The organism is Kushneria sp. Sum13, assembly GCF_052692355.1.
This window is the reverse complement of record NZ_CP199847.1, coordinates 1,947,401-2,061,645: the sequence shown is the minus strand read 5'-3', so window position 1 is coordinate 2,061,645 and position 114,245 is coordinate 1,947,401. Positions and strand designations below refer to the sequence as shown.

Here is a 114,245-nt window from a genome sequence, read left to right as displayed (position 1 = left end):
GTCAGTCAACGGCGCCGGCCGTTAGTGAGGAGCAGCGTCGCCAGAGCCGGGAGTATCTTTATGAGATACTGGACTGGCGCCCGGAAGAGGGCTTGGCAGGACTTTCACGCTTCTGGATGCCGGGACAGGTGCATCATCTCAATCAACTGGCCTCCGATGCGCTGCATGACAGGCTGCCGGAAATCGACACCCCCTTTGGTATGCCATCTCCCGAGCTGCTGGCTTATCGCCAGGAACTGGCTGCCTGTGCTTCAGTTTCGGCCACCATCATCATGGCCGAAAAATATGCCTTTCATCTTCAGATGTTCGAAAGCGCCGACTATGGTGAAGACGAGCTGCTGACGCGTTATTACACCAGACTTGCCGCCACGCTTGATCGTCACTACCTCTGCGTGGATGCCATGCTGGAAGCCTGGGTGCGATGGGAGAAGACCCTGCCCGAGGACAGCACTCAGGAGTCTCTGGTCGAGGACATCGAATGGCATCGCCATGACCCCGGCAGTCCCTTTCACTGGCTGACGGCACCGACCGGATTTCAAAAGGAGCCGGGCAGGCGTCCGCCCCTGTCGCGATTTACCGCACTTTCGCTGTCAGGACCGCTCAATGCCGTGCTCTGGGGTGAACCCGACAGACAATACGGTGTTCAGGCCAGCGAAATCCGGGACTGGCTCGACAGCCATTACGGTCTCGGGGGCACGGCGTCATTGATTCGCTTTCTCGACTTTCTGGTCGAGGCAGGGGATCGCCAGGAGTATTTGATCAATTACGGACCGTACACGCTCAACCAGCGCCGCCTGCGCCAGGAAATTGCCGTGCTGGAGTCTGCCGAGCGCAGCGAAGATGAAGGCGTACATCTGGAGAGGCTGCGCCGAGTGTTGAAAAACGATCATCACTGCAACGATATCGATATGGCGGCGTGGGACATCGCGCAGCTGGTAGACCTTGCAGCGGCCGGGCGCCAGCTTGGCTGGCTGAGTGCGGAAAAGTTTCATCACTATCTGGATCAGGCTCTACAGCTGGCATCGCGACACTATAGCGACTGGTGGGCCTATGGAAAGGGAATGCTGGCAGGGTACAGCTTTTTCATGGTGGCCACGCCCGAACGCGATCATTTCCTGGCGGAGTTCAATCATGCCATGACCGCCTGGCAGACAGGGTTGCCACCGCTGGCAGGATGCTGGGCAAGCCTTGATTTTCCAGGCACGCAACCCAGACGCTGGCCGCCCTTGCACGCCGATACGCTGCCGGGCGATGCACGCATTCTGCACTAGGGCCACAAAAGGTAACTTTTTGGTGTTTTTTGGTTACTTCCGTATGGTTTTCGATTAATACTTTGGTCATAACAAGGGTGGTTTGATTAATTTTTAATACTCGCCAGGCAAGGCCAAATTCCTTAACATCCTGAAAGCGTCATTTTCGACGCCTTTTCTCCCATTTGTACGTGATAATTTCAGGATGCTTCCAGTGCTCGATCAACAAAAAGGGCCGTATACATGCGGCGAATAATCATGAGTGGTCTGGTTTGTCTTGCTTTAGGAGGGTGTGCGGCCTCGCAGCCCGGTTCACAGGATGGTGCAAAGGACACGGCAATGCTTTCGCTTTCGACGGTGAAAACGTCGAAAGCGAAAGCGGGAAGAAATGCCGGCCAGGCGCCTCGATATGATTACATGTCACCTGAAGATGCCAACCCGGTCGATGTAGAAGCGGCACTGATGGCCGAGTACGACACCTGGGAAGGAACGCCCTACAGGTTCGGCGGCGAAAGCAGCAGTGGTATCGACTGTTCGGCACTGGTACAGCAGATTTTTCGTGACAGCTTCAACTTTGATCTTCCTCGAACCACGGCCGGGCAGGTATTGACTGGTCGCCGCATCGAAAAAACAGCGCTCAAGGCGGGTGATCTGGTCTTTTTCAGACCATGGCGAGGCGATCGTCACGTCGGGATCTACCTTGGTGACGGTCGCTTCATGCATGCTTCAAGCTCACGAGGCGTCAAGATTTCGCGGTTGGACAATCCCTATTGGAGTCGGCATTACTGGCAGTCGCGTCGGGCGCTTGATGCCAACGCGCTGGCCATGCGCACGCCCTGATCGTATGAAAGGTTAAAGCGGGCCGATACTGCCACAGTATCGGCCCGCTTTTTTATGGGCTGGCGGTGATGACAGTGAGCTGACCTGTACAGGTTCCTTTCCATGTCGCTGGCCTTTGGCCTCTTGCATCAGGCTGTCCAGGGGCTTTCGAAACCAATACGTTATCAATCGGCATTTCTTGTACAAGACGTATAAAAATATTGTACGATGACGTCTGTAAGCGGCTGGCAGGATGCCGGCCTGAATATTGATTTCAGGATGTATCAGGTATGGATACCCAGTGCTCAGGACTTTCAGCGCCCAGGGCTGAAGCAATGCCCACCTCTTTGACATCGTTCGGAATCGATGAAACGTTAGCGCCTCAGACAGCGCGCACGCGCGCGAACCCTCACGCGATATCGCTGCTGAACATGGCACCCCATCACCGCGTACTGGACATGTATGGTGCCAATCGACAGCGCATGCACCTGATGGCCGAGAAACTCGATGAACGAGGGGAACTGGTCGCCAATATTACGGGAGCACTGTCGCTTGAAAGCACCGAGCTTTGCCCTGTTCCGGACAATGTCATCATGACCCGCCTTGATGACGAGCGTCTGTCGCTGGAAGACGTGGGCACCTTTGATCGTGTCCTGCTGGATATCCCGGCCCTGATGGGTCGGCATCTGTCATCACGTCAGCGTTCAGAGCGTCTTGTGTCGTTGCTGTTGCGTGCCATTACCCTGTGTCGCGAAGGTGGGCGCGTCGTGTACGTCACGCACGGTCATCTGATGCAGAACAATGAGAGGGTGGTCGACCAGGTGATCAATGATGCCCACAAGGGGGTTGCCCTGAACAACATTGCATTGGCCGGCAGCCCGGGCAGTACCTTCTGTAGTGGTCAGCAGCTGGATCCAAGGATTGCCAGAACCCTCTATGTAGACGATGAAACAGGCCGCGATGATCGCTTTCTGGCCGTTCTTGAGTGCGGTCGCGGCTGAGTCAGGGAAGGTCTGACTCAACCGGCATCGACGTCGTTGCGGCCCATCACTACAATGACGCCTCTTTTGCCTGCCGGTACCGAGGATGTCTCACCTGATTTTTCGTTTGCGTCGTTTTTGTCACACCGTCATGGCATGGACGGCGCACCAGCTGGTTACCCTGCGTATTTCACCGGCAGGGCTTGCCCTTTCCGCCATCGCGTTTGGCATGGCCACAATGCCCTTGCTGTATGCACATCAGCCTTTTCTGGCTGCCCTGTTCGTTGTTATCTATCGCCTGTTGAGCATGCTGTCAGGCTGGGTCTCAAGCGCGCTTGGACACTTTGATGTCAGGCAGCGCTATCTGCGGCCCTTTATGGAAATCATCCTGATCATGTCGGTCATGGGCGGGCTTTCGCTCTATCAGCCAGAGCGGCTGATGTTGCCAGCGCTTGCGCTGGTGATCGTAACGCTTGTGTTCGACCTTGAACGGCGACTGGTCGCGCTGCTTCGAGAAGCGCAAAAAATGACCGTCAATGTCGGCAGAATCGAGCGCCTGATCGATGTTGTGACAGGCAGTGCAGGGCGAACACTGCTTTTGATTGCGGCCTGCTACTGGCCGACCCCTTTTCTCTGGAGCGGCTTCGGGTTTGCCGGTTTCTGTCTGGTGGTGCTGATCTGGCGACTGATCTTTAACTATCGAGCGCTTGGCCGACATTCCAACGCCGCCGAGTTTGCTTGCGATGACGTGCCGGGCGATGCGGTCTCACCAGGTACGAAACAACAAAAGCCGGCATAAAAAAAGGCAGCCCGTGGGCTGCCTTTTTAAACGCTGTGCGTTGGCAATCAGTGCTGATGGCCGCCTTCACCGTGTACATGGCCGTGCTCGAGCTCTTCGGCACTGGCTTCACGTACGGATTCAACGCTGACGTCAAAGTTCAGGGTTTCACCTGCGAGCGGGTGGTTACCGTCAACAGTCACGGTGTCGCCTTCAAGCTTGGTGACGGTGACCAGCAGCGGGCCGCCTTCGGTCTGAGCCTGAAACTGCATGCCCGGCTGAATGTCTTCAACACCTTGGAAGGCATCGCGCGGTACTTCCTGCACCAGAGAGGGCTGGACTTCGCCATAGCCTTCGCTTGGTTCAACGCGCGCCTGAAGGGTATCGCCTGTCGTTTTACCTGACAGTTCCTTCTCAAGGCCAGGAATGATGTTGCCTGAACCGTGCAGATAGGAAAGCGGATCACGACCTTCAGAGCTGTCGAGGACTTCTCCAGCATCGTTTTTCAGGGTGTAATGAAACGCTACTACCGTGTTCTCTGCGATCTGCATGATAAGGGTCCTTTTGCGTCGGTACGTGTTGGTTGCTTTGAAACTGTCGGGGCATTGTCTCCATGGATGGCCTCCATGAATGCGTGCCGACGTGCTTACCCACCAAGATGGCGACGGCCATATGTTTTTCAACCCCGAGTGACTCATCAATCGCGCTTTTTTTACGATATCATGCCAGCATGGTGCTTACCTGTGTGCAGGCCGGCGTCATGAGGGCCCAGCGGGACAGGCATTTCGCCCGGGGTCACACTGAATTATAGACACTCAAACATTCGCGCAGGAGAGCTTATGACCATTGCTGTCATCTGGATCGTTATTTTTGCCATTGCTACCGCACTGGCCTGGAAGGGCTGGGAGAGTGGTTTTGGCAAAATGGTCAATCGGTGGGTGCCTGCCATTCTTCGCCTTGATGACGAGCAGGGCAACCGCATCACCTGGTCGGTCGTGGCAGGGGTGCTGCTGGCCACGCTGATGACCAACCCTGCTTCAATGCTTCTGACCCTGCTGCTGATTGCCCTGATCGTTTTTGTTGTACGGGCCATCATCCGCTTTGCATTGAGCAAGGTGCATTAAGACCGTTCGGTAGGGCTGACAGTGGCCGGCGAGCGATTGAGCAGTCCAAAATCCTCACAACGTCCGTCATTGAATGCCATCAAAAAGGGCTCCCTCGGGAGCCCTTTTTAACGTTCGATGGCGCTGCCAGCGCGCGATCAGCGAGATATCTGCTTGTACTCGCCGGAATCACTGGTGGCTCTGCTGACAACCACAATAGCCAGCATGGAAGCGATGAAGCCCGGAATGATTTCATAAATGCCCGGGCCACCCATGAACTCGGCGTTCCAGCCCAGCGCAATCCAGACCATGACCGTCACTGCGCCCACGACCATGCCCGCGATGGCACCGGCGCCATTGGTGCGTGACCACATCAGGGACAGCAGAATCAGCGGACCGAATGCCGCGCCAAAGCCTGCCCAGGCGTTGCTCACCAGTCCCAGCACCTGTGAGTTCGGATCAGAGGCGATGACGGCGGCGATGATGCCTACCAGCAACACGCTGATTCGACCGACGGTTACTGCTTCCTTCTCGGAGGCTTGCTTGCGCAAAAACAGGCGATAGAAGTCTTCGGTCAGTGAGGAAGAGGCGACCAGCAACTGGCTGGAGATGGTGCTCATGATCGCGGCCAGCAGCGCGGCATAAAGGAAACCGGTTACCAGCGGATGAAACAGCAGGTTCGCGAGTATAATAAAGATCGTTTCCGGATCATCGACCTGCATGCCATTGCGAACGGCATAGGCCCGACCGAAGATGCCCAGCGATACCGCACCAATCATGGAAATGAGCATCCAGCTCATGCCGATGTTTCGAGCCACAGGCACGTCCTTCAAAGACCGGATGGCCATGAAGCGCACAATGATATGAGGCTGTCCGAAATATCCCAGCCCCCAGGTCACGGCAGAAAGCCAGCCGATGAAGGTCAGGCCGTCTGTCCAGGACAACAGCGTGGGGTCCACCTCGTTGAGGGTTTGTGAGGCCTGAGTGAAACCGCCACCGCCTTCGCCAAAAAGCACCACGGCCGGCATGATCACCAGCGCCAGCATCATGATGCAGCCCTGAACAAAGTCCGTCAGGCTGACCGCCAGAAAGCCGCCGACGACCGTATAGACCAGCACCACGCCCAGCGTAATGACGATCCCCGTACCGTAATCGCCCAGACCACCAATGTTGATCAGACCCGAAAAGGCACTCTGGAACAGCTTGCCGCCAGCGACCAGGCCCGAGGCTGTGTAAATGGCAAAAAAGATCACAATGACGATGGCAGAGACCACCCGCAAGGACATGGCTCGGGTCGGGAAGCGGTTGGCCAGAAAGGCCGGGATGGTAATGGCATTGCCATAGTGCACCGTCTGCTCACGAAGACGCGGTGCGACCAGCAACCAGTTGAAGAAAGCGCCCACCAGCAGGCCAATGCCGATCCACGCCGAACCAAGGCCCGAGGCGAACATTGCGCCGGGCAGACCCAGTAGCAGCCAGCCGCTCATGTCCGAGGCGCCGGCCGACAGGGCCGCCACCTGCGGACTGAGGGTTCGGCCGCCGAGCATATAGTCTTCGGAGGTAGAGGTAGACGTGCGCATGGCATAAATGCCAATGGCGATCATGAGCGCAAAATAAGCGAAAAGGCTGATCCAGACACCGATAGCCATAAATTTCTCCTGTGTTCTGATTATTAGGCCGGAAGGTTTCCTGCAAGGGTCATGAGCAGGGCGCGCGCGAATGAAAAACCGTTTTTGACGTTGTTTTCAACCACAAATGGTTTTCCATCGCGCGCATGTCTCATGAGTTCTGGATCAACCGTCACCCATGGCCAGAAGGGAGGCATTGCCCCCCAGGGCTGCCGTATTGATCGTACGCGTTTTTTCATTGGCAAAACGCAGTAGATAGTGGGGGCCACCGGCTTTGGGACCGGTGCCGGAGAAGCCCTGCCCGCCAAAGGGCTGTACGCCCACCACCGCACCTATGATATTACGATTGACGTAGACATTGCCGACCCGGATACGACTGGCCACCCGATTGGCAAAGGTTTCGTTGCGGCTGTGCACGCCAAAGGTCAGGCCATAGCCAAGCTCGTTGATGGTGTCGATGACCTGGTCAATCTCACTGGCCTTGAAGGTCGCCACATGCAGGATGGGGCCAAACTGCTCGGTCTCCAGCGCATCAATGCCGTCGATTTTAAAGGCCGTCGGGGCAATGAAGGTGCCTTTGGCAGCAATGTCGGCATCAATGGCGGTCTCGGCAATCAGGCGACCTTCGCCCTTGAGGCGGTCGATATGGGCCTGCAGGCCTTTTCGAGCGTCTTCATCAATGACCGGGCCCACATCGGTGGACAGATGCGTTGGATCGCCAATGCTGAGTTCGGCCATGGCCCCCTTGAGGGTATCGATGACGCGCTCGGCGATGTCTTCCTGAACATACAGCACACGCAGCGCCGAGCAGCGCTGGCCGGCACTCTGATAGCTCGAAGCCACCACATCCTTGACCACCTGCTCGGGCAGGGCCGTGGAATCCACGATCATGGCATTCAAACCGCCGGTTTCTGCTACCAGGGTTGGCAGCGGCGCGTTTTCCCGGGCGGCCAGCGAGCGATTGATCAGCTGCGCTGTCTGGGTGGAGCCGGTGAAGGCAATGCCGGTGATGCGACGATCGCTCGAGAGCACGGCGCCTACCGTGGCGCCATCGCCCGGCAGCAGCTGCACAACCTCACGCGGCATGCCGGCTTCATATAAAAGCTCGATGACGCGATGGGCGATCAATGAGGTTTGTTCGGCGGGCTTTGCCAGCACCGTATTACCGGTCACGGCAGCGGCCACGGTCTGACCGCAGAAGATGGCGATCGGGAAGTTCCACGGGCTGATGGTGGCAAAGACCCCCTTGCCCTGCATGATGAGCTCGTTGGATTCCCCAGTCGGCCCCGGCAGAACCGTGGGCGCCTCAAAGATTTCCCGGGCGCGCGCGGCATAATAGCGACAGAAATCCACCGCTTCGCGGACTTCGGCCACGCCATCGGGCAAGAGCTTGCCGCCTTCCATGCAGCACATGGCCATCAGTTCTGCCATGTGCTTTTCCATCAGATCGGCAAAACGCTCCAGAATGGCGGCGCGTTTCTCGACCGGGGTATCGTTCCAGTCCGGGAAGGCCTTCCATGCCACATCGATGGCACGCGAGGCTTCCTCGGCGCTGGTCCAGCGTACCCGGCCGATGGTGTGTCCATGGTTCCATGGGCAGATGACGTCGTGTCGCTCACCGTCCTGATCCTTCAGGTCAAACCCTACCAGCGGCCCCGCACTATAGTCGCGCTTGAAAAAGGGCGCCATCTCCTCCATCAGCGGTTTGAACTGGCTGCTGACGTTGAGATTGATGCCGCGGGCGTTGCGGCGACCGTCGGGGAAAATCGCCGCCGGCATGGGGATATTGGCATTGAAGTACTGGCCAACGCCTGTCAGGTTCTCGACCGGATGAACGCACAGGGAGTCTACCGGTACGCGCGGGTCGACGAGCTGGTGCACGAACGAAGAGTTCGCGCCGTTTTCCAGCAGGCGGCGTACCAGATAGGGGAGCAGATCCTTGTGAGCACCTACCGGGGCATAGATGCGACACCAGGTGCCTTTGGGGGCCTGCTTGAGGGCGGCCTCGTAAAGTGCTTCGCCCATGCCGTGCAGGCGCTGGAATTCAAAACCGCGATCGCCCTGATGGGCCAGATCAATAATGGTCGAAATGGTATGCGCGTTGTGGGTGGCAAACTGCGGGAAAAGGCGGCCACGCGTATTGTCAGAGAGCAGATAGGTCGCACAGGCCAGGTAGGACACATCCGTACAGGCCTTGCGGGTAAAGACCGGATAGCCGTCGACGCCGAGCTGCTGGGATTCCTTGATCTCGCTGTCCCAGTAGGCGCCCTTGACCAGACGCACGGGCACCTCATCGCCCTGATCGCCGGCCACACGCGTCAGCCATTGCAGTGCCGGCAGGGCACGCTTGGAGTAGGCCTGAATGACCAGACCAAATTTGCCCCAGCCCTGGCAGGCGCTTGAGGTATAGACCGCCTTGAAAACGTCGAAGGACAGCTCGAGTCTATCCACTTCTTCGGCATCAATGGTCAGGGCCACATCCAGCCCGCGCGCCAGTTCGACCAGTTGTTGAACGGTGCCGACCAGTTCCTGAAGTACCTGCTCGCGGCGACCGGATTCATAGCGGGGGTGCAGCGCCGAGAGCTTGATGGAGATCGAGGGCGCCGGCGTGCTTGAAGAAAGCTTCTGGCTTGTCTTGCCAACAGCGCGGATGGCGCTGGCATAGTCGTCGAAATAGCGCTTGGCATCCTGACGGGTCAGCGCGGCTTCCCCCAGCATGTCATATGAATAGGTGTAGCCCTTGTCGAACTGCGGCTTTGAACGCTTGAGCGCTTCGTCAATATCGCGACCCAGTACGAACTGGCGGCCCATGACCTTCATCGCCTGGCGCATGGCCTGACGAATGACCGGCTCGCCCATGCGGTTGACCATACGGTTAATGAACCCCGCCGGGCGCCCATCCTGAGGATGGTCCAGCTTGATCACGCGACCGGTGGTCAAAAGCCCCCAGGTCGAGGCGTTGACGAACCAGGATTCGCTCTGGCCGGCGTACTTTTCCCAGTCACCGACACTGAGACGATCCTCGATCAGGGCATCGGTCGTGGCGGTATCGGGCACCCGCAGCAGGGCTTCCGCCAGACACATGAGCATCAGGCCTTCCTGCGTGCCCAGGCTGTACTGCTGCAAAAGCTCATCAATGGAATCCACCGCGGTATCCATGGCGCGAACTTCGCGTACCAGCGCTGCGGTGCGATCAGCAATCCGCTTGAAATCCTTTTCATCGGTCTGCAGGAGTTCGATGAACTCCCGCACAAGATCATTTTCATTGACGATGTAGTGATCGCTGATGCGGTCAAAAAGGGCTTCAGGCGTCTGCTGCCAGGTGTTGGCATCCAGTATTTGTTGGCTTTTGAGCATAGTGGAGTTCCTTGCCGCGACGGGCAGCCAGCGCAGGTGATGGGCACGCGAACGAGCAGCGCCCCGATGGCCGGCGGTTACAAGAGGATGGTGACTTTTTTGACTTTAGGCTGCCTCGTGCAGCGCCGTCTTGTCGATTTGCCGGGAAGGATTGTCAGATTGACGGGAGTTGTGCAGGCCGGCCAACAAGGCAAAAAAGCGACTATATCAGCAATTCGCCTTTGGTCTTAAACGCTGGTCTTGAACGTTGGTTTTAAACACAGGAGCGTAATGGTTGATGCTGTATCGATTTGCCTATGAGCCGGCCGTCTGGCGCAGTGCGCCCGGGGCGTGACCGAAATGGCGTCTAAAGGCATGTGACAGGGCGCTTTGATTGGCAAAGCCCGAGCGCTCGGCAATATCAATCAATGGCAAACGGGATTCCAGCAGCAGTTTGCGGGCGGCATTGAGGCGCTTGCGCAGGATGTATTGATAGGGCGGCAGTCCCGTACGTATCCGAAAAAGCTCGGTGAAGTGGGCACTGGAGAGATGGGCCAGGCCGGCGAGGTCTTCAACACGGATGCCGCGGGCCAGATGCTGTTCGATGTAATGGTCCAGCATGACAAGGTCGAGTCGCGACTGTGGGGTCGCCTGCCGATCAAGCAGACGATGGGAGAGGATCGACAGCAGGGTGGTAATCAAAAGATCGCGATCGACGTCCGGCTGATGCGTGATTTCTTCCACCATGAAGGTGAGATAGGCACAGGCTGCGCTGTCGAGCTCGAAGTGCAGAGGTTGAGAGAACAGCTGAAAGTGATGTCGATAGGCGCCTGACAGTCCCGGCGCGTCATCAAAAAGATCCAGCAACAGCTGGGAGTTGTTGCCAATGCCGCGGTAGCAGTGCTCCCGATCGCCCGGGATGGTGCAGCCATGAAACGGTGAAATATGCAGCGGGCGACCGTCAATGATGATTTCCGCTTCACCCTCCAGCCCGATCACGATCTGGTGAAAGGGGTGAGAGTGCGCCTGGGAAATCTCCTCGAGCGGTGCACGGCGAATGACGTTGGTACTGGTCAGCGCGATGGTCATGGCAGTTCAATATCCGGACAGAGGACGCTCATGGATCTGACTCAAAAGGCGCGGCGGTCATTGAGTGACAGTCGCGCTGTCAGATGCTGGCGCAGGGCACGAATCTCCTCGAGCCCGGTCACTGAAAAGAGCGCTCCTCCCTGCTCAAAGCGCCAGGGCTGACCATATTCATCCATGATGGCCTGACAGCGTCGGCGCACATTTTCAAGGTAAGGGTCGTGGCGAATCGGATAGCCGACAATGGTGTGCCAGCGTGCCTCGGAGACACGGTTTTCCAGCGTCTCGTCGAGCAGGATCAGCAGGTCGTCGGCGCTGGTGCGATATCGCGGCGTTCGCGACAACAGCAACGCCGCGACCATGAAGCCGCAGATCAGCAGGCAGACGACAAAGGTCAGTAAAAAGGTAGCCATGGGGGTCATCGGTGGCCGGATCGGAACGTCATTCTAGCATGCCCCGATCCTCGGCCGAGAGGGTCAGCGTTTGGGTAGCATATCGTTGACAGCGCCTTCGCGACTGCGCCGAATACGCTTGAGCCAGAGCTGTCTGGCGTGATGTCGAAGATTGGAGACATCGTCGGTTTCATCCACGATATCCTGACCCAGAATGGTCTCGAGAATATCTTCCATCGTCAAAACGCCCACCCAGTTGCCATGATCGTCATACACCACACACATGTGATGGTGGTCATTGAGCATGCGGATAAACACCTGCTCGACGCTGTCCTTGCTGTCTACTGAATCGATGGGATGCATGATCGACTCAAGCGTCGCGTCGTCGTCGGCGTGGTAGGCGTCCATCTTGTGGATATAACCCATGGTCTGTTCCGGCGGCGTCATGACGGGGTAGCGGGTAAAGGGCAGGTCGCTATAGCCGGCATCAAATTCGTTGACGGTCATTGTGGGTGTCACGGTGGTGCATACCGTGCGCGGTGTCATGACGTCCCGAACGGGAATGTTGTGAAGGTTGAGAATGTTGACGATGGTCCTGCCTTCATCGGCGTCCACCACCCCTCGTTCCTGGCCCAGCTTCGCCAGTGCCTTGATCTCTTCGCGAACATCGACGTCATCTTCCTTTCCGCTGCCAATTCGGCTCGTGATCTGTTCCGACAGCCATATAAAGGGCAGCAGCAGCCAGATCATGCCCTTGAGCGTGGGCGCCAGAATCGGAGCCAGCTGACGCCAGTAACGGGCACCAATGGTCTTGGGCAGGATTTCCGACAAAATCAGGATCAACAGCGTCATGATGGCCGAGGCCACCCCAATCCATGTTTCGCCGAAAACGGCCGACACCTGTGCGCCCACACCTGTCGCACCTGCCGTATGTGCAATGGTATTGAGCGTGAGGATGGCGGCCAGGGGGCGGTCGACGTTGTCCTTGAGATGACTCAGGGAACGATGCAGTGCCGGTTTTGATTCCTGCAGGCGTGCGATATGGCTGGGAGTCAGGGAAAGCAGCGCTGCTTCAAGTACCGAACAGATAAAGGAGATGCCAATGGCAGCAAGGGCAAAAACGATCAGGAGGATCATGGAGGCTCTGTGTGAGGGTCAGGAGATCATTAATGACATTTCTGGCAGGGCAATGAATTAACGGACAATTAAGATGGCAGGGTTTTGGTAACTTTACGTAAATATTAAGACTGGCTTTTGACTTGCTTTGGCGGACTCTAACGTCGATGTTACCGGCAAAATGTCGCTATTTTGCGACATTAGTAAATTATATTTAATGCAGGGTTTTCGAAATTAAATAAATTGATCACAAAATTTGTTTCTTTTAATACTTTAGCATTGGTATTCGATCGGTATAATCCTTGTAAGTGGCAAATAATTAACCCATGTAATGGTAAAAGGCTTACTCATTCGGCATGCAATCCCTTGACTCACTTGAGCTGGCCATTTTGACTCGCCTGCTCAGTACAGGCCGATATCAACGCGTGTATGTCAAGGCGATCGAATTTGGCGTCACGGATGTCGAGTTCGCCCGCGCCGTGCGCTATCTGTCCCGAAGAGGACTGATTGATGCGATATGGCAGGAGCATGACTCACGTCACAGGGTGCGTCGTCTGTTTGGCAGACCCTGTTTTGATCAGTGCTGTGGTCGGATTACCGAGCATGGCCTCAATGAGGTCATGACAGGCTAGTGCGTGTTCTGACCTTGCTGGCTGCTTTTAAAGGCAATCCGGGAAGTAAACATGTGGTGGCAGGGGGAAGAGAGACGGCCCTACCTAAAGAGGCCTTTTCTTGAGGGCTTTGGACCGACATAAAAAAACCGCCACAACGAGGTGGCGGCCATGCAAGGAACAGTTAAACCAAAACGCATTCCTCAGCGACTGAAGAAGAACGTCTTGCATACTAGGACCGTGGTGTTTCCGGTTTGATCCCCAAATTTGGAAATTTTTTTCACGCGCTGTCTTTTTGCCATAAAAACAGCGCTTTGTAGCGCACTGCTTGTGTTTACCGATAGGGGCTTTTATGATGAGCGCCATGCGGGTATAGCTCAGTTGGTAGAGCGTCAGCTTCCCAAGCTGAATGTCGTGGGTTCGAGTCCCATTGCCCGCTCCATTTCTTCCTGTATTTCCCCTTTCGCTGTCCAGAATCCTGCAAGCCGAACCAACCGCGTTTTCATGTGGCTCATCACCTGCTGAGCGCTGTATGGCCAACGTGTTTTCAGACTGCCGGTAAACGTCGATGCATGGTCGTTTTGACCTCAGGCCCTGCTGAAAAAATCCAGCACCCGATTGACTCCCAGACTGTCCGACCAGGCCGCCGGGGTCTGAATGACGGCAATGAACATTTGATCGTCAACGTCCACATATTGCTCAAGGTCGGCCAGAACAAGGTCGGGCGTGGCCATGGTTCTGACAAGCCAGGTCGTCTCGAGTATGTGCAGACTGTCCGGATAGCGCCCCAATGCCCTGATCAGGTGGTGATATTCCTGCCCCGGGCGTTTTAGATCACAGGTAATCATATAGTCGGCCATGTCTGGCTCCTGAGGGCTGTCGAAAAATTGTGCCGGCAGCCACTGTGTCATGGACCCTCGATCAATCGATGGGTCGGGTTGATTCGCACATCCGGACGAGGGCATCCAGAGCCATGAGTACGTTTAGCTGCCGGGTCCGGTGTCCATGCAGTGCTGTGCCATGGCCGGGCCCAGTCGGAGTCTGCCATTAAGGTCGCGCAGCGCGCTGCGCAGTCCCTCCTCAACGCAGGGGTGATAGAAGGGCATTTCCAGCATCCGCGCCACGGTCATGCGCTGCTGGTGACACCATGCCAGTAAATGGGCAAGGTGTTCTGCATCCGGCCCCAGCATTTCAGCGCCAAGAAACAGTCCCGAGCCCTGTTCGCCATAGACGCGTAGCAGACCCTGATTCTGGCGCATGACCCGAGCGCGCCCCTGATGTTCAAAGTTGACCTCACCGATGGCGTAACTGTCGCGAGGGCGCTTGTCTATCTCGGTCCATGACAGTCCGACAATGGCAATCTGTGGGTCGGTGAAGACCACCGTCAGCATGGAGCGACGCTGGCCGGCGCGGATGTCCGGATAGCGACCGGCGTTGTCACCGGCAATACGGCCTTCATCAGAGGCTTCATGCAGCAGCGGCAGCTCGGCATTGGCGTCCCCTGCGATAAAGATGCAGGACGGCGTGCCATCCTGGCGCTGACACTGCAGCGTATAGCGATCAAAGGCCGGCAGCCCCTCATTCATGCGCAGATCCGCGTTTGCGATCTCCAGACCTTCAAGATTGGGCGGGCGTCCCGTGGCCGCCAGCAGATAGTCAAACTGCTCGGTCACCTCGCGCTCGCTATCGCGCTCAATAAAGGTGACTTCCACCCGATCGTCGACGAGTGCCACATTGCGGGTCTCGGCTTCGGGATCGAGATAGAACTCGGTATTGAACTGCCGATCGGCATGCTCGCGAATGGCGGGGTCGCTGATCGGGCCGATGCCTCCGCTGACACCAAACATGCGTACTCGAACGCCCAGTCGTGACAGCGCCTGTCCCAGTTCCAGGCCAACCACGCCTGGGCCGAATACGGCCACTGATTCAGGCAGGTCGTCCAGATAAAAGAGGTCGTTGTTGGTGATCAGGCGGTCGCCGGCAGCCTTGAGAAAGTCTGGATAATCGGGGCTGGAACCGGTGGCAATCACGATTCGCTCGGCATGAACGCGGGTATGATCGTCGATGATCAGCGTGTTGGTGCTTTCAAAGGCGGCATGGCCCCGAAGGCGCTGATCGGCGTCAATACCTTCCACCGAGTCGATAACGCCATCGACAAAATGGTCGCGTTCGCGCTGGACGCGCGCCATGACATCACGGCCGTCGATACGAAGGTGTCCATCAATGTGGATGCCAAAGGCGTCAGCGTCACGCGCGTGATGCGCGGCATCGGCAGCCGCAATCAAGAGCTTGCTGGGCATGCAGCCCACCCTGGCGCAGGTGGTGCCGTAGGGGCCGCTTTCGATCATGATGACGCTGTCGGTGTGGGCGCGGGCCGCATGATAGGCCCCCAGACCGGCGCTTCCTGCGCCAATAATGGCAACGTCTACGCGTCTTTCCTGCATGCTGAGGCTCCATTGCCTGGGTAAACAGTAGGGAACTGTACACATAAAAACGGCCACCCGTGGGTGGCCGTCATGATCAGGCAGGCAACAAAACGATCAGGCAACCGCCTTCTCGAGATGCGCCTTCAGATCCTCGGCACCGCCGATGTGGCGGCCATCGATCCATACCTGCGGTACGGTGGCATGGCCGGTCATGGCGCGCAGTGAGCGGCTGGTAATGTCGCGATTGCCGATGGTGATGTCTTCATAGGCAATACGGTTATCGGCCAGCGCCTGCTTGGCGCGTGCACAGTGCGGGCAGCCCGGCTTGCTGATAATGGTAGCAAAGCTGGGGCGATCTGCTTCAGGGTTGAGGTAATCGAGCATGGTGTCGGCGTCGGAAACCTCAAAGGGATCGCCCGGCTTTTGCGGCTCGATGAACATCTTTTCGATTTTGCCGTCGCGAACGACCATCGAATAGCGCCAGCTGCGCTTGCCAAAACCCAGATCGGTCTTGTCCACCAGCATGCCCATGCCTTCGGTGAAGTCGCCGTTGCCGTCTGCCAGCAGGGTCAGATGCTCGGCTTCCTGATGCTCGCCCCAGGCTTCCATGACGAAAGCGTCATTGACGGACAGGCAGAGGATTTCATCAACGCCGCTGGCAAAAAGCTGTTCTGCCAGCTCGTTGTAGCGCGGCAGATGCGTGGAGGAACAGGTCGGGGTATAAGCGCCCGGAAGGGAGAACACAGCGACGGTGCGATTGGCAAAGATATCCTTGGTCTGGACATCAACCAGCTCGCCGCCCTTGCGCTGTTTGAGGGTCACTTCCGGAACATACTGTCCTTCACGATTTTGCAATTCCATCATTTGCTCCATGTATTATTGAAATACTGCGGTAAAAACACCGCTGCCAGAAAACATCCTGCAGTGTATGGGGTCGAGTCTCATCATGATATTTAAATAAGACAAAGGTCGTAATAGAAAGGGATAATTGGAAAGGTTTGGCTAATGTTATGGCGCAAGCCAGACCCCCCTGTCTTTATCTACTCATCGCCTACCCATGCATGATCCATTGCTATCGATAGCAGTAGTGGATGTGCTCCTGTTTGCGTGGTCCTTCAACCGTCCAGGTCAGATCAAAACCGCCGTCTTTCATGATCAGTTCGCCGCTGTAGAGATCCCGCACGCACAGATGCGGGGAGAGGCTGATCAATCGGTTGTCCTCTACCACGATCAGCGGAAACAGAAACACGGCCTCTTGCTGGCCGCGGCGTTCGTGATAAAGCTCTACGCGATCCTCGATAACCTCAAAGCGGTAGACATTGCTAAAGGCCATCCTGCGGCCGTTGGCATGAGTGAAATGGCCCTGTTCATGAAAGCGAAAAGTGGCGTCGTCACCGCTGACAAGGACCTCTCCGATGCCCTGGCCCGACCAGTCACTGGAGGATTGCGGGCCGGGTGAGGCCGTAAAGGTGAGCTGCCGGGTTGCCTTGAGGCATTCGGTCAGGCGTATAATTGTTGTTAACCTTGAAAATCTATCTGGTTGACAAAGCATATGGGCTATCTACTCGGGGTCACACTATTGTGGTCCTTCTCGTTCAGTCTGATCGGTGTGTATCTGGCCGGTCAGGTGGACAGCTATTTTGCCGTATTAACGCGTATTTCGCTTGCCTGTCTGGTATTTTTGCCCTGGCTTCGTCCGCGCCTGCTGGACCGGCGGCGAACACTGGGGCTGATGGGCGTGGGCGCCGTACAGCTGGGGCTGATGTATGTGTGTTATTACCAGTCCTTTGTGCTGCTCACCGTGCCGGAAATCCTGTTGTTTACCATTTTCACGCCCATCTATATCGCCCTGCTGGATAACCTTCTGTGTCGTCGCCTTGATCTGGTCCAGCTGGCCATGGCCGTACTTGCCGTGCTGGGTGCAGCGCTGATTCGCTATCAGGCCGTTGGCGATGCCTTCTGGACCGGCTTTCTCATGGTGCAGGGCGCCAACCTGTGCTTTGCCATCGGCCAGGTCGGCTACCGACATCTCATGCGCGGTGTTGAAGGATCGTTTCCGGCCCTGAATGTGTTCGGCTGGTTCTACATCGGGGCGCTGCTGGTCGCGGTACCGGCCTGGTGGTGGCTGGGGGATGCTTCCAATCTGCCAACGACATCGGTGCAGTGGGGTGTGCTGGCATGGCTGGGTATGGCGGCCTCGGGCGCGGGCTATTTTTTATGGAATCAGGGCGCTCGACGCGTCGATGCTGCAACGCTGGCCGTCATGAACAATCTGCTGATTCCTGCAGGACTTCTGGTCAATCTGTTGATCTGGAATCGCGAGGCGGACCTTTCCCGCATCGCGCTGGGAGGCGCTGTCATGCTGCTGGCCCTGCTGGGCAGCGAATGGTGGCGCCGGCGTTCAGCCCCGTCACCTTCTGCATCGGCTGAATTTTCATGAGGGTGTGGTTTACCCCTCTGTCGTGCTGAACGCATAATGCCGGCTCGATGAAACAGTCTGGACGGGGCATGACACAGTTCAACCGGATAGGGTTGGTGGGGCGGCCTGACAGTGACAAGGTCGTTGAAACACTTGAGCGTCTGACGGAGTTTCTGACATCGCGCGGGCTTGAGGTGTCTCTGGAAACGGAGACCGCGAGGACCTGCTCGCTGCAACAGGGTGCCAGTCTTTCGCTTGAAGAGATCGGTCGACAGTGTGATCTGGCCATTGTGGTCGGCGGTGACGGCAGTCTGCTGGGTGCCGGGCGCATGCTGTGTCGCTTTAATACGCCCATTCTGGGGGTCAATCGCGGTCGACTGGGGTTTTTGACCGACATCAATCCCGATGAGGTCGAGCATCGCGTTGATGAGGTGCTCAACGGCCAGTATGAGGTGGAGCGGCGGTTTCTGCTGGATACCGAGGTCAGGCGTGATGGCGTGGTCATCGGGTCGGCCTGCAGCCTCAACGATGTCGTGCTCCATCCGGCTGCGGCCGTACGCATGATCGAGTTTGAGCTTTATATCGATCGCCAGTTTGTTTACCGCCAGCGCTCCGATGGTCTGATCGTGGCAACCCCGACGGGGTCCACGGCCTATGCGCTTTCCGGGGGCGGCCCCATTTTGCATCCCCGGCTCGAGGCGATCGTACTGGTGCCGATGTTCCCGCATACCCTGTCGAGTCGACCGATCGTGGTTGACGCTGCAAGTGACATCCTGCTGGAGGTCGTGGACAGCCACGATGCCGAGCTTCAGGTCAGCTGCGACGGGCAGATGAAGGTGGTGGTACAGCCCGGCGACATGATTTCCATTCGGCGCAAGCCTGAATACCTGAAGCTGCTTCATCCGCCGGGATACAGCTATTTCGAAGCCTGTCGCAGCAAGCTGGGCTGGAGCAGTGGCCTTGTTGGTTGAGCCGACTCAAAAAGTGTCTGCCTCGCAGGCCGGTCAGGGGTTTGATCTGATCGGCGATGTTCATGGCTGCGGTGACCTGCTCGAATGTCTGCTGGAGCGGATGGACTATCGGCGACAGGACGGGGTGTACACCCATGACGCCCGGCGCGCCATCTTTCTGGGCGATCTGATCGATCGCGGCCCTCATGTCCAGAAGGTGCTCGACATCGTGCGTCGTATGGTGGATGCGGGCACCGCGCTGGTGGTCATGGGCAATCATGAAGCCCATGCCCTGAAACAGTGCCTGAGAGAAGGGGGGCGCGATTTCACCCTGCCGCGTGTCGGGGGCCGCAGTGAACGGGTCATGCATGAAACGCTCAAGCAGTTTGAGCGAGCGCCCGGGCTTTGGGCCTCATATCTTGAGTGGTTTTTGGAAATGCCACTATGCCTTGAATTCGAGCACTTTCGTGTGGCGCATGCCTGCTGGGACGAGGCATTGCTGCGTTCCTTTCTGGCAGAACGCCCGGATGGTCGGATTGATCGACGGTTTCTGCTGGCGGCAAGTGAGGCGGGCAGCCCCGAACATCGTGTGCTTGACCGCACGACCCGCGGGACACAGCTGCGCTTGCCCAACGGGCACATGATTCGCTCGCTGGATGGCGCTCGGCGAGGCCTGTTTCGCACGCATTTCTGGGCACGCTCCCCGCAGACCTATGGCGATGTGGTCTTTCAGCCCGACCCGCTGCCGCCTGAGTTCGAGGACCGGCCGCTTCGCGACGACGAGCGGCGCAGGCTGGTACATTATGATCCTTCACAGCGCCCGCTGTTTGTCGGTCATTACTGGTGTGAAGGTATTCCAAGTCTGGCAACGCCCAATATCGCCTGTCTGGATTATAGTGCTGTCAGGGGCGGGCGCCTGGTCGCCTACCGCTTTGACGGCGAGTCAGTGCTGGATGCCGGGCGGTTTTGCTGGGTTAGTGCCTGAGAGATAAAGAGAGTCGTTAAATAAAACTCGGATTTTTTGAATGCGTCCGGAACTTTTGAGTCACACTGTCGTCAGAGTAAGTGTTCCCTTGAATGATCCCTTGCTCTTGTCCGGCGGACCCTCTCCGCCGGACTTCTTTTTGTGTTTGTCATTTAACGTTTGAATCCATGAGCATGACAGGCTGGCAGGTTCCAGCCTCAAAGGGAGTCAGCATGCCTCAGGCGCTGCGTTTTCCTCTCGATGCCGATATTGACGGGCTGCGTCACGCACTCTGGAAGCATCGCATCGGCCACCACTACTCGCGTGACCAGAGCGGGCAGGTGCTCTGGCTGATCGAGGATGTTCAGCTCGACCAGGCGCGTGAGCTGATCGACAAGTGGCATCAGGGCGTCGCCATGACGCTGGATGAGCCTCATGAGCCGGTCGCTCGCGCAGGTTCGGTCATGGGGGCACTGCGCTCGGCACCCGTGACCACCCTTGTGATTGTCATGTGCGTGGCCGTCTTTGCATGGCAGGGGATCAATAATATTCAGGCGCTAACGGCGCTGGCCATTGCCCCCATTGCCATCGAGGGGCAGCAGCTTTATGCCTCCACTCTGGGTTATGCCCTGTCACAGGCAGAGATCTGGCGGCTGTTTTCGCCGGCCTTTTTGCATTTCAGCCTGATGCATCTGGTCTTCAACCTGCTCTGGCTCTGGTATTTTGGCCGGCAGGTGGAGGTCCTGCAGGGGCGCTGGCGGCTGCTGGCCCTGTTGATTTCGGGCATGCTGGTGTCCAATCTTGCCCAGTACGCCACCGGCACGGTGCTTTTTGGCGGCATGTCCGGCGTGGTCTATGCACTGGTCGGATTTGTCTGGCTCTATTCGCGTCTGGTGCCTGACAGTGGCTTCCAGTTCCCGGCCATGCTGATGGTGTTCATGGTGGGGTGGCTGGTGCTGTGCATGACGCCGGCGGCCGACTGGCTCGGTTTTGGGAACGTGGCCAACGAGGCCCATCTTGGCGGGCTATTGCTGGGGCTGGCAGCCGGGCTTCTGGGCTCGCGCTTTCACCCGCGTCAGGTAGTGCCCGGAGACAAACACAGGGATATTGACGGATAAACCATGAGCGACATGAATTTCGAGCGCATGATCGAGCAGCTGACGCCGCAAATGTATGAAGGGCTCAAGCGGGGTGTGGAGCTGGGCAAGTGGCCTGATGGTCGCGCCCTGAGCAGTGAGCAGCGCGAGCTGTGTCTCGAGGCGATTCTACGTTTTGAGGCAAGACACAATGTATCGCCCGAGCAGCGCACGGGACACATCGACCGTCATGGCTGCGGCAGTGACCAGCATGGCGAGGCCCAGGGCGACAGCATTAAATGGGTCAATTAGACCTCGAGACGCTCTGGTGTCTTCAAACGCCACCCGATGCCCGACGTGAATGCACCGGGGGGCTGTCCCGCATGGTCATCACGGTGGACGCCGCAGGCCGAGCGCACTATCAGCTGCGTGTCGGTGAGCACAGTCAGCCGCTCAACGTCTGGCTGGGTCACAACATTGCACTGCAGTCCACAGGCCGTATCACCTGCGTTCACTGCCAGCAGCCCACCCGCAAGAGTTTTGGCCAGGGCCATTGCTACCTCTGCTTTCGGCGTCTGGCGCGCTGCGATACCTGCATGATGGCCCCCGAGCGCTGCCACTATTTTCAGGGCACCTGTCGCGAGCCCGAATGGGGCGAGCGACACTGTTTTGCACCCCACGTGGTGTATCTGGCCAGCAGCTCGGGGGCCAAGGTCGGCATTACCAAACCCTCTCAAATGCCCACGCGCTGGCTCGACCAGGGGGCGGTTCAGGCCCTGCCGATTCTGTCAGTGGCGTCGCGTCGACAGTCGGGTATGGTCGAGACGCTGTTTAAAAGCGAAATCAGCGATCGAACCCATTGGCAGCGCATGCTCAAGGGCGAAGTCGCCGATGTTGATCTCATCGCCTTGAGAGATGATCTGATGACCCGGCTGGCCCCGGGGATTGCCTCGCTCAGGGCGCAGTTCGGTGAAGACAATATTCAGGCGCATGGCGAGCAGTCCGTTGCCCGATTTGATTATCCGGTACTGGCTTGGCCCGAACGTGTCAGCGCCTTCAACCTGGACCGCACGCCGCAGGTTGAAGGGCGCCTGATGGGCATGAAAGGCCAGTATCTGATCCTGGATACCGGTGTTATCAATCTGCGCAAATACACCGGCTATCAGGTCAGCGTGACGCTCTCGGCACGTTCATGAGCTCGGTGGCTGGCGGCCCGTCACCTGCCTGGGCTGGCGCTTGCGCTCCATCTGCTCCAGAAACCACGCCATGATGCGCCGGTAAAGCTCTGGCCCCAGCACGACATCTTCTACGCCAACATCCAGATTGGGATTGTCGTTGACCTCGATGACCACTACCCGATCACCGCTTTGCTTGAGATCGACCCCGTAAAGCCCGTTGCCAATCAAACGCGTGGCCTTGAGCGCGGTTTTAATCACCTTCTCGGGTGCACTGGCCGGGTCCATCGTTTCAAATCCACCGCTGCGTACTCTTCCGCCACTGTGGTCATAGATCTGCCAGTGGCCGCGGGCCATGTAGTAGCGGCTGGCAAACAGCACCTGTCCATCCAGAATGCCGATACGCCAGTCGTACTCGGTAGGCATCCACTCCTGCAGGAGCAGCAGGGCCGAATCCTCGAAAAGCCGCCGGGCTTCCTCGATCAACTGCGCTTTGGAGCTGATCTTGACCACGCCGCGGGAAAAGGCACCGTCCGGTATTTTCAGTACCTGTGGGAAGGTGAGGGTATCGGCCAGCGTGTCCAGACGATCAAGGTCGCTGCGGTTGAGCAGGTGGCCCTCGGGCGCCGGGATACCCCTGGCGCGCAGCAGGGCATGCAGATAGACCTTGTTGGTACAGCGAAGGATCGACTGAGGATCATCAATCACGACCAGCCCTTCGTGTTCGGCGCGCCGCGCCATGCGCCAGGTATGATGATCGAGCTGCGTGGTTTCCCGAATGAACAGGGCATCGAATTCGGCCAGCCTGCCTTCATCACGACGGGTGATCAGGCTGACATCAATGCCCATCGAGCGCCCTGCGCGAATGAACTGCTTGATCGCACTCTTGTTGCTGGGCGGCATGGCCTCCTTCGGGTCAACCAGAATGGCCAAGTCATAACGATAGCGTCGTTTGGCGGCAGGTGTGCGCCAGACCTGGCGCGAGTGGCCGTTAAGGGCCCGCGCAAAGCGGTCTTCCTCGTCCGGTGCAATGTCTCTCAGCGACAGCGCTTTCAGCCGCGCCAGTCGCCAGTCACCGTGGCGCCGGGTAAACCGTGCCTCCATGATCGGACAGGGTAAATGCGAAAAGAGCCGGCGTCCGAGTCTTGCCAGCGCCTCATTGCCGGTATCGCCAAAGAAAAGTCGCAGATCCAGTCGATCTCCCTGCAGGGCGCCGCGGCGGTCCAGGTCGGCCATCATGTCGTTGAGGCCGTCCAGCTGCAGATCGATCAATGCCTTGCGCTTGAGCTGATTGAGCGTTTCCACATCAGGTTGCACGCGCTGTCCGCGCGCCTGGGCCAGTAGCGAGACGTAGTAGCCGGTTTCCAGATAGTCCAGCCCGCTGCACAGGTTGATGACGTGCGTGGAGCGATCCTGATCGGTGGTTTCTTCCAGTGCCAGAAAGTCATCGGCGCTGACCAGATCATCACTGGGATAGTAGGGACGCCAGTCGCTGGGGTGATCCACAACAATACGCAAACGTGACATGACGCACTCCGCAGCCCAATGGAAATATGCGCATCATAGGACGCCACCGGTCATCGTGGAATAGCACCGAGGACTCGGAAGAGACAGTTTTGATCATGACGGCAGCACGGGCCAGCGGTCAGGCGGTTCATGAGCGGTCAAAAGGCAGTCACGAAAGGCAGAGGCGGGGGGTTGCGGTACAAATGCACCACATGGCAGGGTTCTTGCGCCGTGGAGATGATAGGATTGCCGCCTTTTGGATCCTGACCTGGAGAACAACGCATGGCTTTCACGCTGCGTGCAGCGGAGGGTAGGGATGCGACGGCACTCAATGCCCTGGAACGCATCTGTTTTGGTGATGACGAAGACAGCTTCAGCCCCTCGCAGCTGAAATATCTGGTCACAAAGGCCAACGCCCAGACGCGTCTGATCATCGATGACGACGGGGCCCTGATGGGGTACGGCACGCTGCTGTTTCGACGCAACGAGAAAAAGGCGCGTCTTTACTCCTTTTGTTTGCATCCGGACGTTCGCGGTCAGGGGCTGGGGCAGCGTCTGCTGCTGGCGCTGGAGGCGGTGGCCCTGACGCGTGGCTGTGACAGCATCTATCTGGAAGTGCGTGCCGATAACCGTGCTGCCATTTCGCTGTATCGGCGCATGGGCTATGAGGTCCTGCACTGGATGGAAGATTATTATCACGATGGCTGTGCGGCCTGGAAAATGCTGCGCAGTCTGGGTGAGGGCGACGGCGCGGCCGCCTAGCCCCCTGAGGCCTTGCGGGCAGTCGAGGCAGGGTTGGTGACAGGCGTTTCGAACGCTATGATCGGCAGTTCACGTTTTCGCGGGAGTGTGGCATGTCAGGTCTTTCTCCGGATCCCGCCGCGGATCATCGCGCGCGCTCTCCGGTCAATCGTGCCCTCTGGATCGTGCTGGCGGCGCTTTGTTTCGGGATCGGGATACTGGGTATCTTTTTGCCGCTGCTGCCGGCCACTGATTTCATGCTGCTGGCGGTGATCTGTGCCTCAAAGGGCTCAAAACGCTTTGAGCGCTGGATTCGGCGCAATCGTTTCGCTGGGCCATTGATCCGGGCATGGGAAGAGGAGCGCGCCATTCCCCTGCCGGCCAAACTCGTGTCGATCGCCATGATGTTTTTCAGTGCCTGGGTCATCTGGATTCATACCGGTTTCAACTGGGTCTTCTGGCTGCTGTTGATGGTACTGACGGTCGTGGGAACGTTCGTGGCGACGCGGCCGCTGCCTTCCGGGAAGCCCCATGCTTCCCATGACTGATGCTTCAGATGCTCTTTGTGCTTCAGATGCCCTGTGTGCCTCCGTGGTTATCGGGCGCGCCACTGCCGGGCTGGTACGCCTGTACGTGGTTGCCTCGCCGAGCAGACCGTCTTGCGGGAAGGTGCCATGCGCTATCTCTGGATAGGTCTTGCGGGCATTTGCTTTGCGCTGGGTACGGCGGGCGTCATCGTGCCGCTGCTGCCGACCACGCCCTTCATGCTGGCCGCCGTGGCGCTGGCATCAAAAGGCTCACCGCGTTTCGCGCGCTGGATTCGACAGCACCGGCTGGCCGGCCCTGCCATCAAACACTGGGAGCATGAGCGCGCCATTTCGCCGCGGGCCAAGGGGCTGGCAGTGGTGACCCTGGTCTTCAGCGCCGGCGTGATCTGGATCACCATTCCTTCTCTGGCCGTACGTATTGGTGTGACTCTGCTGCTGGTAGGGATTGGCAGCTGGCTTGTCACACGGGCCACCCCCTCGCAGCGCCATAAACCCTGAGCCCGCTTTTCCGAGCGCATGCGCTTTGAGCCGGTGAGGGCTTGCGGCGTACACTAGGACCACGATCGACCCATTTCAGGAGCCTTTCATGGCCGAGCCGCAAGCCATCTATCTAAGCGATTACCGCCCCCCGGCCTACCACGTCGACAAAACGGAGCTGACCTTTGACCTTGACCCGCAGGCCACGCGGGTCAGGGCGCGTCTTCATGTAACGCGTCATCCCGAGTCCGAGGCGCAGGCAGCCTTGACGTTACACGGTCATGGGCTGACCACCGAGCGCATTGCCATTGATGGCCAGGCGCTGCTGGAAAGTGAATATCGCATTGAAGCGGATCAGCTGATCATCGACCAGGTGCCGGAAACGTTCGTGCTGGATACGGAAGTGATCATCGATCCGACCAGTAATACGGCGCTGGAAGGACTTTATGTTTCCGGGCCGATGTTTTGCACCCAGTGTGAGCCCGAAGGCTTTCGTCGCATTACCTGGTACCCTGATCGACCTGACGTGATGGCCGTGTTTACCACCACGGTCATTGGGGACAGGCAGCGCCAGCCAGTGCTGCTGTCCAACGGCAACCCCATCGAGCGCGGCGAGCTGCCGGATGGCCGCCACTTCGTCACCTGGGAAGACCCACACCCCAAGCCCGCTTATCTTTTTGCGCTGGTGGCCGGCTCGCTGGAATGCGTGCGCGACAGCTTTACCACCATGAGCGGGCGCGAAGTGGCACTCGAACTCTGGGTTGAAGCGCAGAATCTGGAAAAGACCGACTGGGCCATGGCTTCGCTCAAGCGTGCCATGAAGTGGGACGAAGAGGCCTACGGGCGCGAGTACGATCTGGATCTGTTCATGATCGTCGCCGTGGACGACTTCAACATGGGCGCCATGGAAAACAAGGGGCTCAATATCTTCAACAGCGCCGCGGTGCTGGCCAATCCGCAGACCACGACGGATGCCACCTTCCAGCGCATTGAAGGAATCGTGGCGCACGAGTACTTCCATAACTGGTCGGGCAACCGGGTCACCTGCCGCGACTGGTTCCAGCTGGCGCTCAAGGAAGGCTTTACCGTCTTTCGTGATCAGAGCTTTTCTTCAAGCATCAACTCGGCACCGGTCAAGCGCATCGAGGACGCCGCGCTGATGCGCACGCTGCAGTTTGCAGAAGATGCCGGTCCTACCGCGCATCCGGTGCGGCCCGATCACTTTATCGAGATCTCGAACTTCTACACCCTGACCATTTATGAAAAGGGTGCCGAGATCGTGCGCATGCTTAGCCATCTGCTGGGCGAAGAGACCTTCCGCCGCGGCAGCGATCTCTACTTTGAGCGCTTTGATGGTCAGGCCGTACGCGTCGAGGATTTTGTCGAGACCATGGCCGAAGTGTCAGGCGAAGACCTGACCCAGTTCATGCGCTGGTACGCCCAGGCAGGGACCCCGCAGCTGACAGCGCGCAGTGATTACGATGCCGAAAAGCGCCGTTTCACCCTGACCATCGCTCAGCAAACGCCGCCCACGCCCGGGCAGGAGCACAAGCAGCCTCAGCATGTGCCGGTGCGCATGGGTCTGATGGCGGCTGATGGCCAACCTGTCGAGCTGATCATCAACGGTGAATCGCACGGTACCGATACCGTGCTGCATCTGCGTGAGGCCGAGCAGCAGTGGGTCTTTGAAAACGTCGATGCGGGTGCTGTGCCCTCGCTGCTACGCGGATTCTCGGCGCCGGTGCGTCTTGAGTATCCCTGGTCGCGCGATGAGCTTTCGCATCTGATGCGCTTTGACGAGGATGGCTTTAATCGCTGGGACGCCACCCAGAGACTGGCGCTGATCGCGATCGAAGAGATGATGGCGGCTCATCAGCGTAATGAACTCATGGCGCTGGATGCGCGGCTGATCGAGGCCTTTCGTTATCTGCTGCGTGAGCCCACCGATGACAGGGCGGTACTGGCCGAAATGCTGCGCCTGCCCAGCGAGGCATGGATTGCCGAGCAGCAGCGTCGCGTGGATATCGATGCCATTCACGGCGCCCGTCGCGCAGCGATCGAACAGCTGGCGGATAACCTTTTCCCCGAGTTCGAAAGCGTCTATCACGCCAATCAGCAAAGCGAGGCGTACGCGCCCACGCCCGAGCAGATGGCCTCGCGTAGCCTCAAAAACGTGGCGCTCTCCTATCTGGTTGCCAATGGTGAGGTTGAGGCGCTCAACATGGCCCGGGCCCAGTATGAGGCCGACGACAACATGACGGACGTGCGCGCGGCGCTGACGCTGCTGGCGCATTCCGATCGAGCCGATCTGGGGGATCCGGCCATTCGCGCCTTTGGCGAGCGCTGGGCCCATGATTCACTGGTGATGGATCAGTGGTTTGCCACGCAGGTAACACGTCCGCAGGCGGATGCGCTGGAGCGCGTCCGCTTTCTGATGGACCATCCGGCCTTTTCCATCAAAAATCCCAATCGGGTACGGGCGCTGATTGGTGCCTTCACCCAGCAAAATCGGGTCAATTTTCATCGTCTCGATGGAGAGGGGTATCGGCTGCTGGCGGACGTGGTCATCGAGCTCAACCGGCTCAATCCGGAAATTGCCGCGCGCATGATTGTGCCACTGACGCGCTACCATCGTCTGGATGAGAAGCGTCAGGCATTGATGCGAGGTGAGCTCGAACGCATTCGCGCTGAAAACCTCTCACGCAATGTGTTTGAGGTAGTGGAGAAGGCGCTGGCCTGAGATTGCCTTGATGGTCATGCAAAACGGCGCCCGATGGGGCGCCGTTTTTTTTGATGCCAGCGGCCGAGCCGTGTCGGGCGCCGTCAGTGTCCGGCATCGACTCAGGGCGTGATGGCGCGAGTCGCGTCGGTAAAGCCCAGCAGTGAAATATTGGTGTCCAGACGCTTGCCGTTGGGATCAAACATGCTGACCGTTGCCTTCGTGCCGCCACGCAGCTGGCTGAGCAGCTGACCCTGCAGGGGTAGGTCGGCGCGGCAGGCATCGTCCATGCAGACCTGGTAGGGAAAGGGAATTTCCTTGCCGTTGTCGACCTGAAGCTGCATGCCGGGTGCCAGGCGTACGCCCAACGGCAGTAAAAAGACCATGACCGGATCGCTGCCTTCCGGCGGATAGGCCACCACCACCCGCATGACAGGCCGGTTGCTGCTGGGGCTGTTGACCAGCTGTGTCATGGTGCAATGTGCATCATTGCCGCCGCCTTTCGGGCAGCGTACTTCCCAGTCCCTGAACTGCTTGATATCAGCATCCGGTGCGTTTTGTGGCTGCGCCTGGGCAGTGGGCACCATGTAAAGGGAAAATAGCGTCGCCATCAGGGCCATAATCCCTGAAGCCGAAATGCGGCGTAACAGCATGTGCAGTCTCTCCTGTAAATGACGGGCACGGGGATGGCCTCGCATGTCGCCCAACCCGAAGCGCTACACACTAAGCCCTGACGAGCGTTTTATAAAGTCCTGCCGCTGGCGAAGAAGATGGATGCCTTGTCTGACGAGATGGGCAGGGGCCGACGCGAATTATCAGTGTGCCACCAGATCCGTGGAGATGGGGCGATTACCAAAGACCGGGCGCAGCACAAAATTGGAGTGTACGCCGGTGACGCCTTCGATCGGGGTAATGTGTTCCAGCAGCAGGCGCTGGTAGTCATCCATGTCTTCAACGCGAATCTTGAGCTGGTAGTCGACTTCCTGACCGGTAATCATCAAGCATTCGATGACCTCGGGCAGGGCCGCGACTCGCTGCTCAAAATTGGCAAAGCGCTCGGGCGTATGGCGATCCATGGAAATGTGGACGAGCGCCATCAGACGATAGCCCAGCCTTCGGGCGTCGACCTGGGCCTGATAGCCGGTAATCAATCCGCTCTCTTCAAGCGTGCGGACCCGTCTCAGGCAGGGCGACGGTGACAGGCCTACACGATCGGCCAGTGCCTGATTGCTGATACGGCCCTCGCTTTGCAGTATTTCAAGGATATGCCGATCATAGCGATCAATCGCAATTCCGGGTTGTCTTTCGGACATTTATTGGTGCCTTTTGCTAAAAATATATTCAATATTGGCATTATATTGCTTTAAAGGGGCGGTTTGCCACGATAATCGCAAGGACCTGTCAGGATGACGGCGCTATACTGTTCTCACTGCCACAAGCAGTGCCGATTCGGCGCATGGGATGGCTTCACAAGAGCAGATCCCGATGACGTCCCTGTTCAGGCATGAGACATCCCTTCAGCGCTTAATCAGAGGTAGACATGACTGCTTTCAATCATCGCAAGTACAGCCCTGCGCCACGTGTGCCCGCCTTCAACCGCCAGTGGCCCGATCGTGATCTTGAATCCGCGCCAATCTGGGTCAGTGAAGATCTTCGCGATGGCAACCAGGCGCTACTGGAACCGATGAGCGTTGAGCAGAAAAAGCGCTTCTGGAAGCAGATCATTCGCGTCGGCATCAAGGAAGTCATGGTCGGCTTTCCCTCTGCCAGTCAGCCCGACTATGACTTCGTACGATGGCTGATCGAGGAAGATCAGATTCCCGAGGATGTCACCATTGCCGTATTGGTGCAGTGTCGTGAGCATCTGATCGAGAAGAGTTTTGAAGCGCTGGTGGGCGTCAAACGCGCCATTATCCACTTGTACAACTCGACTTCGACCACCCAGCGCGAGCGCGTTTTTGAAATGGACCGTGATGGCATCATCAACATCGCGGTCAGCGGCGCACAGTGGGTCAAGGCGCATGCCGAGCGCTATCCTCAGGTCGACTGGCGTTTTGAGTACACGCCGGAAAGCTTTTCCAGCACCGAGATCGATTTTTCGCTGGCCATCTGTGAAGCCGTCATGGACGTGTGGCAGCCTACACCGGATAACCGCTGCATCCTGAATCTGCCCAATACGGTGGAAGTGGCAGGGCCCCATCATCACGCCGACCAGATCGAATATTTCTGTCAGAACATCAGCCGTCGCGACAGCGTGATCATCTCGGTGCATACGCACAATGATCGTGGCGGTGCAGTGGCCGCTGCAGAGCTTGCCCTGCTGGCCGGTGCTGAACGCGTTGAAGGGACGCTGCTCGGCAACGGCGAGCGTACCGGCAACATGGATATCGTCACGCTGGCGATGAATCTCTATAGTCAGGGCATCGACCCGGGGCTTGACCTGTCACGTCCGGACGAGATCATTCAGGTGGTGACCGAGTGCACCGGCATTACCATGCATCCGCGCCACCCCTGGGTCGGCGAGATGGTCTACACCGCCTTTTCCGGCAGCCACCAGGACGCCATTCGCAAGTCGCTTAAAAAGCAGGGCGATGACGAGCCCTGGCAGGTGGCCTATCTGCCGATCGACCCGCGCGATATTGGTCGCGACTATCAGGCCGTGATTCGCGTCAACAGCCAGTCGGGCAAGGGCGGCATGGCCTTTTTGCTGGAGCGTGATTATGGCATCAGCCTGCCACGCTGGATGATGCTGGCGCTGGCGCCCTACGTGCAAAAGGAAAGCGAGCGTTTGAGTGGTGAGCTTTCCAGCGAGTCCATCCGTCGAATGCTGTTTTCCACGTTCATGCGCGAAGGCCCGCTGTCACTGGTCGATTACCGCCTGTCACGTGCCAGTGAAGAGGGGCTGTCGATCACGCTGGAGCAAAACGGCGAGCGCCTGACGCTGGAAGGCAGCGGTAACGGTGCGATGTCGGCCTTCATGAATGCATGGCAGCGCCACAGTGGCCAGCAGGTCGGCATTCTTGATTACAGCGAACACTCGCTGGGCGAGGACAGTGATGCCAATGCCATTGCCTTTGTGCAGCTTAACGTGGATGGTCAGCGAATCTGTGCCGTGGCCGAAGACAGCGATACCGTCAGTGCCTCGCTCAAGGCCGTGATTGCAGGGATCAACCTGTGCAATGAAGCCACTCATGCCCGGGATGGTCTGACGGCCATCGCCGATAGCGCCAGCGCCTGACAAGCCTGAAGCATCAAGCGTTAAAAAAGGCCTGTTGCCCGAGTGGCAACAGGTCTTTTGGGTCTTTTGTCTCAATCTGTCTTTTGAATCCATCGACGTCTTCTGACTCAATAGGGCGAGGTCAGCAGCATCTGGACATCGGCGTCCATGGGGATCCGAAAGCTGCTGGCGCCAAGGACAAGCTGGTCGGCAAGACGCACGAGTCGGGCATTGACGAAGACTTCGCCGCGGGCCACCGCATAGGTGCCCAGCAAAACAGCGCTGGCATTGTAGTTGTTGCCCAGGCGCTGCACATTGCGAGACAAAATCATCTCGCCTGCGTACTCCTCGATATAAAGACTGTCGCGCAGCTTGACCTCAATGACGTTCAGACCCTGTTCGACCAGTTTGGAGGTCATGGCCTCCGAGAGCGTACGTCCCAGCGTGGAGGAGCGCCCCAGCTGATCCACGTCAACGAACGTGGTGGCGATGATGGTATCGCTGGGTGCCAGCCGGCCATGGGTATTCTTGACCAGCCGCTCGGCAGCGGTATCAACCTGAGAAAGCAGGGTGGGTCGTTCTGGAGTTCGATTGTAGCTCGGCAGTTCAGCACAGCCGGTCAACAGTACTGATAAAAGCAGTGCCAGCATCAGGGAGAGTCCAGACAGTCGTTGGCTTACCATTGCGATGAGACCCTCAGCCCGTTCCGGCTTTCGTAATGCTCGCTGTCACCGGCATTGATGTAATAGATGTTGGAAGACGAATACAGCAGCGTATCGAATTCGCTTGCCCGGGTGGTAATGATGACTTCCGTATTGCCCACCTCGGTGATGTTGCCGCCGAAAGCGTCAAGCAGCGCCGCACCCGGAATCAGTGCCAGAGCAGGTTCCGACCAGTGCTTGAGAGGCTGGAAGGCCCATGCAACGCCCGCGGCGAGGAAGGTAAAGGTCCCCGGCGGGCGGCGGATGTAGCCGCGGTCGCTATGGGCGACGACCTGAACTGCAGGATTAATGATTACGGCGCCTTCGGGCTGCGTGCTGACCAGTGCCCCCTGCTGTACCAGCTGGCTTTCCAGCAGCGAATGATAGCCACGTTCAAAGGGGGTGGCCGGCTGCGGCGAGAAGACGTACAGGGGCCTGCTGCGAAGGCGCTGGTTGGCCATGATGCCGTGGGCTTCGTTGCGAGCCAGCACTTCCCAGTGATGGGCCGCCTGCATGCGCTGTTGATCGCTCATCTCCCAGGTGGTCGCCATTGGGACCTGGGACGTATTGACTTCAAAGCAGCCGCTTAATGTGGCTGCCAGGCAGATGGCCCCCCAGATCCGTAACGACATCAGTTCCCTTCCCCTGGTGGCGCAGGCCCGGCGGGCCTGCGTCATGGTTGATCAGGAAGGTCTTATCGGCCACAGGGCATCCGGCTTGAGGCTGGCCGCAAGGTTTGTCGATCTTCATGGCCCTGCAGCCATCGACTGAAAGGGCCGCCACTGCGTGGCCAGTGGCATCAGGGAATCAGCCAGGACAGCACCAGAAGCCCCAGTACCAGCCAGATCAAGCCGCCAATGATGCCGCCACGCAGCAGGGCGCGTACGCCATTGACCAGCAGCAAAAGGCCAATGACCAGAATGGCCAGACTGAACATGGAAGGACTGATGCCCAGCGAGCCGGTGAGTCCATCGATGAAACCATCCATGGCGCCGAAAAGGTTGGCAAAAATGGAGGCCAGAAACTCAACGATGGCACGAATGATATTGCCCAGTGTTTCGCCGACCCAGCTGAAAAAACCGTCTGACTGCATGGTGAAGTTTCCGCTAAAAAATGAGCGCGCGTCAGGCGCTGGTGATGCCTGCCTGCGCGCGCAGCCAGGCAATTTCCTGATCCCAGATGGCCGGTTCAACGGTTTCCAGAATCATGGGGATGCCGTCAATCCGGGCATCCTGCATGATGGCTTTGAAAGCGTCACTGCCGATGTTGCCCTGACCCAGACTGTGATGACGATCCACGCGACTGCCCAATGTGCTTTTGGCATCGTTGAGATGCATGCCGCGCAGATACTGGAAACCGACCACGGCGCCCAGTTCATCCAGCACTGCACGTGTTGAGGCCTCGGTGCGCAGGTCATAGCCGCCGGCGAAGGCGTGACAGGTGTCGATGCACACGCCTACCCGTGACTTGTCATCCACCTGTTCGATGATTTCGGCCAGCTGCTCGAAACGATAGCCCAGATTGCTGCCCTGACCGGCGGTATTCTCGATCACGGCCGTAACGCCGCGGGTTTGCGCCAGCGCCTCGTTGATGGACTCGGCAATGATCTTCAGGCACTCGCTTTCGCTGATCCTGCGCAGATGGCTGCCCGGGTGGAAGTTGAGCAGGGTCAGGCCGAGCTGTTCACAGCGCTGCATCTCATCGAGAAAGGCAGCGCGTGATTTGGCCAGCGCTTCTGCTTCCGGATGGCCCAGATTGATCAGATAGCTGTCATGGGGAAGAATCTGTTCGGGGGTGAAACCCTGCTGCCGGCACGCCGTTTTGAAAGCGTCAATAACGTGCTCATCCAGCGGTTTGGCCTGCCATTGACGCTGATTTTTGGTAAACAGGGCAAAGGCGTTGGCGCCAATGTCCACGGCGCGTTTGACTGCCTGGTCAACGCCGCCGGCGGCGCTGACGTGTGCTCCGATATATTTCATGTGCTACCTGACACAACCTTGCTGCTTCTGGAAGGCGTCATGGTACGCAATCCTTTTGATGAGTGCTTGAATGGTGCTGATAGCACGGATCTGACGAATGGAAAAAGGGCGGGTTCAAGCCCGCCTTTTTAATGTGATGGCAATAGGACCGCTTTATTGCTGCTGAATCAGTCCTGCGCCTTCCTGTCGGCCTGCTTTTTTTTGTGGTGACGCTGAATCAGGCCCTGCTTGCGCTCCTTCTGGGCTTCCAGATCGCCCCGGATCTGGGCGTGGCTGATCAGGGCAAAGATAAAGGTGCCGCCCACCACGTTGCCGGCAAGCGTTGGCAGACCAAAGCGTAAAAGGAAATCACTCCAGTCGGCATTGCCAGAAAACACCATGTAAAACATTTCACTGGCACCGACAACGATATGTGCAAAGCCGCCAATGGCCATGACGTAAGTAATGATCAAAATAATCCAGACCTTGGCCTGGTCGGCGGCCGGAATCAGCCATACCAGTGTGGCAATCATCCAGCCGGCCAGAACGGCGCTTGAAAACATCTCAAATGGCGTTTTTTCCATGAGATGCTTGCCCAGCGTAATAAAGGCATCGTGTGTGGCGGGATCGAACATCGGCATGTTCAGAAAGGTGATGGCCGAAAGAGCCGCTCCTATCATATTGCCAATCAGAACCACGCCCCAAAGACGCCCCAGTGCGCCGAAATTGGCAAACGTGGGATGACTCATGACCGGCAAAACGGCCGTGACGGTATTTTCGGTAAAGAGCTGCTGGCGGGCCAGGATCACGACGATAAAGCCGACCGTGTAGCCCAGACACTCGATCATAAAGCCGGCTCCGGAGTCCGGCAGCTGGGCGTGCATGAGACCGCGCGCCACCATGGAAAAGCTCATGGAGATGCCGGCGGCAACGGCTGACCACAAAAGCGCCATCGAGTCTCGTGCCAGTTCCTTTTGACCATCCTTGCGAAGACGCTGGTGAACCGCTGCGGCCTGGGAAGGCAGCTCGCGGGCTTCCTCCTCTTCACTTTTCTGACCATCATCAGAATCAGCCTCTGACGTCGAATCCTGTTGTTCCTGTTCCGGCGCTTCGGTATCTACACCGCCTTCAAAGTCATCCTCAGCGGTCTGGTTTTTTTCCTGGTTCATGAGCGTGCCTTTTTGTTATCACAATGATGAATGAGCTTAGCGTAGCTGCGCCCTTTCCAAACTGACAGAAGGTGTTGGCCGGCTCTGATGTAGTCTGTACAGTGCCGACTCGTCTTCTCAATGAGTCTGATAATGGGCACTTCCTTCGCCAGTCGCCGCCTGATTGCCATGATGATGGCGCTGATCGTGCTTACTCCCATGGGGGTTGATATCTTTTTGCCCTCGCTGCCTTTGGTGGCGCAGGACTTTGCCACGAATACCGCCGGCATCAAGTGGTCCATCACGCTGTATCTGATCAGCATGGGAGCAGGGCAGCTGATGGCCGGCCCGCTGGTCGATGGTCTGGGGCGGCGGCCCATGGCCATCACGGGGGCGCTGATTTATGGGCTGGCCGCGGCGCTGTGCCTGATGGCCGATCACATCACGCTTTTTTATCTCGGAAGGCTGCTGCAGGGGCTCGGTGCCTCTCTGGCGACCGTGGTGGCCTTTTCTTGTGTGCGGGATCGTTTTGACGGTGACCGGCGCGCCGGTATCTACAGTTTTCTGAATGCTGCAGTGTGCGTGGTGCCGGCTCTGGCGCCGCTATTGGGCAGCCTGCTGGCAGCCTTCTGGCACTGGCGGGCCAGCTTTCTGTTCATGGTGGTGTTTGCGCTGGGGGTTGCGCTGTTTTGTCTCTGGGGGCTGGAAGAGACCCGGCCATCCGGCAAGCATAAAAGTCGTCTTTCCCACTACGGGCGTGATGTGGTTACCATCCTGCGAGACCGCCAGTTTGTCTTTCATGTGCTGATTGCCATGACCGGCATGACGGTCATCCTCATTTATGTCACGACGGCGCCGATATTACTGATGGATCAGGCCGGCCTTGACGAGCTGGCCTTTGGTGGCTGGTTTGGCGCCGTGGCGGCCATCAATGTGGTGGCTTATTTTCTGGCGCCCCGTTTGATTAAGCGTCTGGGCCAGCACCGGGCCATTCACGCGGGGCTTGCCGTGATGGTGATTGGCGGTTTTTTGCATGCCTTTTTTTATAGTCTTGCAGGCCCGGGTGTGGCCGCCTTCATGCTGCCCAACGCCGTCATGGTGACCGGTTTTTCACTGACGCTTGGCGCAGCGCTGAGTCTGGCTCTTGAGCCATATGCGGACAGGGCGGGGCTTGCCTCATCGCTGGCGGGATGCTGCCAGATGGGCGGCGGGGCGCTGCTGGCCTCGCTTTTGACGCTTTTGCCGATTTCTCCCCAATGGATACTGGCGCTGACCGGCATTGTGGGCGCAGGGGGACTTTTATTGACTTCATTGAAGGCATTTCATCGGCGTCAGGCGCTGGCATGACAGGTTAAGTCTATTGTCGGCATGTCACCGAGCGGTAAAAAAAGACAGCGTTTCATTATGACTACTGAGAAAAAGGGCCGCGGGCGCTAGAATGGCGTTCAAGTGTGCGCTCGCTCAGGCACATATTTTGGAATGCTGCGGCATTCTGAGCCATATTGTGCGCCGGGAAGTGGCGTAAAATGCTGCACCTGAGCTGCTGGTATAAAGGTGCAGGGTCGTGGTAAACAGGCCTGCGAAATTCAATAAAGCATACGCTGTCATGCAGGGCTGCCCTGAGCTTTTTTCCTGCATGGTGGTGACCGTATGAACCAGACCTTTTTTAAATATCAGGGCACTTCAAGGATGCTTATGAGGAATGTTGCTGTGACGTCTTATCTGAAAACCTCCGGTAGTTTCGCGGCTTACGCTACCCTGAAAAAAAGTGCCATGCTGGCGTTCGGGGTAGCCTCGCTGTTCTCCGCTCAGGCCGTGCTCGCATTTGACTTCAACGATGTCAGTCAGGAGGCTCAGGAGCTTGCACAGCGTGGATACACTGCGCCTCAAAGCAATCTTCCGGGGTCCCTTGCCGGTCTGAACTTTCAGCAGTATCAGCAGATTCAGTACAAGCCTGCCCAGTCGCACTGGCGCAGTGATAACCTGCGATTTGATCTGGGGTTCTTTCACGAAGGCATGCACTACAACACGCCCGTGACCATCAATGAAGTCAATGGCGATGATGTGCAGGAGCTGAAATTCTCTCCGGACAATTTCAACTACGGCAATCTTGATGTCGACAAGTCAAAGTTCAAGGACCTTGGCTTTGCCGGTTTCAAGATCAATTATGGGGATAACCCCGACAAGAAAAACGAGTCGATGGTGTTCCTTGGCGCCAGCTACTTCCGCGTGGCCGGCCAGAACCAGCGTTACGGGCTTTCAAGCCGCGGCCTTGCCGTGGACACCGGACTCAATTCGGGCGAAGAATTTCCGCGTTTCAAGGAGTTCTGGGTCGTCAAGCCGCAGGGTGATGATCGTTATCTGACCATCTACGCACTGCTGGATTCACCCAGTGCCACCGGCGCCTATCGCTTCATCCTGCGTCCGGGTCAGGACAGCGTGGTTGATGTGCAGTCGCGTCTTTTCCTGCGTCGCCAGGTCACCAAGCTGGGCATTGCGCCCTGACCAGCATGTACCTGTTCGGTCCCGAGCAGCCCTCCAGCGACAGCAATTATCGTCCTGCCATTCATGACTCCAATGGCCTGCAGCTGGCGACCGGTGACGGGCAGTGGCTGTGGCGTCCGCTGGCCAATCCGAAGCGTCTTTCCGTGGATACCTTCCCGGCCAACAATCCGCGCGGGCTCGGGCTTTTGCAGCGTGATCACGAGTTCGACAACTATCAGGACGTTGAGAATCGCTACGAGCTGCGTCCCAGTGCCTGGATCGAGCCGCAAAACAGCTGGGGTGATGGTCAGGTAGAGCTGGTGCAGATTCCGACCCCGGACGAAACCAACGACAACATTGTCAGCTTCTGGCGTCCGACCCAGGAACTGCCGACCAATCAGCCGCTGGATTTCAACTACACCATCAACTGGACGCTCAACGAATCGCGCTACCACACACCTGATCTGGGCTGGGTGGCTCAGACCCGTCGTGCGCGTGGTGAAACCGTCCAGGACAATCTGGTACGTAAAAGCGATGACAGTACGCTGTACGTGATCGACTTTGTGGGCCCGAACCTCAAGTCGCCGGGCAGCAATGACAACATTCAGGCGGACGTCAATGCCGGTGACAATGGCCAGATCGTACGCAGTGAAGTGACTCGCAACCCTGCCATGGGCGGCTATCGCCTGAAGCTGAGCGTCAAGGCCAATGACACCTCAAAGCCGGTCAACATGAAGGCTTTCCTGAAAAATGGTGACTCGCGCCTGACAGAAACCTGGAACTACGTGTTGCCTGCCAATGAGTGATGACGCCTACTCAAGCCCGGCCCGGGCGTATCTCGAGCGCCTGGCGCTCGGGACCCGGGAGCTGGGTAATCGACGAGAGCTGCTGGAACTGGCTTCTCAGGATACGCCGCTGTTCAGGGTGCATGACGAGATCGGCAAGCAAAGTCTCTTGCAGGATGATCCGTCCAGTGCCTCTGTACTCCGGCGTCTGGAGCTTGCCTATGGGACAGCACCTCTGGCACCCCCTGAGGTGCTTGGAACTGACAAGGTCGGCCGTGTCTGTCTCAAGACCATGCCGCCCATCGAGCGTACCTCGATTGCCCCTCATCCCTGGACCACCAGCCCGATCAAGCGCTTGAGGAAGGGGTATCACCTGCGTCGCGGCAATCTGAAGCCGCGTGTGCGCAAGACCCAGGCGCCCGAAGCTCCTACGGCACCGCGCTGGAAGATGGTCGGCACCATGCGTCGCTGGACGCTGCTGCTGCTGGTCATGGTGCAAAGTTCCGTGGCGGTCTGGTACATGAGCACCGTTTTGCCCTATCAGGGCGCGCAGCTGCTGGAAGTGGTGGAGCTTGTGCTCTTTGCGCTGCTGTTCTGCTGGGTGTCGGCCGGTTTCTGGACGGCACTGATGGGATTTTTCCAGCTTCTCAAGGGGCGGGATAAATACAGTATTTCGGGGACCAGTACCGGTGATGAGCCGATCGACCCCTCGGCCAGAACGGCCATTGTCATGCCGATCTGTAATGAGGACGTCAATCGCGTTTTTGCAGGGCTCAAGGCGACCTATGAGTCCGTCCAGCGCAGTGGCAACATCGAGCACTTTGATTTTTATGTGCTCAGTGACAGCTATGACCCTGACACCTGCGTGGCAGAGAACCATGCCTGGCTGAGGCTCTGCCGAGAGGTCGGCGGGTTTGGTCGGATCTACTATCGTCGTCGTTCGCGCCGAGTGAAGAAAAAGAGCGGCAACATCGATGATTTCTGCCGTCGCTTTGGCGCCAAGTATCGCTACATGCTGGTCATGGATGCCGACAGTGTCATGAGTGGTCGCTGCCTGACTCGACTGGTACAGCTGATGGAAGCCAATCCGGACGCCGGTATTATTCAGTCAGCGCCGCTGGCCGCGGGCAGTAACAACCTCTATGCACGTTTGCAGCAGTTTGCCACGAGGGTTTACGGGCCGCTTTTCACGGCGGGCCTGCACTTCTGGCAGCTGGGGGAATCCCACTACTGGGGGCATAATGCGATTATTCGCGTTGAACCCTTCATGTATTACTGCTCGCTGGCGCCACTGCCGGGCAAGGGCGCCCTGTCGGGTGAAATCCTCTCCCATGACTTTGTCGAAGCGGCACTGATGCGTCGTGCCGGCTGGGGCGTCTGGATTGCCTATGACATGCCGGGCAGCTATGAAGAGATGCCGCCCAACCTGCTCGACGAGCTTCAGCGGGATCGTCGCTGGTGTCAGGGCAACATCATGAACTTCCGCCTGTTTCTGGTGCGCGGCATGCACCCGGTACACCGCGCGGTGTTTCTGACCGGGATCATGTCCTATCTGTCGGCACCGCTGTGGTTTTTGTTCTTGATGCTGTCCACGGCGCTTCTGGCCGTGCATACCCTGACCACGCCCGAATATTTCACCGAGCCCATGCAGCTGTTTCCGCGTTGGCCCGAATGGCATCCGGGCAGGGCGGTGGCGCTCTTTTCCACCACGCTGACCCTGCTGTTTTTGCCCAAGATTCTGAGTGTGATCGTGATCTGGGCCAAGGGTCCGCGCTACTACGGTGGGGCCATGCGTCTGGGGCTTTCGATGGTCATCGAATCGCTGATTTCGATGCTGCTGGCACCGGTCCGCATGCTGTTTCATACGCGCTTTGTACTGGCGGCCCTGATGGGGATCGAGGTCAAGTGGAAATCGCCTCAGCGTGATTTCAGCGAGACGACCTGGAAGGATGCCTTCATGCGTCACGGCGGTCAGACCGTGTTCGGCATTATCTGGACACTATTCGTGCTGTGGCTGGACCCGCTGTTTCTGCTCTGGCTGTGGCCCATCGTCGGGGCACTGATGCTATCGATTCCGGTATCGGTCATTACCAGCAGGGTGGATCTGGGTCGGGCGGCGTTCAGAGGCCGCATGTTCCTGATTCCTGAAGAGTCCAATCCGCCGCGAGAGCTGCGGGCAACCTGGCGGTTTGTGCGTAATTCGCGCCATCAACCGCCGGCACCGACTTTTGTGCAAACGGTGGTCGATCCCATCGATAACGCCCTGGGATGTGCCATGGGTGTGGCACGTCACAACAAGTCGGAGGCGATCGAGTCGCAGCGACAGACGATGGTTCGCCAGGCGCTGGTGGGTGGGCCTGACAAGATGCCCAACAAGGAGAAGCTGCTGGTACTGGATGATCCGGTCATGCTGTCCAGACTGCATTATCAGGTCTGGGATCGTAGCCATCAGTATCCTGCCTGGATTGATGAGGCCTATGCTGATGACCCGCCTCCTCGTTTTATCTAGCCACGCTTTATCCAGGTATACGGTCTGACGTTTAACGTCTAAACCCTAAAGGCCCTGCCAACTGGCGGGGCCTTTTTTATGGGTAACCCTTGAGGATGAGCGTGCAGACCGGTGAGGGCAGCATGTTGTTGGTCATGCAGGCAGGACGGTCATCAATAGAACGGCCATAAAAAAAGGGGCCCGACACATGGTCGAGCCCCCTGATACAACAAGGCATGGATCAGGCCGTGTGGAAGTCCAGCCCGTTCTCGGTGGCCTTGATGATGCCAGCACGAACGACAAAGTCACCGAAGGATTCGCCTGACTCACGCTCTTTGGCGTAGCGATGAATCATCGGTGTCAGCTCTTCGAGAATGGTCTTCTCATCGATGTTCTCGCGATACATCTTGTTGAGCCGTGTGCCGGTGAAGTCGCCACCCAGATAGAGGTTGTAACGGCCAAGCGCCTTGCCTACAAAGCCGATCTCGGCCATGAAGGGCCGGCCACAACCGTTGGGACAGCCGGTCATGCGAACGATGATTGGATCGTTTTCGAGACCTGCGTCCTTCATGATGGCATCGAATTTGTCCAGCAGCGTGGGCAGGTAACGCTCGCTTTCTGCCATCGCCAGACCGCAGGTGGGGAAGGCCACACAGGCAATTGAATGCTGGCGAAGGGGCGTGACGTCCTTGAGCATGCGATAACGATCGATGATGCCATCAATCTGTTCTCGAAGTTCAGGCTTCACGTTGGTAATGATCAGGTTCTGGTTGCAGCTCAGCACGATATCGCCGTCGTGAATGCTGGCAATCTCGCGCATGCCGCTCATGATCTGCATACCGGCATGAATGGGGTTGTCATCGGCGTAGTCGCGGATACGACCGTTCTCGACGAAAAGCCCGAAGTGCCACTGGCCATCTTCACCCTGATACCAGCCGAGAATATCGCCGGTAGTGGTAAATTCGAACGCATGCTCTTCACCCAGCGCGTAGCCAAGATACTTCTCGAGCTCGGCTCTGAAACCTTCGGTACCCATGGTATCCACGGTGTACTTCAGGCGGGCATGCTTGCGGTTTTTGCGATCACCGTTGTCGCGCTGTACAAGCATGACCTTTTCGGCCACATCGACGGTCTGGTCGACATCGCAATAACCGATAATCGAGCCACGACGCGGATAGGTGTCCGGCTCACCATGGGTGGATCCCATGCCGCCACCGACTGCCACGTTGAAACCCTTGAGTTCACCGTTTTCAACGATGGCAATAAAGGCCAGGTCATTGGTCAGCACGTCGGTTTCATTGTCCGGCGGAATTGCCAGGCCGATCTTGAACTTGCGCGGCAGATAGTGCTGCGTATAAAGCGGCTCGGTGACCTCTTCCGGACCGCCGGCGACACGCTCCTCACCGAGAAAGATCTCGTGATAGGCACGCGTGCGCGGTAGCAGATGATTGCTGATCTCGGCAGCAAGATCATAGACCTGTCGGTGAATCGCGGAGCGGTGAGGGTTGGCCGTTGAGGTCACGTTACGATTGACGTCGCCGCAGGCGGCGATGGTGTCGATCATGGCGTCGTTGACGGTTTTCAGGTGCGCGCGCAGGTTACTCTTGAACACGCCATGGTACTGAAAGGTCTGGCGTGTCGTGATGCGCAGCGTGCCATTGGCATAGTTGCGAGCCACCTCATCCAGCGTCAGCCACTGCTGACTGCTCATGCGGCCGCCGGCAATGCGAAGGCGCACCATAAAGGAGTAGAGCGGTTCCAGCTTTTTCTTGCGGCGCTGATCACGAACGTCGCGATCGTCCTGCATGTAAAAGCCATGGAACTTGGTCAGCTGGGTATCGTCAGGGCTGACAGCGCCGGTGGCGTTGTCAGCCATGTCTTCCATCAACCGGCCACGGAGATAGTCGCTGTTGACCTTCAGGCTTTCGTTGGCGGCGTAGTCACCAAGCGATTCATCACGGAGTTTGGCAATAATATCGGTCATATTCAGTATACGTCCCGCTGGTAGCGTTTGGACTGCTGAAGATCGCGGATGTACTGAGCGGCGGCGTCCTCATCAAGACCACCGTGCTCACGCGCAATATCCAGCAGCGCCTGATGGACATCGGCTGCCATGCGCTCGCCATCACCACAGACATAAAAATGGGCGCCACGCTCAAGCCAGGCGTAGAGTTCAGCCCCTTTTTCCCGCATGCGATCCTGCACGTAGACCTTTTCGGCCTGGTCGCGTGAAAAGGCCACGTCCAGACGGGTCAGCAGGCCTTTCTCTCGCCAGTTCAGCCATTCTGCCTGATACAGGAAGTCGGTATGAAAATGCTGGTCGCCAAAGAAAAGCCAGTTGTCGCCGTCGGCGCCCGCATCGTCACGCTCCTGCATGAAGGCGCGAAAGGGTGCCACACCCGTTCCCGGACCTACCATGATCATCGGCGTGCTGTGATCGTGCGGCAGCTTGAAGTTCTTGTTGCGATCGACATAGATCGGGATCCTGTCACCGGGCTGTACGTGCTCGGAGAGATAGCCGGTCGTCACGCCGTTGCGTGCCCGTCCGTGCGCTTCGTAGCGAACGACACCAACGGTCAGATGTACTTCATCGGGTTCGGCATTATAGCTTGAGGCGATGGAGTAAAGCCGCGGCGGCAGCTTGCGCAGCGCCTGGGTAAAGGTGGCGGCATCCAGATTGTCGACCGGGAACTGCTCGATCACATCGATGATATGACGACCATAGACCCAGTTTTTGAACTCATCACGCGCTTCATCGCTCAGAATACGACGCAGTTCAGCGTCATCGCTGAGTTCGGCCCATTTTTCGAGAAACGGTCGTGTCAGCGTGGTGACTTCAAACTCGGCCAGCAGCGCATCGCGTACCTTGCTGCCGGTGTCCAGCTCGGTGTCGTGGCTGATTCTGAGTTTTTCCAGAAGCTCATCGACATAGTCCGGATCGTTTTGCGGCACGACCCCCAGCGCATCGCCGGGCTCATAGACTAGGCCTGAATCTTCCAGCGACAGCTCGATATGACGGGTTTCCTTGCTGGAACCGTCGTCATTGAGCACCACCGTGTCGAGAATCTCGGCATAGAAGGGGTTTTTCTTGGACCACTGGCTTTCGCCGGTCGATGCCGCGGGCGAACCCTGCTCGGCGGCTGCCGTCGTCGCACCTGAGAGCTCGGCGTAGCGAGACAGCACGGTTTCAATCCAGGCTTCTGCCGGCTCTTCATAGTCAACGTCGCAATCAATGCGATCGCTGATCCGTTCAGCGCCGAGTTCGGCCAGACGGGCATCGAATTCCTTGCCCATCTGACAGAACTGGTCATAGCTTGAGTCGCCCAGACCCAGAACGGCGAAGCGATGGCCGTCGAGTTTGGGGGCCTTGCGGCCATTGATCAGTTCGTAAAAGCCGATCGCCGTATCCGGCGGATCGCCTTCACCCTGAGTACTGACCACGACCACCATGTTGGTGGGATCCTTGAGATCCTTTTTGGTGGCGTCGGCCATGTCGAGCAGGCGAACATTGAAGCCATGAGCCTTGGCGCGATCGCGGGCCTGTTCGGCCACACCTTCAGCGTTGCCGGTCTGGCTGCCATACAATACGGTAATTTCGGGTAGTGCGGAGGCGGTCTGTGGTGCACCTGCAGGTGACGCAGCGCTCAGCTGGCCGCCGGACGCGTTGAGTCCGGCGAGATACCCACTCAGCCAGGTCATCTGATCGCGATCCATGCCGCCCAGTACGTCATTGAGACGCTGGGCCTGATCGCCATTCAGAGGACTGTTGGTGTCGAGCAGGGGGCCTTGTGACATCGTGGATATCCTCATCTGTCCCCGTGGGAGGAAGGCGAATGCTAGCGACCTCCCCAATGAATTAAAAGGTATAAATTATAATGCTTTTATAATTTAAAGGAATTAAAAAGGCAGGTCAGGACTGCCGTCATTCTCGCTCGGGCTGCCCGGGCCATGACAGCATCATGACAACCCTGTTCATGCCAGTAGCACCCGATGGCAGGTCTGCATGATTCGATGGCACATGACATGACCCTTGAACCGGCGTTTCTCAAGCGGGTGCCGGGAAAACGAGGGGGAATGTAGCATGCCTTCGACCTTCGATATCAGGCCGTTGCGAGCGAAAATTGTGATCGTGCGCCCGGATGATAAAAGCGACGGAGTATACCTGCATCAAGTAGGCGGTACGAACCCTGTGCGCTGATGAGCGTCAAAAATCATCGATGGCAGGATCATGTAAACTGTCGGGAAGGGTAGCGTTCACTGTTTTTGGCAGGGGCAATAACGTCCCGGTGGATCAAGATTTATTTTATTTCGCCGCAGCGATGCTGCCATGGCTGCGAGGGTATACATCGCTTCGGTGAGTGCCTGCTAAAATAGGGGGCATCTATCCTTGTACCTCTATCTTTGTACCGATGTCTTTCAATGACATGAAAAGGAGTGCGAGATTGAATTTCTGGCTGATTGTGAATGGCAAGGGGGTCGGGAATCCTGAGCTGCGCGAGGCAGTGGATCGCATTCGAAATGAGGGCGTGAATCTTTCGGTTCGCGTCACCTGGGAAAGTGGTGATATTGCCCGCTTTCTGGAAGAGGCGGTGGATCAGGGCCTCGATCGCATCATTGTGGCAGGCGGCGACGGTACACTTCACGAGGCTACCAATGCGCTGATGGGCATCGAGTCCTCGAAACGGCCCGCGCTGGGCATCATTCCCATGGGCACGGCAAACGACTTTGCTACCGCAACAGGTATTCCGGGCCCGCCCCTTGATGCCCTTTCTCTGGCAATTCACGGCACGCCGCGTGCCATTGATGTTGCTCGCATTAACGATCTCTATTTTCTGAACATGGCCTCTGGTGGATTTGGGGCCAAGGTGACCAGCGACACACCACCTGCCCTGAAAAAACTGCTGGGCGGCGGCGCGTATTCGCTGGTAGGGATCATGCAGGCATGGCGCTTTGAGCCCTTTCGCTGCCACTTACAGACCCGCGACGGCAATTACGAGCGTGATTTGATTGTGCTGGCGATCGGCAATGGCCGACAGGCAGGAGGCGGGCAGGAGCTGACGCCGCGCGCACTGCTCAATGATGGCCTGCTGGATGTGCTGACCGTTGAATCCTTTTCGTTGAGCCGGGTCGGCAACGCCATTCATGAGCTGCGAGAGCTGCCGACCAATGGAGAGCTTGTGCGTTACCATCAGTTGACCTCGATGGATTTTCAGAGTGAAACGCCACTGCCCATTAATCTGGACGGTGAATTTCACGAGTTTACTCAGGCAAGAATAGAGGTCTGTCCGGGGGCTCTGACGATCATTCTTCCTGATGAGTGCCAGCTCATGTATGAAGGCAAGCCGGCAGACCGGCAGGGGCGAGGGCGCTAACCTGAAAACGGCGGTCTTTCATGATGGCTGGCATTAACCTGAACGTTACAAAATGACGACGGTACGCTGGTCACGGCATGACTATAAGTAGTAGGCGCTTTAATGCTGCATGGCAGTGGTACGAAGTCTGTTTTCATGAGCATGACTGCCATTGCCGGCGCATGCAGATAGACCCGGGCCGTGACGGGCAGTAGTGGCTATTGCCCCGGTGCCGCTTTATCAGCGCAATGCTTGTGTGAAATCGTTAATTTAAAGTCGTCAATTTGAAGTGTTCAGGGAGATATTCATGAAAGGGAAAACAATTGCGGCAGCAGGCCTTGCCTTTGCCATGGCGCTTGGTCTGAGTGCCTGCGGTCAGGATGATCCGGCCGATGAGGCAAGCGACCAGGCTCAGGAAGCCAATCAGAACAGCCATTCCATGGACGGTGAAGGTGCCAACGCGACCTCTGAAGGTGCTGCTGACCAGGCCGGTGATGACATGAGCGATGACACCATGGGCTCCGATAGCGGCGACACCGGCACCATGCCTGAAGAGGGTGGCGATGAGGATGCCGGCACCATGCAGGGCATGAACGAGTCTCAAGACAGCACGGATGAGAGCACCGGTGCTCGTGAGGGCGGCACAGGCCACACGGCCACCAATACCGGTTCATCGGCGGCCATGAGCCAGGCCGGAGAAGCTGATCAGTTCAACGACTCATCAAGCAACACGCAGTAAATGGGCAGGGCAGGCCGTGATGCGGTCTGCCGGCTCGGTAGGTGAAGGTGGCTTTCATTATTTGCCGGCCACTGGACATAAAAAAGCCCGCGCCATGGCGCGGGCTTTTTGCAAGGCGGCTATGCTGATGCGGTGATCAGTCAACGGCCTTGATGTTGGCGGCCTGAAGGCCCTTCTTGCCCTGAGTAACTTCAAAGGAGACCTTCTGGCCATCCTGAAGTGACTTGAAGCCTTCAGCCTGAATCTCGGAGAAGTGCGCGAAGAGATCGTCGCCACCGTCATCGGGAGAGATAAAGCCGAATCCCTTTGTGTCGTTAAACCATTTGACAGTACCGGTTGCCATCTTTGATGTCCTTGCTTTATTTGCAGTGATACCGAGCCGCAGCCCGTTTATGCGTTGGGCTTTCAAAAGGAAATGATCGATACATCGATCAGGGAATCCTTCTGTAAAGCTACCTCTTGAAGCATGATTCAGGATCCTGAGAAAGGTCAAGGGCAATTTGCCAATCTTCAGGTGCATGCCATTATGCATGGGAACGATCAGCATTGGAGCAGGATTGATGAACGTCCAGAACGTCGATTATCAGGATGCACAGGCAGCACAACAGTTTACGCAGTCGCTGCGCGAGACCGGTTTCGGTGTGGTACGCAACCACCCGGTGCCCCAGGCGCTTGTTGAGCGAATCTATGCTGGCTGGGCTGCCTTTTTTGAAAGTCAGGACAAGCAGCAGTGGCGCTTTGACCCTGAAACGCACGCCGGTTTTTTTCCGGCGAGCATCTCTGAAACGGCGAAGGGGCAAACGCAAAAGGACCTCAAGGAATACTTTCATATCTATCCGGGCACCCGCGTACCCGACAGCCTGCAGGCCGATATCGATGAGTATTACCGGATCGCGCAGGACGTGGCGACAACGCTTCTGGGGTGGATTGAAGCCAACACGCCTGCAGAGGTCTCAAAGCGCTTTAGTGAGGCGCTCTCCAGCATGATTGCCGACAGTCAGCAGACCTTGCTGCGCGTGCTTTACTATCCGCCCTTTGAAGGCAACGAAGGGGAAGGTGCGGTGCGCGCAGGCGCTCATGAGGACATCAATCTGATTACCGTATTGCCGGCCTCCAATGAAGCCGGTCTCGAGGTCAAGGGGCGTGACGGCCAGTGGCTGCCGGTGCCCTGTGATCCGGGACAGCTGATCATCAACGTGGGCGACATGCTGCAGGAAGCCTCCAACGGATATTTTCCGTCCACTACCCATCGGGTGGTCAATCCTGAAGGGGCATCACGCCAGCGCGCGCGGCTTTCCCTGCCGCTTTTTTTGCATCCCCGTCCCGAGGTGGTGCTTTCCGAGCGCTACAGCGCCGATGGCTATCTCAAGGAAAGACTCAGGGAGCTGGGTGTGTCATGAGTGCTGTCACTTCACAGCCGCCGTGGCCGCTGGACTGGCGACCCGGTAATCACACGGATGATCTGCGATTTGCCCAGCAGCTGGTCGAGGAGACCATGTCGCCCTATTGGCAAAAGCGACGCATGGTCTTTAGTCGTCAGCTTTTCAGGGAGCAGTGGGTGCGGCTTGAAACGGCCATCATCATGCGCAATGAGCAAAGGGCCGGATTGATTGCCTGGGATGTGGAGGAGGGCATTCACCACCTTCGCGAACTGCACCTGACAGCACCCTGGCGAGGTCGGGGTATTGGAGGGGAGGTGCTGATCCGCTGGATTGAACGACAGGAGGCGCTGGGGGCCACACGGATGCGCCTCAAGGTCTTTGCCGAAAACCCTGCGCGTCGACTCTATGAGCGCATGGGGTTTCAGCCCATGACAAATTCAAGTGACATATCAGGGCTTTTGCACATGGAGCGTCGCTCGTGATCCTGTGTCGTTGTCCTGTCCGGCATTGACTGTTTCAGTGCCTGCCACCATATCGGGTGCAGTCCTCCTCATTTGAAAGGCAATGTCATGTCTGCACCCAACCACGTTACGCACGCCAACGCTGCCACACAGGGCACCCATAACATGCTGATGGGTTATCTGTTGTGGCTTTTCGGTTTTACCGGCGCGCACCGCTTTTATTACGGCAAGCCCATTACGGGAACGATCTGGTTTTTTACCTTTGGTCTTTTCCTGATTGGCTGGATTGTCGATCTCTTTCTTATCCCGCTCATGGATCGTCAGGCGGATCTTCGCTTTCAGCGCGGCAGCAGAAGCTACACCGTGACCTGGATACTGCTGACTTTCCTCGGAGTTCTGGGGCTTCATCGCATGTATATGGGCAAGTGGATCACGGGGGTCATTTATCTGCTGACCGGCGGGCTTTTTCTGCTGGGCGTGCTCTATGATTTCTGGACGCTCAACGATCAGTTGTCGACCAGACACGAACGTGAGCGATAGTCTCCAGTAAAGGAATTTTTTGCATGGCTTCTGAATCAAAAGCCGTTATTTATGCGGCAATGGCTGGCAACCTGGCCGTTGCCATTACCAAGTTTGTGGCCGCTGCCATGACAGGCAGCTCGGCCATGCTCTCCGAAGGCATTCATTCGGTAGTGGATACCGGCAATCAGGTGCTGCTGCTGTTTGGAATGCATCGTGCTCGCAGGCCCCCGGACCGTGACTTCCCCTTTGGCTATGGCAAGGAGGTGTACTTCTGGAGTTTCGTGGTCGCCATCCTGATTTTTGCCATCGGGGCAGGGGTGTCGTTTTACGAAGGCGTGGTACATGTCATGTCGCCCGAGCCCATGTCATCGCCCCTGATCAACTACATTGTGCTGGGGCTGGCCATTCTTTTTGAAGGCGCTTCCTGGCTTTTTGCCCTGCACGGCTTTCGCAAGTCCAAGGGCAAATGGGGGTATGTCGAGGCCGTACAGCGCGGCAAGGACCCCTCGCTCTTTATGGTGCTGTTTGAGGATTCGGCGGCCATGCTGGGGCTGGTGGTCGCGCTCGGCGGTGTCTGGCTGAGTCAGGTCACCGGTAATCCGGTCTTTGATGGCGTGGCTTCTATCGTCATCGGTCTGATACTGGCGGGTACGGCGGTGTGGCTTGCCATTGAAACCAAGGGCCTTTTGATCGGTGAAAGCGCCAATCGCCGGGTCGTGGATGATATTCGCGACATTGTTGGCCGCCACCCTCAGGTCGAAGTGGTCAATGAAGTGCTGACCATGCATATGGGGCCGGATTTCATCCTGGTCAATTTGAGCGTGCGCTTTAATCGCAGCATGCCGGCGGAAAGGCTCGAGCGAGTAATTGCCGAGCTGGATAAAAACCTCAAGCAACAGCATGACGAGATCAAACGGATCTTTATCGAGGCCGAATCAAGCCTTGAAGGCAGCTCGTCAGCTCCAGGGGAAAAGGCTTGACGCCTGTTTTCTCATTCACGACGGCAATACGGATAGTCATGACAGAAACTACCAGACTCAGCGAGCTGATGACGTCGCTGGACGATGAGCACGAGGGCAACGATGTCAGTATCAATGACATTCTGAAAACCTTTGAGTCCCGTGGATTCGGGCCGCTGCTGGTCATTCCCTCACTGCTGGCACTGGTGTGCCCGGTGCCCGGCATTCCGACTGCCTGCGGATTGTTCATGGCACTGATCGCCATTCAGCAGGTCTTCGGGCGCACCCACCCCTGGCTCCCGTCGCGCCTGCGAGAGGTCTCCATCGGTGCCGATCGTTTCCATCGCATGGTGGTTCGCATCGAGCCCTGGGCCAAACGCTTTGAGTACCTGTTCAAGCCGCGGCTGGAATTCATGAATACCAACGCCGCTCGACGCGTTGTCGCCGTCTTGATCACACTGCTGAGCCTGTCGATGGCGCCGCTGGAGCTTTTGCCCTTTGCAGCCGCTTTGCCTTCCGGAATGCTGCTGCTGATCGCACTGGGCATGATCGCGCGTGATGGTCTGGTGGTGCTGGCAGGACTGGCCGTGGCCATCGTTGGTGGTGGATGGCTTGCCATGCTGATTTAGGCGCAGTATCCCGCGATCAGCATGACCACGAGGGCGCCAATGATGTCGCTTAGGGTGGCGCGCATTGGCACCGGATTCATGACAGGGCAGCACGGACATTCATGGCAGAAACCACCAGACTCAGCGAGCTGATGACATCGCTGGATAAGCAGCACGAGGGCAGTGAGGTCAGCCTTGATGATCTCATGACGATCTTTCACTCGCGCAGCTTCGGCCCCTTGCTCGTCACGCCGCCATTGATTGCGCTGGCACTGCCCATTTTCGGGCTGCCGACCCTGTGTGGCGTGGTGATGGCGCTGGTGGCCATTCAGCAGGTCATGGGCCGCAGCAACCCCTGGTTGCCTCGACGTCTGCGTCAGCTTTCGATCAATGGCCAGCGCTTTCATCGAACAGTGGAGAAGATCAATCCCTGGGTGATGCGGCTGGAGCGGCTTTTCAGGCCTCGTCTGGCCTTTATGGACAATGAGGTCATTCATCGCGTCGTGGCGATGTTTATCGTCTTGATCAGCCTGTCCATTCCTTTCGTCGAGCCACTGCCGATGGGGCCTGCGTTGCCCTGCGCCATGCTGATGCTGGTGGCGCTGGGTATGTTAATGCGTGATGGGCTGGCCGTTTTGATTGGCCTGGTGGTTGCCGTGGCGGGCATGGCATCACTGTTGCTGCTGCTATAAATCGGCAGCGGCCATAAACGTGGTTGTCATCAAGATGATGGTTGTCAAAAAGTGCGTGTTATAAAAAAGGGGCCCTGCAACAGGGCCCCTTTTGTTTGCAGTGCATCCTTCAGCGCTGCAGATCACTGTTATATCGTGTCGTGCGCTCGTGTTCGCTCATCATGTAAACGCCCTGGGTCGTGCCTTTTGCCAGTCCTTCAAAGATGGCGCGATAGGTCAGGACTGCCTGCACGTATTCGCGCGTCTCGCGAAAGGGAATCTCCTCGACAAAGAGATCAAAGGGTTCATCGCTGTTGGCCAGCCAGCGATCCACGCGCCCCGGCCCCGCGTTGTAGGCTGCCGCTGCCGCAATGCGATTGCCACTGTAGCGTGCCGCCATGTCACGGATATAGGCACTGCCCAGCATGACATTGGTGTTGGGGTCTTCAAGGCTTGTCACACCCTGCCAGGCCACGCCCAGCTGCTGGCTGACATGCTGCCCCGTCCCGGGCATCAACTGCATGAGACCGCGAGCGCCCACCGGTGACTGCGCCTGTGGGTTAAAGGAGCTCTCGCGCCTTGCCAGCGCCATGAGCAGCCATGGGTCGACGTTGCGTGCCTGTCCCCATTTCTGGAAAAGGTCGACGTAGCCCTGCGGGAAGCGCCAGTCGAGAGCATCCCAGTGATCGCCTCGAATGGCGGCGTAAATGGTCAGGTCATACCAGCCCTGGCTGAGCGCGTATTGTGTCAGCGTCGGGTGCTGCGCCTTGGGCAGGTGGCGCATCAGGTAGTACCACTCGGCGCGAGCAAGGCCCGGCTCGTTGATGCGATATAGCGCAGTAATTCGGCGCATCGAGGGCAGGCTGGCGGCGTCTTTTAGATCATGCTCGGCAATCGTGACCCGCTCGTTTTCAAGCGCATAGGGCTGATGAAGACGATCGGCGGCGGCAAAGCCGAAAAAGCTGCGCTGGCCGGCCGCGATCTGCCAGGCCTGACGGGCGCCGGTGTCATTGCCCAGCTGCTCGCGCGCGCGACCCAGCCAGTACTGCCAGTGGGCGTCGCGACGGTCGTCTTCCTTCATGCGCTCGATCCATGCCGCTACATCGTGCCATTGACGGTGCTCGAGTGCCTTGCGCGTACGAAGCTCCAGCAGATCCTGGTCACCCAGCTGTGCCGCGGCGGCATTGGCCCATGAAGCGTTGGCGTCGATATCGCGTACCAGCGAGTAGAAGGCCAGGTCATGTTCGATGTCATGGCGCTGCTCGTCGGTCAGCGGTGCGCGGGATTTGACCTCACGCCAGGCCGTCAGTGCCCGGGCAGTATCCTGGCGGACAAGGCGTGCCATGGCGGTGCTATAAAGCGAAGACACGCCCGGCATATCGTGGTGGACCAAAGCGGGTAGCTCGGTAATGCGGCTCGGGTCATTTTGCAGGCGCTCGAACAGGGCCCGCTGGGGTTGCCAGCTCAGAGGCAATTCGTCCGGCAGGTAGCGCGCCATGGTGTCTTCCCCGGCGCGCCATGCGAGCATCAGCCGCGACCAGATATCGGCGCCGGTAATGGTGCCGTTGGCACGAAGCTGATCAAACAGGGGGTCGCAGGCCGAAGGCTGGGAGTGTCCGACCAGCCACAGCTCGCGGCCACCAATGGCGGCGCGCTGGGGTTGCTGGCCCAGCAGCGCTCGATAGTACCAGCACTGACGTGTGGTGCCCTGCGGGACGCCATCACTCACGGCCAGAAAATCATCGAACTGCTGGCGCGCACCCCATGTGTCCTGGGCCATACCGCGCATCCACTCGGACAGTACCGAGTTTTCATGGCGCTTTAAATAGTCATTGATGACGGCCGGCGATACCCCCGGCAGGCGTGCCTTGAGTTCGTGATACTCGACATAGCCTTCCAGCACATGACCTTCAATAGCATCATGATCCACCTGATCCCACTGGTGGGCACGAGCGGCCTCAAAGGCCTGAGTAAAGCCCTGGTCGCTGGCCCACGCCGGTGCGGCAATGCCGGCAACCAGCATAACGCCCAGCCAGCGCCTGGATAATCTGTACGTAACCCTCACCCGAAAACTCCTGTCAGCCATCGATATGAACCTGCACGGGACAGGCATACTGCGTCTTTGAGGCCTAGACTAATCCAGACGTTTAAAATTAACGATCCCGACAGGACGTTATCGAGTTCCTGCGGCGTTGAACAGATGCAGGCAGCAAACGGCCTTTTTGAAACAACATCCTTTATGCGGGGTATCCATCCATGGCAAAAGGTCGACTCAATCCCATCGGGCTGATTCGCGGCCGTGGTCGTGTCTACTGGCGAATTTTCAAGGCATTACGCACCTTCTTTCCCATGATGAACGACTGGCGCAAGGGCCGCTATCGGCCGCTGCCCAAAAAGGCGCTGGGACTGATGGCGCTGGCCATCGTCTATGTGGTCAGTCCCATCGATCTGATCCCGGACTTCATTCCCTTCTGGGGACTGCTCGATGATCTCGTCATCGGCGGCTGGCTTCTGGCCAAGCTCGACGAAGAGCTCGACGGCTATCGACGCTGGCGTGAAAGCGCCAACACACCCGCCGCGTAAGGGGCCATTCCCTTTAAATGAGCAGCACGGCGTTGATGGATATGACGCCGTTTCTCTTGAAAAACCGGCAACTCCCCCCATAACGGGTAACACACAGCACGGCGTGGCCTGACCAGGTGTCAGGTTGCGCGGTGTGTTTCACCCTGTTGATTATTGTCAGAAGAGAAATGTTGCCATGACGAGTGCGCAAGAGCAGACGCTCGGTTTCCAGACCGAAGTCAAACAGCTTCTTCACCTGATGATTAATTCCCTGTATTCCAACCGGGAAATCTTTTTGCGTGAGCTGATTTCCAACAGCGCCGACGCCTGCGACAAGCTGCGCTATCGTGCCCTGGAAAGCGACGCCCTGTATGAGGGCGACCCCGAGCTTCGCGTTGAGATCGAGTTTGATCGGGATGCCAAAACCGTCACCGTGCGTGACAACGGCATTGGCATGAATCGCGAAGACGTGATTGCCAACCTTGGCACGATCGCGCGTTCCGGAACGGCCGAGTTTCTCAAGCAGATGTCCGGTGAGCAGCAAAAGGATGCCCGACTGATCGGACAGTTCGGCGTCGGCTTCTACTCGGGATTTATCGTGGCCGATGAAGTGGTGGTGCGCACGCGTCTGGCCGGTACGCCGCAGGAGCAGGGTGTGGAGTGGCGCTCGAAGGGCGAGGGTGAGTTCACCATTGTCGATATCGAGCGCGACGCGCATGGCACTGAAATCGTGTTGCATCTCAAGGAAGACGCGCTCGAGTTTGCCGATGAACATCGCCTCAAGGGGCTGGTGCGCAAGTATTCCGACCATATCGAAGTGCCGGTGCGCATGCCCACCGTTCAGGAAGGCGAGGACGAGAGCGAGGTCACCGTCACCTGGGAAACGGTCAACGAGGCTCAGGCGCTCTGGGTACGTCCGCGTACTGAGGTCAGCGACGACGAGTACAAGGCGTTTTACAAGCACGTGGCCCATGACTTCAGTGACCCGCTGACCTGGAGCCACAACAAGGTTGAAGGCAAGCTCGAGTACACCAGCCTTCTCTACGTGCCGTCCCGTGCACCGTTTGATCTCTATCAGCGCGAGGGGGCTCGCGGGCTCAAGCTCTACGTCCAGCGGGTATTCATCATTGATGATGCCGAACAGTTTCTGCCGCTGTACCTGCGCTTTGTGAAGGGTGTGGTCGACTCCAACGATCTGTCGCTCAACGTCTCGCGCGAAATCCTGCAGCAGGACCCGCAGGTCGAGAAGATGAAAGGGGCGCTGACCAAGCGTGCGCTCGACATGCTGAGCAAACTTTCAAAGGACAGTGACACCTATCAGAACTTCTGGAACCAATTCGGTGGCGTGCTCAAGGAAGGCCCGGCAGAAGACCACAGCAATCGCGAAAAAATTGGCGGCCTGCTGCGTTTTGCCAGTACCCATACGGACAGCTCGGCCCAGAATCAGTCGCTGGCGGATTACATCTCCCGCATGAAGGAAGGTCAGCAGGGGATTTACTACATCATCGCTGACAGCTTCAATGCCGCGCGGCACAGCCCGCATCTCGAGATCTTCCGCAAGAAGGGCATCGAAGTCCTGTTGCTGTCCGACCGCATCGATGAATGGCTGATGACCCATTTCACCGAGTTTGACGGCAAGTCGCTGATCGACATCACTCGTGGTGATCTGGATCTCGGTGATATCGACAGCGAAGAGGAAAAGCAGGCGCAGCAGGAAAGCGCCAGGGCCAAGGAAGGGCTGGCCGAGCGTTTTCGAGAAGCGCTGGGCGATCAGGTTCAGGAAGTGCGGGTAACCCATCGCCTGACCGAGTCACCGGCCTGCGTGGTGCTGCCCGAAAACGAGATGGGCTATCAGATGCGTCGGCTGATGGAAGCTGCCGGCCAGCCGGTGCCGGAGGTCAAGCCGATTCTCGAGTTCAATCCCGACCATGCGCTGGTATCACGACTGGAAAGCAGTGAAGGCGATGCTTTCACGGATCTGGCCCATGTGCTGTTTGATCAGGCCGTAATCGCCGAGGGTGGCCAGCTGGATGACCCTGCCGCCTATGTGCGTCGCCTTAATGCGATGCTGACCCACTAACGGCGTCTGGCCATCGGGGAATGACGGCCGCTGGTCGTCATTCCCTTCTTGTATATGGATTTTTTCCCGAACATGTCTTTTGCATAATTATGCAAGATGACGGATGTTAGCCTCAGGTCGTCGCTTATGACGACACGGCAGGCAAATCATGTTAGTCTGCCGCCTTGTCCTGATACCGAGCCCTGTAACATGACACGAACGCATCGCCCATTGACGACGTTGACGCTCGTGCTTGCACTCTCAGTTTTCAGCGTGTTCACACCCTCTCACGCCGATACCAGCAAGCCCAGTTTCAAGATGCCGGACCTGCGAGAACATGCAGCCGGCAGTGATCGCAAGATTGCCTTTTTCAACCTCATGATTCCGCTCATCGAAAAAGCCAACGATGAGATTCAAAACGATCGCGTATGGCTGACCCATATGCGTGATCAAAAGCGCTGGACCCCGGATTCGCGCAAACGCCTCGCCTCCATCTGCAAGAATTACGGGCTGAGCTGCCAAAGCGAGAAGGATGCTGACTGGTCCACCCTGTTGGCCCGTGTGGATACCGTACCGATTCAGCTGGTACTGATTCAGGCCGTGGAGGAGTCCGGCTGGGGCACCTCGCGCTTTGCCCGCGAAGGCAACAACCTCTTTGGCATGCGCTGCTTTGGCGATAGCTGTGGTCTGGAGCAGACCGGCACCGGCAGTGGCTATCAGAGTTTTGCCACGGTTTATGACGGCATCGAAGCCTATATGCGCAACCTTAATACCCATCGTGCCTATGGGCACCTGCGTGAGCGCCGTGCTGCGCTGCGTGACAAGGGTAAAAACGTTAACGCGCTGGCGCTGATTCCTTCGCTGCAGAACTACTCGATCCGCGGAGACGCTTATCTGGCAGCCCTGCAATCGCTTCTCGATACCAATGCGCCGCTGATCGAAGAGATGCGCGTGCAGGACAGTGACGATCCCGCCTAGCCGTTGTTTCTGGTTTATCGCAGTCACCGTGCATGAAAAAGCATGCATGAAAAAGTCGCCCCGAGAGGCGACTTTTTCATTTCTGGACGATGGGCAGCGGTTCAGGACGGTTGCAGCGCCGGCCAGATCACCGTCACGATCAGCCCGTGCGGCTGGCGATTGTCGATGGCAAGCGTTGCCTTCTGACGCTGGGTCAGCTGCTTGACGATCGAAAGCCCCAGACCACTGCCGGTCATGCGCTGATTGGCACGGTGAAAACGCTCGGTGATCTTTTCAAGCGATTCATCCGGGACGCCCGGGCCATCATCAATGACCTGAATCATCGGCTGTCCGTTGGCTCGATCCAGATGCAGCGTCACGGTGCCGCCATCGGGGGTGTAGCGCAGCGCGTTGTCCAGCAGATTGCGCAGCAGTACGCCCAGCTCCGTGGGGTCCGCCCGAAGCTCCAGCGAGGACAGGCCACTCATCTCCAGCTGCTGGCGTCGACGACCGGCCAGTGGCCACATTTCGCCGGCCAGCTCTGAGGCAATGGGGTACAAATCGACCACATCCAGCTGGCGATGCGGCGTTCGCTCCACGCGTGCCAGCGTCAACAGCTGATCCACTACGCGCTGCAGGCGTTCGATGCCCTGACGGGCCTTGTCCAGTGAGCTTTGATGGTCCTGCTCACTGGCGCGGGCGTTGTCCAGATGGATCTTGAGCGCCGCCAGCGGCGTGCGCAGCTCATGGGCTGCATCGGCCGTGAAGCGCCTTTCGCGATCCAGCGCCATGCGAAGTCTTTCAATGAACGCATTGAGTGAATCCCGAAGTCCGGTCAATTCACGGGGCGGATCCTGTTCGATCGGCGTGAGATCCTGATGATAGCGCCGCGACACTTCGGCAGAGAGATTGTCGATGGGGCGCAGGCCACGGCGAATGACCCACCAGAGCGCAATGCCCAGCAGCGGCAGAATCAGCAAAAAGGGGATGCTGTTACCCAGCAGGATCTTGTTGACCAGTTCCTGCTGGAAGTCGTCACGCAGCCCGGTGGAGACCCAGACACCATGCTCCTTGTCGTAGATGCTAAAGACGCGCCACTCTTCATTGTCATAGCGGACCCAGCGGTAGCCGGTTTTTTGAGGCGGCGGGAAGGGCCCCTTGTCATTCCATTCGGCACTGAGCATGCGGGGCGTCAGGTCACTGTTCCAGAAACCCAGTGACAGAAGACGTTCTTCTTCCCGGAAGCGACGCGGCGTATTCACGGAGTGTGTGTCCATGACAAGCCCTGCATCATCGCTGTCTTCCATGCTGTAAAAGCGCGCGGCATGGCCGGGCTGTGTCAGGCGATCTGCCAGGGCCTGATAGTCCTGCGAGTCCATGTTGATGTCGATCATGCCGGTCACGATGCGCCCGAACTGGGACAGCTGCGCGTCAAACATCTCCTCGAGCTCATGTTTGGTAATCAGCCACGCCGCCAGACCCGAGAGAAGGGCGCCCATCAGTACCAGGCCCATGACGGCCTGGGTCAGGTAGCGACGAATCGAGATCATTCGATCGTATCGTCCAGGCGGTAGCCGATGCCGCGAAGGGTCACGATCAGATTGCTGTCGAGTTTTTTGCGCAGGTGGTGAATGTGCACCTCCAGGGCATTGGACTCGATCTCGTCGCTACAGCCATAAAGCAGCTTTTCCAGATGAGGGCGGGTAAAGACCTGTCCGGGATGCTGGGCCAGTTCATGCAGCAGGGTATATTCGCGCCGGCTGAGCTTGACCAGTCGATCCTTCCAGCTGACTTCATGGCGAGCATGGTCAATATGCAACGGCCCGACCCGAATGCTTGGCTGTGTTCGTCCGCCCTGGCGGCGGCTGATGGCACGCAGTCTGGCCTGAAGTTCGTCGACATCGAAGGGTTTCAGCACATAGTCATCGGCGCCGGCATCCAGACCCTGAATACGGTCTTCCAGACTGTCGCGCGCCGTCAAAATCAACACCGGAATATCGTGGGCGGCGCGAATGCGGCGCAGCACTTCCATGCCATCAATGCCGGGCAGCCCAAGGTCAAGGATGACGGCCTCGGCCTGACCCTGCTCGACATGCTCGAGCACGCTCTCGCCCTCGGTCAGCCAGGTGACCTGATGGCCTTCACGGCGCAGGGCGGTTTCAACGCCATCGCCCAGCAACAGATCATCTTCGACAAACAATACCTTCATGTGATTGAGTTCCTGGTCAAAACGTTGCACGGACAGCCTGGCGCCCTCCGAATGCAATGATGAATGTTGGTTCAATGCTCTCATGATCCCTGACCCATGTATTGGTGCAAGTCATTGATTCGACCTTCAGACTCTGAAAGCCATCATTGGTGCCCATGACGACATCGTTAAGTTTTTCCGTGGCAGGTAGCCGAGATGGCACGGCCTGACAGATCCCTGTCATTCTACGCAGGCAGGCAGTGAGATGCGTTACCTGCGTGCCACGTCAAGCGTTACACTAAACCCTGTCCATCGCCGATCAACAAGGATTATCAATGGCAGTCGAGCCTGCGTCTCAGGTCAGTACAGATGATATTCATGTGCCTCCGGTGGCCGTGCTGGGCGGCGGAAGTTTTGGTACCGCACTGGCCAGCATTGCCTCCAGCGGCGGGGCCAGGGTGCGCCAGTGGATGCGCGATGCAACGCTTGTTGATCATGTCAATACTCATCGTATCAACCATCGCTATTTGCCCGAGTTCAGGATTCATCCCGATGTCGTGGCGTCCAGCGACCTGGCCTGGGTGCTTGATCAGGCGCAGCTGGTGCTGATCGCCATTCCCTCGGGCGGCTTTCGTCAGGTGGTGCGTCAGGCCGCGCCCCATTTTTCTGCCGATGCCATCCTGGTCAGCACGACCAAGGGCATTGAAACCGACAGTTTTCTGCTGATGAGCCAGATCCTTGAGCAGGAAACCGGAAGTGCGCATATCGGGGTGCTGTCAGGTCCCAATCTGGCTGCTGAAATCGCGCAGGGGCACTTGAGTGCCAGCGTGATTGCCAGCGACGACGAACAGACCCGCTCACGGGTGCAGGCAGCGCTGTCATGCGATCATTTTCGTGTCTATGCCAGCAATGACCGCTATGGTGTTGAGATGGGCGGTGCGCTCAAGAACATTTACGCCATTGCCGTGGGCATGGCAGCAGCGCTTGGCATGGGCGAAAACACTCGCAGCATGCTGATGACGCGGGCACTGGCCGAAATGAGCCGCTTTGCGGTGGCCCAGGGCGCAAGTCCGATGACCTTTCTGGGGCTGGCAGGCGTTGGCGATTTGATCGTCACCTGTTCCTCCAACCTGTCACGCAATTATCGGGTCGGTTATGCGATGGGTGAAGGGCGCACGCTTGAGGAGGCCATTGACGCGCTGGGACAGGTGGCCGAAGGGGTCAATACGGTGTCGCTGATCGTCAAACGGGCCAGCGAGGAGAACATTTACATGCCGCTGGCCACCGGACTTTATCGGGTCATGTTTGAAGGCGTGGCGCCAAGAGACATGGCCACGGCGCTCATGCGCAGTGAACAAAGCAGTGACGTTGAATTCACGCTGCCGCGAGAGGACACGCGGCGTGCTCAGCAGCAAACCGCAGCCAGGGATATCCCGTCATGAAAATCTATGTAATGCGCCATGGTGAAGCCGCTTCCGGAACGCCTGATGCTCACCGCCCGCTCGACATTACCGGACAGCAGGAGGTCGCGCGTATCGCCGACTGGTTTGTCTCGATTCTGGGCGACAAGGGACATCAGTTAAGGGTAGTGGCCAGTCCCTATGACCGTGCTCAGCAAAGTGCGCGGATCATCGGTCAGGCGCTGCAGCTGGATGACATCATGACGCTGCCCATCATGACGCCCGATGCTCCGCCGGCCACGCTGATCGAATGGCTGACGCATAATGTCGACCCCCGTGAAGATGATGCGCCCTGGCTGTTTGTCAGTCATATGCCGCTGGTCGCCGAGCTGGTCGGCCAGCTGGTGGATGGCAGCCCCAATGCTCGACTCCCCATGGGCACTGCCGACGTGGTCGAACTGGACGCTCAGGTCTGGGCGGCCGGGTGTGCAACGCTGGTGCGTCATGTCACCCCCGCAAACGCTGCCATTGCCTAGAGGGTCATGCCGGCATGATGGCGGGCGCTCAGCCCGCCATCCCGGTGATCTGCAGGACAAAGATGCCCAGCGTAATCGTGACGCTGCTGGCCAGTGTGGTCATGGCAACCGTATTGGCGGCAAGCCTCGCATTACCGCCCATGGCTCTGGCCATGACAAAGCTGGCAGCCGCTGACGGACTGCCCATAAACAAAAAGAGCAGTACCAGCTCCCGCCCCTCAAAGCCTGCAAGCCAGGCGATAAAGACCGCCATGGCCGGCATGGAAATCATCTTGATCACACTGGCACCCAGCGCTGCGCCGCTCGCCTCACGAATGGCAGCCATCGACATGGTGCCGCCAATGCTGATGAGAGCCAGTGGCAGCGTCATGTTGGCGAAGTACTCTCCTGACGTATGCAGCCAGTCAGGCAGGTCAAGGCCGCTGGCGGCAAAGGAAAGGCCTGCCACGACCGAAAGGATCAGCGGATTTTTCAGGATCTTGAGCGCAATGCTGCGCCAGCTGACGCTTGTCTGAGGCTGATACCAGGCCAGTACAATGACGGCAAGCACGTTGTAGAGCGGGATGATGGTGGCCACCAGTACGCTGCCGGCAGACAGGCCAAACGAGCCATACATGCTGCCGGCCAGTGCCAGTCCGATAATGCCGCCATTGCCGCGAAAGGCTGCCTGTACATAGACGCCGCGATCCTCACGGGCGACGCGCCGTATTGCCCACCACCAGATCAGCAAAAAGCTGGTCACTGTCGCCAGCGCCAGATAGATCATAAGACCTGGCATCAGCGCCTGGGACATGTCGGCATCCACCAGAGACAAAAAGAGCAGGGTGGGCATGGCGCCACGAAATACCAGCGCCGAGCTGGTATTGATAAACGCGGTGTCGATCCATTTGAGACGCTTGAGCGCGATCCCTAAAAGCACCATGGCAAAAACGGGAAACGTGACGTTGAGCGTTTCAGCGAAAAGGGCAGACGGGTTCATGCAGGGGCACCATATGGCGACAGGCGCCATGACCTTGAGATGCCTGTCATGAGGTGGGCGCTTTCAAGCGCGTTCATGACAGGTATCGGTGAAGGATATTACTTCGAAGAAATGATGGTGCAGGAATCTAGAGTGTTGCAAATCCGGCAATCAGACCGGCCAGAACGACAACGAAAAAAAGGCGGTTTCGCAGGCGACGGGAAGAGGCAGACATTCACGGCTCCGGGGTAATGGCGTAATAAGGATCGCGACATCATACGCCTTGAGAGCGAAAGCGGCGAGCCAGCCCCCTGTGACGCTCGGTCGCGAGGTGTTGGCATGACAGGCTCCGGGAAATCCTCGGCCCTGTTTAAAGGGTTCAATGCCTGCAGGGAGTGCATCGCGGCGGCGGTCGTCGTATTGTCTTCAGTTTGATGACAATGGAGCGAGCAGGATGAGCGCAAGACCGCGAGAGTGCCATTTGGCCGATAATCGTCTGGCCGGTCTGGTATGGGAGCGGGAAGGACTGCCAAGAGAGGCGCCGACCTGGGTGGCGCTGCATGGCTGGCTGGACAATGCCGCCACCTTCACAAGGCTCGCGCCACTATTGGTGGAAAGGCTCGACATTCGCATCGTGGCCATCGACTTTGCCGGCCATGGCAAATCGCAGTGGCAGGGCAGGGGCACGGATTATGCGCTGTGGGATTATCTGCACGACGTGCTGGATGCCCTCGATGACCTTGATATCAGGCGCGCGACGCTGCTGGCCCATTCGCTTGGCGCCTGTGTGTCCTGTCTGCTGGCAGCCGCACTGCCCGAGCGCATTGAGCGGCTGTGGCTGATTGATGGCATTGGTGCGCTGACGACCCCGGTTGATCAATCGACCCGGCAACTGCGCAATGGCGTGCTTGGCGTACGCCGGCCGCTCTCGCCGCCGCCGTCCTATGCAAGTCTTGAGGCAGCGCTCAACGCGCGCGTGGCAGGCGCCATCACCCCTCTGGATCACGACACCGCCGAGCCTTTAATGGCGCGCAGCCTGGTGCAGGATGACACGCGGGTGCGCTACCGTACCGACCCGCGGCTGCTGCGTCCCTCGCAGGTCAAGCTGACCCCCGAGCAGTCACGCGACATGCTGCTGGCCATCAAGGCGCCGGTAGATCTGATCGAGGCAGAGAACGGTATTGTCGGTGATCATCTGGATCGTGAGGGCGTGCGTCATGAAATGACCACCCTGACGACCCATCGTGTGCCCGGCGGGCATCATCTTCACCTTGAGCCGCATAGCGTGGTCGGAGTGGCCCAGGCCATCCTCAAGGCCTACGGCGTGGCGTAGTCCTCACGCGTGCGGCGCAGCAGTACATAAACGGCGCCCGTACCGCCGTCCCGGTCCTGCGCCGAGCAAAAGGCCAGGACTTCGGGGAGTTCTCGCAGCCAGGCATTGACGTGGCTTTTGATGACCGGATAGCGGGCCGCGCCTGACCACGCCTTGCCATGAACGACCAGCACGCAGCGTGCCCGGTTGACCCGGGCTTCATGCAAAAAGCTTTCGAGCTCGCCTCGAGCCTGCTCCAGATCATGACCGTGAAGATCCAGTCCTGCCTGCCAGGCGATTGCACCGCGCTTGAGCTGGGCAATCGTTCGATGGGGCAGGTCGCTCAGGGCAAACATCAGGGCTTCCGAGGGCCGTACCGGATCAACGCGGCCATCGGAGGTGCGAGAAGAGGTGGCCGTGACCGCATTACCATTGCTGGCCGCTGCTTCACGGCGATGGCGCAGCTCGCTGCGTGGGGCCGGTCGGCCGGGGTCGGCACGGTCATGATGAACGGGGCGAATATCGCTGCCCCGCATGGCCTCGCGAAAGGCTATCCGGTCGTCATCGTCAGGCAGGCGGTTACCGGTCATGCCTTTTCTCCGCTGGGTAATGGTGACCGTCATACTGACGGTGGCGCTGACGCCATGAGTTCAGCCGGTAATTATAGGGAATCGAGTGGCGATGTGCAGGCCTGTACCGATGCGCCGGTACGGGATAACGGGTACACTTTCGACCTTTCTTTACTTTACCCAAACTCGACAAGGCCGCCGCATTCATGAGCGACGTTTCTGCCCGCATGCCTGTACCCGCCGCCGCGCCCCTCTCGCTCGATGATGACACCCTGATCGATGAGCTGGTCACCGTGCGTGACTATCTGCGTCTGGCGGTCAGTGTCTTCAATGCCCATGACCTGTATTACGGCCATGGCACCGATAGCGCCTGGGATGAGGCCGTGGCCCTGGTGCTGGGCGCACTGCGCCTGCCACATGATGTCGACCCGGCCATTATCGATGCCCGGGTGTTACGCATTGAGCGTGCACGCATTATCACGCTTTTGCGCGCACGCACCGTCGAGCGTCGTCCGCTGCCTTATCTGCTCGGGGAGTCGTTCTATGCCGGTTTTGCGTTCAATGTGGATGAGCGCGTCCTGATTCCGCGCTCGCCCATTGCCGAGCTGATCGAGTCCGGCTTTGATTTGTGGTTTGAAGAGCGTGACCCCGCGCACATGCTGGATCTGTGTACCGGGTCAGGCTGTATCGGCATTGCTGCAGCGCTGATGATGCCCACAACCCATGTCATGCTCGCCGATATCAGCGAAGATGCCATTGATGTGGCCCGTGCCAACATCACCCGTCACGACGTTGGTGCGCGCGTCAGGGCGGTGGCCGGGGACCTTTTTGAACCGGTGGCCGGGCAGCGCTTTGATTTGATCGTCAGCAATCCACCCTATGTGGACACCAGCGATCTGGGCAGCATGCCTGCCGAGTTCGGCCATGAGCCGGCACTCGCCCTGGGGGCCGGCCCCGATGGTCTGGATCTCGTCAGGCGCATGCTGCGCGAGGCCCGGGATTATTTGACCGATGAGGGGGTGCTGCTGGTCGAGGTCGGCAACTCCGAACGTCACGTGATTGAGACCTGGCCGGAAGTGCCCTTTTTGTGGCTTGAGTTCGCCCGCGGCGGGCATGGCGTGTTCGCACTGACGGCGGCGCAGCTGGAACAATGGGCGCCGTCGTTTGCACTCTGATCGGTGGCATTGACAGGCCCCTGTTTGAATTTTGATCTGTCGTGCAGTCCGGGAAGCCGGCTGTGCGACACAATGTCAGGAATACAACATGTCCGGTAATACCTTCGGCAAACTTTTCACGCTGACCACCTTCGGGGAAAGCCATGGCCCGGCACTGGGTGCCATTGTTGATGGCTGCCCGCCGGGCCTGCCGCTTTGCGAGGCGGATCTGCAGGGAGATCTGGATCGCCGCCGCCCTGGCAGTTCGCGTCATACCACGCAGCGTCGGGAAGCCGATGAAGTGCGCATTCTGTCAGGGGTATTCGAGGGGGTCACTACCGGCACGCCGATCGGTCTGATGATTGAAAATACCGATCAGCGCTCGAAGGATTACTCGAAGATCAAGGATCAGTTCCGCCCGGCGCATGCAGACTACACCTATCATCACAAGTACGGCGTTCGCGATTATCGCGGCGGCGGACGTTCCAGCGCGCGCGAGACCGCCATGCGCGTGGCGGCCGGGGCCATTGCCAAGAAGTATCTGGCAGGGCTGGGGATCAGCGTGCGCGGCTACATGAGCCAGCTTGGCCCGATCAGCATTGAGTTCAAAAGCTGGGAGGGCGTCGACGACAACCCGTTTTTCTGCCCTGACCCGGATCGTGTGCCGGAGCTTGAAACCTACATGGATCAGCTCAGGCGCGATCAGGACAGTGTCGGAGCGCGCATTACCGTGGTGGCCGACGGTGTACCGGTCGGGCTCGGCGAACCGGTGTTCGATCGTCTGGATGCCGAGCTTGCCCATGGCCTGATGAGCATCAATGCCGTCAAGGGCGTTGAAATTGGCGCAGGCTTTGACAGCATTGCCCAGCGCGGCAGCGAGCACCGTGACGAGATGACGCCCGAAGGCTTTCTTTCCAACCACGCCGGTGGCGTGCTGGGCGGCATTTCGACCGGCCAGCCGATCATTGCCCATCTGGCGCTCAAGCCAACCTCCAGCATCACCACGCCCGGTCGTTCGATCGATGTCCACGGCAACCCGGTCGAGGTCATCACCAAAGGGCGCCATGACCCTTGCGTGGGCATTCGAGCCACGCCCATTGCGGAAGCCATGATGGCGCTGACCCTGATGGATCACCTGCTGCGCCAGCGCGGACAAAACGGTGACGTCAGCGTCGACACACCGCACCTCAAGCAGCGCTAGTGTGAGCCGGCAATAACCACGGCTGTCGCATCGCGCTTTGGCCCTTGCAGACCGCCCCTGGGCCCGCTTCTGGCGGGCCTTTCCTCGATAGGGAGACGGCGTTTATCACACAACTGTGTTGAAACGCGCGTCGCCATAAACGATGAAGGCACAAAAAGTTACGCTGCGTTACTCTGGGTGCCGTCAACAGGGTTCAGCATGGGGGCACGGCGGATATGTCTCCGGCGAATACGATATCTTCGATGAGACGCAATATGCTGCATGAGATCAGCGCACAGGCCAGTGTTTTCAGCCTGCTGCATCAGGAAGCACTCGTGACCGCGCAGGCTGAACCCCTGCTGGCGGACATGCTCGATACCTATATAGTGTCAAGGGCCCACCTTGAAGGGGCCCTGACGGCCGTCATGGCGTCGGCCCTGACGGATAAAACGCTCTCGTTTGATGCTTTGTCAGAGTGTTTTCAGGGGCTTTATCAGGCGAACCCGTCGATGGTCGAGAGTGCCGCCTGTGACATGACGGCGGTTTTCGAGCGCGACGCCGCCAGTAGCGAGTACCTGCCCATTTTGCTGTATCTCAAGGGATTTCAGGCGCTGCAGGCCCATCGCCTGGCGCATGCCCTGTGGTGTGACGGTCGGCGCATGCTGGCTCGCGCACTGCATCATCGCACCACGCAGGCCTTCGGTATCGATATCCACCCGGCCTGTCAGGTGGGTCGGGGTGTCATGCTGGATCATGGTACCGGCATCGTGATCGGTGAAACCGCCGAGATCGGTGACAACGTCTCGATCATGCAGGGCGTCACGCTGGGGGGGACCGGCAAGGAAAGCGGTGATCGCCATCCCAAGGTGCGCAGCGGCGTGTTGATCGGTGCCGGTGCGACCGTGCTGGGCAATATCGAAATCGGCCATGGGGCTCAGATTGGTGCCGGTAGCGTCGTGCTGGCCGGTGTGGAGGCGCACACTACCGTGGTGGGTATTCCCGCCCGTCAGGCCGGAAGGCCACGCTGCCCGAGTCCGTCGGTCACCATGGAGCATGGCAGCTTTCAGCATGTCCCCAGAGTTCAGCGGTATCAGCAGGGCACATAATTGAATCGAAGGCGACATTGCTGCAAAAAGGGCCGGTCATGTGACCGGCCCTTTTGCTGTGTGCGTTCTGCAAAACATTAAAACTGCCAGCCAACGCCGAGGTAGTAGCCCCAGCCGGTGCTGCGCACACGGAAATCACCATCGCCGAAATTCAGTTCACTGCCGTCGTTCCACTGGCCGCCGTTATGGAAGTAGCGGGCCACCGCCAGAAAGCGCAGGTGCGTGAAGGAGTAGACAAAGGCATTGGTCGCCACCACCGCTTCATTGGTACGCGCTGAATCACCATCGCCCAGGCTTGATCCAAAGTCATAGTTGGTAAAACCGGCGTAAAAGAGACTGGCCCCATTATCAAAGCTTGCCAGCGGGTAGTTGTACTCAAGCTGCGCACGATAGCCATCCCAGCTGTTTTCATTCTCCGCGCCGTAGTTCTCCCACTGATATTTACCGTAGAAGTTAAAGGACATCCCCAGCGGTGACCCGGTATCGATGTCCGTGCCCAGACCGGTGTACAGCGTGTTCTGGCGATTGTCGCTGTTGTGCCCCCAGTCATAGATCCAGTTGGCCGCCAGATACCATTCGCTGATGGGCCCAAGGCTCAGATCCCGGCCGCTGAGCTCGTTAAACGACAGCCGTGGCTTGATTTCGGCAAAGATCGGCGAGCCGTCATCGAAGGCGCCACTGTCGGCGGCGTTGCCGATGCCAAAGAATTTGGGCATATCGATATAGCCGTAAAGATCCAGCGGCCCCTTGCGACCGAAAAACTCATATTCCAGATAGATATCATCGATTTTTTGCGGGCCGAAACGAATGTCCTTGCTGCCGATGACGGTAACGTTCTGGTTGTACCAGTCTGACAGGTAGGCGCTGCGCGGCGACTCATCGGTGGTGTCATAGCTGGCGGTTTCACCGGAGGCGGCCGGTATCTCGCCACTCTGCTGGTCGGCATGGGCCATCAGCGGTAACAGCAGAATGGTCGCGACCAGGGCGCCGGACATGGCAAAAGACGTGCGCAGGCTCGCCCGGCATGAGGCAGGCATGCTCGAAGAGTGGGACATGATGATTCCTTGCAAGATGTTGTGTTGTTATTGGTCGGATTATCGTTGTGTAGGCAGGGGCGTCCTGCAGACCGGGATGGCACCACGCCGGGCCTTTTGATGCAACTCCTGCGTGGCTTTCCGGTCACGGTTCAGGCGCCGGAAGGTGGCTGGCGAGAGGCTTCGAGCAGATCGATCATGGCGCGCGCCGCATTGGAAAGCGTGCGGTTTTCGTGAAAGAGATAACCCAGCGGGCGTTCGATCGGCGGATGGTCGATATCGAGTCTGTGAACACTGTCATCCAGCAGGGTTTCAGGCAGCACGCTCCAGCCAAGCCCGATGCTGACCATCATCTTGAGTGTTTCCATGTAATTGGTGGACATGGACACGCTGACCTCCAGTCCCGCTCGGTTAAAGGCGCTCATCACCATGGCCCGGGTAAAGGTCTGCTCGCCGGGCAGCACCGCATCGACCTGACTCAAAGCGCCAAGAGTGAGCGAGCGCTGCCGCGTTAGTGGATGATCCGGTGCGCAGACAAAATGAAGCTGGTCCATCCATAAGGGCGTGGCCACAAGGGGCTTGGCTGTGTGCGGTGCCAGGGTGGCCAGGGCCAGCTCGAGCGAGCCATCCATGACGCCCTGATAGGCCTGTTCCGAGTCCAGAAAGCGCATGTCCAGAGTGACCTGTGGCCAGCGCTGCGTATAGCGACGCAAAACAGCGGGCAGACGATGCAGGCCGATATGGTGACTGGTGGCCAGACTCAGTCGGCCACGCACCGTACCGCTCAAGCTGGTCAGTGCGCGCTGGGTGTCCTCGAAAAGTCCCAGAATCTCGCGGGCACGAGGCAACAGCAGATGACCCGCTTCGGTCAGGGCAATGCGTCGGCCGATGCGATCAAACAGGCGTGCATCCGTTTGATGTTCAAGCGTGGCGATGCGCTTGCTGACGGCAGACTGGGTCAGGTGGATCTGTTCGGCGGCCAGCGAAAACGAGCCGCATTCGGCCACGGCCACAAAGGCACGCAGGCTTTCGGTTTCCATCGATTCCTCACAGGAATGCATGCCATGAATAGGATGAATTGCTTTCATGGTATATCGCGGCGTAGGGTAGATGCCAGACAGGGGGTTGATGAGCCGTCATGACAATGACACACCACAAGAGCTCCAGTGTCCCCTTGGACCGTGAACGCGCCTCGTGCGCAAGGAGAGACGACATGGCAGGACAGACGCTTTATGACAAGCTCTGGGCATCGCATCTGGTGTCCAGCCGCGATGACGGGACATCACTGATTTATATCGACCGCCATCTGCTGCATGAGGTGACCTCACCGCAGGCCTTTGAAGGACTGCGCCTGGCTGACCGTCGCCCCTGGCGTATCGATGCCAACATCGCCACGGCCGATCACAACGTGCCGACCTCTCTGAAGGAGCGCAGTGCCGGGATTGCGGGGATCGAGGACAACGTCTCGCGCATTCAGGTGCAGACGCTCGATGACAACACCACAAGCTTTGGCATTGAAACCTTTGGCATCAACGACGTGCGCCAGGGCATCGTGCATATCATTGGTCCCGAGCAGGGCGCGACACTGCCGGGCATGACCGTGGTGTGCGGTGATTCCCATACCGCTACTCATGGTGCCTTTGGGGCGCTGGCCCACGGTATTGGCACTTCCGAAGTCGAGCATGTACTGGCGACCCAGTGTCTGATTCAGCGCAAGATGAAGAACATGCAGGTGCGCGTGGAAGGGCAGCTGGGCCCTCACGTCACCGCCAAGGACATCGTGCTGGCCATTATCGGCAAGATCGGCACGGCGGGCGGTACTGGCTGTGCCATCGAATTTGCCGGCAGTGCCATTCGCGACCTCTCCATGGAAGGCCGCATGACGATCTGCAACATGGCGATCGAGGCGGGCGCTCGCGTCGGGCTGGTGGCGGTCGATGACACCACCATCAATTACGTCAAGGGCCGCCCGTTTGCGCCGACTCCGGCGCAGTGGGACGCCGCGGTAGAGAACTGGCGCTCGCTGGTGTCTGACGATGACGCTGTCTTTGACAAGGTGGTGACACTGGACGCTGCTGCCATCGAGCCGCAGGTCAGCTGGGGGACCAGCCCCGAGATGGTCGTGGGCATTCATGACCGCGTGCCGGACCCGGCGCAGGCCACGGATGACACCACGCGGCGTGGCATTACCCGTGCGCTTGAATACATGGGGCTGCACGCCGGTCAGAAGATGACCGACATTCAGCTGGATCGCGTGTTCATTGGCTCATGCACCAACGCGCGTATCGAGGACCTGCGTGCCGCGGCTGCCGTGGTGGAAGGTCGTCAGGTCGCCGGTACGATCAAGCAGGCGATGGTGGTGCCGGGGTCCGGACTGGTGAAGCGTCAGGCCGAACAGGAAGGGCTGGATCAGGTGTTTCGTGACGCCGGATTTGAATGGCGGGAAGCAGGCTGCTCGATGTGTCTGGCCATGAACGCCGACAAGCTGGGCGCCGGTGAACACTGCGCCTCGACCTCGAATCGCAATTTCGAGGGGCGTCAGGGCTATGGCGGGCGGACGCATCTGGTCAGCCCGGCGATGGCCGCGGCGGCCGCGATTGCCGGCCATTTTGTCGATGTTCGCGAGTTCGTCGACACGCCTGCGCCGGCTCGGCGCGCTGCCGGGCTTTAAACGCTCGTCCACGCCATCTTCAAGGAAACCATCATGAAAGCCTTTATTCGTCAAAAGGGTCTGGTCGCGCCGCTGGATCGTGCCAATGTCGATACCGACCTGATCATTCCCAAGCAGTTTCTCAAGTCGATCAAGCGCACCGGCTTCGGCCCCAATCTCTTTGATGAGCTGCGCTATCTCGATGAAGGCTATCCGGGACAGGACTGCTCGAATCGACCGATCAATCCGGATTTCGTGCTCAATCAGCCGCGCTATGAAGGCGCAAGCGTTCTGCTGGCGCGCAAGAATTTTGGCTGCGGCAGCTCCCGTGAGCACGCCCCCTGGGCGCTGGAAGACTTCGGCTTTCGCGTCATCATCGCGCCAAGCTTTGCCGATATCTTCTTCAACAATGCGTTCAAGAACGGTCTGTTGCTGATCCAGCTTGATGAGGCCACGGTGGATCGGCTGTTTGATGCCGTCGAGCGCACACCGGGCTACCGTCTGGATGTGGATCTGGTCGAGCAGAAGATCCTGAGGCCGGAAGGAGAGGCGATCGAGTTTGAAGTGGATGCGTTTCGCAAGTACTGCCTCGAAAACGGGCTGGATGATATCGGCCTGACGCTGACCGATAACAGTCACGCCATTCGCGAGTTCGAAACGCGTCACCGTGCCTCGCAGCCGTGGCTGTTCCGGGATGCCTGAGTCGAAGGTGAACAACAATCACGACGCCGTCGTTGAGCGTCAGTTTGGCGGTCAGGCGGCCGCCTATCTGAGCAGCAGCGTGCACGCTGACGGACAGGAATTTGCTCAGCTGCGTGAACGTGTCGAGGGGATTGCCGCTGCGCGCGTGCTGGATCTCGGCTGCGGCGCCGGTCACGTCAGCTTCAGGGTGGCAGATCTGGCCGACGAGGTGGTCGCCTATGACCTGTCGCCGCGGATGCTCGAGGTCGTGGCGGCTGCGGCATCCGAGCGTGGGCTGGGCAACATCCGCACGGTGCAGGGCGTTGCCGAGTCATTGCCATTCGCCGACAACAGTTTTGATGTGGTATGCAGTCGCTTTTCTGCCCACCACTGGCGTGATGTCGGGCTGGCACTGCGCGAAGCGCGACGTGTCCTGAAGCCCGGCGGGCTGGCGGCGTTTATTGATGTCGCCTCGTCCGAGCAGCCGCTTTTCGACAGTTTTCTACAAACCATCGAGATGTTGCGCGACACCAGTCATGTTCGTGACTATACCCCGAGCGAATGGGCGCAAATGGTCGGCGAGGCAGGGCTTGTGGTGACCTCCAGCTCGCGTCAGCGCCTGCGACTGGATTTCGAGACATGGATTGCGCGCATGCGCACGCCTGATGTGATGCGCAACGCCATTCGCCATCTCCAGAGTCAGGTGGGTCAGGAAGTGCGCGACACCTTTGAGGTCGCCTCCGATGGCTCGTTCACGACCGATATGCTGGTGCTGTGGGCGACCAGAGAATCGTTTTAAGGAAAAGACATGAGCAAGAAGATTCTGGTACTGCCAGGCGATGGTATCGGGCCGGAAATTACTCGCCAGGCGCGCCGTGTGCTCGAGGTCTGCCACGCAGCAGGTCTTGATATCGAGATTGATGAAGCGCCGGTCGGTGGTGCCGAGATCGACCGTTCCGGTGTGCCGCTGACCCCTGAAACGCTTGAAAAGGCGAGAGCGTCTGATGCCATTTTGCTGGGCGCGGTTGGGGGGCCGAAGTGGGACACCATGCCCGATATCGCCAACCGTCCGGAGAAGGGGCTTCTGGCCCTGCGCAAGGAGCTGAATCTTTTTGGCAACCTGCGACCGGCGTTGCTCTATCCGCAGCTGGTCGAGGCTTCGAGCCTCAAGCCGGAAGTGGTGTCAGGCCTTGATATCATGATCGTGCGCGAGCTGACCGGCGGTATCTACTTCGGTCAGCCGCGTGGGCGCGAGACCCGCGAAGATGGCACACGCTACGGCTACAACACCTATATCTATGACGAACACGAGATTCGTCGTATCGGTCGGGTGGCGTTCGAGATGGCGCAAAAGCGCGGTAAAAAGCTTTGCAGCGTCGACAAGGCCAACGTGCTGGAAGTCACTATCCTGTGGCGCGACATCATGAACGAGCTGGCGCCGGAGTATCCGGACGTTGAGCTGTCGCACATGTATGTGGATAACGCCGCGATGCAGCTGGTGCGCGCGCCCAAGCAGTTTGACGTGATCGTCACCGGCAACATGTTCGGCGATATTCTCTCTGATGCTGCCGCCATGCTGACCGGCTCGATCGGCATGCTGCCGTCGGCCTCGCTGAATGAAAGCGGTCAGGGCATGTTCGAGCCCTGTCATGGCAGCGCGCCGGATATCGCAGGCCAGGGGCTGGCCAATCCGTTGGCCACCATTTTGTCGGTCGCCATGATGCTGCGCTACTCCCTCAACGAGCCTGATATGGCCGAGCGTATCGAGCGCGCCGTAGGGGCCGTGCTGGATCAGAACCTGCGTACCGCCGATATCGCCTATGAGGGCACACGCCAGGTGACTACTGAAGAGATGGGGGACGCCGTGGTGGCCGCGTTCGAATCGAACGCCTGAAGAGGCAGGGTTGTCGCGCCCATTGAATGAAGGGTGAGACATGCCCCGGTCCATGACCCCGACTACGGCAGCGAACGTGACGGTTCGCTGCCGTTTTGCTGTCTGGCGTCTGTCATGACATTCGCTGAAGGCTGACGTGGCTGGTCATGCGCATCGCGGATGGTAGACTAAAACCTGATGATGCGCGTTTAGAGGAGGCGGGATGTCGTTGAAACAGGAAGGGCGGCGCTGGTTGATTCGTCAGGCGCGCATGGAGGATGCCGAGGCCGTCTGTCGCATTTTCAATCATGAAGAGGTTTTTCCCAACACGATGCAGCTGCCGTTCAGTTCGCAGTCTTACTGGCAGCAACGCCTTGAGTGCATGGACCGCGGTCATCACATGCTCGCCGCCTGCCATCCGCAAGCGCCGGAGACACTGCTGGGGCTGATCGGGTTGCATCCTGTCGCCGCCTCGGCGCGCGTGGCGCATGTCCGAACAATTGGTCTTTCCGTGGATCCCGACTACGCCGGTCAGGGCATCGGCAGTCAGCTTTTAAGGGCGGCCATCGATCTTGCAGACAACTGGTTGAACGTGACCCGGTTAAGCCTTGGGGTCTATAGCCACAACCACCGGGCGATCGATCTCTACGAGCGTCATGGCTTTGTCAAAGAGGGCCTGAGTCGCGGGATATCCTTTGGTCACGGCCGCTATCTTGACAGTCTGGAAATGGCACGCCTGCACCCTCGTCTTGAGCAGGCACTTGAGGTGCAGGGCAGGCCGGATGAAACTCAGGCCCATTATTTATCACAACAGGGGGACACAAAATGTTGAGAACCGGATTTGTTGGCTGGCGCGGTATGGTGGGTTCCGTACTGCTGCAGCGGATGCTGGAAGAGGACGGCTTCAAAAACATCGAGCCGGTCTTTTTTACCACCTCTCAGGCAGGCCGGCCCGGCCCGAATGTGGGCGTTGACGTACCGCCTCTCAAGGACGCCTTTGATGTCCAGGCGCTGGCCGAGCTGGACGTGATCGTGACCTGTCAGGGCGGCGACTACACCAGCGACGTGTATCCGAAGCTGCGCGAGTCCGGCTGGAAGGGCTACTGGATCGACGCGGCCAGCACCCTGCGCATGAACGACGACACGGTCATCGTGCTGGATCCGGTCAATCGTCAGGTCATCGATCAGCGCCTGGACGATGGCTTTAAAACCTTTGCCGGCGGTAACTGTACGGTCAGTCTGATGCTGATGGGGCTTGGCGGGCTGTATGAGGCCGGGCTCATCGAGTGGATGACGTCGATGAGCTATCAGGCGGCTTCCGGGGCCGGCGCGCAAAACATGCGCGAGCTGCTCAATCAGATGTCGCTGGTCGGCAATGCAGCCCGCGCCGAGCTGGATGATCCGGCGTCGGCCATTCTTGACATCGATCGCAAGGTCATTGAGACCATGCGTGGCAGTGACTTCCCCACGGAGCATTTTGGTGCGCCACTGGGTGGCAGTCTGCTGCCGTGGATCGACAAGAAGCTGGATAATGGCCAGAGCAAGGAAGAGTGGAAGGGCGGCGTCGAAAGCAACAAGATCCTTGGCATGGCGCCCAATACGGTGCCGGTCGATGGCCTCTGCGTTCGTATCGGCTCCATGCGCTCTCATGCGCAGGCCTTCACGATCAAGTTGACGCGCGATGTGCCGATAGACGAGATCGAGGATCGAATTGCACGTCATAACGATTGGGTCAGCGTCGTGCCCAACGACAAGGACGCGACGCTTGCGCGCCTGACGCCGGCCGCCGTAACCGGCACTCTGGATGTGCCGGTGGGTCGTCTGCGCAAGATGGCCATGGGCGGGGAGTATCTCTCCGCCTTTACGGTCGGCGATCAGCTGCTGTGGGGGGCCGCGGAGCCACTGCGCCGCATGCTGGCACTGCTGGTCGAACGCCACTGACGCATCCGTCATCGTTATGCACGCCGGGGCGCCTCATTGAGGCGCCCTTTTTGTTGGCTGCCCTGACAAGTATGACTGGAGAGCATGATGGCCGAACGGCCCTGTCGTTTGCGTTTACGAAACTGCCTGCTGGGTGCGCTGCTGATGTCGGGTTCAATGATGGCCCATGCGGTGGGCATTGCCGCGCCGCAGGTCATGTCCGGATTCAATGAACCATTGAAGGCACGCGTGGCGCTGCTGGATACCGGTACCCTGCGTGCTGATGACCTTCGGGTCGCGCTGGCAGACAGTGCCCGCTGGCAGGCCATGAACATTGAGCGAAGTGCCGATACCGATACCCTGCGACTGGCGGTCAACGGTACGCCCGGTCACCTCTATCTGGACATTCTGGGGAGTCGCGCACTGGAGGCGCCCTGGCTGGACGTGGTGCTCACCCTGAGCTGGCCGAAGGGAGAGCTGACGCCTCAGCTAACGCTTTTGCCTTCGGGAAATGCCGCCACCGGTGAAAAAGCGACGTTGGCTGACGCCACGCCCGCCTTCGCACAGACAGCACGCAGCAGGATACCTGGGCCCAGCGATGCAGGTCGTGATCAGCGCGTTGAGCGCCAGACACGTGCGCCGGAGACAGCGGCACAGGACAGCCGACGCATGGCCGCGCTTGAAGACAGACTTGATCGACTGGAGCAGCAGCTGCGTACCAGTCAAGAGGTTCAGGCGACACTGACGGCAGATCTCGAGTCCGTCAGGGCGCAGTCGCTAGTCAGCCAGACGCCCAACGATGACGCTGAATTGCAGGCGCTGGCTCAGCGTCAGCAGGCGCTGGAAGGCCGTCTGTACCAGCTGAATCAGCAGGCAGTGACGGCCGCCGGTGCTGTGGTGTCTTCTGGCGTCTCCCAACCTGACGCGCCGCTGCAGCAGGTTTCGTCTCCATCGCCGGCACCCGCCCTCGACAATGGTGCCGGGCGTCAGGGTGATTTCATCTGGACCTGGGCGCTGGCCGCGCTCTTGTTGATGCTGGCGGGCGCGTGGGCAGGGGTGCGCCGCTGGCGGCAGCGGCGCTATCGTCTGGTCAGCGCCGAAGAACTTTCGCCGCGGGCAGGGCCGGCTTCTTCTCTTGCTGGGGTGGCCTTTGCCGGTGAAGAAGGGCGCAGCGCTCATGAGACCGGCATTGTCGGTGCCGAGCAAAACGAGGTGTGGACGGCCCATCGTGCTCAGATCGAGGCGATCTGCGCGGAAGCCGAGGTGTTTCATCGCCATGGCCGGCGCGAGCATGCCATCACCATGTTGAAAGAAGGGCTGGCGCATTATCCAAGCGATTTTCAGCTGATGCAGGCGCTGGCCGCGCTGGAGGCCGCCTCTGACAACGGTGAGGCGCATGAGGGCCATGACGACCGGCATCCGTCGATGGCCTCGATTTCCGCGCTTGAGACGTCGCCGACGCTGGCACCGGTCTGGTCATTGTCCTCTTCCTGGCCACAGGATGACGTTGTCGACGCCGCCCAGTGGCCGGTCTCCGAGGATATGGTCGATCATCGTGTGGATTTTTCCACCACACCGACGGCCAGTTTCCCTCGCAACTGGGCACTCGAAGAGGTGGCATTTGAGGGCGCCGATACGGATAATGAGCGCCCCGATGCAGATCGACTTTCTCGCCGTGCCTGAAAGGGCATGAGGCAGGGTTGATTTGCCCGTCTCTTACATGAAGACGACCGGCCTGGGCGTTCATGCCTTCGCTGCCGGCCGTCCCTGCATTACCGAGTCACATGTCCTTTTTTACACGACTGGATGAAAACGAGCGCGTCAGCGGCCGTATTGCACTGGGCCTTGAGTACCGTGGTACGGCCTATCAGGGCTGGCAGCGCCTGAACCATGGCCCTTCTCTTCAGGCCTCTCTCGAGGCTGCGCTTTCCCGCATTGCGCAGTCTCCCATTGAAGTCATGTGCAGCGGACGTACTGACAGCGGCGTGCATGCTACCCGGCAGATCGTGCATTTCGATACGACCAGCGCGCGTACGCTCAAGGCCTGGGTCATGGGCACCAATGTCAACCTGCCGCGTGACATGTCCGTGCGCTGGGCGCGTGTCATGCCGCATGACTTTCACGCCCGCTTCTCAAGCCTTGCCCGTCGCTATCGCTATGTGATTCTCAACCAGCCCATGCCACCGGCGCTTGATGCCGAGCACATGACCTGGCATCGACACCCGCTGGATGAAAAACGCATGCACGAGGCCGCGCAGTCGCTGATCGGCGAGCATGATTTTTCCGGCTACCGCGCGGCCGGCTGTCAATCCAGTACGCCCTGGCGTCATGTACACTTTGTCGAGGTGACGCGTGTAGGGCCTCTGGTGGTCATCGATATTCAGGCCAACGCCTTTTTGCATCACATGGTGCGCAATATCGCCGGCGTTTTGATCGCCGTGGGCGACGGGCGGCGCGAGGTGTCTCGCGCGCGTAACCTTCTGGAAGGCCGCGATCGCACGCTTTCCGAGGCGACCGCGCCGGCGCATGGGCTGCACTTCGTCGATGTGTACTATGATCCACGATTTGAACTGCCGGCCGAGCCACTGGGTCCGGCCGGACTTTATTTCAGCGGCGAATGGACCGGTCAGCGCACTTTGCCGGCCTCGAACTATCAGCGTCCTGTCTATCGCGGGGAACCGGCCGGGCACTTGTCATCGCCAGGGCGTGTGTAATTACCAGGACCTTTGCCAATGCGAACCCGAATCAAGATCTGTGGACTGACGCGCGAAGCGGATGTCGATGCCGCTGTTGCGGCGGGTGCCGATGCACTGGGGTTTGTCATGTGGCCCGGCAGCAAGCGGGCGCTGACGCCCGAGCGGCTTGCGCAGCTCAGCGCTCGGGTACCGCCTTTTGTGACCCGGGTAGGGCTGTTTGTTGATCAGACGCCGGATCTCATTGCCGGCTGCGCGCCCTGGCTTGACATGCTTCAGTTTCACGGCGAGGAGCCGCCCGAAGCCTGCGAGATTTACGGCATGAGCTGGCTCAAGGCCCTGCGCATGCGCGATGATATTGATCTTCATGAGCAGGCCAGGCGCTATCATCAAGCGCGTGGCCTGCTGCTGGATGCCTATCGCCCCGGCGTGCCGGGAGGGACCGGCGAGATCTTTGACTGGTCGCGGGTGCCAGGAGATCTGGCGCTGCCGATCATACTGGCCGGTGGTCTGACGCCGGATAACATCGCGCGGGCCGTCGATCAGGTCGCGCCTCACGGGGTGGACGTCTCCGGTGGGGTGGAGGTCGCTGCCGGGTGCAAGGATCATGACCTGATCAAGGCCTTTATTGACGGGGTACAGGCGGCCGATGTGGCCCCGGCCTCGCGCTGATGCTGACAGGCGGTAAGCAGGGTTATGCCGGTGTACATGCACGCCGGGCTGGCCCTCACTGCCGTCGATGATTGATAATGGGGCCATGCGCCATGTGCTGTTTTCGGCGCGCCCATTTTAAAGACTGACCATCAACGATATGGAAGCCCTTTCTCGATGAGCTGGCTCGACAAGATTGTTCCTTCAATGGGGCGTACTGCCCGTACCGATCGTCGCAATAACATTCCCGACGGCCTGTGGCGCAAATGTCCCAATTGTGAGGCTGTCCTTTATCGGCCCGAGCTTGAGCGGCATCACAATGTCTGCCCCAAGTGTGATCACCACCTGCGTTTGAACGCACGTCGCCGCCTTTCCTGGTTTCTCGACAGTGAGGGGCGCGAAGAGATCGCCGCTCAGCTCGAGCCGGTAGATCGCCTCAAGTTTCGTGACTCCAAGAAGTACAAGGACCGTCTGGCCGGGGCACAAAAGGCCACCGAAGAAAAGGATGCCCTGATCGTCATGAAGGGGACCCTGGATGGCCTGCCGGTCGTGGCGGTGGCGTTCGAGTTCGAATTCATGGGCGGCTCCATGGGCAGCGTCGTGGGCGAGAAATTCGTGCGCGCTGCAACGCTTGCCCGGGAAGAGAAGCGTCCGCTGGTCTGCTTTGCGGCCTCCGGTGGTGCGCGCATGCAGGAGGCGCTGTTCTCGCTGATGCAGATGGCCAAGACCTCGGCAGCTCTGGAGCGCCTGCGTGAAGCCGGTACCCCCTATATCTCGGTGCTGACAGATCCGGTCTTTGGCGGTGTGTCGGCCTCGCTGGCCATGCTGGGCGATCTGAACGTGGCCGAGCCCAATGCCCTGATCGGCTTTGCCGGGCCGCGCGTTATCGAGCAGACCGTGCGTGAAAAGCTTCCCGAAGGCTTTCAGCGCAGCGAGTTTCTGCTGGAGCACGGCACGGTCGACATGATCATTCACCGCAGCGAGATGCGCACGCGTCTGGGTCGTATTCTGCGCACGCTGACCGATCGTCCCTCCGAGCCTGCCGTGACCATGCTGGAAGACGTGGAAGGGGATGATGGGACACCGTACAGCGCCGAGGCTGCGCGCTGATCATCATGTCTTGCACATTGACACAGTGGCTGGCCCACCTGGAAAAGCTTCACCCGGTCGCCATTGACCTGGGGCTTGATCGCATTCGCGTCGTGGCCGAACGTCTGGGGCTGCTGTCCGGCCTTATTGCACGCCAGGTGGTCACCGTGGCCGGCACCAACGGCAAGGGGTCGACCGTGGCCATGCTGGAGGCCGTGGCGCGTGCCCACGGCCTGAGCACGGCCTGCTATACCTCGCCCCATCTGCTGCGCTATAACGAACGCCTTCTTTTTGACGGTGACGAGGTCAGCGATGACGCCCTGATTGACGCCTTTGAGCGCATCGAGGCTGTACGTGGTGATACCGGGCTGACCTATTTTGAAATGGGAACGCTGGCGGCATTGGTCATTATTCGTGATCGTGCCCCGGACATGGCCATTCTTGAGGTCGGGCTGGGCGGTCAGCTGGATGCGACCAACATCATTGATGCCGATATCGGCATTGTGACCAGCGTCGCGCTTGATCATGCCGATTTTCTCGGCACCGATATCGAAAAAATCGGCGCCGAGAAGGCCGGCATCTTGCGCGCCGGTCGGCCGGCCATTCTGGGCAGTCGACACATGGTTAAAAGCGTTGCGGCACATGCTGCTGCGCTACCGGTGTCCCACTGCCTGGTACTGGGGCAGGATTTTGACTGGCAGCGTGAAGAGAGTGGTCGCTGGCTATGGCAGCATCCGGCCGGTGCATTGGCTTCTACATTGACATCGCTTCCCGACCCCGGCCTGCCGCTGGACAATGCTGCCAGTGCTCTGACGGCGCTTGAAGTGCTGGGCATACCGCTTGAGACCGAAAGGCTTGAGCAGGCCTTTTCCGGCATTCGACTGGCAGGACGCATGCAGCGCATCGGGCGTTACTGCCTCGATGTGGCACATAATCCGCATGCCGCCGGCTATGTGGCCGATCAGTTGGCGCAAAGGCCCGTCACACGTCGGGTGGCCCTGCTGGGCATGCTGGGTGACAAGGATGCCGAAGGGGTGATCGATGCGCTCTGGCCGGTGGTTGATGACTGGCTGGTGGTGACGCTTTCGGGGGCACGCGCGCGCCCGGGCGACGCTCTGGCAGAGATCATTCGAGCTCGTGGCGGGCAGGTCATGGCCGTGGCTGATGGTCCGGCAGCAGGGATCGACTGGCTTGAACAACATTCACAACATGATGACGTACTGGTTTGTGGCTCCTTTTTTACCGTGGCAGAAGTACTGGCTCGGCTCGAAAGGGGCGAGGGAACCGCGTAACAGGGAGAGAGTCGCATGAAATACGGCATGCGTGAGCGCATTAGCGGTATCGTCATTATCGTGGCACTGGCGTTGATCCTGCTGCCCATTTTGTTTGGCGGATCAGACAAGGACAAGGAAAAGGCCGGCGATGACTCGTCAGTGGTTATCGAGCAGCCCATCGAGATGTCACAACCAAAGGTGTCCGAGCCGCAGTCACCGCTGCCCAGCGACAACGTCAGCACTGACGACGCCACCAGTGATCGATCCGGCCAGGCCAGTCAAAGCAATCAGCTCTTCCCGGACCACGAGCGTGAACCGGCATCGACACGGACGCCGACCTCCAGCGAGCCGTCCTCTTCGCCGACCGAATCACGCGACAGCACGGCGTCACGCGCCGACACGACCTCTTCAACCAGTACCGGCTCGACCCGTCATTCTTCAGCCAGTACCAACAAGCCGGCCACGCCTTCACGAGACAGCAGTAGCGCCAGCACGACGCGTCAGACACCGGCCCGCAGTGATGATTCCTCGGGAGACCCGATCATGGCCGCTGCCAACCGTAACAGCCACAGTGCTCCGCAGCCTTCCGCCAGTGGTGGCTGGGCCGTTCAGGCCGGCAGTTTCGGGCAGCCCGGTAACGCAGATCGCCTGATCGAGCAGCTCAAGTCGCTGGGCTTTTCGGCCTACAAGCAGCCGCGTGGCGAGCTCAATACGGTCTACGTCGGTCCTTTTGGCTCGACCGAAGAGAGTGAGCAGGCACGTAGCGCGCTACAGGAAAAGGCCAACATCAAGGGGCTGATTGTTCGCCGCGAAGGTGGTCAGTGAGCTGGACCTGGATTGACTGGGCGTTTGTCATCATTCTGGGATTTTCTGTCCTGTCGGGCTTTGCGCGTGGCTTCATTCGCGAAGGACTGGGGCTGGCCGCGTGGATTGCCGCGCTGCTGACGGCCCGGGCCCTGGCAGAACCTGCCGCCGGTCTTTTTGCCGACCATATCGACAGTCAGCAAATTCGATTGGTGGTCGGGTTTGTGCTGGTGGTATTTGTCGTGCTGCTGCTGGCCAATATGGTGATCAGACTGCTGCACGCCATGATTGAATGGGTAGGTATGGGGTTTTTCAATCGTTTGATGGGCGCTGGATTCGGCCTGCTGCGAGGTGGCTTTGTCCTTGTGGTGATCGTGGCCGTGGTCGGATTGACCCCGTTGAGCCAGACCGACGACTGGCAGCAGTCGACCTTTTTACCCTGGGTCGAGCAGGGACGTGATCTGGCCATTCGCCAGTATCAGCAGCTCGACAGGGATCAGTCCCTCATGGATGAAGCATCGCAGCGCGCTCGTGAACTGCAAGGGCGTCTGCCACGGCAGATGTCGCAATGATCAAGCGATCAGTACGGCCGGCAATACACCGGCAATCACCGACAGCGAGGATGTAACGCATGTGCGGTATCGTGGGCCTGATGGCCAACTCGATGGTAAACCAGGCAGTTTATGATGCGCTGACGGTGCAACAGCACCGGGGCCAGGATGCTGCCGGCATGATGACCTGGGACAATGGGCGCTTTTTGCTGCGCAAGAGCAATGGCCTGGTGCGCGACGTCTTTCATACGCGTCACATGCAAAGACTCAAGGGCAATATCGGCATTGGTCACGTGCGCTATCCGACCGCCGGTTCTGCCAGCGAGTCGGAGTCCCAGCCCTTTTATGTCAACTCTCCCTATGGGATCGCGCTGGTCCACAACGGCAATCTGACCAATTCCGAACAGCTCGTGGCCGAACTGTTCAATGCCGATCTGCGCCACATCAATACCAGTTCGGATTCCGAGGTACTGCTCAATGTCTTTGCCCACGAGCTGGGCAAGCAGGGGCATCAGCTGGAAGCCGAGGACATCTTTGATGCCATTCGTCGGGTGCATCGTCGCTGCAAGGGCGGCTATGCAGCGGTGTCGATCATCAATGGCAAGGGACTGGTCGCCTTTCGTGATCCCCATGGCATTCGTCCGGTAGTCTTCGGTCGGCGCGATACGCCGGAAGGGCCGGAGTACATGATTGCCTCTGAATCCGTGGCGCTGGACGTGGCAGGCTTTGAGCTGATCCGCGACCTGGCACCGGGCGAGGCGCTCTACATCGATATGGCGCGCAACCTGCACACACAGCAGTGCGTTGAAAAAGCCCGGCTCACGCCCTGCATCTTCGAGTATGTCTATCTGTCCCGCCCGGATTCGATCATTGATGGGGCCAATGTCTACGCCACGCGCATGCGCATGGGGCAAAAGCTTGCCGAGAAGATCAAGCGTGACTGGCCCGAGCAGGATATCGATGTCGTGATTCCCATTCCCGATACCAGTCGCACGGCGGCGCTGGAGCTGGCGCTGCATCTGAACGTGGCGTATCGCGAAGGCTTCATGAAAAACCGCTATATCGGGCGCACCTTCATCATGCCGGGGCAGACCCAGCGTCAGAAGTCGGTGCGTCAAAAGCTCAATGCCATCGATATCGAGTTTTCCGGCAAGAATGTTCTGCTGGTGGATGACTCCATCGTCCGCGGCACCACCTGTAATGAAATCATTCAGATGGCTCGCGAGGCTGGCGCCAAAAACGTCTATTTCGCCTCTGCAGCCCCTGCGGTGCGCTATCCCAATGTCTACGGCATCGATATGCCCGTGGCCATGGAGCTGATTGCCTTTGACCGCACGAGCGATGATGTGGCCGAGATGATCGGTGCCGACCGGTTGATCTATCAGGACCTTGACGATCTCAAGGAGGCGGTCAGAGAGATCAATCCGGACCTTGAAGAGTTTGACTGCTCGGTCTTTGATGGCTGCTATGTGACCGGTGATATCGATCCGGACTATCTTGCCCGGCTTGAAATCTCCCGTAGTGACGCTGCCAAGCAGCAATCCAGCGGTGGCCATGCGCAGGTGGATCTGCACAACGATGTCGAGGAAGTTGACTGATCCCCGCGGTCGCGGCAGGGTAAGGTGTCGCTAAAGGGTATTCATTGAATGACCGGGCCATGCGCCCGGTCATTTTGTTCATGACGATGACGGGCGAAGCTGCCCCGGGCCGTTTTAAATGATGTCACGGTCTTCGACCATTCAAGGAAGCCACCATGTTTGAAAAAGACGCCCAGAGCGACCATCTGCATCCGGATACGCTGGCCATTCGGGCCGGCCATCAGCGCACCCATGAGCAGGAACACAGCGAACCGATCTTTCCCACCTCAAGCTTTGTCTATGAAAGCGCCGCTGAAGCCGCGCGCAAGTTCTCCGGCGAAGAGCCCGGCAATGTCTATTCGCGCTTTACCAATCCCAGCGTGCAGACCTTTGAAGCCCGGCTGGCAGCGATGGAAGGGGCCGAGGCCTGTGTAGCCACGTCATCAGGCATGGCCGCCATCATGTCGACCGTGCTCGGACTGCTGGAAGCCGGTGACGAGATCGTCGCCTCGCGGGCGCTTTTTGGCTCCACGGTCAGCCTGTTTGCCAAATATTTTGGCAAGTTCGGAGTGGTGACCCATTTCGTGGAGCTTTCCGATCTGGAGAGCTGGAAGGCGGCCATGACGCCGCGTACGAAACTGCTGTTTGCCGAGACGCCTTCCAACCCCTTGTCCGAGATTGCCGATATTCGCGCGCTGGCCGATATTGCCCATGACCACGGCGCCTGGCTTGCCATCGATAACTGCTTTTGCACGCCGGCGCTTTTGCGCCCGATCGAGCATGGGGCCGATCTGATTATCCATTCGGCGACCAAGTATCTCGATGGGCAGGGTCGTGCCATCGGCGGCGCCGTGGCCGGTCGCGCCGATCTGGTCAAGGAAGTGCACGGGGTGGTACGTACCTGTGGCCCGAGCATGAGTCCCTTCAACGCCTGGATTTTTACCAAGGGTCTTGAAACGCTGGGACTACGCATGCGCGCGCACTGTGACAATGCGCTGGCACTGGCGAAATGGCTCGAGGCGCATCCCGGTGTGGAACGGGTGCACTACAGTGGTCTGACGTCCCATCCCCAGCATGCGCTGGCCGCACGTCAGCAAAGCGGCTTCGGCGCCGTGCTGGGCGTGGAAGTGAAGGGCGGACGTGAGGGGGCCTGGTCGGTGATTGACGCCACAAGGCTCTTGTCGATTACCGGCAATCTGGGCGATCTCAAAACCACCATCACCCATCCCGCCACCACGACGCACGGGCGCCTCAGCGATGAACAGCGGGCCACGGCGGGCATTACGGAAGGCTTGATCCGGATTGCAGTGGGCCTTGAGCATCTCGAGGACATCAAAAAGGATCTGACCCGCGGGCTCGACGCCCTTTAAGGCATAGCCTGTCCACCCATCAGGGCCTCAGGCGCTTGCCTGGGCGCTGATGGGTCTGTTCTCAGGCCATCGGGTCATAGCCCTGCAGCATGCCGATTCGTGGCATGTTGCGCTCCCATATTGGCGGCTCTCCCACGACTTCCTGCAGACACTCGATAAAGCGTCGGGTCTTGAGCGAGAGAAACTCGCGATGGGGATAAACCATATAAATATCGGGGCTCGGCGCCAGTCGTAGCTCGGGCAGGATGGGAAACAGTTTGCCGTCGCGAAAGGCGTCTTCCAGCATGAAGGCAGACATTACCCCATAACACAGCCCCACCAGCATGGCTCTGACCATGATTTCGGGTTCATTGGTTCGAAAGTGCGAGTTGAATGCGCCACGGACGATCGTGTTGTGCTCGTTGTAATAGTGCAGATAGTCCAGCGTCAGATCGTCGCGCGAGTAAGTCACGGCCGGTAATTGCAGTAGCTCCTCGACACTTTCAGGCAGGCCGTGTCGTTGAATGAACTCGGGACTGGCGCAGATGACCCGATGATTGCTGGCCAGCGGGCGGGCAATGAGCGATGAGTCCCGCGGCTCGCTGATGCGAATGACCAGATCGTAACCGCCGGCGATCACGTCGACATAGGCGTTATCGAGCTGCAGCTCGACATGCATGTCCTGAAAGCGTCGCATGAAAAGCCCCACTGCCGGCCCGATATAGCGCCGGCCAAAGTCCGTGGGGGCATTGATGCGTAAAACACCGCGCGGTTCGCTTTGATGGGCCTCCGCCACATGGCGGGCATCTTCAAGAGCGGTGCGCAGGCGCAGGGCGCGATGATAGATCTCCCGTCCGACATCCGTGAGATGCACCACACGGGTCGAGCGGTTGAAAAGTCGCACCTCCAGTTCCTTTTCCAGCTGTCGGATCTGGCGTGAAATAACCGAACGGTCAACGTGGCGCAGGTCAGCGGCACGCGTAAAACTTCCGGCCTCGACCACTTCGGCAAGGAGTAAAAGACGGCTGGACAGATCCATGACTGCTTACGCTCTCCCGGCTCGAATGTTGCGTTTTTGGCAACATGAAATTGTTATAGGGTGCATCGATCAGAAGTGCTTTCAGGCGGAAGATATATCTATCAACACGGGCGCTGACAAAACAAGCCCGAGATATACCACACTGAAAAGGGACATGACATGACACGCACACTTCTGATCGCTGCGCTTTCACTGACCACGCTGATGGCACAGCAAACCATGGCTTCCACTACTGAAGGCCAGTTCATGAAGGCCAACAATGGCGCGACGCTCAACACCAGCAGCAGTACGCTGTCGCGTTCCGCGGTTGCCACTGCCGAAGGACTGACCGGCACCTATTATACGGCTCAGGGTGCCCCGCATCGTTTCCAGTTCAATGTCGAGAATGGCGGTCAGATTCAGCTGGCCAGTCGTCATCCGGCAGGAGCACACAATACGGCCTATCGCCTGAATGCCATGGTGCTTGATCAGCAGGGCCAGATCGTGGCCAGCAGTGCCAGCGATGCACAGGGCAATTTCAACATCGATAGCAACCTGGCGGCCGGGCAGTACACGCTGGTAGTGGATGGTCACACCACCCAGAGCCCCTCGAGCTCGGACAGCAGCTACGAGATCCTCACCTCGATGTAACCCGAAAGCCTCTGCCGGCCCGTACGCCGCCAGAAAACGACGGTCCGGGAAAGCAGGCATTGCCTGCTTTTTTTTGTGCATAAGGTTAGACTGCGCGCCGCATTCCCTTTCATCCCATCAACTCTGGAGGTGCTGTGGCATCGCCTCAAACCCGAGAAATGGGTAAAACCCTGTGGCACCAGACACTGCCGATGGCCGTGGGCGTGATGGCGCTTCTGGGCTTCAATCTGATTGATAGTATCTTTATCGCGCGCCTGGGCACCCAGCCACTGGCGGCACAGTCGTTCACGTTTCCGGTGGCGACGGTCATCATTGGGGTACAGGTCGGCTTTGGCATTGCCATTGCAGCCTTGATCTCCCGCGCGTTGGGGGCTGATGAGCCGGCCCGCGCTCGTCGGCTGGGCAGTCTTGTACTGCTGGGCGGCAGTGCTGCCATGCTGTTGCTGCTGCTGGTGCTCTGGCTTTTGGAGCCGATCATTTTCCGCCTGCTGGGGGCCAATGAAGCCACCATGGTGCTGATCCATCAGTACTGGGGGCCCTGGCTGCTGGCCAGCTGGATCGGGGCGCTGCTGTATCTGGGCTATAGCCTCTTTCGCGCGCATGGGGAAACGCGTCTCCCCGGTCGCATGATGGTGCTGACCAGTCTGATCAATCTTGTGCTGGACCCTGTACTGATCTTCGGCGTGGGGCCTTTCAAGGGCTGGGGGCTGGCGGGTGCGGCATGGGCAACGCTGATTGCCTTTGTCATCGGTCTGCTGGTACTGGCACAAAGCCTTTCCAGGCGTGACTGGCTCAGCGCTTCCGGCCTTCGTCAGGAAGCCGGTGCCTCGCTTGCGCGCTTTATGAGCATTGCGTTACCGGCCATGGCCTCGCAGCTGCTGCCGGCGGTGTCGGCGCTGGCAGCGACCGGTATCGTGGCAAGGCTTGGCGAGGCGGCTGTCGCGGCCTGGGGACTGGCTGCGCGTCTGGAAACCTTCGTCATTCTGGTGGTTCTGGGATTGACCATGTCTCTGCCACCCTGGCTTGGCCGTAGTTTTGGGGCAGGGCGCTGGCAGGAAATTCGCGCGCTGATGAATCTGGCGGCAAGAGTGGTGCTGGTCTGGCAGCTGGTGCTTGGCATTGTGCTCAGTGCCGCCGCCATGCCGTTGGCGGGGCTGCTGGCGGGCAATGAGGAAGTGAGAGGTATGCTGGCCATGCTTTTGCATTTCATGCTGCCAAGCTACGCCTTTTTAGGGATATGCATGCTGGTGGTATCGGCGTGCAATGCGCTTGGCTGGCCACGCCGGGCCGTCACGGTTTCCTTCATGCGGCTTTTTGTCTGCTATTTGCCCTGCCTGAGTCTCGGCGCCTGGCTCGGGGGACTCATGGGGCTGGGTATCGGCGCGGCCATTGGCAACGTGCTGGCCGGCGTGCTGGCCTGGTGGAATTATCGTCGCATACTGGGTGACAAGGGACGCGAGTCGAGTGACATGATCTCCGGCCAGCAGCATGAACGTCTTTCGTGAAGAGTGGCTGCGTTGCGTTTATAGTATTAGTACTCTTTCATGACTGATGGTTCGGAGACGTTCTATGCGCAGAGGGCCAACAAGATATCGTGACAGGCTGTCAGGGCTTGTCATCGTGGCAATGCTGGCCGGGTGTGCGCAGCACTCGACACAGGACAGCGATGCTGCACGGGCAGGCACGTCATCCGATGATGGTTTAAATGTCGATGCGCTCTTTGATCAGGCCAATACCGATGCGCGTAGTGGTCTCAGTGCACTTGATCTGGAGCGTCTGGGGCTGGGGGATCACTGGAACACGCTGGATAAAAACGGTGACGGCCAGATTTCACGTCAGGAGTTTCACCAGCGTCTTGATGATCCTGCCATTTCGCAGCGGCTTCATGCCCTGGCGCAGGGCTCGGCAGGAGAGACTTCGGAGCAGGCCGTGTCTTCTGCCTGGCATTTGCCGCCAGAGTCGCCTTCCCAGACGTGGCAGCGTTCAAACACGTCTTCGACCCCTGCTACATTGAGTGCACCTCCGAGTACGCCTTCGGCCGCGGCATGGGGGGTGTCGGGGGCTTCAGAGGAACAGGCGCCGGCCGAGCCTGCCGCACCGGCAGACAGTTCCGGCGATTCAGCCTCTCCCTGAGACAGGCAGATAAAAAAAGCGAGCCCTCGGGCTCGCTTTTTTATGCTGACGCCGGATCGTTATTTCACGACCGTGGCGATGGCGCGAGCCACATAGTCCAGTGAGTCCCCGGAAAGGCCTGCGATGTTGGCACGCCCGGAACCGACCATATAGATACTGAACTCATCGCGCAGTCGCTTGACCTGTTCCTGACTCAGGCCGGTGTAGGAGAACATGCCACGCTGCTCGGCAATGAAGGCAAAGCGCTCTTCAAGACCGTGCGGGCGAAAGGCTGCCACAAAGTCACTGCGCAGGCCGTTGATGCGCCCCCGCATGTCGGCAAGTTCCTGCTTCCACTGCTCGGTCAGTGTCTGCGAACTCAGGATCTCGGCCACCACGGCAGCACCGTGAGAGGGCGGTGTGGAGTAGTTCTCGCGTGCAGCAATGGCGACCTGGGTGCGCACGTTCTGCATCTGCTCTGAATCGGCTGCCAGCACCATCAGCGACCCGGTACGCTCACGATAAAGACCGAAGTTTTTCGAGCACGAGGTGGTGATCAGCATTTCGTCGAGGGCTTCGGCAAACAGGCGTACGCCGAAGGCGTCCTGATCGAGCCCGTCACCAAAGCCCTGGTAGGCGAAGTCGATCAGCGGCAGCAGCCCGCGTGATTTGATTACTTCAAGAATCTCATGCCACTGCCCCTCGGACAGGTCAAAACCGGTCGGGTTATGACAGCAGGCATGCAGCAACACGATGTCGCCTTTGGGGACTTCCTTCAAGGCGGCCAGCATGGCCTCGAAGTCCAGACGATTATCGGCGTTGACGTAGGGGTAGCGTTTGACCTCGATGCCCGCGGCGTCAAAGATGGCCGGATGATTGGGCCAGGTCGGGTCACTCAGCCAGATGGCGCGGTTTGGCAAATGCGCCTTCAAAAAGTCGGCGGCCAGACGCAGGGCACCGGTGCCTCCCGGTGTCTGGGTCGTGCTGATGCGCCCGGCTTTCAATGTGGCAGAGTCTTCACCCACCACCATCCTGGTGACCGCCTCGGTATAGCGTGAATCGCCATGAGAGCCAATGTAGCTTTTGGTGGCCTCGTTTTGACAAAGCTGCTCTTCCGCCTTCTTGACCGTCGCAAGTACCGGCGTGCGGCCCTGGTCATCACGATAGACACCAACCCCAAGATCAACCTTTTGGGGATTGGAATCCTGCTGATAGGCTTCGATCAGGCCGAGGATGGCGTCCCCGGGAACTCGCTCGATACGCTCGAACATCTTCAATGACTACCTCGTCGGGTTGACGGTCCACAATGGATGGGCATACGGATCACACTTGGGAAATAATGCCATCGCGGCGCCGCTACGGCTACCGCATATACGCAGCGCTCACGGATGAGGCTGGAAAACGCCTGATGCATTGCATCGAAACGACCGTTCGAGCGTTTGGGAAAGAGGGTCTGGCAGGGCTGAAAAATCATTGAAGGGGTTACCGGGGATGCCATTCTCCCCTGGTGATGGTGCATTATTCCGACGAGGCTTCCCGCTACCGTGGGCGGGTCATACACCAGAGACCAGGGCAGCCTCAAGATGCTTTTCTGGTCCGGAGTTTTAAAATCCAGACCGTCATTCACGATTTTTTAGTTGGTTTTGTACGCAAAACTCATATTGCCAAGCCTTGTCAGGAGAGAGCGTCATGAAGGTCATGGTTGATCTGTGTGTGGTGCCATTGGGCGTGGGGGTGTCGGTCGGTGCTTATGTCTCTGCCTGCCAGGAGGTCATCGAGCAGGCAGGGCTTTCGCATCAGATGCATGCCTATGGCACCAACATCGAAGGGGAGTGGGCGGCGGTATTTGAGGTGGTCAGGCGCTGTCACGAGGTCGTGCATGAGATGGGGGCGCCCCGAATCACGACCTCCATGCGGATTGGCACGCGAACGGATCGTGAACAGAGCCTGTCAGACAAGGTCGAGAGCGTGCAGGCGCATCGTCAAGGCAAAAGGGCAGGTATCAGCGACAGCGAAGGGTCAGTTTAGCGCGCCAGATATCACCTTCCGAGGTGGCCGCTTCAAGAGCATCCGTGGTGGAACTGGCCTTTGAGTCATCATCCATGGTGGTCATGGCCGGCGGCGTTGTCTGCATATCCACCATGCTGGCCTGTCGGCCGCCGCGCGACAGGCACAGGTGCTGGCCGGTCTCCATGGCATTGGCTCTGGCAGTGGGTTCATCCGTGGCGCCGGCGGTGACGACCAGAGCGTCCCCTCCCTGGCTGTTGTCCTGCCCGGCAGTACTGCAGGACGACAGCAGGCCGGGCAGCAGCAGTACACAGGCACAGGCCGCTACAAATTTCACCACAGGAGGGATACGCATGATCAGAGCACTCCTGATGGGTTGTCAAAACCGTCAAGGTCGGTCAGCCAGCGCCGCGCATGCAGGGTCAAATGCTGGGTCAACGCTTCCAGAATATTCCCACCCTGACGCCAGTAATGCCAGTACAGCGGTACGATAACGTCAGAACTGGTTTCAAGGTCGACCAGCTCGCCTTTATCGATGGCGGCCTGAGCCTGAATTTCAGGTACCAGACCATAGCCAATGCCGGATCGAATCATCTGATAAAACCCTTCTGAAGACGGGCACAGATGATGCGGAAAAGGCGCTGTCACGCCATGGTTGGCAATATAGCGCTGCTGCAGTCGATCATCGGGGCCAAAAACCACGGCTGGCGCCTCGGCCAAAGCGATTCGGTCCAGTCCGTTGGGAAAATAGCGGGCCATGAACTCGGGTGTGGCCAGCGGCCGATAGCGCATGCCACCCAGCGGACGGGCGCGGGCGCCCTGAATCGAGCGGGGCGTCATGCACAGACAGGCCGCCACTTCACCGTCTCGCATACGTTTGAGGGCGGTTTCCTGATCCTCAACGACCAGATCGAACATGACCCGATGATCACGAAAGAAATCTTCGACGGCTTCGGCCCACCAGGTGGCAAGGCTGTCGGCATTGAGTGCAATACGAAGACGCTGTTCGCGATCGCCAAGTGAGGGCACATAATCGAGCAGGTCATGTTCCAGCAGTCGAACCTGCTGAATATGATTGAGAAGGCGCTTGCCCAGATCAGTAGGCGCAATGCGCGGGGCGCGAATAAGCACCGGCTGGCCCAGACGCGCCTCCAGCAGCTTGATTCTCTGCGATACGGCGGACTGGGTCAGCCCCAATACCTGAGCGCCGCGCTCAAATCCTGCCTGGTCTACAACGGCGCCCAGCGCCTCAAGAAGTTTATAGTCGAGCATACCTGCCAAGCCGCATTGTCCAGTGGTTCCATCCAACAGCCCTAAAGAATAGAGCATGCAATATGGGGCTGCTCATGAGCACGGTGCCGTAGTGCTGTCCAAAGGCGTTGTGAACAACGCCGCGGGAAGCAACAAGGACGTGCCTTGAGTACACCACATATTTCCATGGGCCCGTCCTTTGACAGGACGGGCCTTTGGCCCCAGCAGGTCGGGGGCATCAGGGGCAACAGGTGCCCGAGGTGTCAGTTCGTGTTTTTCGTCGGTGACGCGTCAAGCGACCAGTTCACCAGCACGCCGGCATCCACACTAATGGTGCCCGGTGTATAAGTGGCACTGTCGGCCTGCTCGGTACGTGCTGTGGCCATCATCATCGGGCGCAGAACGGGTGAGCGGGTTTCCTGAATGCGCTCGACATCCCCCAGTGTCACTGACAGGGCATTGGCCATCAGCTCTGCCTTCTGATAAGCCCTTGCCAGCGCCTGTTTCAGGGCCTTGTCCTCAACGCCTTCCCGGTCGCTGACGTCGTAGCGAATGCCTTCCAGGCGATCAATCCCATTGGTGAACAGCGCATCAATGATACCGGGCAACGCTGTCAGGTCGTTGATATCGATATCAAGCTTGCGCTCGATGACCACGCGCTCTTTCAAGGGCGCTGCCTGATCATCGCCCTGCAGCTGCTGTTCGTTGTAGACGCTCAGATTGCCGGCATGAAGGCGGTCATTATCAATACCCATTTTGCGCAATGCCTTGATCAGGGCAGTGCTGCGTTTTTCAAGCTTTTCACGAGCGCCGGTCGTGGCATCATTATCGCGTTGGCCGCCCATCTCGACCAGAGGGGTTGCTTCCACAAGGACCGCACTAAGGGTGGCGCGGTCTGGTAGTACATCGATACTGGCGCTGGCCTGTACCTCAATCTGTCTGGAAGCGGGAGCCTCTGCTGCCGTGACAGGGAGTACGGGAAGGCTCATGGCGAGCAGGGCCAGAAGCGTCGGGAGGCGCAGTGAAACAGACATTGGGTTAAGACTCCATAAAAGGCGCCATCAGCACGCAAAAAGGGTGGTGACGGTGTCAAAAGGGATCCGAAATGACCCTGAAGGACAATACTGCTTGAGATAGTAAAGAGGCTGTCGCATGAAGTACAACGCTCTTTATGCAGGATTTCTCAATATACTTAAGAAAAGCGCCTGTCGAGCCAGCGTAAGATTTGCCTCATCAAGGAGGCAGGATCATGATAGGCATGGCGGACACCGCCTCTATACCACGCTCCCTTTTTTTGATCAGTCAGGACAAACCATCAGGATGCACTTGAGTAAACAATGGCTTGCGGGTCTCGCGCTGGGCGTCTTTTCACTGTCGGCGCAGGCAGATATTACGGTGCATGATATCGAAGGCCGGGATGTCACCCTTGAAAAACCGGCAGAACATATCGTGCTGGCCGAAGGGCGTCAGCTGATTGCATTGTCGCTGCTGGACAAGAACCCGGCGCACTGGCTGCTGGGATGGGGCAGTGACATGAAACGCTCGCCCGAACTCTATGATATCTATCACCAGCGTGCGCCACAGCTTGATGATCTGCCCATTGTCGGAGACGGGCCCGGGCCGGGCAGCATTTCGGTTGAAAAGATCATCTCGATGAATCCCGACGCTGTCGTGCTGAGCCGCTCACAGATACCGGTCTCTCAGGGGCAGGAGCTCATGCATCAGCTGGATGCGGCGGGCATCCCGGTCGTGTTCATCGATTTTGCTACCGATCCGCTGGATGACACCGTCCCCAGCCTGCGCGCGCTGGGCACGCTGCTTGGACGTGAGGATCAGGCAGAGCGCTATATCAGCTTCTATGAGAAAAAACGCCAGACCGTACTGGATCGGGTAAAGACGGTACCGGAAGCCGCCAGGCCAACGGTCATGATCGAGGCCCATGCCGGCATGAACGAGTGCTGTAACTCCCCCGGACAGGGCAGCTTTGATTACTTCGCCAAACGGCTGAACGTGGACAATATCGGTGCTGACGTGCTCAAGGGGAAAAGCGGGCGTATCGACCCCGAATATGTTCTGACACGTGACCCCGATGTCTATATTGCCACCGGTGGAGGCTATTTGCGTCGCGTCAACGGTCTGGTACTGGGGCCGGATGTGAGTGACAGGGAAGCCGTACAATCCTTGAAGCACATCCTTGAGCGACCCCTCATTGGCCATTTAAGCGCTGTTGAAAACGGCAGGGTGCACGGTCTGTATCACCACCTCATCAATACACCGCTCAATATTCTGGTGCTCGAAGAGATGGCCAAATGGAGTTATCCCGACCGCTTTCAGGATATCGATGCCCACAAAACGCTTGAGGAGATCAACGAGAACTACATCAGTGACCCGTTCACGGGCTCGCTCTGGATTGATCTGAAAGGCTAGAGCGGCCCGCTGCAGGGAGCCCTGGGGTTAGTAGTCGAGGCCGCGTCGTGCCTTCAGACCGTTATTGAAGGCATGGCGGGTTTCCTGCATTTCGGTGATGGTGTCGGCCATGGCCATCAGCTCGCGATGGGCATTGCGACCGGTGACGATGACACTCTGCTCGGTCGGGCGATGTTGCAGGGCAGTCTTCACCGCCTCGATATCGAGATAGCCGAATTTCAGCATATAGGTGATCTCGTCGAGCACGACCAGATAGATCGTCGGGTCGCTCAGCATTCTGCTGGCATCCTGCCAGACTTTTTCGCAGGCCTGGCGGTCGGTCTCCCGATTCTGGGTGTCCCATGTAAAGCCGGTGCCCATGGTGGCCACCTGCAGGTTCGGATCTTCCTGCAGGCGTTCACGCTCGCCACACTCCCATTCGCCCTTGATGAACTGAATGACTCCTACGCCATAGCCGTAGCCCAGTGCCCGGGTCACCGTGCCCCAGGCGGCAGTGGTCTTGCCCTTGCCGTTACCGGTAAAGACCAGCAGCTGCCCGCGCTCTTCACTGGCGTTGGCCACCCGTTCATCCACGTGGCTTTTCAGTTTTTCCATGGCGCGCTGATGGCGCGCCTGACGCTGTTCGTCGTTGCTCATGTCATGGCGTCCTGTTGGCTGAGCGCATGTTGTCGTGGTGTCGCAGTCTTAAAGCGATAGAAACAGGCCTGCAAGCGAGGCACTCATCAGGTTGGAGAGCGTGCCGGCCAGAATTGCCTTTGGCCCCAGCCGTGCAACATCACCACGGCGCGAAGGCGCCATGACGGCCAGCCCGCCCATCAAAATGGCGATGGAGGAAATGTTGGCAAAGCCGCACAGGGCAAAGGTGATAATGGCGCGGGTGTGTTCGCTGAGATTGCCTTCAAACCCTGTAAAGGAGGCAAAGGCCACGAACTCATTAAGAATCGTTTTCTGACCGATAAAGTTGCCGGCCGCCACTGCTTCCGACCAGGGAACCCCGATCAGCCATGCCACCGGCGAGAAGATGTAACCCAGAATCAGCTGCAGGGTAAGGTCTTCAAAGCCGAACAGCCCGCCGATGCCCGTGAGAATGGCGTTGGCAAGGGCAATCAGACTGACAAAGGCCAGCAGCATGCCGCCGACGTTGAGTGCCAGCTGTACCCCGGTGCTGGCGCCGGTGGCAGCCGCATCAATGACGTTGGCCAGCTGTTCATCGTTTTCAGCAGTCGATACGTTGGTGTCATGCTGGGGCGTTTCGGTTTCCGGCAGCATCATCTTGGCCATCAAAAGCCCGCCGGGCGCCGACATGAAAGAGGCGGCAATCAGATACTGAAGATTGACCCCCATGGCGGCATAACCGGCCAGCACGCCGCCGGCGACGCTTGCAAGGCCACCGACCATGACGGCGAAAAGCTCCGAGCGGGTCATGTTGGCAATAAAGGGGCGAATGACCAGCGGTGCCTCTGTCTGACCGACAAAGATGTTGGCCGCTGCGGACAGGGATTCCGGTCGACTGGTGCCCATCAGTTTCTGGATACCACCCCCCAGAATATTGACGACCCAGCGCATGATGCCCACGTAATAGAGTACGGAGACCAGCGAGGAGAAAAAGACAATGACCGAGAGCACCTGGATGGCAAAGATGAAGCCATTGTTGCCGCCGGCCAGAGACCCGAACAGAAAGGCGATGCCATCGCCGGCGCTGTCGATGACGGCCTGCACGCCACCCGACATGCCCATCAGGATGTGTTGACCCACCGGCACATAAAGGACAAACAGGGCAAAACCCGCCTGCAGTACAAAAGCCCAGAAAACGGTGCGAAAACGAATGGCGCGGCGATTTTCGGAAAAGATAAAGGCGACGGCCAGCACGAACACGATGCCGACCAGTCCCATCAGAATTTGCATGTTCAGCAACTCCCGGTATGTATTGTTGATTGTTCCAGGGAACAGCGCTCTGTCGCGTTGCCCGGGCGATATGGCGCACACCTTACCAGATTGAACCCCGGACGCACGGGCCATTGGTCGGCAGGGCAGGCCGATTGCCTGCCGATCGGACAATTATGTATGGATTTGAAATTTGAATATACCTGAAGGGAATGGATTGGTAGGGTGAGCACCTTTGATTCCAATGGTGACCCTCCTTCATGTCCTCCTCCGACTCTGCTCGAGTGCGCGGTCAACGTATCGTATTTGCACTCAGTGGCGGCCTGCTTGTGCTGTTCGTGGTCGCAGCACTCATCGATATCAACAAGGTCAGTAGCTGGATTGATACCGCCTTCGGCTGGTCTACCCACTGGTTCGGGGCCTACTGGCAACTCTGGATGTTGCTCAATCTCGTCATTGCGCTGGCACTGGCGTTAACACGTTACGGCGATGTGCGTCTGGGCGGCAATGAAAGTGAGGTCGCCATGTCGACCTTCAACTGGCACGCCGTCATTCTCTGCGCCCTGCTGGGCGGGGGTGGCGTGTTCTGGTCGACCGCCGAGCCGATCTATCATTTCATGTCGACGCCGCCGGCCTTTGACGGTGTACAAGGCAGTACGCCTGCCGCCGTTGGCCCGGCGCTGGCACAGGCCTTTTTCCACTGGGGCTTCAGCGCCTGGGCCTGTCTGGGCACGCTGTCAGCGCTGGTCATGATTCATGCCCATTACCACGGCGGTATCCGGCTGCGTCCGCGGGCGCTGCTATATCCCTTTCTGGGCCAGAAGGTGGAAACACACTGGCTGGGAATCGTGGCGGATGTGATCTGCATCCTGGGTGTGGCAGCCGGCACCATCGGCCCCATCGGGTTTCTGGCCACCCAGCTTGCCTATTCCTTTAATACGCTGTTTGGCTGGGCCGACAGCTATATGCTGCAGCTGGCTATTCTCGGCGGGCTGGTCGTCATCTATACCCTGTCTGCCGCAACCGGGCTGTCCCGCGGTATTCAATGGCTGTCCAACTGCAACGTCTGGATCGTGCTGGCACTGTTTGTACTGATCATGGTGGTGGGGCCTGGTACCTTCATCATTCACTCCATGATGGAAGGCTTTGCCAGCTATCTTGATCATTTCATCGATATGTCGCTATTGCGAGGCAGTGAAAACGAGACCTGGCTGGGACAGTGGACGCTCTTTTTCTGGGGCTGGTTTATCAGTTTCGTGCCGTCCATGGCGATGTTTGTGGCGCGTATCTCAAAGGGCCGTACCCTGAGAGAACTGGTCATTGCACTGGCCATCACCGCGCCGATCGCCACCAACATCTGGTTTGCAACGCTTGGCGGCTCAGGCATCTTCTATGAGCTGCAATCGCCCGGCAGTGTGTCGGATTCGCTGACCGCCGGTGGCCTGCCTGCTGCACTGCTGGCGGTGACCAGTCAGCTGCCGCTGTCGTTCATTATCGTCCCGGCCTTTCTGGTCCTGACTACCATCTTCGTGGCCACGACCGGTGACTCGATGGCCTACGCCATCGCGATGTCGGTCACCGGCGATGCCAGACCTTCGGCGTTTGTCCGTATTTTCTGGGCCATCTCCTTTGGCGTGGTTGCGGCACTGCTTCTGATGATGGGAGAAGGCGGGATCAATGCACTGCAATCCGTGATCGTGATTGCCGCCGTACCGGTATCGCTATTGCTGCTGCCACTGCTGTGGACCGGGCCAAGGGCGGCCTATGCCATGGCGCGCGAGCAGGGAATTGCGACCGAGAAACGTCCCTCCAAAACCTGATGGCACAGGCGTTGATGTCCTGACGCATCCATGAAAAAAGCCTCGTAACCGCGAGGTTTTTTTTGTGTCGGAACGGTGGCATGACCAGGGCGGGCGCTGTCGGTCACGGCCGCTATCAATACTCAGGAAGGCAGTCGCCCCGGGTTGCTGCTGTCACTGCGTGTCGGGGTTACACGCTGCTCCTCACGTGCCCGTTCTTCACGTTCGCCAGGCTGCATCTCGGGGGAGTCTGCATAGATCAGGCTGACCACGCGCTCTCCCGGTTTGGGCGCCAGAGCGGCATCGGTATGGGCCACGCGCAGTCGACCGTTGGCCGCAATACAAAACAGCGGCATCAAACGGGCATCATGGATGCGGCGATACTCTTCAAGCCCGAAGTTGTCGGTCATTCTGGCCACCCGAATCTCGGCACCGTTGGCGACAAGACTGGCAAGCTTTGCAAAGGTGGCATCGTCACTGAAAAGCCGCGGCAGATGACCCAGCGCACGATCCTGCTGGCGCTTGGCGTGCTTGCCCGACTCTTCGGCCAGGCGGAAAACGTTGCCGTGGCCGAGAATATGCTCAAAGTGCAGGGCGGCCAGATTGTTGAGTTCACGGTAAGGCGACAGCGGCAGCAGTCGGCCAATGCCGGTCAGCTCCAGATGCTGGGTGGCATGCTCCGAGAGCGGGTTACCGTAATACACCGGCAGGCCGGCCATACGGGCTTCCTGCACGGCGTCCCAGCTGGTGTCGGTCAATCGAACGGTCCATCCCATGGTCATCAGTTCGCTGGCGATGGCGCGCGCGACCGGGTTGGCACCAAGAATGAGAAAGCCGGTGGGCTCTGGTTCGTTGACCTTCAATGCCTTGACGATGGGTTTTGAGAAAAGGCTCTGGATGACCACGGTGCCGATAATGACCAGAAAGGTGATGGGGACGAGCATTTCGGCACCTTCAACGCCGGCCTTCTCCAGTTTGATGGCAAACAGCGAGGCCACGGCGGCGGCCACGATGCCGCGTGGCGACAGCCAGGCCAACAGCGCCTTTTCTCGCCAGTGGAGTTCAGTGCCAATGGTGCATATCCAGACGGTAATGGGGCGAGCCACAAACATGAGCACGCCGAGAAAGACCCAGGCCGGCCAGTTCAGTGTCATCAGCTGCTCGGTGGAAATGCGCGCCGCCAACAGAATGAAAAGTCCGGAAACCAGCAAAACGGTCAGCGTTTCCTTGAATTCGATGATCGGGCGCACCGGAATGCCACGCATGTTGGCAAGCCAGATCCCCATGACGGTCACGGTCAAAAGGCCTGATTCTTCAAACAGTGCGTTGGAGCCGGCAAACAGGGTCAGCATGATCATCAGGGTGCCGAAGTTATGCAGTCGCTGCGGCAACCAGTGATGGCGCAGAATGAGACCCCAGAGCCAGCCGCCCAGTGCACCAAGTCCGAATCCGAGGCCAACGGTCTGGCCAAACAGCAAAACAGTGTGTGACGCCGCGCCGTTTTCCTGACCCAGCGCCACGAATTCGTAGATCAAAACGGCCAGCAGTGCACCGACCGGGTCCACGAGGATGCCTTCCCAGCGCAGGATCTGGGAAAGGTTGGCCTTGGCCCGCAGCGTCTGCAAAAGCGGGATGACGACGGTGGGTCCGGTCACCACCAGCAGCCCACCCAGAACGGCGGCAATCTCGAGGGGCATGTTCAAAAGCCACCAGGCCGCCACCGTGCCAATGACGCCGGTAATGATGACCCCCCAGGTAATCAGACGAATGACGGTGCGGCCGTGACCGCGCAGGTCTTCGTAATTGAGGGTGAGACTGCCTTCAAACAGAATCACCGCCACCGACAGCGACACCAGCGGAAACAGCAGTTCTCCCAGAATGGCATCTGGGTTCAGCCAGCCGGTCACGGGCCCGGCAATCAGGCCGACAATCAAAAGAGGCAAAATGGCAGGCAGGTGAACCCGCCACGCCGCCCATTGACACATCAGGGACAGCAGGCCGATCAGGGCCAGATAAAGCGCAGCGTTTTCCATGCAGGAAGATTCCGATAGGGGGCAATAATGAGGGCGCAGCCTAGACGCAGGCGATAGCCGTTGCAACGGGCAAAAAAAGAGGCCGCCTTAAGGTGGCGGCCATTGATCATTATCGTGACGCTTGTTGATGGCGAAGATGGGCCAGCAGCGCCTGAAGAGGGTGCTCAAGGGTCACGCTGGAAAAGCGTTTGACCTGACTTCGACAGGAGTAGCCGGTCGCCAGCAGTCGGGTATGGTCGTCAGCGGCATCCACCAGCGGCTGCCAGGACTGGCTGTAGATAATGCGGGAGGTGTCCAGGTGACGTGCTTCGTGGCCGTAGGTGCCGGACATCCCGCAGCAGCCCGTGGGCACCAGTTCAAGCTCCAGACCAAAAGCATGGAAAACCTGCTGCCACGCCCTGGCGCTGCCGGGGGCATTGGTCTTCTCGGTGCAGTGACTCAAAAGCCGGTAGCGTAGCCCTGACGGCTGTGATGTCCCTGCCGAAGACGGCGCGAGCGCACTGGCCATGGACAAAAGCCATTCCTGAAGCAGCATTACCTCGGGTACGTTGTCCTTTCCCAGCGCGTCAACATACTCCTGACGGTAGGTCAGGGTCATGGCGGGGTCGATACCGATCAGCGGCACGTCAAGACGTGCCAGCGCTCGAAGCTGCTCGACCTGCCTTGTGGCGGCCCGGGTGAAATCGCCCATGAAGCCCTGCACGTGCATGGGCTTGCCGTTTGGCAGATAAGGTGCGACGAACACACGAAGGCCCAGAAGGCTCAGACACTCGACAACTTCACGGGCAACGCCTGCATCAAACCATGAGGTAAAGGCGTCCTGTACCAGCACAACGCTGCGCGCCTTTTGCTGCTTGCTCAAAAGCCCGAGCGCAACAGGCGTCGCTTCGGCGATGCCCCAGGCGCCGAGCTGCTTATGAAAGTCACTGTGTGAAAAGCTCGGGGCATCCACCATGCCGACCCAGCGCGCCATGACGTGCTGTACCGGCTTCTGGCGCAGCAGGGCGTTGTACAGCGGCGCGACGGGTTTGAGCCGGGGCATCAGGGTTTCCATGCGCGCAATCAGATGATCGCGCAGGGGCCTGATGCGTCGGCCATGATAAAGCTCCAGAAAACGGCTGCGAAAATCCGGCACATTGACCCGCACCGGACACTGCCCGGCGCAGGACTTGCAGGCCAGACAGCCGGCCATCGCCTCGTGAACTTCGTCAGAAAAGCGATCATGGCCACTAAATGTGCGCCGCAGCCGTGCGGGCAGCGTTTTAAGCCGCTGTAAACTTCCGGCCTGGCGCAGCTCACGAGCCTCGGCCAGCACATCGTTGCCGGCATCCTGTTCGCGGCGCAGCCATTCGCGCATAAGGCTGGCCCGGCCCTTGGGCGAATGAATACGCTCACGCGTCGCCTTCCAGGAGGGGCACATGGCGTCATTGGGGTCGTAGTTGTAGCAGGCGCCATTGCCATTGCAGTAGACCGCGCTGTGATAGCTTTGCCACACGCGTTCATCAATGGTGCGATCCAGCTCACCCCGGGTCGTGACGCCATCCACACTCAGCAGCGTAGCATCCATTTGTGGCGGAGTGGCAATCTTGCCGGGGTTAAGCTGATTGCGCGGATCAAAGGCGCCCTTGAGCTGCTGCAGGGCCGGATAAAGATCCCCGAAAAAGGCCGGGGTGTATTCCGAACGGATCCCCTTGCCATGCTCTCCCCATAACAGCCCGCCGTAGCGCTGGGTGAGGGCGACCACTTCATCGGATAACGGACGAATCAGAGCGGCCTGTTCGGGATCCTTCATGTCGATGGCAGGTCGGACGTGCAGCACGCCGGCATCCACATGGCCGAACATGCCATATTCGAGACCGTAACCGTCGAGCAGGGCGCGGAATTCGCCGATGTAATCGGCAAGCTGCTCGGGCGGGACGGCCGTATCCTCGATAAAGGGAATCGGGCGCTTCTCGCCCTGCACATTTCCCAAAAGCCCGACCGCACGCTTTCGCATACCGTAGACCGTGGTAATGCGCTCGCGGCCCCAGGCGATGGTATGGCCCAGGCGCTCGACGTCGCTGTTGTCTGCCAGCGCTTTGGTAAACCGCTCGACGCGACGCTTGAGAGACGCCTCGTCGTTGTCGTTGAACTCCACCAGATTGATGCCCCGCACTGGCGCGCTGCCTTCTGCACCGTCAGGGAAATATTCGGCCACGCCATCCCAGACGATGTCTTCCATGGCGAGCATTAAAACGCGGTCGTCGATGGTTTCGATCGAGGTGGGGGCATCGCTGTTGTCATCACTGCCCATCAGGGCGCGAGCGTCGCGCAGGGCATCCATGAAGCCCGGGTAGCGGACATTGATCAGGGCCGAATATTTCGGCAGCGGCAGGACATTGAGTGTGGCTTCAATTAGAAAGCCCAAGGACCCTTCGCTGCCACACAAAACGCTATTGAGATCAAAAAGGCCCTGTTCGGTACGCAGGTGTGCCAGATCATAGCCGGTCAGGCTGCGGTTAAGCGGCGGGAAAACCCGTTTGATCTGTTCCTGTCGGGTCTCGATGATCTCACGGGCGCAGCGATGCACCTTACCGACCTTGTCCGTGCGGGCGCACTGCGCCTCGAGCGCGGCATCATCCAGCGGCTGACTGACAAAGCGCTCACCGCCCAGCAGTGCCACATCGAGCTCGAGCACGTGATGGCGTGTCTTGCCATAGGCGCGCGAACCCTGGCCACAGGCGTCGGTGCTGATCATGCCGCCAATGGTGGCGCGATTGGAGGTCGACAGCTCGGGGGCAAAAAATAGACCGTAAGGCTTGAGCGCCGCATTGAGCTGATCCTTCACCACGCCCGCCTGAACCCGCACTCGCCGGTTGTCCACATCGATGTCGATGATGTGGTGCATGTAGCGGGTCACATCCACTACCAGCCCATCGGTCAGGGACTGTCCATTGGTCCCCGTGCCGCCGCCACGCGGGGCCAGTGCTACCTCGGCGAAGGCTGACTCGCCGGCAAGCGTGGCCAAAAGGGTAATGTCATCGCCATCACGTGGATAGATGACGGCCCGGGGCAGGCGCTGATAGATCGAATTGTCGGTGGCCAGTACCACGCGGTTGGCATCATCTGCCGCGATGTCGCCCTTGAATCCGCGGGCATCAAGGGCATCAAGAAACTGCTGATAGCACTGCTCGAGCGCTGGGGTCTTAAGCTGTTCGGTCATGATCAGGTCTTGTGGCCATGGTCTGTCAGAAGCATGCGGGATGGGCTGCGCGTTCGGCTCGATCAATGGGCAGTGTACATGGACTGTCCAGCGATCGCGGGCAGGCGACGGTCGCCATTGTGGTTCGGTATGCGCATAATGCACTGGCAGTCATGTCGCTGCGGCAGATAAAGTGTCGTTGTCGGCTGTCGGCCAATAGTGTCCGGCAGCGTTATTTTTTACAATGTGTTCCTTATCTTGATTCCGCCTCGTGTGCTCGCGATTGGCGGACATTATTGTCACGAACCGACAGGATAGTCATGCTCGATCCCAAACTGCTGCGCAGCGATCCCGACAGCGTTGCCGCCAGCCTCGCACGCCGCGGCTATGCCCTTGATGTTGACCAGGTCCGCACGCTCGAGGCACGTCGCCGTGAACTTCAGACGCGTACCGAAGAGCTTCAAAACGAGCGCAATACCCGCTCAAAAGAGATCGGGCAGGCCAAGTCCCGCGGCGAGAATATCGAGCCGCTGCTGGCAAAGGTCGGCAATCTGGGCGATGAACTCGACAGCGCCAGTCGTGAACTGGCTCAGGTGCAGGCTGAATTTGAAGCCATTGCTACCGCCATCCCCAACCTGCCGCATGACAGTGTGCCCAATGGGCGCGATGAGGAAGACAACGTCGAGCTGCATCGCTGGGGCACACCGCGTGAGTTTGATTTTACCGTGCGTGATCACACCGATCTGGGTGGCATGCATGGCTATCTTGATTTTGAACTGGCCACCAAGATTACCGGTTCACGCTTTGCCGTGATGCGCGGGCCGATTGCGCGGCTGCACCGGGCGCTGGCACAGTTCATGCTCGACAAGCAAACGCTTGAGCACGGTTACGAAGAAGTGGCCGTTCCCTATATCGTCAACCGCGACTCCCTGTTTGGTACCGGCCAGCTTCCCAAGTTTGGCGATGATCTTTTCCGTCTGGAAGGCGATCAGGAGTACTACCTGATCCCGACCGCCGAGATCCCGCTGACCAACATCGTGCGTGACGAGATTGTTGATGGCGCCCAGTTGCCGCTTCGCATGACCGCGCATACGCCCTGTTATCGCAGCGAGGCCGGCGCCTACGGCCGCGACACCCGCGGCATGATTCGTCAGCATCAGTTCGACAAGGTCGAGATGGTTCAGGTCGTTGACCCTGAGCATTCCTATGAAGCGCTCGAAGAGATGCGTGGCCATGCCGAGGCGATCCTTCAGGCACTGGAGCTGCCATATCGCGTGGTGACCCTGTGCACCGGCGACATGGGCTTTGGCGCTGCCAAGACCTACGACCTTGAGGTGTGGCTGCCCAGCCAGAACACTTTCCGTGAAATTTCTTCGGTGTCGAACATGGAAGATTTTCAGGCACGGCGCATGCATGCCCGCTTTCGTGCCCAGGGTCAGAAAAAGCCGTCACTGGTACATACGCTCAACGGCTCGGGGCTTGCCGTCGGTCGCTGTCTGCTGGCACTGATGGAGAATCATCAGCAGGCCGATGGCTCTATCATCGTCCCTGAAGCCCTTCGTCCCTGGATGGGGGGCGTCGAGCGCATTAATCAGAAGTGAGGGTGCGTGCGTCGGTATTCGGGAGTGGATTCCGGCGCATGTCATCATGAAGCGATTACGACAACTCTCAGAGCGCTTATGGAACTGCTTTCTCTTCAGTTTGATCCTCGCCATCTGGATGCGCACCTGATCGGTGCCGGTCAGGCCGCCCTGATGATGGCCCGCCAGTTCCAGGGGCTTGACCTGAACCTGACCCTGCACGGTGAGATGATGCCGGCGCTGGCGACGCTTGCGCGTGAAGAGGGCTGGCGCTGTGTTGATGACATGCCACGGACCGGTCAGCTCTGGGTTGTGGCTACCGGCAGTGCTGCCGAAGATGCGCGCTGGGCAGAGACCGCACGCCAAAGCCACATTGGTGTGCATGTGCCGGGCTGTCCTGAATTATCGACCGTACGACTGCCCGTTCGAACCCGGGCGCTGGCGCCCGAGACGCCCAGTGCCCTGCGGCGCGGCCATGTCTCTCTGGTGGGTGCCGGGCCGGGAGACCCGGGGCTTTTGACCCTGCGGGCGCTGGAGCGACTGCGTGAGGCAGACGTGGTCATTCATGATCGGCTGGTCAGCCCGGAAATTCTGGCGCTTGCCAACCCGCAGGCGCGCCGTCTTTACGTTGGCAAGGCGCGCTCGGCCCACAGCGTGCCTCAGGAAGGCATCAACCAGTCACTGGTGGATTGGGCGCGCGGTGGGTATCAGGTCGTTCGACTGAAAGGGGGCGACCCTTTCATCTTTGGTCGGGGCGGAGAGGAGCTGCAGGCGCTGGCCGCCGCAAAACTTTCCTTTGAAGTCGTGCCGGGCATTACGGCGGCCACGGGGATTTCGGCTTATACCGGTATTCCGTTAACACATCGGGATTATGCCCAGTCGGTACGGTTCGTGACCGGCCATCTTCGCAACGGTACCTGCGACCTTGACTGGCAGACACTGGCAGCGCCCGGACAGACGCTGGTGTTTTATATGGGACTGGGGACGCTGGACACCCTGTGCGAACAGCTGATTCAGCATGGTCTATCCGGCTCAACGCCCATTGCGCTGATAGAGCAGGGCACGACCGCCCGACAGCGCCTGCATACCGGCACACTCGAGAATCTACCGGGCCGGCTGGCGGATCTAAAAGCGGCACCGCCCACCCTGATCATCGTGGGTGAGGTCGTGAACCTGCATGAGACGCTGGGCTGGTTTGCCACGCAAACGGCAAAAAGTCTGGGCTGGGTAACCGGCAAGCATCCTTCGCCGCTCCCGCTGGCCGATAGTCGCTGATCAATCAGTGATCAAGCGTCTGCAAGGCCTTGAAGTCTTGCTCAGTGCAAAAAGGGAAGGGCAAGATTTGAAAAGGGCATGGGGATGTGTTGCACATGGCCAATCACCAGGGCCAGCACGATTGGACTGAACAGGGCAAACAGGGTCAGTACCAGCCAATTGAACCGTTCATACCACAGCACATTGCGATAACGTCGATTGGAAGGCAACGGATTGCGCAGGGAGCGATATCCCATTGGCATCGTGTCTTCTGATTGGTCGTCTGTCGGCACACCGCTTTCCTGCTGGGACATTACGATACCATCTGAGCCTGAATCAGTGAGTCGATCAATATCTCCGCGCCCATGTCCGGGCGGGTGACTCGCAAAATGATAAAGGCTGTCCGATGTGCAGACTCAAACGTGTTCCACGCCTCGTCAGGACACTCCAGAAAGGATTCCACCCAGCGCGATGCCCATGCCTGACAGGGCGTGTGATGTTCCGGATAGCAGGGACGGGTCATCGTGAGCAACTCCATCGAGAACAGATTGGTTCATGATAGTGTATCAGCGAACACCGCTATCACGGTCATTGTCTGTTGTGCTGGAAGCGCCAGTGGCGGAAGTGTTGCTGCGCTGCTGATAACGACGCTTGTCTGCCTGCAGTTCACGCTGTGATTGCCGCAGTTGCTGCTGTTGCAGGGGACGCTCATTGCCAGACATGGTCTGCTGGTTGCGCAGACTGGATTTTTGACGATTGACGCGAGCTTCACCGGACTGGATACGGGAATGCTGCTGAGCGCGCTCAAAGCGTTGCTGCGCCTCGCTTCCAGCGCGCTCCTGTGAAGCTGCCATGCCCTGTGTCGTGACCATGACCAGTACCAGACCGGCAGACAATGAAAGAAGACCAGCGCGATAATGTCGCATGATGATGCTCCTGTTGTCGGACACGCCCTGGTCGATGACGCTAACCTGCCTTGCGCGCCATGCCGGTACGGTGAAGCTGATACTCCTCGGCCATGGCAAGATCAAAGGCGGCCTGACGAAATTCCTGCATGGTGCAGATGTAATGCCCATTAGGGCATCGTAGTTCATGGTGGTCCGGCGTGCGCCCGGGCCAGGAAAGCGTGATATTACATTCTGGGCAACGCGGACCACTGCGAGAGCCGGTCGGATTCATGACATTTCCCTTGTCGGTATGGATGGCAATACGTGATGTCTGCGCTCGAAGGCATTCCTTGTCCTCGATGCGGCGCAGACTCTAGCACAATGTAGTGGCCTGTACAGGCCTGCCTGTATTGGCAAATAGGCGAGTAGAGCCTTAAATTAAGCCTGATCTAATGTTTTGAATATTTGGGTAAGGCAGTAGTTACGGGCAGCCCCATGATGCTGTGGACATGATTTCCGTGATTAATTCAGAAAGTGTGGAACCAATTCCGACTACCGTAGTCAGAGATAGTGCAAGACATCCTTCTGGGTTTCTTTGCCCCTCCTTGTAGAGGGGCTTTTCTTTGTCCGCAATTCACGAAACGGACAGACGTATGCTTCTGCTGATTGACTGCCACGGCGCAATGCGTACAATACGCCGCACTCGCGGGAGTGGTGGAATTGGTAGACACGCTGGATTTAGGTTCCAGTGCCGTAAGGCGTGAGAGTTCGAGTCTCTCCTTCCGCACCATTGAATAATCAGTAATTGACGGTTATCCCTGCCTCACTCGGCGCGGCGCCAGATACACGTATCGCTTCGTCATTCTGATCGACGGGCACCTCCTGGTAGTTCCTCTACGACTTCTAATCGTTTCTCTACGACCTCCAAATACGCCCCTTTCGCTTATCATTCTTGATGCTGGCGTATCCTTGCGTTCGTGAATGCCCGCATTCACTCTTCCCGTCCCCGTGATACCCGATAACGAGTTCTGCTTTGATACCTGCTGCCTGGAATTATCGCCAAAGCCCAAGGGGTAATGGAGAAGCGGTGAGCATCGAAGGGCTTTCATCGTCAGGTACTTGTGCGCCTTGCCCTTCAGGTAACGCTTCCAGCCTTATAAATACCCGTTAAAGCGCTCAGGCATTGCTCAGCCACGCCCGGGCATATTGTTGTGGGTCAATGACATGACGATGATGGAATTTCAGCGTGCCATGGAAAGCAGGTATTTCAGAGCAAGAAGAAAGCAAATGGTTCAGAGGCCCGGGCGATGAAAAGACACCGCCAGTGAGGACAACGAATTTATTTCAGTTAATTCATGTGATTAGCTGTTTTTTTAAAATCCTTGCAGCAGGGGTTTTCAGATGATTGGTGCATATTCGACAACAAGCTTGTGTCGTTTCGTGCATTTATGGTTTTCGACTTAAGTCGCATAATGCTTCCCACACAGAGAGAAAGACGAAATGTTCCGCTATAGACACAGCGAGAAGCTCCGTTTTTCTTTCATCAGGAAGATATAAAGGAGTTTATTATGCGTACTTCACTGCTTTCCATCGTTTCAGCGTTAGTGATTGCTACCACGACCGGCACGGCCATGGCCTCCTCTCAGGTTGCCCCCATGACGAATGGTCAGAGCACCGCCATGGCGCAAGCCGATGCCAATACCACCCAGTCTCTCGATACTTCTGTTGTCCTGCATCACACAGAGTCGAAAGGTCTTCCTTCTGCATCCAACGGTCATAGCGTGGCCATGGCCGAGACATACGAGAGTCTGCATCAGCCGCTGAATCGCCAGGCTCACTCAAGCGCTGCTAAAGCTGATGCCAATCACGCCTCTCCTTTTGGCTATCATGGCCACAGCCCAGCCATGACAGACGCGCTTGCCAGCACTTCTCAGTCGATGAACGCTGCATCAGCCGTTCAGGTTGAGTTCGAGCAGGATAACGATCAGATGGTGATGAACTAAGCGCTATTAGCGTCACTCTGATGTCGATGGATGATTTTCCTTACCCGGCCATGGTGCCGGGTTTTTTATTGCCCAAAGGAAAGCATGGCAACTGATGCGAGTGACCCCCAAGGCACTCCTGACGGCTGGACCAATGGTCGTACCCCGGGTGTTAACGGCGCTTGAAATTGGCTGAAGATGTCATCGATCAATGCGTTCAGGACGCTTCCTGTCTGCCGATAGCCTTCTAATACGATCAAAAGGCATGGCACCAAAATGAGGACAGTCAATTCATTACCAATAAAAGGGCGGCGGCTGGTTGAGTGGTTAAATCGCACTCTGGCCTGGGCAATGCCCGGTTACTGCTGTTTTTGTCTGGGCGGTACGCTGGGTGATACACCCTGGTGTGAGCGCTGCTTCACCGAATTGCCATGGCATACCGGCGCCTGTCCCTTGTGCAGCGAGCCACGACCTTCATCGGTGGCGGCCGACATGCCATGCGGGCACTGTCTGAAACAGCGGCCTGACTTTGACCGAAGCTGGGTGCCCTTTCTTTATGAAGACGACATCGCAGGTCTGATCCAGCGCTTCAAGTTCAATGCTGACCGGCGGGCCGGTCAGATTCTCCTGCAACTCATGGTGCAGGCGTTCAGGGCGCATCAGGGGTCTTGCCACGTTCAGGCCATCGTGACGGCGGATCTTCATTCCGGGCGTGCACGCGAGCGCGGGTTTGATCAAACCCTGTGGCTGGGCAAACGAATGGCTCGCGCACTTGATCTGCCCCTGTACCAGGCGACACGACGTCGCCTGACACCAACCCAAAGAGGGCTATCGCGACCGGCGCGCAAGCGTAACGTGCGCCGCGTTTATCAGGTGACGTCACCACTGCCGGCACAGGTATTGCTGCTTGATGACGTCATGACCACGGGGGCCACGCTCGAGGCGCTTTCCAGTGCGTGTCGAGAACAGGGGGCTGCCCATGTGACCGCCGCCGCGCTTGCCCGTACCCCGGCCGGGCGCGCAATCTGATAGCATGGCGCCTTCTGTATGTGGAGGTGGTTAATGGTGGCGCATCCCTTTGAACAGCTCGACCCGGCGCGCATTGTTGCCGCCATAGAGGCGCAGGGCTTTTGTACCGAAGGCGAGCCCTTTGCCCTCAACAGCTACGAGAATCGGGTCTTTTTATGGCGCGATGATCAAAATCAGCGCTTTATTGTCAAGTTCTACCGCCCCGATCGTCTTGAGGATGCCGCCATTCTGGAGGAGCATGCCTTTGTCGATGAGCTGCATGCGGCGGGTTGTCCGGTCAATCGGCTCTGGCGCAATGACCTGGGCGATACATTGCATCATCATGACGGCTTTCGCCTTGCCATCTTTTATTTTGTGCCGGGGCAGGCGCCCGAGCTGGATAACCCCGAGCATCTTTTTGCCCTGGGCGGCATGATCGGGCAAATGCACGCCGTTGCGCGGCGCAAATCCTTTATGCATCGATCTACCCTGCGACCGCACACCATTGCGCAGGAAAGTTTTGAAAGCATTCGGGCCAGCCAGTGGCTGACGGCGCGTCAGCGTCGTGCCCATGAGCGGATCAGTCAGGCGCTGCTGGACATGCTGCCTGAAAAGGCCTGGCCGGATAATGCCTTTCAGCGCGTTCACGGCGACTGCCATCTGGGCAATATGCTGGGACGGGAGAGTCATTTCACGCTGGTGGATTTCGACGACTGTGTCATGGCCCCTGCGGTTCAGGATCTCTGGATGTTGTTGACCGGAGAGGATGAGCCGTCATGGAAGTCGCAGCTGGCAGAACTGATAGAAGGGTATGAAGAACACTGCCCGCTGGACAGGCGTCAGCTTGAATGGATCGAACAGCTACGAACACTTCGCCTGGTGCGATATAGTGCCTGGCTGGTGGAGCGCTGGAGCGACCCGGCCTTTCCCCGGGCCTTTCCGTGGCTTGCCAGTGAGCATTACTGGGATCAGCATATCAGAACCCTCGAACAGCAACGTGTCGCGCTGTCATCACCCCGCTGGCTGGCGTGATGCAGTGCCGGCCCGGCTTCCGGTCTGACCGGAATTGAACCATGCCACGGTGCCCTTATCAGGCGCTGGATATACCCGAAACGCAGGAAAGAAACATGAGTCAGGAGATGGAAAACCACTATCGCGAGATCCTTTCGGCGCTGGGTGAAGACCCCGAGCGCGAAGGACTTCAGGACACGCCGGCACGTGCTGCCAAGGCGATGCAGTACCTGACGCATGGCTATCAGCAAAGTCTTGGCGATATTGTCAACGACGCCGTATTTTCATCGGATACCGATGAGATGGTCATCGTGAAGGACATCGAGCTCTATTCGATGTGCGAGCATCACATGCTGCCCTTTATCGGCAAGTGTCACATTGGCTATCTTCCGCGCGGCAAGGTGCTGGGGCTTTCCAAGTTTGCCCGAATCGTGGACATGTATGCCCGTCGCCTGCAGATTCAGGAAGAGCTGACGCGCCAGATCGCCAATGCCGTACTGGATGCTACCGATGCGCGCGGCGTTGGTGTCATTGTCGAGGCGCGTCACATGTGCATGATGATGCGTGGGGTTCAGAAGCAGAATTCCAGCATGAAGACTTCGGTCATGCTGGGGGACTTTCGTGAAAACCTGTCAACACGTCAGGAGTTTCTGACCCTCGTCCATAACTGATCTTCATGACGCTGCCGCCATCGGTCTTCTGACCCGGGGTAACGGTTCTCCTGTTCAGTGGCATGTCCTATGCTTGGGCCTATCCCGAATGCTCCAGGGACTTCAAGCTGACAGGAGAACGACATGGATACGTTGAACGATAAAAGCCTTTTTAGACCCTTTGCCTACATTGACGGCAACTGGGTGGCGGCCGATAGCGGCGAGCAGATCGAGGTCGACAATCCTGCCACGGGCGAAATCATCGCCCGAGTACCCCGGCTGGGTGCCGTTGAGGCGCAGCGTGCCATCCAGGCAGCCCATGCTGCCTTTCCTGACTGGCGCCGCCGAACGGCCATTGAACGGGCTGATATTCTCTATCGCTGGTATGAGCTGATGATCGAGCACAAGCGCGATCTCGGCCGCATCATGACACTCGAACAGGGCAAGCCCGTGGCCGAGGCCGAAGGGGAAATCGTCTACGCGGCCAGCTTCATGCGATGGTTTGCCGAAGAGGCACGACGTGTCTATGGCGATACCATTCCAGGGGCAAAATCCAACCAGCGCATCATGGTGCTCAAGCAGCCGGTGGGTGTGGTCGGGGCCATCACGCCCTGGAACTTTCCTTCCTCCATGATTACCCGCAAGGCGGCAGCCGCGCTGGCGGCGGGCTGTCCGATCGTGATCAAGCCGGCCGGACAGACGCCGCTGTCGGCAACCGCGCTGGCGGTGCTGGCCGAGCGCGCCGGTGTGCCGCACGGGGTGTTCAACGTACTGCCGGGCAGCGCCAGCGACATTGGCAAGGCCATGACCGAATCAACGCTGGTACGCAAGATTACCTTTACCGGCTCCACGGAAGTTGGCCGTCAGCTGATGTCCCAGGCCTCAACCCACATTCAGAAGGTGTCGCTGGAACTGGGCGGCAATGCCCCCTTTATCGTGTTTGATGACGCCGATCTTGATGCGGCAGTGGCCGGTGCGATGGCGTCGAAGTTTCGTAATGCAGGACAGACCTGCATCTGCACCAATCGCTTTCTGGTGCAGTCGGGCGTCATCAATGCTTTCTGCGAAAAGCTGGCAGCGGCCATGAACGGCGATCTGGTCGTGGGTAACGGCATGGAAGAGGGCGTCAACATTGGCCCCATGATCGATGAAAGCGCCGTCAACAAGGTGCATGAGCATGTTCAGGATGCCATCGAGAAGGGCGCAGAGCTCATGATCGGCGGCCATCAGCATACGCTGGGCGGGCGCTTCTATCAGCCCACGCTCATCAATGGCGCTGATGCGTCAATGAAGGTGGCCTCTGAAGAAACCTTTGGGCCCCTGGCTGCCGTTTTTCCCTTTGATGACGAGGCGCAGGCGATCAGCATGGCCAATGATACCGAGTTTGGTCTGGCTGCCTATTTCTATACGCGTGATGCCGGGCGCATCTGGCGCGTGGGCGAGGCGCTGGAATACGGCATTGTGGGCGTCAACGAAGGACTGGTGTCCAACGCAGCGGCGCCTTTTGGCGGCATGAAGGAATCCGGGCTCGGTCGTGAAGGGTCACACTATGGCCTGGAGGAATATATGGAAACGAAGTATCTGTGCATGACCATCGAATGATCCGATTGGTGGCAGCGATGATCCGAGCCATTAAAAAAACCCCGCCATGGCGGGGTTTTCGGTATTCGAGGCTCAGGAGCACATGCTGCCCTGGGCCGGTGTGAACCACCAGCTCTGCTCGCTGGCGTATCCGTAGGTGCCGGCGGTGGTCACAATAGTGATTGCGACGGCGAGGGTGATCTTCTTGATGGTCAATCCCTTGAGAGA

The 114,245-nt window shown here is 58.6% G+C and carries 105 protein-coding genes, 2 tRNA genes and 1 pseudogene (2 of these 108 running past the window's edge); 67 read left to right on the top strand and 41 right to left on the bottom strand.

Annotation, left to right across the window (positions count from 1 at the left end):
* From ACUN8C_RS09725 to ACUN8C_RS09710, 4 genes are all read left to right on the top strand, one after another.
* Positions 1-1,271, top strand: the 3' portion of a protein-coding gene (locus tag ACUN8C_RS09725; RefSeq protein WP_445619031.1) for a DUF1266 domain-containing protein. Its footprint begins 1,003 nt before the window's first position; 1,271 of the gene's 2,274 nt are visible here — the last part of the coding sequence; its start codon lies off the left edge, out of view; the stop codon is at positions 1,269-1,271.
* Between the two features lie 396 nt (positions 1,272-1,667).
* Entirely contained in the window at positions 1,668-2,090 is a 423-nt protein-coding gene (locus ACUN8C_RS09720) for an NlpC/P60 family protein (RefSeq protein WP_445619030.1), read from the top strand.
* A gap of 410 nt (positions 2,091-2,500) precedes the next feature.
* Positions 2,501-3,070 carry a hypothetical protein gene (locus ACUN8C_RS09715; RefSeq protein ID WP_445619029.1) on the top strand — a complete coding sequence of 190 codons (570 nt, stop codon included), beginning with the start codon at positions 2,501-2,503 and terminating at the stop codon, positions 3,068-3,070.
* Between the two features lie 85 nt (positions 3,071-3,155).
* Positions 3,156-3,848, top strand: coding sequence for a hypothetical protein (locus ACUN8C_RS09710; RefSeq protein ID WP_445619028.1), 693 nt, complete (start codon positions 3,156-3,158; stop codon positions 3,846-3,848).
* A gap of 47 nt (positions 3,849-3,895) precedes the next feature.
* Here ACUN8C_RS09710 and ACUN8C_RS09705 read toward each other — a convergent pair whose 3' ends face one another.
* Positions 3,896-4,378 (bottom strand): FKBP-type peptidyl-prolyl cis-trans isomerase, encoded by a 483-nt coding sequence (locus ACUN8C_RS09705; RefSeq protein ID WP_445619027.1) that lies wholly within the window; start codon positions 4,376-4,378, stop codon positions 3,896-3,898.
* Between the two features lie 288 nt (positions 4,379-4,666).
* On the opposite strand from ACUN8C_RS09705, the gene ACUN8C_RS09700 reads away from it, so the two are divergent.
* Positions 4,667-4,951, top strand: a complete 285-nt coding sequence (locus ACUN8C_RS09700) for a hypothetical protein (protein ID WP_108842216.1) — start codon at positions 4,667-4,669, stop codon at positions 4,949-4,951.
* Between the two features lie 137 nt (positions 4,952-5,088).
* Here the strand turns inward: ACUN8C_RS09700 and putP are convergent, their stop codons facing one another.
* From putP to ACUN8C_RS09675, 5 genes are all read right to left on the bottom strand, one after another.
* On the bottom strand, positions 5,089-6,579 hold the full coding sequence (gene putP, locus ACUN8C_RS09695; RefSeq protein WP_445619026.1) for a sodium/proline symporter PutP: 1,491 nt from the start codon (positions 6,577-6,579) through the stop codon (positions 5,089-5,091).
* Between the two features lie 144 nt (positions 6,580-6,723).
* On the bottom strand, positions 6,724-9,915 hold the full coding sequence (gene putA, locus ACUN8C_RS09690; protein ID WP_445619025.1) for a bifunctional proline dehydrogenase/L-glutamate gamma-semialdehyde dehydrogenase PutA: 3,192 nt from the start codon (positions 9,913-9,915) through the stop codon (positions 6,724-6,726).
* A 294-nt stretch (positions 9,916-10,209) separates the two neighbouring features.
* Positions 10,210-10,983: a helix-turn-helix domain-containing protein gene (locus ACUN8C_RS09685; RefSeq protein ID WP_445619024.1), complete on the bottom strand. Its 774-nt coding sequence runs from the start codon at positions 10,981-10,983 to the stop codon at positions 10,210-10,212.
* Between the two features lie 41 nt (positions 10,984-11,024).
* Entirely contained in the window at positions 11,025-11,393 is a 369-nt protein-coding gene (locus tag ACUN8C_RS09680; RefSeq protein ID WP_445619023.1) for a hypothetical protein, read from the bottom strand.
* A 63-nt stretch (positions 11,394-11,456) separates the two neighbouring features.
* Positions 11,457-12,509 (bottom strand): CNNM domain-containing protein, encoded by a 1,053-nt coding sequence (locus tag ACUN8C_RS09675; protein ID WP_445619022.1) that lies wholly within the window; start codon positions 12,507-12,509, stop codon positions 11,457-11,459.
* 335 nt (positions 12,510-12,844) lie between these two features.
* Here ACUN8C_RS09675 and ACUN8C_RS09670 point away from each other — a divergent pair, with 335 nt between their 5' ends.
* Positions 12,845-13,120: a hypothetical protein gene (locus ACUN8C_RS09670; protein WP_445619021.1), complete on the top strand. Its 276-nt coding sequence runs from the start codon at positions 12,845-12,847 to the stop codon at positions 13,118-13,120.
* 345 nt (positions 13,121-13,465) lie between these two features.
* Positions 13,466-13,541 (top strand) — tRNA-Gly (locus ACUN8C_RS09665).
* 145 nt (positions 13,542-13,686) lie between these two features.
* Here the strand turns inward: ACUN8C_RS09665 and ACUN8C_RS09660 are convergent.
* The 4 genes from ACUN8C_RS09660 to ACUN8C_RS09645 form a co-directional block, all read right to left on the bottom strand.
* On the bottom strand, positions 13,687-13,959 hold the full coding sequence (locus ACUN8C_RS09660; RefSeq protein ID WP_445619020.1) for a hypothetical protein: 273 nt from the start codon (positions 13,957-13,959) through the stop codon (positions 13,687-13,689).
* A 123-nt stretch (positions 13,960-14,082) separates the two neighbouring features.
* On the bottom strand, positions 14,083-15,543 hold the full coding sequence (locus ACUN8C_RS09655) for a dihydrolipoyl dehydrogenase (RefSeq protein ID WP_445619019.1): 1,461 nt from the start codon (positions 15,541-15,543) through the stop codon (positions 14,083-14,085).
* Between the two features lie 96 nt (positions 15,544-15,639).
* Entirely contained in the window at positions 15,640-16,386 is a 747-nt protein-coding gene (locus ACUN8C_RS09650) for a glutathione peroxidase (RefSeq protein ID WP_445621852.1), read from the bottom strand.
* Positions 16,387-16,597: 211 nt separating this feature from the next.
* Positions 16,598-17,077, bottom strand: coding sequence for a DUF6314 family protein (locus tag ACUN8C_RS09645; protein WP_445619018.1), 480 nt, complete (start codon positions 17,075-17,077; stop codon positions 16,598-16,600).
* Here ACUN8C_RS09645 and ACUN8C_RS09640 point away from each other — a divergent pair, their 5' ends adjacent.
* The 6 genes from ACUN8C_RS09640 (at position 17,078) to ACUN8C_RS09615 (ending at position 22,130) form a co-directional block, all read left to right on the top strand.
* Positions 17,078-17,965 carry a carboxylate/amino acid/amine transporter gene (locus ACUN8C_RS09640; protein ID WP_445619017.1) on the top strand — a complete coding sequence of 296 codons (888 nt, stop codon included), beginning with the start codon at positions 17,078-17,080 and terminating at the stop codon, positions 17,963-17,965.
* A 68-nt stretch (positions 17,966-18,033) separates the two neighbouring features.
* A complete protein-coding gene (locus tag ACUN8C_RS09635) occupies positions 18,034-18,915 on the top strand; it encodes an NAD(+) kinase (RefSeq protein WP_445619016.1) in 882 nt (293 codons plus the stop codon).
* The gene (locus ACUN8C_RS09630) at positions 18,905-19,879 is read left to right on the top strand and encodes a metallophosphoesterase (protein WP_445619015.1); all 975 of its coding nucleotides are present in this window, start codon (positions 18,905-18,907) and stop codon (positions 19,877-19,879) included. Before ACUN8C_RS09635 ends, ACUN8C_RS09630 begins: the two co-directional genes overlap by 11 nt.
* Before the next feature lie 212 nt (positions 19,880-20,091).
* Positions 20,092-20,976: a rhomboid family intramembrane serine protease gene (locus ACUN8C_RS09625; protein ID WP_445619014.1), complete on the top strand. Its 885-nt coding sequence runs from the start codon at positions 20,092-20,094 to the stop codon at positions 20,974-20,976.
* A 3-nt stretch (positions 20,977-20,979) separates the two neighbouring features.
* Positions 20,980-21,246, top strand: a complete 267-nt coding sequence (locus ACUN8C_RS09620; protein WP_445619013.1) for a YeaC family protein — start codon at positions 20,980-20,982, stop codon at positions 21,244-21,246.
* Positions 21,247-21,317: 71 nt separating this feature from the next.
* Positions 21,318-22,130, top strand: a complete 813-nt coding sequence (locus tag ACUN8C_RS09615; protein ID WP_445621851.1) for a DUF2797 domain-containing protein — start codon at positions 21,318-21,320, stop codon at positions 22,128-22,130.
* On the opposite strand, the gene ACUN8C_RS09610 is transcribed toward ACUN8C_RS09615, so the two are convergent.
* Positions 22,125-23,636, bottom strand: coding sequence for a RimK family protein (locus ACUN8C_RS09610; protein WP_445619012.1), 1,512 nt, complete (start codon positions 23,634-23,636; stop codon positions 22,125-22,127). The two genes, ACUN8C_RS09615 and ACUN8C_RS09610, sit on opposite strands and share 6 nt — an antisense overlap.
* A gap of 261 nt (positions 23,637-23,897) precedes the next feature.
* Between ACUN8C_RS09610 and ACUN8C_RS09605 the strand changes: the two genes are divergently transcribed.
* From ACUN8C_RS09605 to pepN, 4 genes are all read left to right on the top strand, one after another.
* Positions 23,898-24,377 (top strand): GNAT family N-acetyltransferase, encoded by a 480-nt coding sequence (locus ACUN8C_RS09605; RefSeq protein WP_445619011.1) that lies wholly within the window; start codon positions 23,898-23,900, stop codon positions 24,375-24,377.
* Between the two features lie 92 nt (positions 24,378-24,469).
* Positions 24,470-24,904 carry a YbaN family protein gene (locus ACUN8C_RS09600; RefSeq protein WP_445619010.1) on the top strand — a complete coding sequence of 145 codons (435 nt, stop codon included), beginning with the start codon at positions 24,470-24,472 and terminating at the stop codon, positions 24,902-24,904.
* A 126-nt stretch (positions 24,905-25,030) separates the two neighbouring features.
* Positions 25,031-25,402, top strand: coding sequence for a YbaN family protein (locus ACUN8C_RS09595; RefSeq protein WP_445619009.1), 372 nt, complete (start codon positions 25,031-25,033; stop codon positions 25,400-25,402).
* Positions 25,403-25,490: 88 nt separating this feature from the next.
* Positions 25,491-28,121, top strand: coding sequence for an aminopeptidase N (gene pepN, locus ACUN8C_RS09590; protein WP_445619008.1), 2,631 nt, complete (start codon positions 25,491-25,493; stop codon positions 28,119-28,121).
* Between the two features lie 101 nt (positions 28,122-28,222).
* Here pepN and ACUN8C_RS09585 read toward each other — a convergent pair whose 3' ends face one another.
* Both ACUN8C_RS09585 and ACUN8C_RS09580 read right to left on the bottom strand, forming a co-directional pair.
* On the bottom strand, positions 28,223-28,753 hold the full coding sequence (locus ACUN8C_RS09585) for an invasion associated locus B family protein (protein WP_445619007.1): 531 nt from the start codon (positions 28,751-28,753) through the stop codon (positions 28,223-28,225).
* A gap of 162 nt (positions 28,754-28,915) precedes the next feature.
* The gene (locus ACUN8C_RS09580) at positions 28,916-29,413 is read right to left on the bottom strand and encodes an Lrp/AsnC family transcriptional regulator (protein ID WP_445619006.1); all 498 of its coding nucleotides are present in this window, start codon (positions 29,411-29,413) and stop codon (positions 28,916-28,918) included.
* Between the two features lie 227 nt (positions 29,414-29,640).
* Here ACUN8C_RS09580 and ACUN8C_RS09575 point away from each other — a divergent pair, with 227 nt between their 5' ends.
* Entirely contained in the window at positions 29,641-31,338 is a 1,698-nt protein-coding gene (locus tag ACUN8C_RS09575; protein ID WP_445619005.1) for a 2-isopropylmalate synthase, read from the top strand.
* A gap of 107 nt (positions 31,339-31,445) precedes the next feature.
* Here ACUN8C_RS09575 and ACUN8C_RS09570 read toward each other — a convergent pair whose 3' ends face one another.
* The 5 genes from ACUN8C_RS09570 to ACUN8C_RS09550 all read right to left on the bottom strand — a co-directional run bounded on the left by ACUN8C_RS09570 (position 31,446) and on the right by ACUN8C_RS09550 (position 35,145).
* Entirely contained in the window at positions 31,446-32,000 is a 555-nt protein-coding gene (locus tag ACUN8C_RS09570; protein ID WP_445619004.1) for a FlgO family outer membrane protein, read from the bottom strand.
* Positions 31,994-32,650, bottom strand: coding sequence for a hypothetical protein (locus ACUN8C_RS09565; RefSeq protein WP_445619003.1), 657 nt, complete (start codon positions 32,648-32,650; stop codon positions 31,994-31,996). Before ACUN8C_RS09565 ends, ACUN8C_RS09570 begins: the two co-directional genes overlap by 7 nt.
* 167 nt (positions 32,651-32,817) lie before the next feature.
* Complete coding sequence (locus tag ACUN8C_RS09560) at positions 32,818-33,111, bottom strand: hypothetical protein (RefSeq protein ID WP_445619002.1); 294 nt, start codon at positions 33,109-33,111, stop codon at positions 32,818-32,820.
* A 31-nt stretch (positions 33,112-33,142) separates the two neighbouring features.
* Positions 33,143-33,997: a deoxyribonuclease IV gene (gene nfo / locus ACUN8C_RS09555; protein ID WP_445619001.1), complete on the bottom strand. Its 855-nt coding sequence runs from the start codon at positions 33,995-33,997 to the stop codon at positions 33,143-33,145.
* Between the two features lie 167 nt (positions 33,998-34,164).
* On the bottom strand, positions 34,165-35,145 hold the full coding sequence (locus ACUN8C_RS09550; protein ID WP_445619000.1) for a formate/nitrite transporter family protein: 981 nt from the start codon (positions 35,143-35,145) through the stop codon (positions 34,165-34,167).
* A gap of 132 nt (positions 35,146-35,277) precedes the next feature.
* On the opposite strand from ACUN8C_RS09550, the gene ACUN8C_RS09545 reads away from it, so the two are divergent.
* The 3 genes and pseudogenes from ACUN8C_RS09545 (at position 35,278) to mdoH (ending at position 40,902) form a co-directional block, all read left to right on the top strand.
* Entirely contained in the window at positions 35,278-36,471 is a 1,194-nt protein-coding gene (locus ACUN8C_RS09545) for a multidrug effflux MFS transporter (RefSeq protein WP_445618999.1), read from the top strand.
* A gap of 303 nt (positions 36,472-36,774) precedes the next feature.
* Positions 36,775-38,414, top strand: a pseudogene (locus tag ACUN8C_RS09540) (glucan biosynthesis protein G).
* Positions 38,407-40,902: a glucans biosynthesis glucosyltransferase MdoH gene (gene mdoH / locus ACUN8C_RS09535; RefSeq protein WP_445618998.1), complete on the top strand. Its 2,496-nt coding sequence runs from the start codon at positions 38,407-38,409 to the stop codon at positions 40,900-40,902. The pseudogene ACUN8C_RS09540 and the gene mdoH overlap by 8 nt, the downstream one beginning before the upstream one ends.
* A 220-nt stretch (positions 40,903-41,122) precedes the next feature.
* Here mdoH and ACUN8C_RS09530 read toward each other — a convergent pair whose 3' ends face one another.
* Positions 41,123-42,865, bottom strand: a complete 1,743-nt coding sequence (locus ACUN8C_RS09530; RefSeq protein ID WP_445618997.1) for an NADPH-dependent assimilatory sulfite reductase hemoprotein subunit — start codon at positions 42,863-42,865, stop codon at positions 41,123-41,125.
* Positions 42,866-42,867: 2 nt separating this feature from the next.
* Positions 42,868-44,676: an assimilatory sulfite reductase (NADPH) flavoprotein subunit gene (locus ACUN8C_RS09525; protein WP_445618996.1), complete on the bottom strand. Its 1,809-nt coding sequence runs from the start codon at positions 44,674-44,676 to the stop codon at positions 42,868-42,870.
* Positions 44,677-45,323: 647 nt separating this feature from the next.
* On the opposite strand from ACUN8C_RS09525, the gene yegS reads away from it, so the two are divergent.
* Complete coding sequence (gene yegS, locus ACUN8C_RS09520) at positions 45,324-46,253, top strand: lipid kinase YegS (protein ID WP_445618995.1); 930 nt, start codon at positions 45,324-45,326, stop codon at positions 46,251-46,253.
* A 286-nt stretch (positions 46,254-46,539) separates the two neighbouring features.
* Complete coding sequence (locus ACUN8C_RS09515; protein ID WP_445618994.1) at positions 46,540-46,971, top strand: hypothetical protein; 432 nt, start codon at positions 46,540-46,542, stop codon at positions 46,969-46,971.
* Positions 46,972-47,107: 136 nt separating this feature from the next.
* On the opposite strand, the gene ACUN8C_RS09510 is transcribed toward ACUN8C_RS09515, so the two are convergent.
* A complete protein-coding gene (locus ACUN8C_RS09510; protein ID WP_108842782.1) occupies positions 47,108-47,314 on the bottom strand; it encodes a cold-shock protein in 207 nt (68 codons plus the stop codon).
* 187 nt (positions 47,315-47,501) lie between these two features.
* Between ACUN8C_RS09510 and ACUN8C_RS09505 the strand changes: the two genes are divergently transcribed.
* The 6 genes from ACUN8C_RS09505 to ACUN8C_RS09480 all read left to right on the top strand — a co-directional run bounded on the left by ACUN8C_RS09505 (position 47,502) and on the right by ACUN8C_RS09480 (position 51,595).
* A complete protein-coding gene (locus ACUN8C_RS09505) occupies positions 47,502-48,371 on the top strand; it encodes an isopenicillin N synthase family dioxygenase (RefSeq protein ID WP_445618993.1) in 870 nt (289 codons plus the stop codon).
* Complete coding sequence (locus tag ACUN8C_RS09500) at positions 48,368-48,835, top strand: GNAT family N-acetyltransferase (RefSeq protein WP_445618992.1); 468 nt, start codon at positions 48,368-48,370, stop codon at positions 48,833-48,835. Before ACUN8C_RS09505 ends, ACUN8C_RS09500 begins: the two co-directional genes overlap by 4 nt.
* 87 nt (positions 48,836-48,922) lie before the next feature.
* Positions 48,923-49,354 (top strand): NINE protein, encoded by a 432-nt coding sequence (locus tag ACUN8C_RS09495; RefSeq protein ID WP_445618991.1) that lies wholly within the window; start codon positions 48,923-48,925, stop codon positions 49,352-49,354.
* Positions 49,355-49,377: 23 nt separating this feature from the next.
* Complete coding sequence (locus ACUN8C_RS09490; RefSeq protein ID WP_445618990.1) at positions 49,378-50,316, top strand: cation diffusion facilitator family transporter; 939 nt, start codon at positions 49,378-49,380, stop codon at positions 50,314-50,316.
* A 38-nt stretch (positions 50,317-50,354) separates the two neighbouring features.
* Positions 50,355-50,924, top strand: a complete 570-nt coding sequence (locus tag ACUN8C_RS09485) for an exopolysaccharide biosynthesis protein (protein ID WP_445618989.1) — start codon at positions 50,355-50,357, stop codon at positions 50,922-50,924.
* A 101-nt stretch (positions 50,925-51,025) separates the two neighbouring features.
* Positions 51,026-51,595: an exopolysaccharide biosynthesis protein gene (locus ACUN8C_RS09480; protein ID WP_445618988.1), complete on the top strand. Its 570-nt coding sequence runs from the start codon at positions 51,026-51,028 to the stop codon at positions 51,593-51,595.
* A gap of 109 nt (positions 51,596-51,704) precedes the next feature.
* Here ACUN8C_RS09480 and ACUN8C_RS09475 read toward each other — a convergent pair whose 3' ends face one another.
* The gene (locus ACUN8C_RS09475) at positions 51,705-53,639 is read right to left on the bottom strand and encodes a transglycosylase SLT domain-containing protein (protein WP_445618987.1); all 1,935 of its coding nucleotides are present in this window, start codon (positions 53,637-53,639) and stop codon (positions 51,705-51,707) included.
* A gap of 191 nt (positions 53,640-53,830) precedes the next feature.
* Between ACUN8C_RS09475 and ACUN8C_RS09470 the strand changes: the two genes are divergently transcribed.
* From ACUN8C_RS09470 to ACUN8C_RS09460, 3 genes are all read left to right on the top strand, one after another.
* Complete coding sequence (locus tag ACUN8C_RS09470) at positions 53,831-54,157, top strand: YkvA family protein (protein WP_108842174.1); 327 nt, start codon at positions 53,831-53,833, stop codon at positions 54,155-54,157.
* Positions 54,158-54,332: 175 nt separating this feature from the next.
* On the top strand, positions 54,333-56,216 hold the full coding sequence (htpG, locus tag ACUN8C_RS09465) for a molecular chaperone HtpG (protein WP_445618986.1): 1,884 nt from the start codon (positions 54,333-54,335) through the stop codon (positions 56,214-56,216).
* 189 nt (positions 56,217-56,405) lie between these two features.
* Positions 56,406-57,173 (top strand): protein bax, encoded by a 768-nt coding sequence (locus ACUN8C_RS09460; RefSeq protein WP_445618985.1) that lies wholly within the window; start codon positions 56,406-56,408, stop codon positions 57,171-57,173.
* A gap of 101 nt (positions 57,174-57,274) precedes the next feature.
* On the opposite strand, the gene ACUN8C_RS09455 is transcribed toward ACUN8C_RS09460, so the two are convergent.
* A complete protein-coding gene (locus ACUN8C_RS09455; RefSeq protein ID WP_445618984.1) occupies positions 57,275-58,702 on the bottom strand; it encodes a sensor histidine kinase in 1,428 nt (475 codons plus the stop codon).
* A complete protein-coding gene (locus ACUN8C_RS09450; RefSeq protein ID WP_108842170.1) occupies positions 58,699-59,361 on the bottom strand; it encodes a response regulator transcription factor in 663 nt (220 codons plus the stop codon). The genes ACUN8C_RS09455 and ACUN8C_RS09450 overlap by 4 nt, the downstream gene beginning before the upstream one ends.
* Positions 59,362-59,675: 314 nt before the next feature.
* On the opposite strand from ACUN8C_RS09450, the gene ACUN8C_RS09445 reads away from it, so the two are divergent.
* Together ACUN8C_RS09445 and sixA are read left to right on the top strand one after the other, a co-directional pair.
* Positions 59,676-60,782 carry an NAD(P)H-dependent glycerol-3-phosphate dehydrogenase gene (locus ACUN8C_RS09445; RefSeq protein ID WP_445618983.1) on the top strand — a complete coding sequence of 369 codons (1,107 nt, stop codon included), beginning with the start codon at positions 59,676-59,678 and terminating at the stop codon, positions 60,780-60,782.
* Positions 60,779-61,276 (top strand): phosphohistidine phosphatase SixA, encoded by a 498-nt coding sequence (gene sixA, locus ACUN8C_RS09440; protein WP_445618982.1) that lies wholly within the window; start codon positions 60,779-60,781, stop codon positions 61,274-61,276. The genes ACUN8C_RS09445 and sixA overlap by 4 nt, the downstream gene beginning before the upstream one ends.
* A 28-nt stretch (positions 61,277-61,304) precedes the next feature.
* Here sixA and ACUN8C_RS09435 read toward each other — a convergent pair whose 3' ends face one another.
* Positions 61,305-62,255, bottom strand: a complete 951-nt coding sequence (locus tag ACUN8C_RS09435) for an AEC family transporter (RefSeq protein ID WP_445618981.1) — start codon at positions 62,253-62,255, stop codon at positions 61,305-61,307.
* Between the two features lie 433 nt (positions 62,256-62,688).
* Here ACUN8C_RS09435 and ACUN8C_RS09430 point away from each other — a divergent pair, with 433 nt between their 5' ends.
* Positions 62,689-63,567 carry an alpha/beta hydrolase gene (locus tag ACUN8C_RS09430; RefSeq protein ID WP_445618980.1) on the top strand — a complete coding sequence of 293 codons (879 nt, stop codon included), beginning with the start codon at positions 62,689-62,691 and terminating at the stop codon, positions 63,565-63,567.
* Here ACUN8C_RS09430 and ACUN8C_RS09425 read toward each other — a convergent pair.
* Entirely contained in the window at positions 63,552-64,136 is a 585-nt protein-coding gene (locus ACUN8C_RS09425; RefSeq protein WP_445618979.1) for a Smr/MutS family protein, read from the bottom strand. The two genes, ACUN8C_RS09430 and ACUN8C_RS09425, sit on opposite strands and share 16 nt — an antisense overlap.
* Positions 64,137-64,321: 185 nt before the next feature.
* Here ACUN8C_RS09425 and prmB point away from each other — a divergent pair, with 185 nt between their 5' ends.
* The 3 genes from prmB to cysE all read left to right on the top strand — a co-directional run bounded on the left by prmB (position 64,322) and on the right by cysE (position 67,555).
* Positions 64,322-65,290 (top strand): 50S ribosomal protein L3 N(5)-glutamine methyltransferase, encoded by a 969-nt coding sequence (prmB, locus tag ACUN8C_RS09420; protein WP_445618978.1) that lies wholly within the window; start codon positions 64,322-64,324, stop codon positions 65,288-65,290.
* Positions 65,291-65,378: 88 nt separating this feature from the next.
* Positions 65,379-66,470: a chorismate synthase gene (gene aroC, locus ACUN8C_RS09415; RefSeq protein WP_445618977.1), complete on the top strand. Its 1,092-nt coding sequence runs from the start codon at positions 65,379-65,381 to the stop codon at positions 66,468-66,470.
* Between the two features lie 254 nt (positions 66,471-66,724).
* A complete protein-coding gene (cysE, locus tag ACUN8C_RS09410; RefSeq protein ID WP_445618976.1) occupies positions 66,725-67,555 on the top strand; it encodes a serine O-acetyltransferase in 831 nt (276 codons plus the stop codon).
* Positions 67,556-67,632: 77 nt separating this feature from the next.
* Here the strand turns inward: cysE and ACUN8C_RS09405 are convergent, their stop codons facing one another.
* Together ACUN8C_RS09405 and ACUN8C_RS09400 are read right to left on the bottom strand one after the other, a co-directional pair.
* On the bottom strand, positions 67,633-68,610 hold the full coding sequence (locus ACUN8C_RS09405; protein WP_445618975.1) for a nucleoside-specific channel-forming protein Tsx: 978 nt from the start codon (positions 68,608-68,610) through the stop codon (positions 67,633-67,635).
* A 131-nt stretch (positions 68,611-68,741) separates the two neighbouring features.
* Entirely contained in the window at positions 68,742-69,629 is an 888-nt protein-coding gene (locus ACUN8C_RS09400) for a LysR family transcriptional regulator (RefSeq protein WP_445618974.1), read from the bottom strand.
* A 173-nt stretch (positions 69,630-69,802) separates the two neighbouring features.
* Between ACUN8C_RS09400 and leuC the strand changes: the two genes are divergently transcribed.
* From leuC to ACUN8C_RS09325, 15 genes are all read left to right on the top strand, one after another.
* Positions 69,803-71,260 (top strand): 3-isopropylmalate dehydratase large subunit, encoded by a 1,458-nt coding sequence (gene leuC, locus ACUN8C_RS09395; protein WP_445618973.1) that lies wholly within the window; start codon positions 69,803-69,805, stop codon positions 71,258-71,260.
* A 33-nt stretch (positions 71,261-71,293) separates the two neighbouring features.
* Positions 71,294-71,941, top strand: a complete 648-nt coding sequence (leuD, locus tag ACUN8C_RS09390) for a 3-isopropylmalate dehydratase small subunit (protein ID WP_445618972.1) — start codon at positions 71,294-71,296, stop codon at positions 71,939-71,941.
* A gap of 7 nt (positions 71,942-71,948) precedes the next feature.
* Positions 71,949-72,719 carry a class I SAM-dependent methyltransferase gene (locus ACUN8C_RS09385; RefSeq protein ID WP_445618971.1) on the top strand — a complete coding sequence of 257 codons (771 nt, stop codon included), beginning with the start codon at positions 71,949-71,951 and terminating at the stop codon, positions 72,717-72,719.
* A 9-nt stretch (positions 72,720-72,728) separates the two neighbouring features.
* Positions 72,729-73,814: a 3-isopropylmalate dehydrogenase gene (leuB, locus tag ACUN8C_RS09380; protein ID WP_445618970.1), complete on the top strand. Its 1,086-nt coding sequence runs from the start codon at positions 72,729-72,731 to the stop codon at positions 73,812-73,814.
* Positions 73,815-74,016: 202 nt separating this feature from the next.
* Positions 74,017-74,625 (top strand): GNAT family N-acetyltransferase, encoded by a 609-nt coding sequence (locus tag ACUN8C_RS09375; RefSeq protein ID WP_445618969.1) that lies wholly within the window; start codon positions 74,017-74,019, stop codon positions 74,623-74,625.
* Positions 74,619-75,734: an aspartate-semialdehyde dehydrogenase gene (asd, locus tag ACUN8C_RS09370; protein WP_445618968.1), complete on the top strand. Its 1,116-nt coding sequence runs from the start codon at positions 74,619-74,621 to the stop codon at positions 75,732-75,734. Before ACUN8C_RS09375 ends, asd begins: the two co-directional genes overlap by 7 nt.
* An 84-nt stretch (positions 75,735-75,818) precedes the next feature.
* Positions 75,819-77,396 carry a type IV pilus assembly protein FimV gene (locus ACUN8C_RS09365; protein WP_445618967.1) on the top strand — a complete coding sequence of 526 codons (1,578 nt, stop codon included), beginning with the start codon at positions 75,819-75,821 and terminating at the stop codon, positions 77,394-77,396.
* Positions 77,397-77,497: 101 nt separating this feature from the next.
* On the top strand, positions 77,498-78,427 hold the full coding sequence (gene truA / locus ACUN8C_RS09360; protein WP_445618966.1) for a tRNA pseudouridine(38-40) synthase TruA: 930 nt from the start codon (positions 77,498-77,500) through the stop codon (positions 78,425-78,427).
* 18 nt (positions 78,428-78,445) lie between these two features.
* Positions 78,446-79,078 carry a phosphoribosylanthranilate isomerase gene (locus tag ACUN8C_RS09355; protein ID WP_445618965.1) on the top strand — a complete coding sequence of 211 codons (633 nt, stop codon included), beginning with the start codon at positions 78,446-78,448 and terminating at the stop codon, positions 79,076-79,078.
* A 156-nt stretch (positions 79,079-79,234) separates the two neighbouring features.
* The gene (gene accD, locus ACUN8C_RS09350; RefSeq protein ID WP_445618964.1) at positions 79,235-80,167 is read left to right on the top strand and encodes an acetyl-CoA carboxylase, carboxyltransferase subunit beta; all 933 of its coding nucleotides are present in this window, start codon (positions 79,235-79,237) and stop codon (positions 80,165-80,167) included.
* A 5-nt stretch (positions 80,168-80,172) separates the two neighbouring features.
* Positions 80,173-81,438 carry a bifunctional tetrahydrofolate synthase/dihydrofolate synthase gene (folC, locus tag ACUN8C_RS09345; RefSeq protein WP_445618963.1) on the top strand — a complete coding sequence of 422 codons (1,266 nt, stop codon included), beginning with the start codon at positions 80,173-80,175 and terminating at the stop codon, positions 81,436-81,438.
* A gap of 27 nt (positions 81,439-81,465) precedes the next feature.
* The gene (locus tag ACUN8C_RS09340; protein WP_445618962.1) at positions 81,466-82,245 is read left to right on the top strand and encodes an SPOR domain-containing protein; all 780 of its coding nucleotides are present in this window, start codon (positions 81,466-81,468) and stop codon (positions 82,243-82,245) included.
* Entirely contained in the window at positions 82,242-82,796 is a 555-nt protein-coding gene (locus ACUN8C_RS09335) for a CvpA family protein (RefSeq protein WP_445618961.1), read from the top strand. The genes ACUN8C_RS09340 and ACUN8C_RS09335 overlap by 4 nt, the downstream gene beginning before the upstream one ends.
* A 59-nt stretch (positions 82,797-82,855) precedes the next feature.
* Positions 82,856-84,373, top strand: a complete 1,518-nt coding sequence (gene purF, locus ACUN8C_RS09330) for an amidophosphoribosyltransferase (protein WP_108842148.1) — start codon at positions 82,856-82,858, stop codon at positions 84,371-84,373.
* A 155-nt stretch (positions 84,374-84,528) separates the two neighbouring features.
* Entirely contained in the window at positions 84,529-85,722 is a 1,194-nt protein-coding gene (locus ACUN8C_RS09325; RefSeq protein ID WP_445618960.1) for an O-succinylhomoserine sulfhydrylase, read from the top strand.
* A 61-nt stretch (positions 85,723-85,783) separates the two neighbouring features.
* Here the strand turns inward: ACUN8C_RS09325 and ACUN8C_RS09320 are convergent, their stop codons facing one another.
* A complete protein-coding gene (locus ACUN8C_RS09320) occupies positions 85,784-86,740 on the bottom strand; it encodes a LysR substrate-binding domain-containing protein (protein ID WP_445618959.1) in 957 nt (318 codons plus the stop codon).
* A 159-nt stretch (positions 86,741-86,899) separates the two neighbouring features.
* Between ACUN8C_RS09320 and ACUN8C_RS09315 the strand changes: the two genes are divergently transcribed.
* From ACUN8C_RS09315 to ACUN8C_RS09305, 3 genes are all read left to right on the top strand, one after another.
* On the top strand, positions 86,900-87,370 hold the full coding sequence (locus ACUN8C_RS09315) for a hypothetical protein (protein WP_445618958.1): 471 nt from the start codon (positions 86,900-86,902) through the stop codon (positions 87,368-87,370).
* 158 nt (positions 87,371-87,528) lie between these two features.
* Positions 87,529-88,875 (top strand): MATE family efflux transporter, encoded by a 1,347-nt coding sequence (locus ACUN8C_RS09310; RefSeq protein ID WP_445621850.1) that lies wholly within the window; start codon positions 87,529-87,531, stop codon positions 88,873-88,875.
* 115 nt (positions 88,876-88,990) lie between these two features.
* Complete coding sequence (locus ACUN8C_RS09305; RefSeq protein ID WP_445618957.1) at positions 88,991-89,503, top strand: EF-hand domain-containing protein; 513 nt, start codon at positions 88,991-88,993, stop codon at positions 89,501-89,503.
* A 59-nt stretch (positions 89,504-89,562) separates the two neighbouring features.
* Here ACUN8C_RS09305 and ACUN8C_RS09300 read toward each other — a convergent pair whose 3' ends face one another.
* Positions 89,563-90,753 (bottom strand): amino acid aminotransferase, encoded by a 1,191-nt coding sequence (locus tag ACUN8C_RS09300; protein WP_445621849.1) that lies wholly within the window; start codon positions 90,751-90,753, stop codon positions 89,563-89,565.
* Between the two features lie 418 nt (positions 90,754-91,171).
* Here ACUN8C_RS09300 and ACUN8C_RS09295 point away from each other — a divergent pair, with 418 nt between their 5' ends.
* Positions 91,172-91,510, top strand: coding sequence for an MTH1187 family thiamine-binding protein (locus tag ACUN8C_RS09295; RefSeq protein WP_445618956.1), 339 nt, complete (start codon positions 91,172-91,174; stop codon positions 91,508-91,510).
* Here ACUN8C_RS09295 and ACUN8C_RS09290 read toward each other — a convergent pair.
* The 3 genes from ACUN8C_RS09290 to ACUN8C_RS09280 all read right to left on the bottom strand — a co-directional run bounded on the left by ACUN8C_RS09290 (position 91,485) and on the right by ACUN8C_RS09280 (position 93,774).
* Complete coding sequence (locus ACUN8C_RS09290) at positions 91,485-91,844, bottom strand: hypothetical protein (RefSeq protein WP_445618955.1); 360 nt, start codon at positions 91,842-91,844, stop codon at positions 91,485-91,487. The genes ACUN8C_RS09295 and ACUN8C_RS09290 overlap by 26 nt on opposite strands.
* Before the next feature lie 2 nt (positions 91,845-91,846).
* The gene (locus ACUN8C_RS09285) at positions 91,847-92,761 is read right to left on the bottom strand and encodes a LysR family transcriptional regulator ArgP (protein WP_445618954.1); all 915 of its coding nucleotides are present in this window, start codon (positions 92,759-92,761) and stop codon (positions 91,847-91,849) included.
* 242 nt (positions 92,762-93,003) lie between these two features.
* Positions 93,004-93,774: an SIMPL domain-containing protein gene (locus tag ACUN8C_RS09280; RefSeq protein WP_445618953.1), complete on the bottom strand. Its 771-nt coding sequence runs from the start codon at positions 93,772-93,774 to the stop codon at positions 93,004-93,006.
* A 292-nt stretch (positions 93,775-94,066) separates the two neighbouring features.
* Between ACUN8C_RS09280 and ACUN8C_RS09275 the strand changes: the two genes are divergently transcribed.
* A complete protein-coding gene (locus ACUN8C_RS09275) occupies positions 94,067-95,167 on the top strand; it encodes an ABC transporter substrate-binding protein (RefSeq protein WP_445618952.1) in 1,101 nt (366 codons plus the stop codon).
* A gap of 27 nt (positions 95,168-95,194) precedes the next feature.
* Here ACUN8C_RS09275 and cobO read toward each other — a convergent pair whose 3' ends face one another.
* On the bottom strand, positions 95,195-95,803 hold the full coding sequence (cobO, locus tag ACUN8C_RS09270) for a cob(I)yrinic acid a,c-diamide adenosyltransferase (protein WP_445618951.1): 609 nt from the start codon (positions 95,801-95,803) through the stop codon (positions 95,195-95,197).
* Between the two features lie 48 nt (positions 95,804-95,851).
* The gene (locus tag ACUN8C_RS09265) at positions 95,852-97,072 is read right to left on the bottom strand and encodes a NupC/NupG family nucleoside CNT transporter (protein ID WP_445618950.1); all 1,221 of its coding nucleotides are present in this window, start codon (positions 97,070-97,072) and stop codon (positions 95,852-95,854) included.
* 239 nt (positions 97,073-97,311) lie between these two features.
* Between ACUN8C_RS09265 and ACUN8C_RS09260 the strand changes: the two genes are divergently transcribed.
* Positions 97,312-98,871 (top strand): BCCT family transporter, encoded by a 1,560-nt coding sequence (locus ACUN8C_RS09260; RefSeq protein ID WP_445618949.1) that lies wholly within the window; start codon positions 97,312-97,314, stop codon positions 98,869-98,871.
* Positions 98,872-98,993: 122 nt separating this feature from the next.
* On the opposite strand, the gene ACUN8C_RS09255 is transcribed toward ACUN8C_RS09260, so the two are convergent.
* On the bottom strand, positions 98,994-100,883 hold the full coding sequence (locus ACUN8C_RS09255; RefSeq protein WP_445618948.1) for a cation:proton antiporter: 1,890 nt from the start codon (positions 100,881-100,883) through the stop codon (positions 98,994-98,996).
* A gap of 109 nt (positions 100,884-100,992) precedes the next feature.
* Complete coding sequence (ydiJ, locus tag ACUN8C_RS09250) at positions 100,993-104,085, bottom strand: D-2-hydroxyglutarate dehydrogenase YdiJ (protein ID WP_445618947.1); 3,093 nt, start codon at positions 104,083-104,085, stop codon at positions 100,993-100,995.
* A gap of 299 nt (positions 104,086-104,384) precedes the next feature.
* Between ydiJ and serS the strand changes: the two genes are divergently transcribed.
* Positions 104,385-105,665: a serine--tRNA ligase gene (serS, locus tag ACUN8C_RS09245; RefSeq protein ID WP_445618946.1), complete on the top strand. Its 1,281-nt coding sequence runs from the start codon at positions 104,385-104,387 to the stop codon at positions 105,663-105,665.
* A gap of 78 nt (positions 105,666-105,743) precedes the next feature.
* The gene (gene cobA, locus ACUN8C_RS09240; RefSeq protein ID WP_445618945.1) at positions 105,744-106,919 is read left to right on the top strand and encodes a uroporphyrinogen-III C-methyltransferase; all 1,176 of its coding nucleotides are present in this window, start codon (positions 105,744-105,746) and stop codon (positions 106,917-106,919) included.
* A gap of 41 nt (positions 106,920-106,960) precedes the next feature.
* Here cobA and ACUN8C_RS09235 read toward each other — a convergent pair whose 3' ends face one another.
* The 3 genes from ACUN8C_RS09235 to ACUN8C_RS09225 are packed head-to-tail and all read right to left on the bottom strand — an operon-like array spanning position 106,961 to position 107,824.
* Positions 106,961-107,212 (bottom strand): hypothetical protein, encoded by a 252-nt coding sequence (locus ACUN8C_RS09235; RefSeq protein WP_445618944.1) that lies wholly within the window; start codon positions 107,210-107,212, stop codon positions 106,961-106,963.
* Positions 107,212-107,421 carry a hypothetical protein gene (locus tag ACUN8C_RS09230; protein WP_445618943.1) on the bottom strand — a complete coding sequence of 70 codons (210 nt, stop codon included), beginning with the start codon at positions 107,419-107,421 and terminating at the stop codon, positions 107,212-107,214. The genes ACUN8C_RS09235 and ACUN8C_RS09230 overlap by 1 nt, the downstream gene beginning before the upstream one ends.
* Before the next feature lie 43 nt (positions 107,422-107,464).
* Positions 107,465-107,824 (bottom strand): hypothetical protein, encoded by a 360-nt coding sequence (locus tag ACUN8C_RS09225; RefSeq protein WP_445618942.1) that lies wholly within the window; start codon positions 107,822-107,824, stop codon positions 107,465-107,467.
* Between the two features lie 666 nt (positions 107,825-108,490).
* Between ACUN8C_RS09225 and ACUN8C_RS09220 the strand changes: the two genes are divergently transcribed.
* The 6 genes from ACUN8C_RS09220 (at position 108,491) to ACUN8C_RS09195 (ending at position 114,038) form a co-directional block, all read left to right on the top strand.
* Positions 108,491-108,575 (top strand) — tRNA-Leu (locus ACUN8C_RS09220).
* A gap of 778 nt (positions 108,576-109,353) precedes the next feature.
* Positions 109,354-109,788 carry a hypothetical protein gene (locus tag ACUN8C_RS09215; protein WP_445618941.1) on the top strand — a complete coding sequence of 145 codons (435 nt, stop codon included), beginning with the start codon at positions 109,354-109,356 and terminating at the stop codon, positions 109,786-109,788.
* Between the two features lie 255 nt (positions 109,789-110,043).
* A complete protein-coding gene (locus ACUN8C_RS09210; protein WP_445618940.1) occupies positions 110,044-110,796 on the top strand; it encodes a ComF family protein in 753 nt (250 codons plus the stop codon).
* An 18-nt stretch (positions 110,797-110,814) separates the two neighbouring features.
* A complete protein-coding gene (locus ACUN8C_RS09205) occupies positions 110,815-111,807 on the top strand; it encodes a serine/threonine protein kinase (protein ID WP_445618939.1) in 993 nt (330 codons plus the stop codon).
* Between the two features lie 95 nt (positions 111,808-111,902).
* On the top strand, positions 111,903-112,457 hold the full coding sequence (gene folE / locus ACUN8C_RS09200; protein ID WP_207771434.1) for a GTP cyclohydrolase I FolE: 555 nt from the start codon (positions 111,903-111,905) through the stop codon (positions 112,455-112,457).
* 123 nt (positions 112,458-112,580) lie between these two features.
* A complete protein-coding gene (locus ACUN8C_RS09195) occupies positions 112,581-114,038 on the top strand; it encodes an NAD-dependent succinate-semialdehyde dehydrogenase (protein ID WP_445618938.1) in 1,458 nt (485 codons plus the stop codon).
* Positions 114,039-114,110: 72 nt separating this feature from the next.
* Here the strand turns inward: ACUN8C_RS09195 and ACUN8C_RS09190 are convergent, their stop codons facing one another.
* Positions 114,111-114,245 carry the 3' portion of a hypothetical protein gene (locus tag ACUN8C_RS09190; protein WP_165814180.1) on the bottom strand. Its footprint extends 15 nt past the window's final position, so only the last 135 of its 150 coding nucleotides appear in the window; the start codon falls outside the window, past its right edge; its stop codon occupies positions 114,111-114,113.

Coding starts and splice junctions, on each gene's coding strand:
- cysE (WP_445618976.1), top strand. CDS start 66,725: ATGCTGCATGAGATCAGCGCACAGGCCAGTGTTTTCAGCCTGCTGCAT.
- ACUN8C_RS09635 (WP_445619016.1), top strand. CDS start 18,034: ATGACACAGTTCAACCGGATAGGGTTGGTGGGGCGGCCTGACAGTGAC.
- leuC (WP_445618973.1), top strand. CDS start 69,803: ATGGCAGGACAGACGCTTTATGACAAGCTCTGGGCATCGCATCTGGTG.
- purF (WP_108842148.1), top strand. CDS start 82,856: ATGTGCGGTATCGTGGGCCTGATGGCCAACTCGATGGTAAACCAGGCA.
- ACUN8C_RS09235 (WP_445618944.1), bottom strand. CDS start 107,212: ATGTCCCAGCAGGAAAGCGGTGTGCCGACAGACGACCAATCAGAAGAC.
- ACUN8C_RS09580 (WP_445619006.1), bottom strand. CDS start 29,413: ATGTCCGAAAGACAACCCGGAATTGCGATTGATCGCTATGATCGGCAT.
- leuD (WP_445618972.1), top strand. CDS start 71,294: ATGAAAGCCTTTATTCGTCAAAAGGGTCTGGTCGCGCCGCTGGATCGT.
- cobO (WP_445618951.1), bottom strand. CDS start 95,803: ATGAGCAACGACGAACAGCGTCAGGCGCGCCATCAGCGCGCCATGGAA.
- leuB (WP_445618970.1), top strand. CDS start 72,729: ATGAGCAAGAAGATTCTGGTACTGCCAGGCGATGGTATCGGGCCGGAA.
- ACUN8C_RS09585 (WP_445619007.1), bottom strand. CDS start 28,753: ATGCTGTTACGCCGCATTTCGGCTTCAGGGATTATGGCCCTGATGGCG.
- ACUN8C_RS09505 (WP_445618993.1), top strand. CDS start 47,502: ATGGGAACGATCAGCATTGGAGCAGGATTGATGAACGTCCAGAACGTC.
- ACUN8C_RS09490 (WP_445618990.1), top strand. CDS start 49,378: ATGGCTTCTGAATCAAAAGCCGTTATTTATGCGGCAATGGCTGGCAAC.
- ACUN8C_RS09260 (WP_445618949.1), top strand. CDS start 97,312: ATGTCCTCCTCCGACTCTGCTCGAGTGCGCGGTCAACGTATCGTATTT.
- ACUN8C_RS09230 (WP_445618943.1), bottom strand. CDS start 107,421: ATGACCCGTCCCTGCTATCCGGAACATCACACGCCCTGTCAGGCATGG.
- ACUN8C_RS09365 (WP_445618967.1), top strand. CDS start 75,819: ATGATGGCCGAACGGCCCTGTCGTTTGCGTTTACGAAACTGCCTGCTG.
- ACUN8C_RS09445 (WP_445618983.1), top strand. CDS start 59,676: ATGGCAGTCGAGCCTGCGTCTCAGGTCAGTACAGATGATATTCATGTG.
- ACUN8C_RS09285 (WP_445618954.1), bottom strand. CDS start 92,761: ATGCTCGACTATAAACTTCTTGAGGCGCTGGGCGCCGTTGTAGACCAG.
- ACUN8C_RS09435 (WP_445618981.1), bottom strand. CDS start 62,255: ATGAACCCGTCTGCCCTTTTCGCTGAAACGCTCAACGTCACGTTTCCC.
- ACUN8C_RS09425 (WP_445618979.1), bottom strand. CDS start 64,136: ATGACCGGTAACCGCCTGCCTGACGATGACGACCGGATAGCCTTTCGC.
- ACUN8C_RS09670 (WP_445619021.1), top strand. CDS start 12,845: ATGCAATCCCTTGACTCACTTGAGCTGGCCATTTTGACTCGCCTGCTC.
- ACUN8C_RS09660 (WP_445619020.1), bottom strand. CDS start 13,959: ATGGCCGACTATATGATTACCTGTGATCTAAAACGCCCGGGGCAGGAA.
- ACUN8C_RS09480 (WP_445618988.1), top strand. CDS start 51,026: ATGGCAGAAACCACCAGACTCAGCGAGCTGATGACATCGCTGGATAAG.
- ACUN8C_RS09620 (WP_445619013.1), top strand. CDS start 20,980: ATGAGCGACATGAATTTCGAGCGCATGATCGAGCAGCTGACGCCGCAA.
- ACUN8C_RS09400 (WP_445618974.1), bottom strand. CDS start 69,629: ATGGAAACCGAAAGCCTGCGTGCCTTTGTGGCCGTGGCCGAATGCGGC.
- htpG (WP_445618986.1), top strand. CDS start 54,333: ATGACGAGTGCGCAAGAGCAGACGCTCGGTTTCCAGACCGAAGTCAAA.
- serS (WP_445618946.1), top strand. CDS start 104,385: ATGCTCGATCCCAAACTGCTGCGCAGCGATCCCGACAGCGTTGCCGCC.
- ACUN8C_RS09315 (WP_445618958.1), top strand. CDS start 86,900: ATGACACGCACACTTCTGATCGCTGCGCTTTCACTGACCACGCTGATG.
- ACUN8C_RS09530 (WP_445618997.1), bottom strand. CDS start 42,865: ATGACCGATATTATTGCCAAACTCCGTGATGAATCGCTTGGTGACTAC.
- ACUN8C_RS09570 (WP_445619004.1), bottom strand. CDS start 32,000: ATGGTAAGCCAACGACTGTCTGGACTCTCCCTGATGCTGGCACTGCTT.
- ACUN8C_RS09325 (WP_445618960.1), top strand. CDS start 84,529: ATGTTTGAAAAAGACGCCCAGAGCGACCATCTGCATCCGGATACGCTG.
- asd (WP_445618968.1), top strand. CDS start 74,619: ATGTTGAGAACCGGATTTGTTGGCTGGCGCGGTATGGTGGGTTCCGTA.
- ACUN8C_RS09510 (WP_108842782.1), bottom strand. CDS start 47,314: ATGGCAACCGGTACTGTCAAATGGTTTAACGACACAAAGGGATTCGGC.
- ACUN8C_RS09685 (WP_445619024.1), bottom strand. CDS start 10,983: ATGACCATCGCGCTGACCAGTACCAACGTCATTCGCCGTGCACCGCTC.
- ACUN8C_RS09605 (WP_445619011.1), top strand. CDS start 23,898: ATGGCTTTCACGCTGCGTGCAGCGGAGGGTAGGGATGCGACGGCACTC.
- ACUN8C_RS09515 (WP_445618994.1), top strand. CDS start 46,540: ATGAAAGGGAAAACAATTGCGGCAGCAGGCCTTGCCTTTGCCATGGCG.
- ACUN8C_RS09680 (WP_445619023.1), bottom strand. CDS start 11,393: ATGGCTACCTTTTTACTGACCTTTGTCGTCTGCCTGCTGATCTGCGGC.
- ACUN8C_RS09710 (WP_445619028.1), top strand. CDS start 3,156: ATGTCTCACCTGATTTTTCGTTTGCGTCGTTTTTGTCACACCGTCATG.
- ACUN8C_RS09225 (WP_445618942.1), bottom strand. CDS start 107,824: ATGCGACATTATCGCGCTGGTCTTCTTTCATTGTCTGCCGGTCTGGTA.
- folC (WP_445618963.1), top strand. CDS start 80,173: ATGTCTTGCACATTGACACAGTGGCTGGCCCACCTGGAAAAGCTTCAC.
- ACUN8C_RS09265 (WP_445618950.1), bottom strand. CDS start 97,072: ATGCAAATTCTGATGGGACTGGTCGGCATCGTGTTCGTGCTGGCCGTC.
- ACUN8C_RS09320 (WP_445618959.1), bottom strand. CDS start 86,740: ATGGATCTGTCCAGCCGTCTTTTACTCCTTGCCGAAGTGGTCGAGGCC.
- sixA (WP_445618982.1), top strand. CDS start 60,779: ATGAAAATCTATGTAATGCGCCATGGTGAAGCCGCTTCCGGAACGCCT.
- ACUN8C_RS09500 (WP_445618992.1), top strand. CDS start 48,368: ATGAGTGCTGTCACTTCACAGCCGCCGTGGCCGCTGGACTGGCGACCC.
- ACUN8C_RS09560 (WP_445619002.1), bottom strand. CDS start 33,111: ATGCAGTCAGACGGTTTTTTCAGCTGGGTCGGCGAAACACTGGGCAAT.
- ACUN8C_RS09210 (WP_445618940.1), top strand. CDS start 110,044: ATGAGGACAGTCAATTCATTACCAATAAAAGGGCGGCGGCTGGTTGAG.
- ACUN8C_RS09655 (WP_445619019.1), bottom strand. CDS start 15,543: ATGCAGGAAAGACGCGTAGACGTTGCCATTATTGGCGCAGGAAGCGCC.
- accD (WP_445618964.1), top strand. CDS start 79,235: ATGAGCTGGCTCGACAAGATTGTTCCTTCAATGGGGCGTACTGCCCGT.
- ACUN8C_RS09675 (WP_445619022.1), bottom strand. CDS start 12,509: ATGATCCTCCTGATCGTTTTTGCCCTTGCTGCCATTGGCATCTCCTTT.
- ACUN8C_RS09640 (WP_445619017.1), top strand. CDS start 17,078: ATGGGCTATCTACTCGGGGTCACACTATTGTGGTCCTTCTCGTTCAGT.
- ACUN8C_RS09485 (WP_445618989.1), top strand. CDS start 50,355: ATGACAGAAACTACCAGACTCAGCGAGCTGATGACGTCGCTGGACGAT.
- ACUN8C_RS09715 (WP_445619029.1), top strand. CDS start 2,501: ATGGCACCCCATCACCGCGTACTGGACATGTATGGTGCCAATCGACAG.
- nfo (WP_445619001.1), bottom strand. CDS start 33,997: ATGAAATATATCGGAGCACACGTCAGCGCCGCCGGCGGCGTTGACCAG.
- ACUN8C_RS09340 (WP_445618962.1), top strand. CDS start 81,466: ATGCGTGAGCGCATTAGCGGTATCGTCATTATCGTGGCACTGGCGTTG.
- ACUN8C_RS09310 (WP_445621850.1), top strand. CDS start 87,529: ATGGGTAAAACCCTGTGGCACCAGACACTGCCGATGGCCGTGGGCGTG.
- ACUN8C_RS09455 (WP_445618984.1), bottom strand. CDS start 58,702: ATGATCTCGATTCGTCGCTACCTGACCCAGGCCGTCATGGGCCTGGTA.
- ydiJ (WP_445618947.1), bottom strand. CDS start 104,085: ATGACCGAACAGCTTAAGACCCCAGCGCTCGAGCAGTGCTATCAGCAG.
- ACUN8C_RS09295 (WP_445618956.1), top strand. CDS start 91,172: ATGAAGGTCATGGTTGATCTGTGTGTGGTGCCATTGGGCGTGGGGGTG.
- prmB (WP_445618978.1), top strand. CDS start 64,322: ATGAGCGACGTTTCTGCCCGCATGCCTGTACCCGCCGCCGCGCCCCTC.
- ACUN8C_RS09700 (WP_108842216.1), top strand. CDS start 4,667: ATGACCATTGCTGTCATCTGGATCGTTATTTTTGCCATTGCTACCGCA.
- ACUN8C_RS09525 (WP_445618996.1), bottom strand. CDS start 44,676: ATGTCACAAGGCCCCCTGCTCGACACCAACAGTCCTCTGAATGGCGAT.
- ACUN8C_RS09705 (WP_445619027.1), bottom strand. CDS start 4,378: ATGCAGATCGCAGAGAACACGGTAGTAGCGTTTCATTACACCCTGAAA.
- ACUN8C_RS09280 (WP_445618953.1), bottom strand. CDS start 93,774: ATGTCTGTTTCACTGCGCCTCCCGACGCTTCTGGCCCTGCTCGCCATG.
- ACUN8C_RS09610 (WP_445619012.1), bottom strand. CDS start 23,636: ATGTCACGTTTGCGTATTGTTGTGGATCACCCCAGCGACTGGCGTCCC.
- ACUN8C_RS09450 (WP_108842170.1), bottom strand. CDS start 59,361: ATGAAGGTATTGTTTGTCGAAGATGATCTGTTGCTGGGCGATGGCGTT.
- ACUN8C_RS09355 (WP_445618965.1), top strand. CDS start 78,446: ATGCGAACCCGAATCAAGATCTGTGGACTGACGCGCGAAGCGGATGTC.
- ACUN8C_RS09600 (WP_445619010.1), top strand. CDS start 24,470: ATGTCAGGTCTTTCTCCGGATCCCGCCGCGGATCATCGCGCGCGCTCT.
- ACUN8C_RS09720 (WP_445619030.1), top strand. CDS start 1,668: ATGTCACCTGAAGATGCCAACCCGGTCGATGTAGAAGCGGCACTGATG.
- ACUN8C_RS09195 (WP_445618938.1), top strand. CDS start 112,581: ATGGATACGTTGAACGATAAAAGCCTTTTTAGACCCTTTGCCTACATT.
- ACUN8C_RS09290 (WP_445618955.1), bottom strand. CDS start 91,844: ATGCGTATCCCTCCTGTGGTGAAATTTGTAGCGGCCTGTGCCTGTGTA.
- folE (WP_207771434.1), top strand. CDS start 111,903: ATGAGTCAGGAGATGGAAAACCACTATCGCGAGATCCTTTCGGCGCTG.
- ACUN8C_RS09470 (WP_108842174.1), top strand. CDS start 53,831: ATGGCAAAAGGTCGACTCAATCCCATCGGGCTGATTCGCGGCCGTGGT.
- ACUN8C_RS09545 (WP_445618999.1), top strand. CDS start 35,278: ATGGGCACTTCCTTCGCCAGTCGCCGCCTGATTGCCATGATGATGGCG.
- ACUN8C_RS09495 (WP_445618991.1), top strand. CDS start 48,923: ATGTCTGCACCCAACCACGTTACGCACGCCAACGCTGCCACACAGGGC.
- ACUN8C_RS09205 (WP_445618939.1), top strand. CDS start 110,815: ATGTGGAGGTGGTTAATGGTGGCGCATCCCTTTGAACAGCTCGACCCG.
- putP (WP_445619026.1), bottom strand. CDS start 6,579: ATGGCTATCGGTGTCTGGATCAGCCTTTTCGCTTATTTTGCGCTCATG.
- aroC (WP_445618977.1), top strand. CDS start 65,379: ATGTCCGGTAATACCTTCGGCAAACTTTTCACGCTGACCACCTTCGGG.
- ACUN8C_RS09615 (WP_445621851.1), top strand. CDS start 21,318: ATGGTCATCACGGTGGACGCCGCAGGCCGAGCGCACTATCAGCTGCGT.
- ACUN8C_RS09645 (WP_445619018.1), bottom strand. CDS start 17,077: ATGCTTTGTCAACCAGATAGATTTTCAAGGTTAACAACAATTATACGC.
- ACUN8C_RS09255 (WP_445618948.1), bottom strand. CDS start 100,883: ATGGAAAACGCTGCGCTTTATCTGGCCCTGATCGGCCTGCTGTCCCTG.
- ACUN8C_RS09405 (WP_445618975.1), bottom strand. CDS start 68,610: ATGTCCCACTCTTCGAGCATGCCTGCCTCATGCCGGGCGAGCCTGCGC.
- mdoH (WP_445618998.1), top strand. CDS start 38,407: ATGAGTGATGACGCCTACTCAAGCCCGGCCCGGGCGTATCTCGAGCGC.
- cobA (WP_445618945.1), top strand. CDS start 105,744: ATGGAACTGCTTTCTCTTCAGTTTGATCCTCGCCATCTGGATGCGCAC.
- ACUN8C_RS09650 (WP_445621852.1), bottom strand. CDS start 16,386: ATGGAATTGCAAAATCGTGAAGGACAGTATGTTCCGGAAGTGACCCTC.
- ACUN8C_RS09300 (WP_445621849.1), bottom strand. CDS start 90,753: ATGTTCGAGCGTATCGAGCGAGTTCCCGGGGACGCCATCCTCGGCCTG.
- ACUN8C_RS09215 (WP_445618941.1), top strand. CDS start 109,354: ATGCGTACTTCACTGCTTTCCATCGTTTCAGCGTTAGTGATTGCTACC.
- ACUN8C_RS09595 (WP_445619009.1), top strand. CDS start 25,031: ATGCGCTATCTCTGGATAGGTCTTGCGGGCATTTGCTTTGCGCTGGGT.
- ACUN8C_RS09430 (WP_445618980.1), top strand. CDS start 62,689: ATGAGCGCAAGACCGCGAGAGTGCCATTTGGCCGATAATCGTCTGGCC.
- ACUN8C_RS09550 (WP_445619000.1), bottom strand. CDS start 35,145: ATGAACCAGGAAAAAAACCAGACCGCTGAGGATGACTTTGAAGGCGGT.
- ACUN8C_RS09460 (WP_445618985.1), top strand. CDS start 56,406: ATGACACGAACGCATCGCCCATTGACGACGTTGACGCTCGTGCTTGCA.
- pepN (WP_445619008.1), top strand. CDS start 25,491: ATGGCCGAGCCGCAAGCCATCTATCTAAGCGATTACCGCCCCCCGGCC.
- ACUN8C_RS09375 (WP_445618969.1), top strand. CDS start 74,017: ATGTCGTTGAAACAGGAAGGGCGGCGCTGGTTGATTCGTCAGGCGCGC.
- ACUN8C_RS09575 (WP_445619005.1), top strand. CDS start 29,641: ATGACTGCTTTCAATCATCGCAAGTACAGCCCTGCGCCACGTGTGCCC.
- ACUN8C_RS09625 (WP_445619014.1), top strand. CDS start 20,092: ATGCCTCAGGCGCTGCGTTTTCCTCTCGATGCCGATATTGACGGGCTG.
- putA (WP_445619025.1), bottom strand. CDS start 9,915: ATGCTCAAAAGCCAACAAATACTGGATGCCAACACCTGGCAGCAGACG.
- truA (WP_445618966.1), top strand. CDS start 77,498: ATGTCCTTTTTTACACGACTGGATGAAAACGAGCGCGTCAGCGGCCGT.
- ACUN8C_RS09565 (WP_445619003.1), bottom strand. CDS start 32,650: ATGTCGTTACGGATCTGGGGGGCCATCTGCCTGGCAGCCACATTAAGC.